The 100,252-nt window shown below is 48.8% G+C and carries 97 protein-coding genes, 1 tRNA gene and 2 riboswitches; of the genes, 66 read left to right on the forward strand and 32 right to left on the reverse strand.

The window, feature by feature from the left end; all coding sequences use genetic code 11:
• Positions 1 to 555 precede the first annotated feature (555 nt).
• From LRP49_RS20235 to thiH, 9 genes are all read left to right on the forward strand, one after another.
• Positions 556 to 678 carry a hypothetical protein gene (locus LRP49_RS20235; RefSeq protein WP_274144585.1) on the forward strand — a complete coding sequence of 41 codons (123 nt, stop codon included), beginning with the start codon at positions 556 to 558 and terminating at the stop codon, positions 676 to 678.
• A gap of 85 nt (positions 679 to 763) precedes the next feature.
• Positions 764 to 840, forward strand: a tRNA-Trp gene (locus tag LRP49_RS20240).
• A gap of 169 nt (positions 841 to 1,009) precedes the next feature.
• A complete protein-coding gene (gene crcB / locus LRP49_RS20245; RefSeq protein WP_078751549.1) occupies positions 1,010 to 1,393 on the forward strand; it encodes a fluoride efflux transporter CrcB in 384 nt (127 codons plus the stop codon).
• A 49-nt stretch (positions 1,394 to 1,442) separates the two neighbouring features.
• Positions 1,443 to 1,541: riboswitch (TPP riboswitch) on the forward strand.
• 102 nt (positions 1,542 to 1,643) lie between these two features.
• The gene (gene thiC / locus LRP49_RS20250) at positions 1,644 to 3,557 is read left to right on the forward strand and encodes a phosphomethylpyrimidine synthase ThiC (protein ID WP_274144420.1); all 1,914 of its coding nucleotides are present in this window, start codon (positions 1,644 to 1,646) and stop codon (positions 3,555 to 3,557) included.
• Between the two features lie 9 nt (positions 3,558 to 3,566).
• A complete protein-coding gene (gene thiE, locus LRP49_RS20255; RefSeq protein WP_274144421.1) occupies positions 3,567 to 4,232 on the forward strand; it encodes a thiamine phosphate synthase in 666 nt (221 codons plus the stop codon).
• Positions 4,210 to 5,001, forward strand: a complete 792-nt coding sequence (locus LRP49_RS20260; protein WP_274144423.1) for a HesA/MoeB/ThiF family protein — start codon at positions 4,210 to 4,212, stop codon at positions 4,999 to 5,001. The genes thiE and LRP49_RS20260 overlap by 23 nt, the downstream gene beginning before the upstream one ends.
• Complete coding sequence (thiS, locus tag LRP49_RS20265; RefSeq protein WP_274144425.1) at positions 4,985 to 5,185, forward strand: sulfur carrier protein ThiS; 201 nt, start codon at positions 4,985 to 4,987, stop codon at positions 5,183 to 5,185. Before LRP49_RS20260 ends, thiS begins: the two co-directional genes overlap by 17 nt.
• A gap of 2 nt (positions 5,186 to 5,187) precedes the next feature.
• A complete protein-coding gene (locus LRP49_RS20270; protein ID WP_067413202.1) occupies positions 5,188 to 5,958 on the forward strand; it encodes a thiazole synthase in 771 nt (256 codons plus the stop codon).
• Positions 5,959 to 5,972: 14 nt separating this feature from the next.
• Positions 5,973 to 7,100: a 2-iminoacetate synthase ThiH gene (gene thiH, locus LRP49_RS20275; protein ID WP_274144428.1), complete on the forward strand. Its 1,128-nt coding sequence runs from the start codon at positions 5,973 to 5,975 to the stop codon at positions 7,098 to 7,100.
• A gap of 60 nt (positions 7,101 to 7,160) precedes the next feature.
• Here the strand turns inward: thiH and LRP49_RS20280 are convergent, their stop codons facing one another.
• Complete coding sequence (locus LRP49_RS20280; protein ID WP_274144429.1) at positions 7,161 to 8,948, reverse strand: aminopeptidase P family protein; 1,788 nt, start codon at positions 8,946 to 8,948, stop codon at positions 7,161 to 7,163.
• 94 nt (positions 8,949 to 9,042) lie between these two features.
• On the reverse strand, positions 9,043 to 10,011 hold the full coding sequence (locus tag LRP49_RS20285) for a LysR substrate-binding domain-containing protein (RefSeq protein WP_274144431.1): 969 nt from the start codon (positions 10,009 to 10,011) through the stop codon (positions 9,043 to 9,045).
• Positions 10,012 to 10,111: 100 nt separating this feature from the next.
• Between LRP49_RS20285 and LRP49_RS20290 the strand changes: the two genes are divergently transcribed.
• Together LRP49_RS20290 and tsrA are read left to right on the forward strand one after the other, a co-directional pair.
• Positions 10,112 to 11,308, forward strand: coding sequence for a multidrug effflux MFS transporter (locus LRP49_RS20290; RefSeq protein WP_274144433.1), 1,197 nt, complete (start codon positions 10,112 to 10,114; stop codon positions 11,306 to 11,308).
• 186 nt (positions 11,309 to 11,494) lie between these two features.
• Complete coding sequence (gene tsrA / locus LRP49_RS20295; protein WP_274144435.1) at positions 11,495 to 11,785, forward strand: H-NS-like global regulator TsrA; 291 nt, start codon at positions 11,495 to 11,497, stop codon at positions 11,783 to 11,785.
• A 12-nt stretch (positions 11,786 to 11,797) separates the two neighbouring features.
• Here the strand turns inward: tsrA and LRP49_RS20300 are convergent, their stop codons facing one another.
• Positions 11,798 to 12,676, reverse strand: coding sequence for a DMT family transporter (locus LRP49_RS20300; protein WP_274144437.1), 879 nt, complete (start codon positions 12,674 to 12,676; stop codon positions 11,798 to 11,800).
• A 137-nt stretch (positions 12,677 to 12,813) separates the two neighbouring features.
• Between LRP49_RS20300 and rmuC the strand changes: the two genes are divergently transcribed.
• The 9 genes from rmuC to hemB all read left to right on the forward strand — a co-directional run bounded on the left by rmuC (position 12,814) and on the right by hemB (position 21,057).
• Positions 12,814 to 14,334, forward strand: a complete 1,521-nt coding sequence (rmuC, locus tag LRP49_RS20305; protein ID WP_274144438.1) for a DNA recombination protein RmuC — start codon at positions 12,814 to 12,816, stop codon at positions 14,332 to 14,334.
• Positions 14,335 to 14,518: 184 nt separating this feature from the next.
• A complete protein-coding gene (gene ubiE / locus LRP49_RS20310) occupies positions 14,519 to 15,298 on the forward strand; it encodes a bifunctional demethylmenaquinone methyltransferase/2-methoxy-6-polyprenyl-1,4-benzoquinol methylase UbiE (protein WP_274144440.1) in 780 nt (259 codons plus the stop codon).
• A 9-nt stretch (positions 15,299 to 15,307) separates the two neighbouring features.
• Positions 15,308 to 15,937 (forward strand): ubiquinone biosynthesis accessory factor UbiJ, encoded by a 630-nt coding sequence (locus LRP49_RS20315; RefSeq protein ID WP_274144442.1) that lies wholly within the window; start codon positions 15,308 to 15,310, stop codon positions 15,935 to 15,937.
• Positions 15,934 to 17,568 carry a ubiquinone biosynthesis regulatory protein kinase UbiB gene (ubiB, locus tag LRP49_RS20320; protein WP_274144444.1) on the forward strand — a complete coding sequence of 545 codons (1,635 nt, stop codon included), beginning with the start codon at positions 15,934 to 15,936 and terminating at the stop codon, positions 17,566 to 17,568. Before LRP49_RS20315 ends, ubiB begins: the two co-directional genes overlap by 4 nt.
• Before the next feature lie 83 nt (positions 17,569 to 17,651).
• Positions 17,652 to 17,882, forward strand: a complete 231-nt coding sequence (tatA, locus tag LRP49_RS20325) for a Sec-independent protein translocase subunit TatA (RefSeq protein ID WP_067413228.1) — start codon at positions 17,652 to 17,654, stop codon at positions 17,880 to 17,882.
• Positions 17,883 to 17,885: 3 nt separating this feature from the next.
• Positions 17,886 to 18,239 carry a Sec-independent protein translocase protein TatB gene (gene tatB / locus LRP49_RS20330; protein ID WP_274144446.1) on the forward strand — a complete coding sequence of 118 codons (354 nt, stop codon included), beginning with the start codon at positions 17,886 to 17,888 and terminating at the stop codon, positions 18,237 to 18,239.
• Positions 18,240 to 18,278: 39 nt separating this feature from the next.
• The gene (gene tatC, locus LRP49_RS20335; RefSeq protein ID WP_274144447.1) at positions 18,279 to 19,037 is read left to right on the forward strand and encodes a Sec-independent protein translocase subunit TatC; all 759 of its coding nucleotides are present in this window, start codon (positions 18,279 to 18,281) and stop codon (positions 19,035 to 19,037) included.
• Positions 19,038 to 19,108: 71 nt separating this feature from the next.
• Positions 19,109 to 19,888, forward strand: coding sequence for a 3'-5' ssDNA/RNA exonuclease TatD (gene tatD / locus LRP49_RS20340; RefSeq protein WP_274144448.1), 780 nt, complete (start codon positions 19,109 to 19,111; stop codon positions 19,886 to 19,888).
• Between the two features lie 113 nt (positions 19,889 to 20,001).
• Positions 20,002 to 21,057, forward strand: coding sequence for a porphobilinogen synthase (hemB, locus tag LRP49_RS20345; protein ID WP_274144449.1), 1,056 nt, complete (start codon positions 20,002 to 20,004; stop codon positions 21,055 to 21,057).
• A 60-nt stretch (positions 21,058 to 21,117) separates the two neighbouring features.
• Here hemB and asnC read toward each other — a convergent pair whose 3' ends face one another.
• Positions 21,118 to 21,579, reverse strand: a complete 462-nt coding sequence (gene asnC / locus LRP49_RS20350; protein ID WP_274144450.1) for a transcriptional regulator AsnC — start codon at positions 21,577 to 21,579, stop codon at positions 21,118 to 21,120.
• Positions 21,580 to 21,701: 122 nt separating this feature from the next.
• Between asnC and LRP49_RS20355 the strand changes: the two genes are divergently transcribed.
• From LRP49_RS20355 to LRP49_RS20365, 3 genes are all read left to right on the forward strand, one after another.
• Positions 21,702 to 24,866, forward strand: coding sequence for an ABC transporter substrate binding protein (locus LRP49_RS20355; RefSeq protein ID WP_274144452.1), 3,165 nt, complete (start codon positions 21,702 to 21,704; stop codon positions 24,864 to 24,866).
• Between the two features lie 107 nt (positions 24,867 to 24,973).
• Positions 24,974 to 25,744 (forward strand): class I SAM-dependent methyltransferase, encoded by a 771-nt coding sequence (locus LRP49_RS20360; RefSeq protein WP_274144454.1) that lies wholly within the window; start codon positions 24,974 to 24,976, stop codon positions 25,742 to 25,744.
• Between the two features lie 29 nt (positions 25,745 to 25,773).
• Positions 25,774 to 25,932 carry a hypothetical protein gene (locus tag LRP49_RS20365; protein ID WP_274144456.1) on the forward strand — a complete coding sequence of 53 codons (159 nt, stop codon included), beginning with the start codon at positions 25,774 to 25,776 and terminating at the stop codon, positions 25,930 to 25,932.
• A 371-nt stretch (positions 25,933 to 26,303) separates the two neighbouring features.
• On the opposite strand, the gene LRP49_RS20370 is transcribed toward LRP49_RS20365, so the two are convergent.
• The 4 genes from LRP49_RS20370 to hemC are packed head-to-tail and all read right to left on the reverse strand — an operon-like array spanning position 26,304 to position 30,412.
• Complete coding sequence (locus tag LRP49_RS20370) at positions 26,304 to 27,491, reverse strand: heme biosynthesis protein HemY (protein WP_274144458.1); 1,188 nt, start codon at positions 27,489 to 27,491, stop codon at positions 26,304 to 26,306.
• Entirely contained in the window at positions 27,488 to 28,723 is a 1,236-nt protein-coding gene (locus tag LRP49_RS20375; RefSeq protein WP_274144460.1) for a uroporphyrinogen-III C-methyltransferase, read from the reverse strand. Before LRP49_RS20375 ends, LRP49_RS20370 begins: the two co-directional genes overlap by 4 nt.
• A gap of 4 nt (positions 28,724 to 28,727) precedes the next feature.
• A complete protein-coding gene (locus tag LRP49_RS20380) occupies positions 28,728 to 29,480 on the reverse strand; it encodes a uroporphyrinogen-III synthase (RefSeq protein ID WP_274144461.1) in 753 nt (250 codons plus the stop codon).
• Entirely contained in the window at positions 29,477 to 30,412 is a 936-nt protein-coding gene (gene hemC, locus LRP49_RS20385) for a hydroxymethylbilane synthase (RefSeq protein WP_274144463.1), read from the reverse strand. Before hemC ends, LRP49_RS20380 begins: the two co-directional genes overlap by 4 nt.
• 387 nt (positions 30,413 to 30,799) lie before the next feature.
• On the opposite strand from hemC, the gene LRP49_RS20390 reads away from it, so the two are divergent.
• On the forward strand, positions 30,800 to 33,355 hold the full coding sequence (locus LRP49_RS20390) for a class I adenylate cyclase (protein ID WP_476397345.1): 2,556 nt from the start codon (positions 30,800 to 30,802) through the stop codon (positions 33,353 to 33,355).
• A gap of 58 nt (positions 33,356 to 33,413) precedes the next feature.
• Here LRP49_RS20390 and cyaY read toward each other — a convergent pair whose 3' ends face one another.
• Positions 33,414 to 33,725, reverse strand: a complete 312-nt coding sequence (gene cyaY, locus LRP49_RS20395) for an iron donor protein CyaY (RefSeq protein WP_274144466.1) — start codon at positions 33,723 to 33,725, stop codon at positions 33,414 to 33,416.
• Positions 33,726 to 33,894: 169 nt separating this feature from the next.
• Between cyaY and lptM the strand changes: the two genes are divergently transcribed.
• The 6 genes from lptM to LRP49_RS20425 are packed head-to-tail and all read left to right on the forward strand — an operon-like array spanning position 33,895 to position 38,497.
• Entirely contained in the window at positions 33,895 to 34,062 is a 168-nt protein-coding gene (lptM, locus tag LRP49_RS20400) for an LPS translocon maturation chaperone LptM (protein WP_274144468.1), read from the forward strand.
• Between the two features lie 24 nt (positions 34,063 to 34,086).
• Positions 34,087 to 35,340 (forward strand): diaminopimelate decarboxylase, encoded by a 1,254-nt coding sequence (gene lysA, locus LRP49_RS20405; RefSeq protein ID WP_274144470.1) that lies wholly within the window; start codon positions 34,087 to 34,089, stop codon positions 35,338 to 35,340.
• Positions 35,341 to 35,349: 9 nt separating this feature from the next.
• Positions 35,350 to 36,180 carry a diaminopimelate epimerase gene (dapF, locus tag LRP49_RS20410; RefSeq protein ID WP_274144472.1) on the forward strand — a complete coding sequence of 277 codons (831 nt, stop codon included), beginning with the start codon at positions 35,350 to 35,352 and terminating at the stop codon, positions 36,178 to 36,180.
• Positions 36,177 to 36,848 carry a DUF484 family protein gene (locus LRP49_RS20415; RefSeq protein ID WP_274144474.1) on the forward strand — a complete coding sequence of 224 codons (672 nt, stop codon included), beginning with the start codon at positions 36,177 to 36,179 and terminating at the stop codon, positions 36,846 to 36,848. Before dapF ends, LRP49_RS20415 begins: the two co-directional genes overlap by 4 nt.
• Positions 36,848 to 37,762 (forward strand): tyrosine recombinase XerC, encoded by a 915-nt coding sequence (gene xerC / locus LRP49_RS20420; RefSeq protein WP_274144477.1) that lies wholly within the window; start codon positions 36,848 to 36,850, stop codon positions 37,760 to 37,762. Before LRP49_RS20415 ends, xerC begins: the two co-directional genes overlap by 1 nt.
• 9 nt (positions 37,763 to 37,771) lie before the next feature.
• The gene (locus tag LRP49_RS20425) at positions 37,772 to 38,497 is read left to right on the forward strand and encodes an HAD-IA family hydrolase (protein WP_274144479.1); all 726 of its coding nucleotides are present in this window, start codon (positions 37,772 to 37,774) and stop codon (positions 38,495 to 38,497) included.
• Here the strand turns inward: LRP49_RS20425 and LRP49_RS20430 are convergent.
• Genes LRP49_RS20430 through LRP49_RS20445 form a run of 4 tightly spaced genes read right to left on the reverse strand, consistent with a single transcriptional unit; the run spans position 38,481 to position 40,829 of the window.
• Positions 38,481 to 38,918 carry a DoxX family protein gene (locus LRP49_RS20430; protein WP_274144480.1) on the reverse strand — a complete coding sequence of 146 codons (438 nt, stop codon included), beginning with the start codon at positions 38,916 to 38,918 and terminating at the stop codon, positions 38,481 to 38,483. The two genes, LRP49_RS20425 and LRP49_RS20430, sit on opposite strands and share 17 nt — an antisense overlap.
• Positions 38,919 to 38,935: 17 nt before the next feature.
• Complete coding sequence (locus LRP49_RS20435; RefSeq protein WP_274144482.1) at positions 38,936 to 39,691, reverse strand: HvfC/BufC N-terminal domain-containing protein; 756 nt, start codon at positions 39,689 to 39,691, stop codon at positions 38,936 to 38,938.
• Positions 39,688 to 40,545 carry an MNIO family bufferin maturase gene (bufB, locus tag LRP49_RS20440; protein WP_274144483.1) on the reverse strand — a complete coding sequence of 286 codons (858 nt, stop codon included), beginning with the start codon at positions 40,543 to 40,545 and terminating at the stop codon, positions 39,688 to 39,690. The genes LRP49_RS20435 and bufB overlap by 4 nt, the downstream gene beginning before the upstream one ends.
• 23 nt (positions 40,546 to 40,568) lie before the next feature.
• Positions 40,569 to 40,829, reverse strand: coding sequence for a BufA1 family periplasmic bufferin-type metallophore (locus tag LRP49_RS20445; RefSeq protein WP_274144485.1), 261 nt, complete (start codon positions 40,827 to 40,829; stop codon positions 40,569 to 40,571).
• Between the two features lie 388 nt (positions 40,830 to 41,217).
• Between LRP49_RS20445 and uvrD the strand changes: the two genes are divergently transcribed.
• The gene (uvrD, locus tag LRP49_RS20450; protein ID WP_274144486.1) at positions 41,218 to 43,395 is read left to right on the forward strand and encodes a DNA helicase II; all 2,178 of its coding nucleotides are present in this window, start codon (positions 41,218 to 41,220) and stop codon (positions 43,393 to 43,395) included.
• A gap of 66 nt (positions 43,396 to 43,461) precedes the next feature.
• Here the strand turns inward: uvrD and LRP49_RS20455 are convergent, their stop codons facing one another.
• The 3 genes from LRP49_RS20455 to rarD form a co-directional block, all read right to left on the reverse strand.
• Positions 43,462 to 43,968: a DUF2780 domain-containing protein gene (locus LRP49_RS20455; RefSeq protein WP_274144488.1), complete on the reverse strand. Its 507-nt coding sequence runs from the start codon at positions 43,966 to 43,968 to the stop codon at positions 43,462 to 43,464.
• Between the two features lie 25 nt (positions 43,969 to 43,993).
• The gene (gene ggt / locus LRP49_RS20460) at positions 43,994 to 45,769 is read right to left on the reverse strand and encodes a gamma-glutamyltransferase (RefSeq protein WP_420791643.1); all 1,776 of its coding nucleotides are present in this window, start codon (positions 45,767 to 45,769) and stop codon (positions 43,994 to 43,996) included.
• Positions 45,770 to 45,938: 169 nt separating this feature from the next.
• Positions 45,939 to 46,844 (reverse strand): EamA family transporter RarD, encoded by a 906-nt coding sequence (gene rarD, locus LRP49_RS20465; protein WP_274144490.1) that lies wholly within the window; start codon positions 46,842 to 46,844, stop codon positions 45,939 to 45,941.
• Positions 46,845 to 47,121: 277 nt separating this feature from the next.
• Here rarD and recQ point away from each other — a divergent pair, with 277 nt between their 5' ends.
• From recQ to LRP49_RS20485, 4 genes are all read left to right on the forward strand, one after another.
• Complete coding sequence (gene recQ, locus LRP49_RS20470) at positions 47,122 to 48,963, forward strand: ATP-dependent DNA helicase RecQ (RefSeq protein ID WP_274144491.1); 1,842 nt, start codon at positions 47,122 to 47,124, stop codon at positions 48,961 to 48,963.
• Complete coding sequence (locus LRP49_RS20475) at positions 48,956 to 49,264, forward strand: DUF3630 family protein (RefSeq protein ID WP_274144493.1); 309 nt, start codon at positions 48,956 to 48,958, stop codon at positions 49,262 to 49,264. Before recQ ends, LRP49_RS20475 begins: the two co-directional genes overlap by 8 nt.
• A 133-nt stretch (positions 49,265 to 49,397) precedes the next feature.
• The gene (locus tag LRP49_RS20480; RefSeq protein ID WP_274144495.1) at positions 49,398 to 50,063 is read left to right on the forward strand and encodes a 7-cyano-7-deazaguanine/7-aminomethyl-7-deazaguanine transporter; all 666 of its coding nucleotides are present in this window, start codon (positions 49,398 to 49,400) and stop codon (positions 50,061 to 50,063) included.
• 142 nt (positions 50,064 to 50,205) lie between these two features.
• On the forward strand, positions 50,206 to 50,646 hold the full coding sequence (locus tag LRP49_RS20485) for a GNAT family protein (protein ID WP_274144497.1): 441 nt from the start codon (positions 50,206 to 50,208) through the stop codon (positions 50,644 to 50,646).
• Positions 50,647 to 50,861: 215 nt separating this feature from the next.
• Here the strand turns inward: LRP49_RS20485 and elbB are convergent, their stop codons facing one another.
• On the reverse strand, positions 50,862 to 51,512 hold the full coding sequence (gene elbB, locus LRP49_RS20490; protein WP_274144499.1) for an isoprenoid biosynthesis glyoxalase ElbB: 651 nt from the start codon (positions 51,510 to 51,512) through the stop codon (positions 50,862 to 50,864).
• A gap of 523 nt (positions 51,513 to 52,035) precedes the next feature.
• On the opposite strand from elbB, the gene polA reads away from it, so the two are divergent.
• Both polA and spfP read left to right on the forward strand, forming a co-directional pair.
• The gene (gene polA, locus LRP49_RS20495) at positions 52,036 to 54,828 is read left to right on the forward strand and encodes a DNA polymerase I (protein ID WP_274144501.1); all 2,793 of its coding nucleotides are present in this window, start codon (positions 52,036 to 52,038) and stop codon (positions 54,826 to 54,828) included.
• A gap of 199 nt (positions 54,829 to 55,027) precedes the next feature.
• Positions 55,028 to 55,075: a small protein SpfP gene (gene spfP, locus LRP49_RS25365; protein WP_438356882.1), complete on the forward strand. Its 48-nt coding sequence runs from the start codon at positions 55,028 to 55,030 to the stop codon at positions 55,073 to 55,075.
• Between the two features lie 622 nt (positions 55,076 to 55,697).
• On the opposite strand, the gene yihA is transcribed toward spfP, so the two are convergent.
• The gene (gene yihA, locus LRP49_RS20500) at positions 55,698 to 56,363 is read right to left on the reverse strand and encodes a ribosome biogenesis GTP-binding protein YihA/YsxC (protein WP_274144502.1); all 666 of its coding nucleotides are present in this window, start codon (positions 56,361 to 56,363) and stop codon (positions 55,698 to 55,700) included.
• A gap of 149 nt (positions 56,364 to 56,512) precedes the next feature.
• Between yihA and LRP49_RS20505 the strand changes: the two genes are divergently transcribed.
• The 5 genes from LRP49_RS20505 to hemN all read left to right on the forward strand — a co-directional run bounded on the left by LRP49_RS20505 (position 56,513) and on the right by hemN (position 60,986).
• Positions 56,513 to 57,130 carry a c-type cytochrome gene (locus LRP49_RS20505; RefSeq protein WP_274144504.1) on the forward strand — a complete coding sequence of 206 codons (618 nt, stop codon included), beginning with the start codon at positions 56,513 to 56,515 and terminating at the stop codon, positions 57,128 to 57,130.
• 653 nt (positions 57,131 to 57,783) lie between these two features.
• Positions 57,784 to 58,431: a class I SAM-dependent methyltransferase gene (locus LRP49_RS20510; protein WP_274144506.1), complete on the forward strand. Its 648-nt coding sequence runs from the start codon at positions 57,784 to 57,786 to the stop codon at positions 58,429 to 58,431.
• Positions 58,428 to 58,973 (forward strand): Der GTPase-activating protein YihI, encoded by a 546-nt coding sequence (gene yihI / locus LRP49_RS20515; RefSeq protein WP_274144508.1) that lies wholly within the window; start codon positions 58,428 to 58,430, stop codon positions 58,971 to 58,973. Before LRP49_RS20510 ends, yihI begins: the two co-directional genes overlap by 4 nt.
• A complete protein-coding gene (locus LRP49_RS20520) occupies positions 58,974 to 59,471 on the forward strand; it encodes a DUF2489 domain-containing protein (RefSeq protein WP_274144509.1) in 498 nt (165 codons plus the stop codon).
• 141 nt (positions 59,472 to 59,612) lie between these two features.
• Positions 59,613 to 60,986: an oxygen-independent coproporphyrinogen III oxidase gene (hemN, locus tag LRP49_RS20525; protein ID WP_274144511.1), complete on the forward strand. Its 1,374-nt coding sequence runs from the start codon at positions 59,613 to 59,615 to the stop codon at positions 60,984 to 60,986.
• Positions 60,987 to 61,292: 306 nt separating this feature from the next.
• On the opposite strand, the gene add is transcribed toward hemN, so the two are convergent.
• From add to glnA, 5 genes are all read right to left on the reverse strand, one after another.
• Positions 61,293 to 62,297: an adenosine deaminase gene (gene add / locus LRP49_RS20530; protein ID WP_274144512.1), complete on the reverse strand. Its 1,005-nt coding sequence runs from the start codon at positions 62,295 to 62,297 to the stop codon at positions 61,293 to 61,295.
• A gap of 145 nt (positions 62,298 to 62,442) precedes the next feature.
• Positions 62,443 to 63,852, reverse strand: a complete 1,410-nt coding sequence (glnG, locus tag LRP49_RS20535; protein WP_274144514.1) for a nitrogen regulation protein NR(I) — start codon at positions 63,850 to 63,852, stop codon at positions 62,443 to 62,445.
• A 9-nt stretch (positions 63,853 to 63,861) separates the two neighbouring features.
• On the reverse strand, positions 63,862 to 64,908 hold the full coding sequence (gene glnL / locus LRP49_RS20540) for a nitrogen regulation protein NR(II) (protein WP_274144515.1): 1,047 nt from the start codon (positions 64,906 to 64,908) through the stop codon (positions 63,862 to 63,864).
• A gap of 120 nt (positions 64,909 to 65,028) precedes the next feature.
• Positions 65,029 to 65,583 (reverse strand): DUF4124 domain-containing protein, encoded by a 555-nt coding sequence (locus tag LRP49_RS20545; protein WP_274144517.1) that lies wholly within the window; start codon positions 65,581 to 65,583, stop codon positions 65,029 to 65,031.
• 111 nt (positions 65,584 to 65,694) lie between these two features.
• The gene (glnA, locus tag LRP49_RS20550; protein ID WP_274144520.1) at positions 65,695 to 67,104 is read right to left on the reverse strand and encodes a glutamate--ammonia ligase; all 1,410 of its coding nucleotides are present in this window, start codon (positions 67,102 to 67,104) and stop codon (positions 65,695 to 65,697) included.
• 573 nt (positions 67,105 to 67,677) lie between these two features.
• Here glnA and typA point away from each other — a divergent pair.
• Positions 67,678 to 69,507, forward strand: coding sequence for a translational GTPase TypA (typA, locus tag LRP49_RS20555; RefSeq protein WP_274144522.1), 1,830 nt, complete (start codon positions 67,678 to 67,680; stop codon positions 69,505 to 69,507).
• 63 nt (positions 69,508 to 69,570) lie between these two features.
• Here typA and LRP49_RS20560 read toward each other — a convergent pair whose 3' ends face one another.
• On the reverse strand, positions 69,571 to 69,819 hold the full coding sequence (locus tag LRP49_RS20560; RefSeq protein WP_274144524.1) for a GlsB/YeaQ/YmgE family stress response membrane protein: 249 nt from the start codon (positions 69,817 to 69,819) through the stop codon (positions 69,571 to 69,573).
• Positions 69,820 to 69,943: 124 nt separating this feature from the next.
• Positions 69,944 to 70,579 carry a DUF2959 domain-containing protein gene (locus tag LRP49_RS20565; protein WP_274144526.1) on the reverse strand — a complete coding sequence of 212 codons (636 nt, stop codon included), beginning with the start codon at positions 70,577 to 70,579 and terminating at the stop codon, positions 69,944 to 69,946.
• Between the two features lie 95 nt (positions 70,580 to 70,674).
• Between LRP49_RS20565 and LRP49_RS20570 the strand changes: the two genes are divergently transcribed.
• Genes LRP49_RS20570 through LRP49_RS20580 form a run of 3 tightly spaced genes read left to right on the forward strand, consistent with a single transcriptional unit; the run spans position 70,675 to position 73,007 of the window.
• Positions 70,675 to 71,568, forward strand: coding sequence for a virulence factor BrkB family protein (locus LRP49_RS20570; RefSeq protein WP_274144528.1), 894 nt, complete (start codon positions 70,675 to 70,677; stop codon positions 71,566 to 71,568).
• A gap of 21 nt (positions 71,569 to 71,589) precedes the next feature.
• A complete protein-coding gene (gene dtd / locus LRP49_RS20575) occupies positions 71,590 to 72,024 on the forward strand; it encodes a D-aminoacyl-tRNA deacylase (RefSeq protein ID WP_274144529.1) in 435 nt (144 codons plus the stop codon).
• Between the two features lie 38 nt (positions 72,025 to 72,062).
• A complete protein-coding gene (locus tag LRP49_RS20580) occupies positions 72,063 to 73,007 on the forward strand; it encodes a bifunctional GNAT family N-acetyltransferase/hotdog fold thioesterase (protein ID WP_274144531.1) in 945 nt (314 codons plus the stop codon).
• 8 nt (positions 73,008 to 73,015) lie between these two features.
• Here LRP49_RS20580 and LRP49_RS20585 read toward each other — a convergent pair whose 3' ends face one another.
• The 4 genes from LRP49_RS20585 to hslR all read right to left on the reverse strand — a co-directional run bounded on the left by LRP49_RS20585 (position 73,016) and on the right by hslR (position 78,366).
• Complete coding sequence (locus tag LRP49_RS20585) at positions 73,016 to 74,893, reverse strand: AsmA family protein (RefSeq protein ID WP_274144533.1); 1,878 nt, start codon at positions 74,891 to 74,893, stop codon at positions 73,016 to 73,018.
• A gap of 225 nt (positions 74,894 to 75,118) precedes the next feature.
• Entirely contained in the window at positions 75,119 to 76,747 is a 1,629-nt protein-coding gene (gene pckA / locus LRP49_RS20590) for a phosphoenolpyruvate carboxykinase (ATP) (protein ID WP_274144534.1), read from the reverse strand.
• A 311-nt stretch (positions 76,748 to 77,058) separates the two neighbouring features.
• Entirely contained in the window at positions 77,059 to 77,937 is an 879-nt protein-coding gene (gene hslO / locus LRP49_RS20595; protein ID WP_274144535.1) for an Hsp33 family molecular chaperone HslO, read from the reverse strand.
• Positions 77,938 to 77,955: 18 nt separating this feature from the next.
• Entirely contained in the window at positions 77,956 to 78,366 is a 411-nt protein-coding gene (gene hslR / locus LRP49_RS20600) for a ribosome-associated heat shock protein Hsp15 (RefSeq protein WP_274144537.1), read from the reverse strand.
• A gap of 268 nt (positions 78,367 to 78,634) precedes the next feature.
• Here hslR and gspC point away from each other — a divergent pair, with 268 nt between their 5' ends.
• The 14 genes from gspC (at position 78,635) to cysQ (ending at position 91,275) form a co-directional block, all read left to right on the forward strand.
• The gene (gene gspC, locus LRP49_RS20605) at positions 78,635 to 79,543 is read left to right on the forward strand and encodes a type II secretion system protein GspC (protein WP_274144539.1); all 909 of its coding nucleotides are present in this window, start codon (positions 78,635 to 78,637) and stop codon (positions 79,541 to 79,543) included.
• Between the two features lie 24 nt (positions 79,544 to 79,567).
• Positions 79,568 to 81,586 carry a type II secretion system secretin GspD gene (gspD, locus tag LRP49_RS20610; protein WP_274144541.1) on the forward strand — a complete coding sequence of 673 codons (2,019 nt, stop codon included), beginning with the start codon at positions 79,568 to 79,570 and terminating at the stop codon, positions 81,584 to 81,586.
• Positions 81,587 to 81,593: 7 nt separating this feature from the next.
• Positions 81,594 to 83,129 (forward strand): type II secretion system ATPase GspE, encoded by a 1,536-nt coding sequence (gene gspE / locus LRP49_RS20615; protein ID WP_274144543.1) that lies wholly within the window; start codon positions 81,594 to 81,596, stop codon positions 83,127 to 83,129.
• Positions 83,129 to 84,349 (forward strand): type II secretion system inner membrane protein GspF, encoded by a 1,221-nt coding sequence (gene gspF / locus LRP49_RS20620; protein WP_274144545.1) that lies wholly within the window; start codon positions 83,129 to 83,131, stop codon positions 84,347 to 84,349. Before gspE ends, gspF begins: the two co-directional genes overlap by 1 nt.
• 42 nt (positions 84,350 to 84,391) lie before the next feature.
• Positions 84,392 to 84,829 carry a type II secretion system major pseudopilin GspG gene (gspG, locus tag LRP49_RS20625; RefSeq protein WP_274144547.1) on the forward strand — a complete coding sequence of 146 codons (438 nt, stop codon included), beginning with the start codon at positions 84,392 to 84,394 and terminating at the stop codon, positions 84,827 to 84,829.
• Positions 84,830 to 84,832: 3 nt separating this feature from the next.
• Positions 84,833 to 85,393, forward strand: coding sequence for a type II secretion system minor pseudopilin GspH (gspH, locus tag LRP49_RS20630; protein WP_274144549.1), 561 nt, complete (start codon positions 84,833 to 84,835; stop codon positions 85,391 to 85,393).
• The gene (gene gspI / locus LRP49_RS20635) at positions 85,390 to 85,752 is read left to right on the forward strand and encodes a type II secretion system minor pseudopilin GspI (protein ID WP_274144551.1); all 363 of its coding nucleotides are present in this window, start codon (positions 85,390 to 85,392) and stop codon (positions 85,750 to 85,752) included. The genes gspH and gspI overlap by 4 nt, the downstream gene beginning before the upstream one ends.
• Positions 85,736 to 86,383, forward strand: a complete 648-nt coding sequence (gene gspJ, locus LRP49_RS20640; RefSeq protein WP_274144553.1) for a type II secretion system minor pseudopilin GspJ — start codon at positions 85,736 to 85,738, stop codon at positions 86,381 to 86,383. Before gspI ends, gspJ begins: the two co-directional genes overlap by 17 nt.
• Complete coding sequence (gene gspK / locus LRP49_RS20645; protein ID WP_274144555.1) at positions 86,380 to 87,402, forward strand: type II secretion system minor pseudopilin GspK; 1,023 nt, start codon at positions 86,380 to 86,382, stop codon at positions 87,400 to 87,402. The genes gspJ and gspK overlap by 4 nt, the downstream gene beginning before the upstream one ends.
• Positions 87,374 to 88,573 carry a type II secretion system protein GspL gene (gene gspL / locus LRP49_RS20650; protein WP_274144557.1) on the forward strand — a complete coding sequence of 400 codons (1,200 nt, stop codon included), beginning with the start codon at positions 87,374 to 87,376 and terminating at the stop codon, positions 88,571 to 88,573. Before gspK ends, gspL begins: the two co-directional genes overlap by 29 nt.
• Positions 88,574 to 89,059, forward strand: a complete 486-nt coding sequence (locus tag LRP49_RS20655) for a type II secretion system protein M (protein WP_274144558.1) — start codon at positions 88,574 to 88,576, stop codon at positions 89,057 to 89,059. It begins immediately after the preceding gene.
• Position 89,060: 1 nt separating this feature from the next.
• Entirely contained in the window at positions 89,061 to 89,810 is a 750-nt protein-coding gene (locus tag LRP49_RS20660; protein WP_274144560.1) for a type II secretion system protein N, read from the forward strand.
• Between the two features lie 24 nt (positions 89,811 to 89,834).
• On the forward strand, positions 89,835 to 90,386 hold the full coding sequence (gene nudE, locus LRP49_RS20665; RefSeq protein WP_274144562.1) for an ADP compounds hydrolase NudE: 552 nt from the start codon (positions 89,835 to 89,837) through the stop codon (positions 90,384 to 90,386).
• Between the two features lie 73 nt (positions 90,387 to 90,459).
• Positions 90,460 to 91,275, forward strand: a complete 816-nt coding sequence (gene cysQ, locus LRP49_RS20670) for a 3'(2'),5'-bisphosphate nucleotidase CysQ (RefSeq protein WP_274144564.1) — start codon at positions 90,460 to 90,462, stop codon at positions 91,273 to 91,275.
• A 63-nt stretch (positions 91,276 to 91,338) separates the two neighbouring features.
• Here the strand turns inward: cysQ and sthA are convergent, their stop codons facing one another.
• On the reverse strand, positions 91,339 to 92,754 hold the full coding sequence (gene sthA / locus LRP49_RS20675) for a Si-specific NAD(P)(+) transhydrogenase (RefSeq protein ID WP_274144566.1): 1,416 nt from the start codon (positions 92,752 to 92,754) through the stop codon (positions 91,339 to 91,341).
• A 261-nt stretch (positions 92,755 to 93,015) separates the two neighbouring features.
• On the opposite strand from sthA, the gene fabR reads away from it, so the two are divergent.
• Both fabR and LRP49_RS20685 read left to right on the forward strand, forming a co-directional pair.
• Positions 93,016 to 93,660, forward strand: a complete 645-nt coding sequence (gene fabR, locus LRP49_RS20680) for an HTH-type transcriptional repressor FabR (RefSeq protein ID WP_274144568.1) — start codon at positions 93,016 to 93,018, stop codon at positions 93,658 to 93,660.
• A 5-nt stretch (positions 93,661 to 93,665) separates the two neighbouring features.
• On the forward strand, positions 93,666 to 94,043 hold the full coding sequence (locus LRP49_RS20685) for a YijD family membrane protein (protein WP_274144570.1): 378 nt from the start codon (positions 93,666 to 93,668) through the stop codon (positions 94,041 to 94,043).
• 50 nt (positions 94,044 to 94,093) lie between these two features.
• Here the strand turns inward: LRP49_RS20685 and trmA are convergent, their stop codons facing one another.
• A complete protein-coding gene (gene trmA / locus LRP49_RS20690) occupies positions 94,094 to 95,200 on the reverse strand; it encodes a tRNA (uridine(54)-C5)-methyltransferase TrmA (protein ID WP_274144572.1) in 1,107 nt (368 codons plus the stop codon).
• Between the two features lie 158 nt (positions 95,201 to 95,358).
• Here trmA and LRP49_RS20695 point away from each other — a divergent pair, with 158 nt between their 5' ends.
• The 4 genes from LRP49_RS20695 (at position 95,359) to murI (ending at position 99,592) form a co-directional block, all read left to right on the forward strand.
• A complete protein-coding gene (locus tag LRP49_RS20695) occupies positions 95,359 to 95,886 on the forward strand; it encodes an ATP--cob(I)alamin adenosyltransferase (protein WP_274144574.1) in 528 nt (175 codons plus the stop codon).
• 73 nt (positions 95,887 to 95,959) lie between these two features.
• A riboswitch (cobalamin riboswitch) is annotated at positions 95,960 to 96,155 on the forward strand.
• A gap of 46 nt (positions 96,156 to 96,201) precedes the next feature.
• Positions 96,202 to 98,022, forward strand: a complete 1,821-nt coding sequence (locus LRP49_RS20700; RefSeq protein WP_274144575.1) for a TonB-dependent receptor domain-containing protein — start codon at positions 96,202 to 96,204, stop codon at positions 98,020 to 98,022.
• Between the two features lie 51 nt (positions 98,023 to 98,073).
• A complete protein-coding gene (locus LRP49_RS20705) occupies positions 98,074 to 98,736 on the forward strand; it encodes a Dph6-related ATP pyrophosphatase (RefSeq protein WP_274144577.1) in 663 nt (220 codons plus the stop codon).
• 58 nt (positions 98,737 to 98,794) lie between these two features.
• Positions 98,795 to 99,592: a glutamate racemase gene (gene murI / locus LRP49_RS20710; RefSeq protein WP_274144579.1), complete on the forward strand. Its 798-nt coding sequence runs from the start codon at positions 98,795 to 98,797 to the stop codon at positions 99,590 to 99,592.
• On the opposite strand, the gene LRP49_RS20715 is transcribed toward murI, so the two are convergent.
• Positions 99,570 to 100,019, reverse strand: a complete 450-nt coding sequence (locus tag LRP49_RS20715) for an RNA recognition motif domain-containing protein (protein WP_274144581.1) — start codon at positions 100,017 to 100,019, stop codon at positions 99,570 to 99,572. The genes murI and LRP49_RS20715 overlap by 23 nt on opposite strands.
• Positions 100,020 to 100,252: the final 233 nt, after the last annotated feature.

Raw genomic sequence — 100,252 nt, forward strand, 5'->3', positions numbered from 1 at the left:
AAAGAAACCTCAGCAGAAATGCTGAGGTTTTTTGCTATCTGCAACCCTGAAAAGTGATTCGCACTTTAGGTCGCGTCCGGGAGGCCGGCCCCACTTGCCGTGCGCAACTAGGCGTCCCCATTGAGTCCCATCCGCTCTAACACTTATTAAGAAGCCCTCACTGGGTTGTCCGTTTCAAATAACTAGGCTTTTTTGCATCTGAATTTTCCAAGAGGATTGTGAGAAATCACACGGTTGGAGTTTGTTTCAATGCTCAAGCTTTCTATGGCTTGTTTAAGCCACTGTATCTATGTATTGATATTTGGATTCTAAAGTTACTCTCCTGTACGCGACGCAAATCACATGATTATTAATTCCATGAATAATAAGAATTAATAATGTTATCATTATGTATGAATTATTTGACAGCGAGCCATGGTTGGCCGAATGTAAAGATATAGAGATTATCAGTTGAGTTTCTATTGGTATTCTTCTCGAGATCGGCACATATCAACTGTTTTTTGTCACGTTACTATGAACCTAATTGAAACCTTTGGAGATCCTAGGATGGGAGATTTGTCTGCTTTAATTCAGATGACACTACTTTGCACTGCGGTAGCTACTGCAGTAGCAGCCCCCGCTGTCATCGCATTGCTGGCGTTTAACAAATATAAGCAAAAACTCGCTGAAAAATCATAGTATTGCTCGATATCTGTCCAGTTGAACGCTCTTTAGCATTATCTTCTAGCAATTTATCTAAATATCGCTAGAATGGCGTTCGTATAGGGGTGTAGCTCCAATTGGCAGAGCAGCGGATTCCAAATCCGCGTGTTGGGAGTTCGAATCTCTCCACCCCTGCCAGATTTAAAGCCTCAGCAGAAATGCTGGGGCTTTTTCGTTTCTGACATTTACATCTTCGACAGCCCTTCTCATTTCTGCGCAAAACTTATTATTCCATTTATCGATTTAGCACTCGTTGTTTTAAGGGCGTATGATATGCCTACTTAAAAATCCACAATGGTTATTGCTAATGAATCAAGCCATATTGCTACTCTATATTGGGCTTGGCGGCGCATTTGGTGCCTGCTCTCGCTATTTAATCTCCGAACTATGTGTCATGTTGTTGGGTCGTGGATTTCCATATGGAACGTTGACAGTCAATGTGGTTGGCTCATTTATCATGGGGCTCCTTGTTGCAGGTCTAGAGCAAGAAACATTTGGGCCAGGGCCTTGGAGGCATCTGATCGGGCTAGGCTTTTTGGGTGCCCTAACGACGTTTTCGACCTTCTCTATGGATAACGTTTTGCTTCTACAGCAAGGAGAATGGTTCAAAATGGGGTTGAACATTGTCCTTAACGTGTTCGTTTGTATCTTTGCTGCGTGGGCTGGCTTTCAGTTGCTAATGCGCGGTTAGTCACGTTAACAGCTGTTGAGATGACGTAGTACATTTCTTATACTGCATTTGATACTTGTCGGAGTGCCATTTGGCTGAGACTGCGAAAGCGGGATCCGTTGAACCTGATCAGGCTAATACCTGCGAAGGGAACAAGAGAAAATGTGTAGTGAGCGTGTAATAGAGATAGCAGATCTTTATCTAACGACTCATACCTCTTGCTCAGCAAATCCGGCAAGCATTTATTCCCAATAAATACTGGAGTAATGCTATGTCGAATCGTAAACAAGCCCGTACCGAAGCAAAAGCGTTTATTGATAACCTGTCGGTGCAACCCTTTCCCAATTCTCAGAAAATCCACGTAGAAGGCTCGCGTCCCGATATCCGGGTAGGCATGCGTGAAATCTCGCTGTCTCCCAGCCTTGTGGGCGGCACAAAGGACAATCCTGAGCTTGAACCTAACGAACCCATTCGTGTTTATGACACCTCGGGTATTTATACCGACCCTAGTTATGAGATTGATATCTACGGTGGTCTGCCAAAACTGCGTGAACGCTGGATTGAAGAGCGCAGTGATACAGAGTTTCTCGACAGCGTTAGTTCTGACTTTGCACAACTTCGTCTAGATGATGAAACCCTCGATGAGCTTCGATTTGGCAATCTGCCGACAATTCGTCGCGCTAAAGAAGGTCAGTGTGTTACACAGCTTCACTATGCGCGTAAGGGGCTTATTACCCCAGAGATGGAATACATTGCCATCCGTGAAAACATGGGGCGTCAGAAGTTTACAGATGAACAGCTAAACCATCAGCACCCAGGTCAAAGCTTTGGTGCTAACCTGCCAAAAGAAATTACGCCGGAGTTTGTGCGTAAAGAAGTTGCCGAAGGTCGCGCAATTATTCCTTCCAATATCAACCACCCTGAATCAGAGCCAATGATCATTGGTCGTAACTTTCTCGTGAAAGTGAATGCCAACATCGGTAATTCCTCGGTGACATCATCGATTGAAGAAGAAACGGAGAAACTGGTGTGGTCGACTCGCTGGGGCGCAGATACCGTGATGGATTTGTCTACCGGTCGAAATATTCACGAAACGCGTGAGTGGATTCTTCGAAATAGCCCAGTGCCAATTGGCACAGTGCCTATGTACCAAGCACTTGAGAAAGTGAATGGTGTTGCGGAAAACCTGACGTGGGAAGTCATGCGTGACACCTTGATTGAGCAAGCCGAGCAAGGGGTGGATTACTTCACCATCCATGCAGGTGTCTTGTTGCGCTATGTGCCCATGACGGCTAAACGTGTAACGGGTATTGTCTCGCGCGGCGGTTCAATCATCGCGAAGTGGTGTTTAGCGCACCACACCGAAAGCTTCCTTTACACCAACTTCCGTGAGATCTGCGAAATCTGTGCGAAGTATGACGTGGCTCTGTCTCTAGGTGATGGCTTGCGTCCGGGCTCCGTCGCCGATGCAAATGATGAAGCGCAGTTTGCTGAACTGCGAACACTGGGCGAGCTGACCAAGATTGCATGGGAATACGATGTACAGGTGATCATTGAAGGCCCGGGTCATGTGCCGATGCACCTTATCAAAGAAAATATGGAAGAGCAGCTAGAGCACTGTCATGAAGCACCTTTCTACACCTTAGGCCCACTGACCACTGACATTGCACCGGGTTATGATCACATTACCTCAGGCATAGGTGCCGCACTGATTGGTTGGTACGGCTGTGCAATGTTGTGTTACGTGACACCCAAAGAACATTTGGGCCTGCCCAACAAGGAAGATGTGAAAACCGGCCTTATCACCTACAAGCTTTGCGCACACGCGGCAGATTTGGCTAAAGGCCATCCGGGTTCACAGGTGCGTGACAACGCCTTGTCAAAAGCGCGCTTTGAATTCCGTTGGGAAGATCAGTTCAATCTCGCGCTCGACCCAGACACCGCGCGCGCTTACCACGATGAAACGCTACCGCAGGAGTCGGGCAAGGTCGCACACTTCTGTTCTATGTGTGGACCAAAATTCTGTTCCATGAAGATCAGCCAAGAGGTTCGAGAGTACGCGAAGAACATCGAAGAGGGGGAAGCCATCGAAGTCAAGATGTTGGAAGACCCACTCGAAGGCATGAAACAAAAATCGGCCGAGTTTCTCGCTAAAGGCAGCGAGCTTTACCATACCAAAGCATAAGGAGGGAGCATGAAACCTTCTTTGAGCTTTGCCCGTATGGAGGGGGGCATTGGCCCCCTGTATCCGGTTGTCGATGATGTGGCGTTGCTAAAGCGATTGTTGGCGTTTGGCGTCAAAACCGTGCAGCTTCGAGTAAAAGACGCTGAGCATCCGCAGTTGGACGCCATGATCCAAGAAGCTGTGAAGTGTGGAAAACTCTGTGACGCACAGGTGTTTATCAATGATCACTGGCAAAAAGCCTTGGCTGCAGGCGCATATGGGATCCACCTTGGGCAGGACGATCTGAAAACCGCGGATCTGGCGGCGATCGCTAACGCGGGGGGCCGCCTAGGTGTGTCGACGCGCACGGCCAACGAGCTGGATTTAGCCTTAGCCATTAACCCTAGTTATGTCGCAATTGGCCATATTTTTCCAACACCCACGAAGCAGATGCCAACGCCACCACAAGGCGTGGCGCAGCTTGCCAAACACCTGAAAACCGTGAATGGACAAGTGCCAACGGTCGCAATTGGCGGTCTTGATTTGTCCGTGGTGTCAGAGGTGTGGCAAACCGGTGTGGATGCAGTTGCAGTGGTACGTGCGGTGACCCAGTCCTGTGACTTGGCGGCCACGCTGCAATCTTTCGCTGACATCTTGAATGAGGAAGCGCGCCATGGCGAAGCAACCGCTCTCTGATCAGGCGTTTCAGCGTTACAGCCGACAAGTCATGCTGTCGGAATGGGGTGAAGACAATCAAAGCACCTTGGCAAATGCCAAGGTGCTGATTGTCGGGTGTGGCGGCCTTGGCACGGCTGCAGGCTTGTACCTCTCCGGTGCGGGCGTGGGCCAGCTTGTGTTGGCAGATGACGATGAATTGGAACTGTCCAATCTTCCCCGTCAGGTGGCTTATCGCGAAAGCGACCTTGGCAGTCACAAAGCAAAGGCACTGGCGGCGCAATTGTCAGCACTCAATAGTGAGAGCCGTTGCCGCGTTGTCGCCAGACGTTTAAGCGGTATGTCCTTGTCATTGGAAGTATCGCTTGCGGACGTGGTGCTTGATTGCAGTGACAACATGCAAACAAGACAAGCCGTGAATAAGGCCTGCACAGAGAATCGCAAACCACTCGTTGCCGGTGCGGCTATCGGTTGGCAAGGGCAATTGATGGTGTTTGATTTCTCTCGCACCTCATCGCCTTGTTATCACTGTCTGTTTCCCGTCAATGAAGAGGCTGCACCAAGAAACTGCCAAAGTGCTGGCGTGGTGGGCCCTGTAGTCGGGACCATCGGTAACTTTCAGGCGTTAGAAGCGTTAAAGCTTTTGATGAACCAGAGCCAGTCCCAATCGTCTTTTTATCAGTTAGATGGCAAAACGCTAAGTTTGCGCTCGATGAAGGTGCCTTCCGATCCGACCTGCAGCGTCTGCCAGTGTGTGAACACGGAGGTGCCAGATGCAGATTTGGCTTAATGAACAGGCATATTCGCCATCCGCTGCCACCAACTTGTTGGCCTTGGTAGCGGAATTGGCGTTACCCGAAAAGGCCGTCGCTATCGCCATTGGTGGTGACATTATTCCCCGTAGCCAGTGGCAGGAAACTGCGCTGACCGACGGAATTCAGGTTGCAGTATTCCAGGCTATTGCCGGAGGTTAGTCATGTTAAAGATTGCCGATAAAACCTTTTCTTCCCGTTTGTTTACCGGAACGGGCAAATTCTCGGGCACCCAAATGATGGCCGAGAGCCTGATTGCCAGTGGCTCTGAACTGGTAACCATGGCACTAAAACGCGTGGATATCCAAAACCGCGACGATGACATCCTTTCACCACTCATTGCATCTGGCGTCAACTTGCTGCCAAACACGTCAGGTGCAAAGACGGCGAAAGAAGCGATTTTCGCGGCAAGATTGGCGCGCGAAGCCTTGGGCACCAACTGGCTGAAGCTGGAAATTCACCCTGATCCCAAATACCTGATGCCGGACCCAATAGAGACGCTAAAAGCCGCGGAAGCCTTGGTCAAAGAAGGCTTTGTGGTGCTGCCATACTGCCATGCTGACCCTGTGCTGTGTAAGCATCTGGAAGAGGTGGGTTGTGCGGCAGTGATGCCGCTTGGCGCGCCAATTGGCAGTAACAAAGGTCTCGCGTCGCGTGATTTTCTCGACATCATCATCGATCAGGCTAAGGTGCCCGTAGTGGTTGATGCTGGCATTGGTGCGCCCTCTCATGCTGCGGAAGCGATGGAGAAAGGGGCGGATGCAGTGTTAGTAAATACCGCGATTGCAGCGGCAGCGAACCCTGTTGCGATGGCGAAAGCCTTCAAGATGGCCGTGGAAGCTGGGCGTATGGCTTATGAAGCGGGACTGGCCGGTCAGGTGAGGCATGCGGTGGCATCAAGCCCATTAACCGCCTTCCTTGATGAGCTGGCATAAAGGTGGAGACAGGGATGAGTTTTTCAACATTTTGGGAAACGCAGGATTGGGATGATATCCGCTTGTCCATCGGCGCAAAGACAGAGGCCGATGTGCTTCGCGCGTTGGCGAAACCAAAGCGCGATTTGGAGGATTTCAAAGCCCTGATTTCTCCCGCGGCAGACGCACACTTAGAAGCGATGGCGCAACAAGCGGCCGCGTTAACCCGCCGCCGCTTCGGCTATACGGTCAATTTTTATGTGCCGCTCTATCTGTCGAACCTATGTGCCAATGCGTGCACTTACTGCGGCTTTTCAATGGAAAACCGCATCAAGCGCCGCACCTTGTCTGTTGATGACATTGAGCGTGAATGCAATGCCATCAAAGCCATGCACTTTGACAGCATTTTGCTGGTCACGGGCGAGCACCAAACCAAAGTGGGCATGGCGTATTTTCGCGAGGCACTGCCAGCGATAAAACGCCACTTCAGTTATCTGGCCATGGAAGTGCAGCCGCTGGAAGAAGTGGAATATGCAGAGCTTAAAGGCCTCGGTTTGGATGCGGTGATGGTGTATCAGGAAACTTATAACCGGGCGACCTATGGTGAGCACCATCTTCGCGGCAACAAAACCGATTTTGCCTACCGTCTGGATACGCCCGACAGGCTGGCGCGCGCGGGTATCGACAAGATTGGTATTGGTGCTTTGATTGGCCTCGATGATTGGCGCACTGACAGCTTTTTGGTGGCGAGTCATCTGGATTACCTTGAGCGCACCTATTGGCGAAGCCGCTATTCGATTTCGTTCCCTAGGCTTCGCCCTTGTGAAGGCGGTTCTTCGCTAAACAAGGTGCAGCCAAAGTCGGTGATGTCGGACAGGCAATTGGTGCAGCTTATCTGTGCCTACCGCTTGCTGAACCCAGAAGTGGAATTGTCGCTCTCGACCCGCGAGTCGCCGGTGTTTCGCGATAAGGTGTTGCCGCTTGGCATCACTACTATGTCAGCAGCGTCGAAAACCCAACCGGGTGGGTATGCCGATGATGTGCCCGAGCTTGAACAGTTTGCGGTATCCGACGAGCGCAGTGCTGCAGCGGTCGCGCAGGCGGTCAAGGCGGCAGGGTTTGAAGTGGTGTGGAAAGACTGGGACCCGAGCTATTCCGGTTAATGGCTTCAAAATAAAAAAGAGCACCTGACGGTGCTCTTTTCTTTTACGGGAGTATCTTGCTTAGCGAGATAGAGGCGCAGTGGCTTGCTCAAGCCATGCCAGATCGTCACCGTCCAATGCTGGGCTCACATCCTGCCACACTCTCTGGTGATAATCGTTCCACCATGCGATTTCGCTGTCAGTTAGCAAAGAGACATCAACCAAGCGACGGTCGATAGGCGCGCGCGTCAACGACTCAAAGCCCAATACTGTCATGTCGCCAGCGGTCGGTACTTCAACAACCAGCTCTAGGTTTTCGATACGGATACCGAACGCATCTGCACGGTAGTACCCTGGCTCGTTTGACAGCACCATACCGGATAGCAATGCCACTGTGTTTGGAGCTTTAGCGATGCGCTGAGGGCCTTCGTGAACACTCAGGAAGTGACCGACACCATGACCAGTACCGTGGTCGTAGTCAAAGCCGTGCGCCCACAAGTGCTGGCGTGCCAATGCATCCAGTTGGCTGCCCGCAGTACCTTTCGGGAAACGCGCAGTTGCCAGTGCGATGTGGCCTTTTAACACCAGTGTAAACGTGGTTTTCACATCAGCATCGCACTCGCCAATCGCAACAGTACGGGTGATGTCGGTGGTGCCGTCTGGGTACTGGCCGCCGGAGTCTACCAAGTACACGTTGTTCAGTTCCAGGCTGCTTGGTGCTGGCTGATTCAGGTGGTTGTAGTGACACATGGCGGCGTTGCCGCCTGCCGCTGAAATGGTGTCAAAACTCAGATCTGCCAAGGTGTCGTCGAGTTCACGGAAGCTGTAAAGCTTGTCGGAAAGCTCTGCTTCGTTAGGTAGATTGCCTGCAGTAACCTCGCGATCCAGCCATGCAAGGAAGCGGCTAACGGCCACGCCATCGCGCACGTGTGAGGCTTTCATGCCTGCAATCTCAGTCGCATTTTTGGCTGCTTTTGGCAGCATGCATGGATCAGCTGCGTGTTTGATGTCTGCGCCGTTTTGGCTCAGCACTTGGCTTGCCCACGCGTTGCTGGTCATAGGGTCAACCATGACGGTTTTGCCGTTAAATGCTGTCAGTGCTGATGCCATCTCATCCGGTGATGCCACGGTAACACCCGCGCCAACGTGCGCTGCAAAGCCTTCTGGTAGGCGGCTTGGGTCGATAAACAGTGTGACATCGCCATTGGCTTGGATTGTCGCACTTGATAGCAGCACTGGCAGGCGAGACACATCGCCGCCACGAATGTTCAGCAGCCAGCAAATGCTGTCCAATTGGCTCAGCAATGCCGCGTCTGCACCTGCTTTGGCAATTACTTCACCGATTTGGGCGCGTTTCTCTGCGCTGCCTTGGCCAACGAACTCGTTGCTCATCAAGCGAGCTTGCGTCAGTAAAGGGGCTGGGCGGTCATGCCAAATCGCATCGATAGGGTTGCTGTCGATACGTACCAGTGCCAGTTTGCCTTCCACTGTCTGCTCAGCGTTTATCAGCCAGTTTGCGCTGTGAAGGCGAGTATCGACGGCTACTTTGCTATCAGGTGCCAGATTGTCTTGCAGCCATTGCAGCGCAGGTTCTTCAATCAGGTGGCGGTATTCGAAAATCTCACCCGGCACTTGCTTGCGAACTTGTACCGTGTAGCGACCATCCACAAACATGGCAGCCTTTTCACGGGTGATCACGGCAGCACCGGCAGAGCCTGTAAAGCCAGTAACCCAATGGAGGCGCTCGTTGTGCGCGGGAATGTATTCTCCAAGAAATTCGTCTTCGTGCGGAATGATCAGTGCGTCCAGTGCGTGATCGTCCAGCCAGCGTCTCAATGCATCGACGCGTTCAGCAATAATGGCGTGCATTTGTCGTCCTATTGGTAATACCTGCCACTCTCCAACCGCGAATGGGCCAAATCGGCAGGTATGGGTAAGAAATCTTGTATGTAGATAGCATAAGCTATCTGTTTTCCTCAGCCGCTGCAATTTCCGTCATCTGTCGACAACGCGAAATAATCAACTGGCGTAACCATTGGTGGCCGGGATCATTTTGCTGGCTTTGATGCCAGAACAGGGTATATGCCATCGGCGGCAGCGGCGTCGGTAACGGCAGCACCTGCAAATTAAGCTGTTTAGCGACCGCATTGGCAAAGTGTGACGGTGAGGTAAAGACCAAGTCCGTGTGGGTACAAAGGCTCGCCGCGCTGTTGAAGTCCGGCACGTACATTGCAATGTCGCGATCTAGCCCCAGCTCTGCAAGTTTGTAATCCAGCAGCCAGCGATCGCTGCCATCACAACGTACCTGAACATGACGCTGTTTGAGGTAGGCATCGAGGTTCCACTGCTTATCTAAAACAGGGTGCCCCTTTCGCACGATCACACGCTGGTGGTCTTGGTACAGCTCTTCGTAAATGATGCCTTTCGGTGGCATTAGCGTCAGCATGGCATCTGCGGGGTTTAAGTCCTTGCCAGTGATGCCAAAATCCACTTCACCGCGTGCCATTGAATCAAACGTGTGGCGCCCCCAAGCCTCGGTATAAAGTGTGATGGAAGGGGCGGCATCGAGAATCTCACCAAGAAATCGTGGCATCAGTAGCGGATACGAGCTTTCCACCAAAGACAAATGAAAGCGTCGATCGCTAGTGGCAGGATCAAACTCATCTGAAATCGTCAGCCCTTCCACATGTTGAAGCAGGTTTTTCAGCCCTGCTTTTAGCGACAGTGCTTTTGGCGTTGGATGCAGTCCACGGGATGTGCGGTTAAACAGGGGGTCATCAAATTGTTCGCGCAGCTTGCCAAGGCTCTTGCTGACCGCAGACTGGCTCAGGTGCAGCCGCTGGGCTGCGCGGGTAACGTTGCATTCTTCCAGCAGCACATGCAGACAAATCAGCAAACTGAGGTCGTAACGCAGCAGTTGATTGAGGTTCATTGAGTGTTATTCCAAATGGGAATGTCTGACCTGAATATATACCATTTTTATTCATATCAAAATCTCACTACACTGCACGCCAAATTATCAGGAGAAACCTATGTCCACCCCTTCTTCAAAACCTGATGGCCGCTTAGTTGCGTTAATGGTGCTGCTGGTTCTGTTCAGCCCACTGGCTATTGATATTTACCTCCCTGCAATGCCGTTAATGGCGCAGGAGCTGGGTGTTTCTGTTACTCGCATGCAAGACACCATTTCTTGGTTTTTGGTCACCATGGGGTTGGGGCAATTAGTGGCTGGACCGTTGGCCGATCGCTTTGGGCGTCGCCCCGTTGCGATGGCGGGCATCGCCATATATACCGTGAGTGCGGGGTTAGCATGGATTGCATCGTCAATGGATGCCTTATTAGCAGCACGCTTGCTGCAAGGCGCGGGTGCATGTGCAACGTCTGTATGTGCCTTTGCAGCGGTGCGCGATACGTTTAGCGGTAAGCGTTGCGGCCAGATGATCAGTTATCTTAACGGTGCTATCTGTTTTATCCCTGCATTGGCTCCGCTTTTGGGGGCTTGGCTAACTGCTCAGTTTGGCTGGCGTTCAAACTTCTCCTTTATGATGGCATTTGCGCTGGTGGCTTTTGTGCTGGTGTTTACTTTGTTCCGAGAGACTCGACCAGCAGACACCGATACATCAGGCTCTCTGCTTAGCCCTGCTCGTTACTGGTCAGTGTTGAAAGAGCCAGCGTTTGTTTACCACGCTATGCTTTGCTTGTTAGCCATGTCAGTGATCTTGTCCTACGTGACGTCTGCGCCTGTTCGCCTCATTAATGGCTTGGGTCTTAGCATGGAGGAATTCACTGTGTGGTTTGGTATTAATGCGGCGTTTAATATCTTCGCATCGATGACTGCACCAAAGGTGATGGACATGATTGGCAGTCGTAAAACGCTTAATGGCGGCCTGATCACTTTAGTGTTTGGTGGTGTGCTTATGTTGTCGTTTAGCCACATCCAAGCCCCGTGGGCCTTTATGGTACCCGTGTTTATCTCTTCATTTGGTTTTGCATGGGTACTGGGCTCTGCTGCAGGTAAAGCATTGGAACCTTTTGGTCAGCGTGCAGGTACGGCAGCGGCATTGCTGGGTCTGTTCCAAATGAGTGGCTCTGGTGTTCTGGTCAGCCTTAGTCAGCGTGTTGGATTCTCAGAGCCAGAGCTATTGGCTTTTCATATGTTCTTGATGATTCCGGGTTTATTGCTGCTTTGGTCAGCAAAAGGTAAACGCTGGCACGTTGCAGAATGTTAGTTGTAATCAAATGATTTAAAAATAAGACGCGGAAAGCGCACGGTCTCGACAACCGAAATACCCAAGTATTTGCCCGCCAATTAAAATTGTGCGGGTTTTTTTTGTTGTTTAATCACGAAAGGGAGTATATTTAATGTGCGATAACTCCAAAACCTTTCAAATTCAAATTACAGGCAGTAAATAAATATGTCGATGTCGATGCTTGAATTAGCTCGTCATCTGGAGATGCTTGACGAATCTCCAGAGAAAATAATGTTTGGTAAATTGCTTACTGAATTAAGTGGTATGAGCGAAGAGCGTGTTCAACGCGCAGCACGCCAAGTACCAATCAGTAGCTTACGCGAACTGGTACATCAGTTTAATAAAGTGATTCATGAACGTCGCGGTGAACGTGTACAAGAGTTGGCGCAAGAAATGGCCAATGACGGGATATCCGCAGAAGAGCTACGCGAGTATCTCGCGCAGCGTAATGGTTAATCGCGTTTTTATTTAAGCTTTGCTTTTTCGCTGCTGAATCACTAATCCAATCACTATCATCACCAACCCGATCAAGGTCGTTGGATGAATTTGTTCGCCTATTATTGTGGCAAGCAATATCAGTGAAATGAACGGCGAAATAAAAATAAGGTTGCTGACCTTCGCGGCATTGCTGGCTAATTTTACGGCATTTAACCAAAGTACAAAGGTGATGCCCATTTCAAATAGGCCAACATAACTGACGGCGAGCCAACCTTGCCACGGAATACCCTGCCAGTCAGAGGTATACAGGCTAAGGCCGATGGAAAACGGCAGTGAGAGTAGAAAACCAAGCAAGAGCCCAATCACGGGATCCGCTTGGTTTTTTGCGTTTAAAATCCAATAGCCAGCCCAAAGAAGAGTCGACAACAGTGCCAATCCTACCCCCATTGGGCTGTCAAACTGTAGGCTGAAGATATCCCCTTTTGTGGCGATCACCACCACTCCGGCATATCCCAATGCTGCCGCTATCCAATCCTGCTTTCGAATCTTTTGACCCAGAAAGATGGCAGCCATCAATGTCAGCGTAATTGCCCACGAGTAATTCAATGGTTGTGCTAATGAGGCGGGCAACAAGTCGTATGCTTTGAATAAAACCAGATAATAAATAAACGGATTAATCAGCCCCAGCATCAAGTAATACAGTGGGCGTTTAGCAAACGTCGATGAAAGCTGGTTCAGTTTCCCTTGCCAAGCGGCAACGGCGATCAACGAAAGGGTAGATACCACACTGGCCGCTGCCAGCATTTGAATCGGATCCATGTAGGAGAGGGTAATTTTAAACGCGGTAGCAACGGTAGACCAAAGCAATACGGCTGCCAGTCCGTAGCTGATCGCAAGGCGGTCGTTCATGTAATGCACTTATTTAGAGTAAGGTTGAGAATCCCGCAGTCTAGTGCAAATAACCACCACTGGAAAAGCTGGACATTTATCCAGTGTCTGATTAGCCTTCTTTACGGGATATCACGAGAAATGAAAAGGTTATCAGCATGCAGATTGCAACCCTGCTTACCGACAGTGCAGTGTGGATAGCGGCGGGATTAGGCGGTGTCGCCGTGGCCACGTTTGGCGGTATTTATCATAGACAGGCCTTACGTAACTTGCGCGCACTTATCGAGCAGCAACGACTGGCCGATGAAAAAATCAGTCAGGCGGCATTGGCGCATCTCACCACTGAGAATCAATCATTAAAAGATGAATTAGACGGGCTGGATCTTGAGCGTGACAGGTTAAGCGCAGAGCTTCGTACGCAATATGCGAAACTGGCCGGTGCTGCTGAGAAGCTCCGTCAAATGGAGCTGTTGCGCGCCGAAAAAGAGCAGCTTACAGATACGCTCGATAACCTTCGTGATAACAAGGCGGCACTTGAACTTACGCTCCGTGAGCAGCAAACCCGCACAGAAGAGCAGCTAGAGGCGGCCGAAGGGAAAATTCGCCTGCTTGAAGGTGCCGAAGAGCGTCTTCGCGTGCAATTTGAAAGTCTGGCTAACAAAGTCTTCGATCATAAAACCCGTACCGTCGATGAGCAGAATCGCCAAAGTATGGAGTCGTTACTTGGCCCGCTAAAAACGCAACTAGAAGGATTTAGAAAGCAGGTGACGGATAGCTTTGGTGAGCAAGCCAAGGAGCGTCATACCTTAGTGCATGAAATTAAGAACCTTCAAAAGCTCAATGAAGACATGACCCGCGAGGCCGTGGCACTCACACAGGCATTGAAAGGGGATAATAAGCAGCAGGGCAACTGGGGAGAGGTGGTTTTAGCACGTGTACTTGAGGAGTCAGGTCTGCGTGAAGGCTATGAATATCAGACGCAAGTTAGTCTTGAAAACGAAGATGGCAAACGCTATCAGCCTGATGTCATTGTTCGCTTGCCGCAAGAAAAAGATGTGGTGATTGATGCCAAGATGGCATTGGTCGCGTATGAACGCTATTACCATGCCGAAACGCTGACAGAGAAAGACATTGCACTGCGTGAGCATGTTGCGTCTATTCGTGGGCATATTCGAGGCTTAGGACGTAAGGATTATCATCAGTTACACGGGATTCAAAGCCTCGACTATGTGTTGATGTTCATTCCTGTCGAACCTGCATTCCAAATCGCCATTGAAGCCGAGCCGTCACTTATTCGTGAGGCATTGGATCACAACATTATGCTTGTGAGTCCAACCACCTTGTTGGTGGCACTGCGCACCATCAATAACTTGTGGCGTTATGAGCATCAAAACCAGAATGCGCGATTAATTGCGGATAAAGCGGCAAAACTTTACGACAAGCTGCGTTTATTTGTTTCTGATGTCGAGGCAATGGGCGTGGCGTTAGATAAAGCCAGTGACAGTTATCAAAACGCGGTAAATAAGCTATCGAGTGGTCGCGGTAATATTTTGCGTCAGGCAGAGAGTTTTAAAGCGTTAGGCGTAGAAGTGAAGCGAGATATCAGTCCCGCTATGCTGAAAAAAGACACCTCAGATGACAGTGAAGAGATAGCGACACTGGACGTTTCATCGGATTGAAGTGACAAAGGATTGGCGTACCAAGCTCTTTAACCGGACACTAAGGGCATGCTCAAATAACCTCGAGATGCCAGTGCTCGTCTTACTCGCGCTCCTTGTGATTGATTGAGTATGTAAAGTACACTAAGCGGCAAAAATATCGGGTATTTTTAGTTTCCAGCCCGGTGTTACTCAGGGGTTTACAATGACAGATACAACACAGGGCGTGATGCAAGACGCGGAACAGAATACCACTCACTTTGGTTTTCAGACCGTAGCCAAAGAAGACAAAGTTGGCATGGTAGCTAACGTCTTTCACAACGTAGCCGCAAAGTACGACATCATGAATGACGTGATGTCGATGGGTATCCACCGAATTTGGAAGCGTTTTACCATTGATTGCAGTGGTGTTCGCCCAGGTCATCGTGTGCTTGACCTTGCTGGTGGTACTGGTGATCTCACTGCAAAATTCTCTCGCATTGTTGGCGACAAAGGCCAAGTCGTGCTGGCGGACATCAACAATTCCATGCTGAATGTAGGCCGTGATAAATTGCGAGACCTCGGCATTGTCGGCAACGTGAATTACGTGCAGGCGAACGCGGAAGAGCTACCGTTCCCAGATGACTATTTTGACTGTATCACGATTGGTTTTGGCCTTCGCAATGTCACCGACAAAGACAAAGCACTGCGTTCGATGTATCGCGTCTTAAAACCCGGTGGTCGCCTGCTGGTGCTGGAATTCTCTAAGCCAATTGTTGAGCCGCTATCTAAAGTTTACGACGCATACTCTTTCCATCTTCTGCCGAAAATGGGCGAAATCATTGCGAACGATGCTGAAAGTTACCGCTATCTAGCGGAGTCCATTCGTATGCACCCAGATCAGGATACCCTGAAGGGCATGATGGAAAGTGCAGGCTTTGAGCAAACTAAATACTTCAACCTGACCGGTGGCATTGTTGCACTGCACCGCGGTTACAAGTTCTAAGGGATAGTTATGCCTCTAGACCCATTGGTTACCGCTGTCGTTGAAACCAGCTTAAACACGCTTATCCGTCAGGATGGGGAAAGCCAGCGTCGATTAGCCAAGCTGAAGGGCAGCGTTCTGCGCGTTCGCCTGACTGATATCAACAAACAGCTGATTTTCGTCTTCAGCCAACAAGTTGATGTGCTTGCAGCTTATGAAGGTGAGGCGGACTGTGAGCTGGCACTGGCGATTTCCGTTGCACCGCAACTTAAAGACAAAGCCAACCTGACCAAGCTAATCAAGCAGGACAAGCTGCACTTAGATGGTGACATTGACGTTGCTCAGCAGTTCTCCAACTTACTTAACGGTATTAACCCTGATATTGCCGAGTGGCTGTCTCATTACACGGGTGATGTTGTGGCGCATACATTGGTGCGCGGCGCGCAGCAGGGTATGGCATTTCTCAAACAAATGACTGAGCGTAATCAACGTTATGTGGGTGAGCTGGTGGTTGAGGAGTGGCGCCTTGCACCGGGTGCGCTGGAAATTGCCTATTTCGCCGATCAGGTTGATGATGTGCAAAGTCAAGCCTCACGCTTGTCTGCCCGTTTTGACGCGCTGGAGAAACGTCTAGCAGCCACTGAGACGGAGCGCGCATGACACCTAGCGAAATTCGTCGTCTTTATAAAATTACCAAGGTTCAGCTTAGCTACGGGCTGGACGAACTATTGCCAAAGCAGCCGATCACCCGTGGTCCGCACCTGATGCGAAAGATGCTGTTTTGGATGAAAAACCGTCACACAGACAAAGCTATGGGCGCGCGTCTGCGCCTTGCTTTGCAAGAGCTGGGTCCCGTGTGGATCAAGTTCGGTCAAATGATGTCTACCCGTCGCGACCTTTTCCCTCCTGCCATTGCCGATCAGCTTGCTATGTTGCAAGACCAAGTAGAGCCGTTTGATGGCAAACTCGCCAAAGCGCAAATGGAAGACGCACTGGGTGGACCGTTGGAAACCTGGTTTGATGATTTCGATGAAACGCCGCTGGCCTCAGCGTCCATCGCTCAGGTGCACACTGCGACCTTGAAAGAAAATGGCCGAGAAGTGGTACTCAAGGTAATTCGTCCTGACATCCTTCCGGTTATTCAAGCTGACATCAAACTGATGTATCGCATGGCGCGTATCGTTTCCCGCTTCTTGCCAGAAGCTCGTCGTTTAAAACCTGTTGAGGTAATACGCGAGTATGAAAAGACCTTGCTGGATGAGCTGGATCTGATGCGAGAAGCGGCCAATGCCATTCAGCTTCGTCGCAATTTCGAAAACGACCATATCCTTTATGTCCCAGAAGTGTTCAGTGATTACTGTCGAACATCGTTAATGGTGTCAGAGCGTATTTACGGTATTCAGGTCTCGGATATTGAAGGGCTAAAAGCTAACGGCACCAACTTGAAGCTGCTCGCTGAACGTGGTGTTCAAGTGTTCTTTACGCAGGTATTTCGAGACAGCTTCTTCCATGCAGATATGCACCCTGGGAATGTGTTCGTGTCTTATGACCACCCCGAAGATCCGCAATGGATTGGACTGGATTGTGGCATTGTCGGCACATTGAACCGTGAAGATAAACGCTATCTGGCTGAAAACTTTCTGGCGTTCTTTAATCGCGATTACCGCAAAGTTGCCGAGCTTCATGTTGACTCGGGCTGGGTGCCTCACGATACCAATGTCGATGAGTTTGAGTTTGCAATTCGAACGGTCTGTGAGCCCATTTTTGAAAAGCCACTGTGCGAGATCTCCTTTGGGCATGTACTGTTAAATTTGTTTAACACTGCGCGACGCTTCAATATGGAGGTTCAGCCGCAATTGGTACTGTTGCAAAAGACCTTATTGTACGTAGAAGGTTTGGGCAGACAGCTATATCCCCAATTGGATTTATGGGATACCGCTAAACCTTTCCTTGAAGATTGGATGGGGCGCCAAGTTGGTCCACAAGCGGTGTGGAATGCAATTAAAGAAAAAGCACCATTTTGGGCTGAAAAACTGCCTGAATTACCTGAGCTGGTTTACGATAGCCTGCGACAGGGAAGGCAGGTCAATCAGCGAATGGATGTTATGTACAGAGAGTTTATGGCAGCAAGAAAACGCCAAAATAAGGCAAAATTCTTATTAGGTGTTGGTGCCACGATGCTGGTGACATCTGCCATACTCTATAGCAATCAGATCGAAGTTCTTCCTGAGGTTGCAGGGGGAATTGCCGTGTTCAGTTGGATGTTCGCGTGGCGAGCGTTCAATAAGTGAGATTTATCAATTTAGTTGTAACAGTATCCGAGTAGACTCCGGTTACTTTTTTATTCACCACATAACGCAGAGGTAGCACTAGCATGGGTGGTATTAGTATTTGGCAACTGCTGATCGTTGCAGTCATCGTTATTCTTCTGTTCGGAACCAAGAAGCTGCGCAACATTGGCGGCGATTTGGGCTCGGCGGTAAAGGGCTTCAAGAAAGCCATGGCTGACGACGAGAAGAAAGATGCTGATTTCGGCCAGGAAAAACTGGAAGAAAAAAACAGTACGGCACAAAAAAGCGAAGCGAAAGACAAAGAGCAGGCTTAATCCGTGTTTGATATCGGTTTTTGGGAGCTGATCCTAATCGCTGTTGTTGGTTTGGTGGTTCTCGGCCCTGAGCGGTTGCCGGTGGCTATTCGTAACGTGTCGCGCTGGATTGGTGCGGCTCGTCGTATGGCGGGTTCTGTGAGAGATGAGCTGGAACAAGAGCTCAAAATTCAAGAGCTGCAGGATAACCTGAAAAAAGCCGAGCAGATGGGCATGAAAAACCTGTCTCCAGAATTACAACAGTCAGTTGATGAGCTCAAAAAAGCAGCGGAAGATGTACAACGCCCTTACTCACCGAAGAGCGACAATACAGACGCTGCAAGCGTATCCAGCCCTACCAAGGACAAGACCGAATAACGGTTGTCTGGGTGGGGCCCAGTTTTTTGTCGAGAATCTATGTCATCTGTTGAAGATACCCAACCGCTCATCAGTCATCTGGTAGAGCTAAGAGACCGACTCCTGCGCGCCTTGTTGGCTGTGCTGGTGGTGTTTCTTTGCTTGGTTTATTTTGCCAACGATATTTACACCTTCGTTTCTGCACCTTTAGTTGATCGTCTTCCAGAAGGGACAAGCATGATCGCGACAGATGTCGCGTCGCCATTCTTCACCCCCATCAAGTTAACCTTGGTGGTATCGGTGTTTTTGGCGGTACCGATGATCTTGTACCAGATGTGGGCATTTGTAGCTCCGGGGTTGTATAAACACGAAAAGCGTTTGGTGATGCCGCTTCTGGCGTCCAGTTCACTGCTTTTTTACTGCGGCGTGGCGTTTGCGTATTTTGTCGTGTTTCCGCTTGTTTTCGGGTTCTTTACCTCCATTGCACCAGAAAATATTGAGATAGCGACGGACATCGCAAGCTATCTGGATTTTATTCTCGCGTTGTTTATGGCGTTCGGTATTGCCTTTGAAATACCCGTTGCCATCATTTTGTTGGTGTGGACGGGTGCGGTTGACCCTGATGATTTGCGTCAGAAACGTCCTTATATCATCGTTGCAGCGTTTGTTGTTGGTATGCTACTGACGCCGCCTGACATCATTTCACAGACCTTATTGGCCATTCCAATGTGTCTGCTGTTTGAAGTCGGCCTTTTCTTCTCACGCTTTTATAAACCGCGTGGTGATGAAAGTGAAAATGAAGAGCACAGCCAAGGTTAAAGCCTGTCAAACATCGAAAAGCCAGTGTTACACTGGCTTTTTTTATGTCTCCCATTTGGGCAGGAACACACGTGATAGATATAGGCGTCAACCTCACCAGTAGCCGATTTGATAAGGACCGCGATGACGTAGTCATGCGCGCTAAAAACGCGGGTATCACAGCGATGGTTTTAACCGGCACCGATTTAGATTCCAGTCCGGAAGCGGCAGCGTTGGCGTTGCGTTACCCTGATTTTGCGTATTCAACGGCGGGTGTTCATCCCCATGATGCAAAATCGGTCGAAGATTTATCTCTGCCCTCGATTCGCACGTTGGCGATGCAACCTCAGGTTGTGGCCATAGGGGAGTGCGGATTGGATTTTAACCGCGACTTCTCACCTCGACCGCAGCAAGAAGCGGTGTTTGACGCGCACTTAAAACTTGCGGCCGAGCTCAACATGCCCGTATTTTTGCATTGTCGTGATGCGCACGAGCGCTTTATGGCGATTCTAACACCTTGGTTAGATAAACTGCCTGGAGCAGTTCTGCATTGTTTTACAGGTTCAGAAGACGAGTTAAACGCATGTTTAGAGGCCGGCCTATATATTGGGATCACTGGCTGGGTGTGCGATGAGCGTCGTGGGGAAGCACTGCGTGAGATTGTGCCACTCATTCCAGACGATAAGTTAATGATCGAAACCGACGCGCCGTATTTATTGCCTCGAGATCTGAAGCCTAAGCCCAAATCAAGCCGCAACGAGCCGAGCTATCTCCCTCATATTGCCAACGAAATAGCGTTGTTACGTCAGCAGGATGCGGAACAGTTGATCGCACAAAGCACGAGTAACGCTCGTCGATTCTTTGGTTTGTAAATGCAATCCTCAAACAACCTGAAGATGCCTTTCCTTAAGAGGAGTCGAACCCTGTATCTTCAGGTTGCTTGGGTATATGATGCTTTCTATGTACTTGGATTAAGGAGGATACCGTGACCGTATCTATTCAGGGTGCGTTTCCTGCCCGTCGTATGCGCCGTCTGCGCAAGCATGACTTCAGCCGTCGTCTGATGTCTGAAAACCAACTTTCAGCGAGCGATCTGATTTACCCTATGTTTGTTTTAATGGGTAAAAACCGCCGTGAAAGTATCGACTCCATGCCGGGTATCGAGCGTCTGTCTATCGACTTGATGTTGTATGAAGCAGAATATCTGGCAAAGCTGGGTGTGCCCGCTATCGCCCTTTTCCCTGTTGTGCCGCAAGAGTTTAAGTCTGCCACAGCGGATGAAGCGCATAACCCTGAGGGGTTGGTGCAGCGTGCTGTTCGTTTATTGAAAGAACATGTACCGCAAATGGGCGTGATCACCGATGTGGCTCTCGACCCGTACACGCTGTCTGGTCAAGACGGTCTGACTGACGAAGACGGTTATGTACTGAACGATGAAACCACACAAGTCCTTATTCAGCAGGCTCTGTCGCATGCTGAAGCGGGCGCGGATATTGTGGCACCGTCAGACATGATGGATGGCCGCATTGGGGCAATTCGTGAAGCACTGGAAAACGCGGGTTATATCCATACGCAGATCCTTGCTTACTCCGCAAAGTATGCGTCAGCATATTACGGCCCTTTCCGCGATGCAGTGGGTTCGTCGGCAAACCTGAAAGGTGGCGACAAAAAAACTTACCAAATGGATCCTGCTAACACAGATGAAGCCTTGCACGAAGTTGCTATGGACATCAATGAAGGTGCAGACATGGTCATGGTGAAGCCGGGTATGCCTTATCTGGATGTGGTTCGTCGCGTAAAAACTGAGCTGAAAGTACCGACCTTTGCCTATCAGGTATCTGGCGAGTATGCGATGCACAAAGCAGCAGCCTTGAACGGCTGGCTTGATGAGCGTAAGACAGTGATGGAATCGCTGCTGTGCTTTAAGCGTGCCGGTGCGGATGGTATTTTGACTTACTTTGCGAAAGACGTAGCGCGTTGGTTAGCGGAAGAGCAGCAGATGGAGTTGCCAGAACTGCCTAATCAAGAAAGCACTGAGTAGTCAGCCTTCTCATTGAAAAAGCCAGCATGCGCTGGCTTTTTTGCGTTTACGACCGCCCGATTACGGTGATACGTTGCGTTTTATCGGATTCTGCAATGAGATCAGGGTTTCGGTCGACTGCACTTCATCAATGGCCTGTAATTTATCAATCAGCACGTATTGCAACTCTTCAATAGAACGACACATCAGCTTGACGAAAATATTGTAGGCCCCCGTGGTGTAATACGCTTCGACCACCTCATCGAGTTGTTGCAGTTTCTCGATGGCCGAATGGTAGTCTCGAGCAGCGTATAGATTGATCCCGATAAAGCAGCACACGTCATAGCCCAGTGCTTTAGTGTTCACCAGGACTTCCGTTCCAGTAATAATACCTGCGGTTTTCATTTTTTCTACGCGGACGTGCACCGTCGCGGGGCTCACGGCAAAACGTTTTCCCATTTCGGCGTAAGGGACTTTCGCATCTGCCATTAGAGTGCGCAGAATTTGGCGATCCAAGTCATCTAACTTTGCAACTTCATTCATTTAAATTCACTAAACTCCATGTTAACCGCATTTTCCGTGCATGAAACTTGACCTAATTACGATTTAGCCAATACGGTGTAAGCTCTCTTCAATATAAAAAAGAACCCTAAAATTATAGTCTTATGCGCCAAGTCATTAAGTGGTTAGTCTTCATTTTTATAACACTGAAAAGCGGCGCAGTGATAGCGTCGAGTCAGGTTCTTGCTATTCACTCCTACCATCCTGATTTTTTTTGGACTAAATCCCTTGTTCAAGGAATAGAGTCTGGCACTCAAAGCTATGATATTACGGTTGAACACACTTACTTAGATACCAAGCGTGTGCAAACGAAAGGCTACTTGGAAGATCTCAAAAGTCTTTATAAAACACGTTTAACCAATCATCACTATGATGCCATTTTAACGACAGATAATGCGGCATTGTGGCTCGTCAGCCAATTGGCGGATGAGATAGGCGACACGCCCGTCATCTTTTCTGGTTTGAACACATCGACGTATAGCTTATTACACGCTGCACCTAATCTTACTGGGGTAAATGAGGCGATAGACATCTCAGACAATATCGCACTGATTAAAGAAGCGCAGCCGGATGTAGAACGGGTCTGGATCGTGTTGGATGACAGCTTTTCAAGTAAGCAGTATTGGGCATCAATTCAAGAGCAGCTGGCGACTGACAAGGATGAACACGTTGAAATAAAAAGGCTGCATAGCTTGTTATTTGATGAGTTGATTGACCAGGTTGCGGCGTTAGAAGCGGGTGATGTGGTGTTGTTCGTTTCTTATTTCAAAGATGCCAGTGGTGCTTTTATGGAACACGGCGACCTGCTAACCGCCCTCACCAGCAAGGCGGTTGTACCGATTTACGGTGCCAGTAGCTTTATGCTGCCATATGGCGTGGTAGGTGGGGTTATGGTTGATGGGCAGCATCACGGTAGCGTACAAGCAAGGCTCTTGAGAGAATCACTTTCCGCTTCCATGCCGCCGGTAGTTATGGATGCAAATCGCACCATGTTTGGTTTTGATGCTGCAAAAAAATGGGGCGTGAATTTGTCAGCACACCCGAATGCCGTGGTTACCGATAGGCCGCCATCATTTTGGGACGCGAACCGAACGGCGGTGAACAGCAGTTTAGCCGTATTGGCCGTCAGTGTGTTTATCATCGCCGTTTTGGGTAAGCATCTTAGCAAGCAAAAACTCAGTGAACGGGCATTAGCGCAAAGCCGCGCTTTGTTTAAAGGCGTGTTTGACCAAAGTCATCAGTACATTGCGCTGCTTGATTATCATGGTCGCGTGGTATCGGCCAATGGAGCGTTCCAACGATTGTTCCCCGATGCAATGGCAAAGTCTGCTCTGCCATTATGGCGGTGGTCTGATTGGCTGAGTGCCGATCGCCTTAAGCTCCATGTGGAATCTTTGATAGAGGGGCAGACCAGTCGTTTTGAAGCCTGCCTTTTGTCTGATCAGCAACGTGAAATAATCTTAGATGTGGCCATTAAGGCCTTGCCTGAGCATAGCCATGCGGATGCGCAGATCCTCTTTGAAGCGAGAGATATCAGTCAGCGAAAATTGGCCGAGCAAAAACTTCAGCGCAGCGAAGTGGAATACCGAATGCTCTACGAGCAGCAGCCCGTAATGTTGCTAACGATTGACCAGCAGTCGCGGATTCAGTCCGTAAATCAATGCGCATCTGAGCTGCTTGGTTTCTCAAAACGTCATATTCTGGGGCATAAGGTCACCGATTTTTATGCCGACAACAGTCCACCGCCAAGAAGCCTGCTTACGAGTAAGAAAAAAGACAGCACAGATATCTTGCGGCGGGAAATTCGTTATCGTACCAGTGATGGACAGGTACGCTGGATTCGCGAAAGTGTGCGATCCACGCAGGTCCAATCCCAGTTGCTGCTCGTGGGTGAAGACATCACCGAAAACCGCCGTATGGAACAGCAGCTTCGTTATCAGGCCCAGCATGACTTCTTAACAGGGCTCAGAAACCGCAATTATTTTGAAATGTGCTTAGCGGATGCGCTGCGTGAGACCAATGAGATGGGGCTGGTGCATGCCATGTTCTATATCGATTTGGACCAGTTCCGTGTCATTAACGATACCGTCGGCCACGAAGCAGGTGATGAAGCATTGAAGCAGACTGCACAAGTGCTTAAGAGTCTGTTGCCAGAAAGTGCAACACTCGCGCGTTTAGGGGGCGATGAGTTCGCGGTGATTTGTTACAACTGCAACGAACAGGCAGCGTTAAAGCAAGGCTATCAAATCCTTGAAGCACTCAGTGGGCTCGATTTTTATTGGAATAACGCGCGTCTGGCGTTGGGCTGCTCTGTCGGTGTACGTATGCTTGATCATACCGCGGGTTCGCCTCAACAAGTTCACGCTCAGGCAGATACCGCCTGTTACGCGGCAAAACACGATGGCAGAAGCCGTGTGCATTTCTATCGACCAGAAGATCAGGAGCTTCGACGTCACGAGAGAGAAATGGCGTTCGTGAACAAAATCCACCAAGCACTCGCAGAAGACCGCATTGAAGTTTATGCACAGCCAATCGTGAAAGTTTCACCGTTGGCTGAAGAGAAGCTGTACTTTGAGGTTTTGGTGAGAATGCGAGAGCCGTCTGGAGAGTACGTTGCGCCGGGGCAATTTATTTCGGCGGCAGAGCGATACAACATGGCGCATCTTATTGATAAGCGTGTGATTGAAAAAACGCTGGGTTGGTTTGCCTCAAACCCAAAATACATTGACGATATTGCCATGGTGTCAGTGAACTTATCTGGCCGTTCAATGAGTGATCAGGGTTTTATTCATTTCCTCATTAATGCGCTGCGCTCGAGTATTATCCCAAGCGATCGGGTCTGTCTAGAAATCACGGAAACCGCGGCTATTGGTAACCTTACCGATGCCATCGATCTGTTTACGCAATTGAAAAAACTGGGTTGTACCATTGCACTCGATGATTTTGGGTCAGGGCTTTCCTCGTTTGGTTACCTCAAGCGTTTGCCAGTCGACATCATCAAAATTGATGGTCAATTTGTGCGTGACATTGCCGAAGATGAAACGGACTTTGTCATGGTAAGAGCGATTCACGAACTTGCTACCCAAATGGGCAAGAAGACAGTGGCTGAGTTTGTGGAAAATGATGCCATTCTTCAGCGGTTAAAAACACTGGGCGTAGATTATGCTCAGGGTTATCACTTCAGTATGCCCAAACCCATGGACCAGCTTGTGATGGAAACGTCGATACGTTCTACGGAGGAACATACGCCAGCAGCAAGACATGTGTAACGCCATACTCGCCGTTTGAGCTTTTCGTGTCGCTGTTCTCGTCGAAATATGCCTCTTCATGATGTTTGGGGTTATACTCGGCGGGAATATCGTACTGGAGAACTCAGGTGCAGATTGCTTTAACCTGCGAAGCGCCCTCACGCGCAGCCACCCTTGCGGCCCTTGCTGACCGTTGGGGTCTCACCCATGATGAAAATGCAACCTTTGCGTTGGTATTAACCGATTCCCAATTGGAGCTACGTAAGCGAGATGAGCCAAAGCTCGGTGCGGTTTATGTCGATCTCATTGGCGGGGCGGTTGGCCATCGTCGTAAGTTTGGCGGCGGAAAAGGCCAATCCATTGCGAAAGCGGTAGGACTTAATAAAGGTGCGACACCGTCGGTGCTGGATGCAACCGCAGGCCTTGGCCGAGATGCGTTTGTTTTGGCGTCACTAGGCTGTCGGGTTCAGATGGTCGAGCGCAACCCTGTGGTAGCGGCTTTGTTGGATGATGGCTTGGAAAGAGCGAAGCTTGATCCGGAAATTGGCCACTGGGTCAGCGAGCGTATGTCTATGGTGCATGCGTCTAGCCATGATGCGCTGGCTAAGCTTGTCGACGACGGGGAAGTGGCTCGCCCTGATGTGGTGTATCTTGACCCAATGTATCCACACAAGAAAAAATCGGCATTGGTAAAAAAAGAAATGCGGGTTTTCCAATCTTTGGTTGGGGCCGATTTAGATGCGGACGGTTTGTTTGAACCTGCATATGCACTGGCCAGTAAGCGTGTTGTTGTCAAACGACCTGATTACGCAGAGTTTTTGGCAGGTAAGACACCGTCAGCTCAGATAGAAACCAAGAAGAATCGCTTTGACGTTTATGTCAAAGCAGCGATGCGTTAAGCCGTTTTAAAAACGCGAGGAGCTTTGGTGTGGCAAAGACCCTGTGTGAATGGAAAACCAAAGAGATTGAAAATGGCTTGGACGATTTACTAAAGCTCGTAAAAAAGTCGGAGTACGTTTGCCGAAAATGCGCTCGTGTCGCGAATACCAAGAAAGTGCTGTGTAAGCCCATTCCTTTAAAAGACTAATTTCCTACCATAGATTCCGGCTCTAAAACAAAAACGCCTCCGATAAGGAGGCGTCAGGGTTAGGGTTGGATTACTCCATACCTTTAACCAGCAGAACTGTCAGTAGACCGGTAACTACCGATACCAACAGACCTGACACGATGATCCAAGGTAACATATCCATGATAGAGCGGGCTCACTTATAAAGGGTGTTAGAAATTATTTTTTGTTACGTCCCTATTTGATAACAGCTACTTTGTCTTAACAACCGCCTGTAAATAGCAGTTAATCATTATTAACAGGTTGAAACATATTGCTTTGTATCTGGGCGCCTTGTCTGTGAATACGCACAAAAAAACGCCCCGAAAGGCGTTTTTTGATCCTGAAATGTTTCAGTCTTTGTGAGGCAGTGCAAGCTTCAACGCTTCGCGAGAAAGGCTGTTTGCTGTGCCTGAATCGTTAAGTTTTTCCAACGTATCGACAAGCCATGCGTAGTCGGTGACATCCGCTCTGACATCCAGTGCTTTTTCGAAGTGTTGGCGAGCTTCATCCCATTTGCCTTCACGAAAATACAGCTGACCTAACGCACTGTGCGTGATGGGATTGTTTTCGTTATATCTCAGCAGATCCTGAAGTTTAAGAATGGCAGGATGGTAATCCGGCAGATTAAGCTCAGGCAGTAAGCCGATCAGTTTTTCATCCGGGTTCTTCTTCAGATTTTCACGCAAAATGACATAAGCCTCTGAATCTGCCTGACGCGTGATCAGTTGCTTGACCAAGCAGGCGATCAAGGGCGTTTGCTGGCGCGCTGCACGGGACAGCCCATTCCAGTGTGCCAGCAGACCATCGCTACCTTTTTGAGAGGCGATGTGCGCCATTACGCCGCATTCTGCTTTTTGCTCTAACTTGTTGGCATCCGCATCGCTGATCGCTTTTGCGCGTTTCAGTGACGGCAGCAGGCGAATCAGTGCTTGCCAGTCCTGAAGCTGGAGATAAGTGTCTTTCAACAAAACAAGCAGCACAGTATTGCGAGGATTTGCATCAACCAACCCCTGAAGGCTAGCCAGTGCTTCCTCGTATTGACCTTGTCGATATTGAAGTTTTGCACGGGTCAGTGCCGTTGCAAGGCTGTCAGAACCCACATCGTTTGCTTGTTGCAGATATTTATCGCGGTTATCGACATCCCCACGGCTTTGCGCAGCTTCCGCGGCGGCCAAATAGTTCAGCAGGGGAGCATCGCTGTTAGACGCACCTTTGACGACCAATTTCTCCGCTTGCTTCCAATCACCTTCCAGTAATTTCAACATGCCGTTATTGGTCAATTCGCGTGCTTTTTTGTTCTTTCTGCCACTAAACCAGCCACGGGTTGAACTTGATAGGGAAAACAGCTTACGAATGATGGCTTCCAATAAGAAAAACGCACCAAACGCGAACACGACCAAAATGATCAGTGTTGTCAGGCTCATCTCAATGGTTTGGTTGGCGGCTGAGATCAGCACGTAACCTTGATTTCCAGCCAATTCAGGGCCGACAACGATACCTGCTATCAGAGCGATGACCAGCAGAAGAATTTTGATCATTGGCTCGCCTCCTCTGTTGGTAGCGGTGCTAGGTCACGGCGTAATCTCTCAGCCAGCATGTCGCTGACCAGTTGCTGACTGTTTAGCGCATCGGGGTAGCTAACATCAATGGTTTGCTTGCTGAGATAGTTCAAGGTGCTGACAAAGCTCTCGGTGATTTTCGCGTCTTGATTATAAAAACGCTCAGCCCACTCTGTCGCCGTTTTCAAAGACTCCGCGTACAGGCGACCATTGCCGCGGTATACCGCTGTCATTGCTTGATCCAGCTTGGCTTTCAGGTTTTCTTGCAAATAGAAGGTTTGTGCCGGCGTCAGTAATGGGATCACGTTGCCATCGCGTTTACGATAGGTAATGAATTGGCCGACAAAGTCATTCAAGGAAGCTTTGAGGTTTTGCTGCCAGTCATCCACATTGCTAGAGACAGTTTCAGGTGTCAGTTCTTGCGCTTCCGGCATGATGGCATTGGCCAGAGGAAGTTTATCGACTTCTTGTTGCAGACTGGTCAGGCGCAGAACAATGCCATCGACATCAATACGCTTAATCGCTTTCAGTTGTTGAATATCTTTCGCCATTGCTTGGCGAATCGGGGTCAGCGACGGGTCATTCAGCTCTGCAATACGTTGGTCAGCAGTTTCCATCAAGGTCGTTGCCGTGAGCACGTCATGCTCTAGCCACAATTGGCGACCCGCCTGATTCACCAAATACTCTGCTTCTGCGAGTAGCCAGTCGTTCGGGCGACGGCCTTTCATGTCGGCCAATGCCTTTTGAAGACTGTTGATGGTTTTGTCTTGCTGCGCAATGAGGACTTGGGTGTCTTGTGTGGCTTTTTGAACTGCAGCTTGTGTTTTCTCTTCACTGTTTGTCAGAGCTTGCTTCAATTCGGTAACTTGATTGTTCATGGCGGCAAGCTGTGCGTTCGTTTGTTGTGCTTGCTGGTGGCCGTGATAGTAGAGACCGGCACCGAGAGCGATGACCAACACAATTGCGACGGTCGCTAATTTGTTCCCGCCTTTTTTATTATCAGCAGGTTTAGCGTCCGTTGTTGGTGCTTGTTCGGTTTTCGCGGCTGACGCTGCGTTGTTTGTAGAAGCGGCTTTGTCAGTCGACGCATTAGACGTGTTCGCAGGGGAATTGCTGGCTTTTTTTGCAGAAGCTGGCGTTTCCTTGCCGGTAGAGGATGCTGGCACTGAAGCGTTTTTGTCTGTGCCCGAAGTCTTATTGTTGTCTGTCATCCGATTATCCCGAGTTGTTCATCTCGCATAACGCGTTAAACAGCACTGCATTTGAAGGGCTGCTTACGCAACTAATAGCGTTGAAACCAAGCTCAATTGCTTGATTGTAAATCCGTTTGCTAGGCACCAGTATATGGCATTCTCGCAACCAATGCTGGTCACGGGTTGAGAATGATTGATACATCAAGGCAAGCTGCTCTCCGCTGGTGAATACGACAGTGTTAACATTCGCCTTGTGCCATTGCTCGATTTGGGATGATAAGCACTTGTCATCCCAGTGTCGTTGATAGGCCTCAAAATAGCGCACTTGCGCACCGTTTTTTGCCAAGGAATTCCCAAGAAGCGCCCGCCCGCCATTTCCCCTCAGAATGACGACATTCAGCCCGTTTACGTTGCTAAATAATGGCAGCTCCAACATGCCTTCGCTGTCTTCTGTGCGGGGCTGTATTGCTTCTATATTCGCGCGGGACTTCCAGACAGATGCGGTTTTTGCACCAACAGCGACATAATGCAGATCGCTTCGCCATTGCTGGTTGTTCGCCATCAATGTGTCAGCGGCATATTCGATAGATCTGGGGCTTACCGCAATGACTACGCTGCCTGAGGGTAAGTCACATAAGGTTTGGCTGAGTTTGGGAAGGTCATCACCAGGAGTAAAGGACAGTAAAGGCGCGGGAAGCGCCTTTACTCCTGAGAGGTTTAGCTGTTCAACCAATGCTTCACACGCAGGTGAAGGGCGAACGACTAGGACGGTCATATTTCGTCCTGATACAGGGTTTCCAGAATAACGCGTGCGCCGTCATCCAGCAGTTGTTCTGCCAGACCTGTCCCTAATTCTTCCGCTTTCTCCAGTGGACCAGTTACTTCGCCGCTAATGATTTTGCTGCCATCTGGCTCACCGACAAGGGCGCGCAAGTGTATTTGGTCACCATGAATTTCTGAGTAGCTACCAATAGGTACCTGACAGCCGCCCATCAGGCGATTGTTCATGGCACGTTCACACAGTACTCGATAGGTCGTATTTGCGTCAGACAGTGGCTCAAGAAGTGCGCGAACACGGGTGTCGTCCAATCGACACTCGATGCCGACGGCACCCTGGCCCACGGCAGGCAAAATTTCTTCTGGTTCGATTTCATTGCGGATACGGTCGTGAAGGCCAAGACGCTTCAAGCCTGCAGCAGCAAGAATGATCGCGTCGTATTCACCGTTATCGAGTTTACCAAGGCGGGTTCCGACGTTGCCGCGTAAATCTTTAACCACCAAATCTGGACGCATCGCGCGAACCTGACATTGACGACGCAAACTTGACGTGCCGACAACGGCACCGTGTGGCAAAGCACTGAGACTTTCATGGTGGTTTGACACGAAAGCATCTCGTGGGTCTTCACGTTCACAAATGGTAACCAGTCCCAAGCCTTCAGGGAATTCTACTGGTACGTCTTTCATTGAGTGCACGGCGATATCAGCGCGACCGTCCAACATGGCTTGCTCCAGCTCTTTGACGAACAAGCCCTTACCGCCAACTTTTGCCAGCGGTGTATCCAAAATAATGTCGCCTTTGGTGACCATTGGTACCAATTCTACAACCAGTCCTGGATGCGTCGTTTCAAGGGCATGTTTTACATATTCTGCCTGCCACAATGCCAGTGGGCTTTGGCGTGTCGCGATGCGAACGGGTGTTGAATTCATAGTAGCGTCCATTTAATTTGCTTACGCAAATCTTATCACCGCTTGTTATTGCTTGATAATAGAAGCTAATAACTTGCTTAAATCGTGCGAAGTTAAACGACTTAGTCTAAGCTAGTGTGATGGAGATCAAATATTTTGGGTCTTGTCAGGGGACATAACCCTGCTTGGTTCACTGTTTATTGAATCAAATTTGAGATAAAGCGTTGTGTCCCTCACAGTTTTGGTCATATAGTGAGCGATGTGAAGCGATAATATAGAGACCTTGGTCGCTTTACGCTCCGCAGAAAAACTGTTAGATTGATCACGTTTTTATCCATGGGCTCTTTGGTTGTATTAAAACCGGACCCGTTACGTTGACTAGGATGTCGGCAACTTTGGATGTTTATCTTGCAAAACTATGTTGATCAGCAATTAGAGCGTCTTAATGACTTCAATCGTGTGAGATTGGAGCGCGCCAGAAGCGCTATGCACTCTCAGGCAGTTAATATTTTTAACGTATTGCCTGTATTGCTGCACTTTAATCATCCTGCTATTCCTGGTTACCTTGAACGTAGTGTCGTTCATGGCATTTCTGATTTTTCCCTCTGTGATATCCAACAAGACTTCGTTAACGACTGTGCGCTAGCACTAAACTCAGCGGTACCCGAGAAACCTGTTTCTCAAGCTTTTCCTATTAAGGGACTGTTCTCTATGGGCAGTACAGCGTCTATGGGGCAAAGCCTGACCAGTGATCTTGATATCTGGGTGTGTGTGCAGCAGTGGGTAAGCGAAGAAGAACGTAGCATGTTGGATGCGAAGTGTTCACTGATCTCAGATTGGGCGATGACACAGGGCGTGGAAGTGAACTTCTTCGTTATGTGTGAGCAACGCTTCCGTCAGAACTTGGCGCAAGAGATGACTTCTGACAACTGCGGCTCAACCCAACACTACCTGCTGTTGGATGAGTTCTACCGATCTGCCGTGCACTTGGCGGGTCAGCAATTGCTTTGGTATCTCGTTCCTCCTGAAATGGAAGGGTGTTACGAAGAATACGTTGGCGAGATGATCGCTAGCGGTGCAATCAACCGCGATGACTATGTGGATTTCGGTGGTCTGCCGTCTATCCCTGCGGAAGAGTATTTTGGCTCTAGCTTGTGGCAGCTTTATAAGAGTATCGACTCCCCTTATAAGTCGGTGTTGAAAGCCATTTTGTTGGAGGCGTATTCTTGGGAATACCCTGGCACACAACTTTTAAGTGTGGACGGTAAACGCCGTTTTTACTCTGGCATGTTGGATGTGTACCAATCTGACGCATATTACCTGATGCTGGAAAAGGTGACGCGATACCTAGAGCGTATCGATGACCATCGTCGTCTGGATCTGGTACGTCGCTGTTTCTACCTCAAAACTCACGAAAAACTGACACGTGAACCGGGACCGGGCTCAGTGCCATGGCGTCGTGAAGTACTGTGTGTTTTGACCCGTGAATGGGGCTGGACGCAAGATGATATTGCGCGTCTGGATAACCGTCGGAACTGGAAGGTAGAAGAGGTTAAAGAAGCGCATAATGAGCTGTTAGAAGCCCTTATGTTGAGCTATCGCAACCTGATCCGTTTTGCGCGTCGCAATGACATTACGTCGGCGATTAGCCCTGAAGACATCAGTATTTTGGCGCGTAAGCTTTATGCTGCTTTTGAGGTTTTACCAGGCAAAGTTACGTTGCTTAACCCTCAATTATCGCCAGATCTGCACGAGCCAAACCTGAGTTTTATTCAGGTCCCAGAGGGACGTAGTAATCCGCCGGGTTGGTATCTCTATAAACAGTCTTTAAAACCTGTCGACATTATTGGCCGTGCGCCGCTTGAACATAACCGTTATCTCTCTAAGCTCGTGGCATGGGCGTATTTCAACGGCATGCTGACAGAATCAACCTGTCTCAATTCGGTGGTGAAGGCGAGTAACGTAGATATCGACAAGCTGTATCAGTTGGTCAGTGATATGCGTAATACCTTCTCGGTACGTCGCCCTCAACCGTCGCTGCAAGCATTGTCGAGTCCATGTGAAATTCGTAAGTTGGCACTGTTCATTAACCTTGAACAAGATCCCACGAATGAGCTGAAGCAGCCTGCAGTGCGTTTTGATTTCAAAAACACCGACATTTTCAGCTATGGCCCTGAACAGCAGTGTTTGGTTGGCAGTGTAGATTTAGTCTATCGCAACAGCTGGAACGAAGTGCGCACCCTGAACTTCAAGGGTGAGAACGCAATGCTGGATGTATTGAAAACCCTATTGGGTAAGATGCACCAAGATGCGATCCCGCCTGAGTCAGTGGATGTATTCTGCTACGCCGGCAAGATGCGTGGCCTAATTCGAAATCTGGTTTATCAGTTGGTTGCAGAGTGTATTGATATGCGTCTGAAGCCGATTGATCAAGAGAAGCGTCGTCGCTTCAAAGCGATTCGAGTAGCAGATCAAACCTTTGGTTTGTTCTTCGAACGCCGCGGTGTCTCCGTTCAGAAACTGGAAAACTCAGTCGATTTCTATCGCTCTATTTCTACCAATAAGATCAATGGCTCGCCGATTGTCGTGTTGGATAAAGACGGTGAAGTCCATCCACCAGAAGTGGTTGATGCATATGCCAGTGAAGGTCTCATTCAGTTCTTCTTCGAAGACTGTGAGCAGGGCTTTAATATTTATGTGCTGGATGAGAACAACCGCGTGGAAGTGTATCGCCAGTGCAGCGGTGATAAAGAAGAGATGGTACAGGGCGTCAACCGTTTCTATACCGCGCCGCAAGATAAAACCAGCTTTAGCGGACAGGCTGTGAACTTCAACTTACCGCAGTTTTATGACATCGTTTATCAAGCTGACGGTCGTGCACAAGTCATTCCATACAAGAGCGACCGCCAGTGGCAACGTACCACAGAAACGCGTACGGATGCCGCCCAGATTGCATCGCGCTAATCTCTCTCGATATTCGCTGACAAGGAAGGTCACTTGTCAGCGATAAAGATGCCTGAACTTACCAGTCGACAGCTTCGCCAGCGTGTTTACTGCACTCTTCTTTTACCATCGCCATAAATTCCGTGCCGGTCTTGCTGCACAGCCATTTGCCGTCAGTGTAAGCAAAATGGAAGCCGCCTGATTTTGACGCTAGCCAGATCTCAGACATAGGCTCCTGACGGTTAATAATGATTTGGCTGCGATTTTCGAATTCCAGTGTGAGTACATTACCATTGGTTTCGTAATCGATATCTGCACCGCTTTCATCAATGCCTTCTTCGATGGCCATCCACTCTGCATCCACCAGTTCATGGTATTGGCTTGTGTTCATTACATTCCGTCCTATTGCTTTTCAGTGTGTTGATGCGATTATATACCCAAGCTACCTGAATTCGAGCATATTCAGGTCACGGGGTACGCCCCAAAACACGCTTTATAAATTACCTTGGGATAAAGGGCAGTTATAAAACGTATTCACTCTTGAATAACAGGCACTGAAGATGCGAACGACCCTAAAACTTGCTGTGTTGTCAGCCACTGTATTGCTGTCAGCTTGTGGCCAACAAGGCCCACTTTATTTTCCGGAAGACGCGCCTGCGCAAAATACTGCGCCTGCGCAAACGGAAACGGCGCACGACACGCAAGCGCAGGATCCCGCTCAGCAGTAGAGAAAAGGACAGGGAAGGACAACGTTGGACTATTTTAACTATCAGAATGACGGACAATTGTGGGCAGAGGACCTACCGCTGGCACAATTGGCAGACACTTATGGCACGCCACTTTATGTGTATTCTCGTGCCACGTTAGAGCGCCATTGGCATGCTTTCGATAAGGCTGTTGGCGACCATCCGCATCTGATTTGCTACGCCGTGAAGGCAAACAGCAACTTGGGCGTATTAAACGTGCTGGCGCGTCTGGGCTCGGGCTTTGACATCGTGTCTCAAGGTGAATTGGAGCGTGTGTTGGCCGCAGGCGGTGATCCCGCGAAAGTGGTGTTTTCTGGCGTTGGCAAAACTGCGCCTGAAATGGCGCGTGCTTTGGAGCTCGACATTAAATGTTTCAATGTCGAATCTGAAGCAGAACTAGATCGGTTGAATCAAGTGGCTGGTGAACTGGGTAAAGTGGCCCCTGTCAGTCTGCGCATCAACCCGGATGTGGATGCGAAAACGCACCCGTACATTTCGACGGGCTTGAAAGAAAACAAATTTGGTATTGCCTTTGATCGTGCGCGTGATGTTTATCGCTATGCCGACAGTTTGCCTCACCTACATGTTCAAGGCATCGACTGCCACATCGGCTCTCAGCTGACAGATATCACACCGTTTATTGAATCAACTGACCGTCTGTTGGCATTGATTGATGCGCTGCGTGAAGATGGTATCGATATTACTCACCTTGATGTGGGTGGTGGTCTCGGCGTGACCTACCACGAAGAGAAACCGCCCCAGCCATCTGAATATGCGAAAGCCTTGCTTGATCGCTTAGAAAACCATGCCGACATTGAACTGGTGTTTGAACCAGGTCGCGCGATTGCTGCGAATGCGGGTGTGTTGCTGACCACGGTTGAATACCTCAAGCACAATGAAGAGAAAAACTTCGCGATCATTGATGCCGCCATGAATGATTTGTTGCGTCCTTCTCTTTATCAAGCGTGGCAGGAAATCGTGCCTGTGAAACCGCGAGAAGGTGAAGCGAAAACCTATGATTTGGTCGGCCCTGTTTGTGAAACGGGTGACTATCTGGGTAAAGACCGCGCCTTAGTACTAGAAGCGGGTGATGTCTTAGCGGTTCGCTCGTCAGGCGCATACGGCTTTGTGATGTCGTCAAACTACAATACACGTTGCCGTGCAGCAGAAGTGATGGTGGATGGTGGCGAGGCGCACATTGTACGTCAGCGCGAGCCACTGGCTTCGCTGTGGCAGTTAGAGCAGGTTTTGCCTGAATAAAGGATCCGGATGCAGATACAGTTTTCCAAAATGCATGGGCTAGGCAATGATTTTATGGTCGTTGACTGCGTGACCCAGAATGCGTATTTCTCTCCGGAAATGATCCGCCGTTTGGCGGATCGAAACACCGGTGTAGGGTTTGACCAGCTATTGGTGGTTGAGCCTCCGTACGATCCAGAAAGTGATTTTCACTACCGTATTTTTAACGCTGACAGCAGCGAAGTGGAACAGTGCGGCAATGGCGCGCGCTGCTTTGCACGTTTTGTGCGTATGAAAGGGTTGACCAACAAGCATTCGATTCAGGTCAGCACCAAAGCGGGCAAAATGGTATTGAAAGTGGAAAGCGAAGACTCGGTGACGGTGAATATGGGCGAACCGATCTGGGCCCCATCTAAGATCCCTTTCCGCGCAAACACTGAAGAAAAAACCTATATTTTACGTGTGGATGACCGCACCCTGTTTGTCGGGGCTGTGAGTATGGGCAACCCGCACTGTGTGACGGTGGTAGACAACGTCGACACAGCTGACGTGGAAACGTTAGGCCCATTGGTCGAATCCCACGAGCGGTTCCCTGAGCGCGTGAATGCAGGTTTTATGCAGGTTGTTTCCCGCAATGAAATTCGTCTTCGTGTGTATGAGCGCGGCGCAGGAGAAACGCAAGCGTGTGGCAGTGGCGCATGTGCTGCTGTTGCGATAGGCATCGCGCAGGGGCTACTTGATGAGTCAGTCAAAGTGCACTTGCCCGGTGGAACGCTTCACATTCGATGGCGAGGACAAGGCCACCCGCTTTATATGTCGGGTCCTGCTTCCCATGTTTACGATGGACAAATTACAGTATGACGGAGCTTTCTAAGCTCGATAGACCGCTGGTTCAGGCACTGTCTGATGATGCAGTGGTGAGTTACCTTAAAGACAATCCAGATTTTTTTATTCGCCGACCTGAGATGGCGGAGCAATTGCGCATTCCACATACGGAGCGAGGTGCGATTTCGCTGGTGGAAATTCAACTGGGGCGACTGCGTGAGCGTGTCGCCAATCTGGAAGAAGACATTACGCAATTGATGAGTATTGCCGCGGGTAATGAAAGGTTGTTTCGCGCCTTTGCTGAGGCGCACCGCGCGCTGTTTGCAGCCAATCGCGAAGAAGACATTCATAAAGCTCTGAGAGAGCTGGCAGCATCGCTTAATCTTAATGTCAGCTTGAGGTTATACGAGACTGGCCATCATGCGCTGAACCGTAAAAGCGTGGATGCTGTCAAAGCGGCACATTTTTGCGGCCAGCGTATCTACCTTGGCCGTCTTCGCAAAACTGATGGTGAGCATTTTATCAGTCAGGCACCCGAGTTAGGCTCTTATGCATTGGTACCTGTCAGTCAGCAAAAAGACTTGGGCTTTCTTTCGTTTGCCAGCCGAGATGGCGGACATTTTCAACCGAGTATGGATACCCTCTTTGTTGAGCAAATCGCTGAGCACATCGGCATTTTGCTGACCAAATGGCAGGCCGAGTAATGAGCCTGCCTTCCGCCATGGAAAAGCCGCTTTCTCGTTTTTTTGATTACATGATCCGCGAAAGAGGCCTCAGCCGACACACAGAGCTAAATTATCGTCATCAGCTCACGGCCAGTGCAGATTACCTTCTCAAACTGGGCGTCACCAAATGGCAGGATGTTGATGCTGCCTGGGTACGTCAAATCGCCGCACAAGCGAAACGCGACAAACTAAAGCCAGGCAGCATTGCGCTTCGCCTCTCCGCGCTTCGTAGTTTTTTCGATTTTATGGTCGCCGACGGTGCCATGGGGGCTAACCCTGCAAAAGGGGTTGCGGCGCCCAAGCAAGGCCGCACATTACCCAAGAACCTTGATGTCGATGAAATCAATCAACTGCTGTCAGTGGATGCCGATGACCCGCTAGCGGTGCGTGATCGGGCCATGATGGAACTCATGTACGGCGCAGGGTTGCGTTTGTCAGAGCTTATCGGCTTGAACATGCGAGACGTGGCACTTCGAAAAGGCGATCTACGTGTCATTGGTAAGGGGGATAAAGAACGAATTGTCCCGTTTACCGGTATGGCAAAAGAGTGGCTGATGAATTGGCTGAAAGTGCGAAACCAGCTCCTGAAAGGGCCAGAAGACGCACTGTTTATTTCCAAATTAGGCAGTCGAATCTCCCCAAGAAGCGTACAAAAGCGTATGGCAGAATGGGGACAAAAGCAGGCCGTAAACAGCCATATTAATCCGCACAAATTGCGTCACAGTTTTGCTACGCACATGCTGGAATCATCAGGTGATTTACGTGCAGTACAAGAGTTGTTGGGGCATGCGGATTTGTCGACCACGCAGGTCTATACCCACCTCGACTTCCAACATTTAGCCAAAGTCTATGATGCTGCGCACCCTCGAGCGCGCAAGCGAAAATCGGACTAAGAGGCACATATGAAGTTTTACCGCCGTTGGCAGCCTGTTCAGGCAATGACATTTGATTTGGATGACACCTTGTATGACAACCGCTCGGTGATCATACGGGCCGAGCAGTTGTTGCTGGACTGGCTGGGTGAGCACTGTCCTGACATGTCGGTTTTTGACTGGGCAGCATGGCAGGTGATGCGAAAGGAAGTGATAGAGCGAGACGCGCGCCTGGTGGGCTTTGTGACCGAGATCCGCCGCGCACAAATCACACTGGCGGCAAGTCGTTGCGGAATGGAAAGCATCAAGGCCAAACAGTTTGCCGATGAAGCAGTGGCTTTTTTCCTGCATGAGCGCAGTAACTTTACGGTGCCCCAAGAGGCATTCGATGCTTTGGCGGTATTAGCGAATGACTATCCGCTTATTGCGATCACCAACGGCAATGTCGACAGCGAAAGGCTGGGTTTGTCTTCGTATTTCCAGTGCGTTTTGGCGGCGGGGCCTGATGGGGCTGCAAAACCTGCTGGTGCGCTGTTTACCAAAGCAAAGCAAGCTTTGGGGCTGTCTGCGGACAAGATTTTGCATGTTGGCGATCACTTAAAATCGGACGTTCGCGGTGCCAAACTTGCAGGCTATAAGGCGTGTTGGTTTAACGGCACAAAAAAGCCGCTGACAGCGCAGCGGCATGCTTCCATTTTGCCTGATGTAGAAATCTCTCACATCGGGGAGCTTCTTTCGCTTACCCGCGATTCTTGAGCCAGTTATCCACCGCCAGCAAGCCGGGCCCCATGATGACAGTTACCAGCAGCATAACGCCCCACATTTGATGGTCGAAAAAGCCTTTATCCCAAAGTGCAGGGTAGGACACCACTGCGATGATGTTGAAAAAGAACAGGACAAATGCCGCAGGACGAGTGAGCAAACCCAATGCCAAGAAAACAGGCACGATCAGCTCGGTTGCTGTTCCTAAATAGGCCGCCATCTCCCAAGGTATGACGGGAACTTGATACTCGTATTCAAACAGAAACAAGGTGCTATCCCAGCTCGCAATTTTTGTCTGACCCGCGTTAAAAAACACCCAAGCAACCCAAAGGCGACTTACCAGCAGCAAGATAGGCGTAAGAGGCTTCAGTGCCGCTTCAAAGAGTTCATCCAGTTTGTTAATCACAGCAATCATATGCCTCATCCTTTTTCTTATTGATGGTGAACGAGCGTAAAATCGGTAAAAACACCTCGTTGCATGACTGCAGCCAGATGTGAAAGCAGAGGGGGATCTATTAACCCCATCTCATAGTCCCGGCATGCCTCGATAAGTTTGGCTTCGCCTTGCTCGATTGGGTGTATTTCAATGCCTTCCTCAGTTTTTTGCAGCAATATGCCTTCGCATTGCGTCATATCGATGGCTGCGAGTGCATCATCGTCGCGATGAGATATCGCCTGCCAAATAGCACTGACGGGGTAAGCACTTGTCATTACCGACACCGAAGCAGAGACAGACAACCGAACATGCTCAAATTGGTCCGGACGAAGCTGTTGCAGGGCGAGCAACGGGAACACACTTACCGTCAAAGGTGCATGATTGACCTGTTGGAGTCGCCACTCCAAAGTCGCAACGTCTGCCAGATAAGGCACAGCATCTATGATGTTCGGAATTGCAGAGATGGTGCGGTCAAACCCTTCGCCATATTGGTCAGCACAAGCTGATGTCATCGGGGTTGCGAGCACATGGTGCCTTGCCAGTGCCTCGAAACATTCGCAGCCCACCAAAGCATGTACCGTTGGATAAGCGGTTTCGAGGCATTCGCTTAGCGTCATGACAAAGTTATTTCGGTAAACCTGTATTAACGCGTCTACATCCGCCAATCCTTCAGCGACAGGGAGTGAGTAGCCTTGGTAATGAAGTGCTTCACTAAATTGACGCTGCAACTTGGCAAGATCGGGTGCACTCATATCGCAACCCCCTTCAGTGAAGGTTGAGTCACGGTCTTCAATATTTTGTCAGCCTTAGCCGCTTCGGCGAGTAAGACGTCGGGAGTCGGAATATCCCTGTCCCATTCGATCAAGGTATGACGCGGGCCATTTTCTGTAATCCACTTTTCGTATAAGGCCCAAACAGGGTCGGAAACGGGTTGGCTGTGCGTATCAATCCAGATTTCGCCTTCTGGCAACGGGTTAACAACAAAGCCGGCTAAATGAATTTCCTGAACCCACTCTGGATTGATGGCTGCCAGGTATTCGTCGGTGTTGAAGCCATGATTGAACGCACTGACATGCACATTGTTTAAGTCCAACAGCAGTCCACATCCAGTGCGGCGGGCAACGTCTGCCAAAAAATCCCACTCGGTAATTGTTGAGTGTTCAAAGCGTAAGTAGCTGGAGGGGTTTTCGATCAATATCTGACGGCTAAGGTAGTCTTGGGTGATGTCGACATTTCGACAAAATACATCCAAGGCTTCTTCGGTATAGGGTAGGGGCAATAAATCATTGAAGTAGTTGCCATCAACAGAACTCCAACTGAGGTGTTCGGACACAAACAGTGGATTGACTGCATCCACGAGGTGCTTGAGTTTTGCAAGATGGGGGACGCTGATTGGATCAATCGAACCTAATGACAACCCCACGCCGTGACAACTGATGGCGTAACGGCGCTGCAAGGTGTGCAACGCCTGAAACGCCTCAGAGTCAGGCTGAAAAAAGTTCTCACTATGAACTTCTAACCATCCGATATCCGGGGAATGATTCATGAAGTGGTCGTGATGAGGGTGACGAAGACCAACACCAACCCAAGGAGAAACTCTTTCCATACCGATTCCTCTCGCCTACAAACTTAAGATGAAGACGATGAACCACCAACGAGGCGATCACACATGCCTTTAGGAACAACAACGAATGCGTCTTTTTGACCATCTTTTGTAGATGTACCCGCACATGAGCTGGTCGACGTAGCACAGTCGTTTTTACCTGCTTTTACGACGCCGTAGCACTTTTCTTTTTCTGCCGCTTGAGCAGGGGTTGCAGTTAGCGTGGTTGCACCTACAGCGAGCAGACTCGTAACGGCAGCAGCGACAGCAAGATTTGTCTTTTTCATGTTCAATCCTCTCTCTTCGGACGGATGTCCTTAAGATTTTCAATTGGTTGTAATACGGCGCAGTCTTCATTAACGCGCTCCCCTAAAAGGATAGGACGCACGACTAAAAACTTTCGCCTTTAGGGTTATTTTTTAGTCAATAAAAAGTCAATCTTTGAAGTTGAAGGTATTAACGTGTTGATTTTGAAATGTATAAATCGGATGGGTCTTTTTTTATTACGTTAGTGCACAACGCTTGTTGGCCATTGATGTTGTGTCATCGGTTTGAACAAGACAAAAAATGAAAAGGGAATGTTAGCCGTGCTCACGTAATGTGCGGAAACCTGCATCTTGGGTGAGTTTCGGTATATAATCCTCAACCAGTGTATAAATAACCAGTGAATGAACGATGGACGTATCCCACCTGATTGACGGTCTTAACGACAAACAACGCGAAGCCGTGGCTGCTGAGCTTGGCAATTACCTTGTCCTTGCTGGCGCAGGAAGTGGTAAAACACGGGTGCTGGTTCATCGCATTGCTTGGTTAATGCAAGTTGAACATGCTTCACCGTTTTCGGTTTTGGCTGTGACCTTTACCAACAAAGCGGCAGCAGAAATGCGTGGTCGTATTGAGCAACTGATGCATGGCACCGCATCGGGACTTTGGTGTGGTACCTTCCACGGATTGTGTCACCGTATTTTGCGCGCACACCACTTGGATGCGAACTTGCCTCAGGATTTCCAAATCCTCGATTCTGACGATCAGCAGCGTTTGCTTCGTCGTCTTATCAAAGCACAAAATTTAGATGAAAAGCATTGGCCAGCGCGTCAGGCGTCTTGGTACATCAATGCCAAAAAAGACGAAGGTCTTCGTCCTCACCACATCGACGCCCAGTTTGATCCGGTAGAGAAAACGTGGCTGCGTGTGTATGCCGCCTACCAAGAGGCGTGTGATCGCGCAGGCTTGGTCGATTTTGCTGAACTTTTATTGCGTTGCCATGAGTTGCTGCGCGATAAAACCCACATTCGTGAGCATTATCAGGCGCGCTTCCAGCATATTCTGGTGGACGAGTTTCAGGACACCAACAACATCCAATACGCTTGGCTGCGCATGATGGCGGGTACCAAAGCAAACGTGATGATTGTGGGGGATGACGATCAGTCTATCTACGGCTGGCGTGGTGCAAAGATTGAAAATATCTCCCGCTTTTTGGAAGACTTTGCGGGCGCACAAACCATTCGCTTAGAGCAAAACTACCGTTCAACGGGCAACATACTAAAAGCGTCTAACCACCTGATCGAAAACAACGCTGAACGTATGGGCAAGAGTCTTTGGACTGACGGTCATGAAGGTGAGCTGATTTCGGTTTATAGCGCGTTCAATGAATTGGACGAAGCGCGTTTTGTAGTGGGTAAAATTAAAGCCTGGCATGACGACGGTGGTGCGCTGAATGACACCGCCATGCTTTACCGAAACAACGCCCAATCACGTGTACTGGAAGAAGCCCTTATTCAAGCGGGATTGCCATACCGTATTTATGGCGGTATGCGATTCTTCGAACGTCAGGAAATTAAAGATGCGCTGGCATACCTGCGTTTGATGGCCAACCGTTTTGACGATGCGGCATTCGAGCGTGTGGTCAATACGCCAACCCGTGGCCTTGGTGACCGTACCTTAGAAACCATTCGTTTGGCAGCGCGCGACCGTGGCGCGACCATGTGGGAAGCGAGTAATCAGCTTCTTGAAGAGCAAGTGTTGGCCGGCCGTGCGGCAAACTCCTTGCGCCGATTTATCGAATTGGTCAATGCATTGGAAGATGACACTCGCGAAATGGCACTGTTCCAACAGACTGACTACGTGATTCAAAACTCCGGTCTTCGCGCGATGTATGAAGCGGAGAAAGGCGAGAAAGCGCAAGCACGTATCGACAACTTGGAAGAGCTTGTGACAGCGACTCGCCAGTTTGAAGTGCCGGAAGAGGTACAAGACACCATGTCGCCGCTATCCGCATTCCTTTCGCATGCCGCATTGGAAGCGGGCGAAGGGCAGGCTGATGAGTTTGATGATGCTGTCCAACTGATGACGCTGCACAGTGCCAAAGGTCTAGAATTCCCGATGGTATTCATGGTGGGCGTGGAAGAGGGAATGTTCCCGAGTCAGATGTCTGCCGAAGAAGCGGGACGTCTCGAAGAAGAACGTCGTCTTTGCTATGTAGGCATGACCCGCGCGATGAAAAAGCTGTATATCACGCATGCTGAGATGCGTCGTGTGTACGGCAAGGATATGTTCCATAAAGCGTCGCGTTTTATCCGTGAGCTGCCAGAAGAGTGTCTGGAAGAGGTACGGATGCGCGCCAAGGTTTCTCGCCCAGCAGCGGCGACAGGACGATTTTCGCAAACTCAGACCCAACAGAATTTCAATCAAACTGGATTTAGTTTGGGCCAGCGCGTTCTGCACCCTAAGTTTGGTGAAGGTACCATCATTAACTTCGAAGGCAGCGGTCAGCAAAGCCGTGTGCAAGTTGCTTTCAATGGTGAAGGTATTAAATGGTTGGTGACCCAATACGCCAAACTGGAAGCCATGTAATCACGGGTTTCGCGCATAAAAAAGAGGTGGCCTTGGCCACCTCTTTTTGTTGTAGAAATAACGCGTTTATTCGCTAGGCGTTTTTGGTGCCCACAGGCTCGACAATGCACTTGTCAGCCCTTCGCTCGCACCTTCACCAGTGAGGTAATCGATAATAACAGGTGCAAATTTTTGCACCATTTCAGGGTCCAGCCCCAGCATGTTGAAGACCTTCTGTACCGACGCAATGTCGGACAGGTTGCTACCTAGGCCAGCAGGGATCATTTTGGTGAGGGAGTCCATGCCCGGCACTTTTTCCAGCAGTTCATTACCTTGCGAATCCCCGAGTGCTTGATAGGCCATGGCTAGCATGGCACCTGCACCGCCAGCGGCTTGCGAATCATTAACCGCAAGATCTTTTGACAATAATTCAGTCAAAGGATTGTCCGCGACTTGAGAGCTTACGCCAGAGAGTAAGTTGCTGGCATCTTTGTTCGCTTCACTAAGCAAATCGCCAAAGCCTGTTGCCTTGCTAGGCGCAGCAACCAGGATTAGCAGCGACGACAGCATCACCCAAATTACATTTTTTCTCATTCTCAAGTCCTCTTGTGTTCTCTATCTATTGCGCGATCACTAAACCTTCTCGCCTTGGGTCGGCGCCACCTTCCAATGATTCGCTATCCACCACAATACCGTGCAACCCAGAGGTTAAGTCACGGACATTTACCTCAAAACCCATATTTTCCAGTGCAGGTTTAAAGCTCTCTGCATCTGTACCTGCTTCGATATCATAGGTGCCGAAACGGTTTACCAAGTGTGGCAAATCGATGGCGGACTGTATGTCTAATCCCCAATCTAAATGGGCAATCAGGGTTTTGGCGACATACCCTATGATTCGGCTGCCCCCTGGTGAGCCAACGGCCATATACGGTTTTCCATCACGCATGACAATCGTTGGTGCCATGGATGAGCGTGGACGTTTGCCGGGTTCTACACGGTTAGCGATGGGATAACCATCTTTATGCGTCTTAAACGAAAAGTCGGTGAGTTCATTGTTGAGCAGAAAGCCGCGCGTCATTATGCGCGAGCCAAATCCGTTCTCGATAGTGGTGGTGATGGAAACTATGTTGCCATTTTTATCCACAATGGAGAAATGGCTGGTGGAAGGGAGCTCAAGAGATGCATCGTCGGCCCATGTTGGCGTCACATTGGCATGGCTAAATTGAGGCTGACCGGGTGTTACTGTTTCCAGTGCCCCGCTTTCTGGTATGAGTGCCGCGCGGCTTTCGAGATACGCTGGATCGAGCAGGCCTTCAACGGGGACGGGAACATAATCGCTGTCTGCAATATATCGTCCACGATCGGCGTAGGCCAGTCGCGAGGCATCACCAAACAGACGCCAGCTTTCTGGATTATCTTTGCCAAGCTCTTTTAATGGGAAGTGACTGAGAATTCCCAGTATTTGGCCGACAGTGATGCCGCCTGATGTTGGCGGCCCCATGCCACAGATACGGTATTGATGGTACGGCGAACAAACGGGCTCTCGCTCTACAATACGATAGTCGGCGAGGTCTTTTTTGCTGAGCACGCCAGGGTTGCCTGCCGCTTGCTGTACCGTGGCAACAATGTCGTCAGCAATGACGCCTTCATAGAAATGGTCGATATCCTCCGCCACGAGTTTCAATGTGTCGGCATAGGCTTGGTTGATAAGGCGATCGCCGATGCTGAGCGGGTTACCATTGTCGTCAAAGAAATACTGGTAAGTGGAGGGATAGCGACGCAGCCTGTCTGCATCCCCTTCGATCAGTCCCGCTAATCGTGGTGACACTTCAAAGCCTTGCTCTGCGAGGGTGATCGCTGGCGTTAACACCGCGCGCCATGAGAGGTTACCAAAACGGGCGTGGGTGTCATGCATTAAGCGTAACGTGCCTGGCGTACCAACAGAGCGTCCTCCCACCACGGCGTCAAAAAATTTCAGTGGCTTGCCATTGCCATCGAGAAACAGAGTGGGTGTCGCGGCCATTGGGGCGGTTTCACGTCCATCAAACGTAGTCAGTGCCTCAGCCTTATTGTCCCAATACACCAAAAATGCACCGCCACCGATCCCTGAACTTTGTGGCTCAACCAGACCCAAAACCGTTTGGACGGCAACCATGGCATCAATGGCGTTGCCACCGGCTTTTAATATTGCAGCCCCGGCTTTAGTCGCGTGAGGGTTTGCGGCAGCGACCATCCATTGTTCACCTTTGACGCTTTTTCGCATCACACTGCCTGTTGCGAGCTCGGGCGCAACGCTGTCAGCAACATCGGCTTCAACTGTAGCCTGTGCAAACTGAGGGAAGAGACTTGCAGAAACCATGACCAAAAGAAGTTGGATGGAAGGGAGAGTTCTCATTGTTCGTCCTTTTCACGCCCGCCAATTGGACTTTGAGTATAGTTCTCGATCGAATATGGCGTGTCGGATTAATGAGGCAATGTGAGTGAATTTTGTTTTTGTGGCAGAGAGATAGTAAAAGTTGCGAGGTAATAAAAAAGCGGCACTGGCCGTGCCGCTTTTTCGGGCGTTAACCTTTTTGCGCTTTGCGGGTTTTTTGCCGCTGCCTGACAGCATCAAAGGTAAAGATCACCAGCGCTGTCCAAATAAAGGCAAAGGTGGTTGCTTTGTCGGCGGAAAACGGTTCGTGATAAAGACCGACGGCCAGCATAAACATCAAGCTCGGACCAATGTATTGGAAGAAGCCGAGAGTGGATAGGCGTAGTTTGGTTGCTGCGCCGTTAAAGCAGAGCAATGGCAAGGTGGTAACCACGCCAGCCGCCATCAGCAACAGGTTCAACGCCATGCTGTTATCCAACATGTTCGAAGTCGGGCTGTCGGCGATAAACAACAGATATATCACAGCAGCAGGCAGCAACACTGCGGTTTCAATGAATAGCCCAGTCGCTGCATCGACGTTAATTTTTTTACGCAGCAACCCGTAACAGCCAAAGCTGCCCGCTAAAACTAAAGCGACCCAAGGTAGTGAGCCAAAGGTGACCACCTGAATCGCTACGCCTGAAAATGCCAATGTGACGGCAAGCCATTGCAGCTTTCTAAAGCGCTCACCTAAAAATGCCATGCCGAGCACAACGTTAATAAGAGGGTTAATAAAGTAACCAAGGCTCGCATCTAACATATGTCCGGCGTTCACGGCCCAAATGAAAATAAGCCAATTGGCCGCGATGACCACAGCGGTAATGGTGAGCAGTCCCAGTCGTTTCTTGTCTTTCAGAAGCAGTTTTACACGCGACATGCTGCCACTCATGCGAATAATGAGAGCCAGAAAAAAGAAGGACCAAAGAATACGGTGCACCAGCACCTCAAAGGGAGGCACCTCAGTCAGTGCTTTAAAGTAGATGGGGGCAATGCCCCACATGGTGTAGGCACCGAGTGCCAGAATCACACCGCGACGTGTTTGTTGCGCGTCATTCACTGCAAAATCTCTATATCTAAATAAGCTAAAGAACAAAAACCGCCATCTGGTGGTACGTGCAGCGAAAAATAAGGTGGCTAAAGGTAAGTGATGGGTGTACATCCAACATACGCTTTATATTTAAACGTTTTTGCTGCTCTCGCCAGTATATGGACTTCGCTTGTTTAAGCACACCTTTTAAGATGAGAAAAATTGAACAAACAGTTCGGTGCTGTTGACCTTTTATCCAAGCTTCGCTGCGTTTAGAATGAGCGGCTACCCTACCATGAGAGGCAACATGACCGTCACTGACCCATCATTAGAGCAAACACAAGATCTGACCGTTTTACAGACAGTGTTTGGCTATCACAGCTACAGGGACGGCCAAAAAGAAATCATCGATGCCGCGATTGCGGATCAAGATTGTCTGGTCATCATGCCGACGGGTGGGGGGAAAAGTCTTTGCTATCAAGTTCCCGCCTTGGTTCGCGACGGGTTAACCGTGGTGATTTCGCCACTGATTTCTTTGATGAAAGATCAGGTTGACCAACTTCTCGCGAATGGTGTTCAGGCCGCGTGCCTGAACTCTTCCATGACACCGGAAGAACAGGGGAACACCTGGCAAGCATTGCGAGATGGCAGCTTAAAGCTGCTCTATGTGTCTCCTGAACGTATCTTGATGCGTGATTTTATCGAACGTTTACAATCGGTAACGCTATCACTGATTGCGGTTGATGAAGCGCACTGTATTTCACAGTGGGGACATGACTTCCGACCTGAGTATGCGCAGTTGGGGAGTCTCAAGCAGCATTTCTTGAATGTGCCTGTGATGGCACTGACCGCGACAGCAGACGACACCACGCGTCAAGATATCTGTCAGCGATTGGCTTTGTCGTCTCCTCATATTTATTTGGGCAGTTTCGATCGTCCAAATATTCGCTATACCTTGATCGAAAAGCACAAACCGCAAGCACAGCTAACCCAGTTTTTGACATCTCAAACTGGTCAAAGCGGCATTATCTACTGCAATAGCCGCAAACGTGTTGAGCAGGTCGCGGAAAAGCTCTGCGATCAAAATATTCGGGCTGCGGCGTACCATGCGGGCATGACGAATGAACAGCGCGCCTGGGTACAAGAAGCCTTTCAGCGCGATGATGTGCAGATTGTTGTGGCAACGGTGGCGTTTGGCATGGGCATTAACAAACCTAACGTCCGTTTTGTCGTGCACTACGATATCCCGCGTAATATCGAATCCTACTATCAAGAAACGGGACGTGCAGGGCGTGATGGCCTGCCTGCAGAAGCGGTGATGTTTTACGATCCGTCTGATATTGGCTGGCTGCATCGCTGCTTAGAAGAAAAACCAGACGGTCCGCAAAAACAGGTAGAGAGCCATAAACTCAATGCCATGGGTGCGTTTGCAGAAGCGTTAACGTGTCGCCGATTAGTGTTGCTGAATTACTTTGGTGAATACCGCGAGCAGCCATGTGGCAACTGCGATATCTGTTTAGACCCGCCAACCATGTTTGATGGTACGGAAGTGTCACAAAAAGCCTTGTCTAATGTGTATCGGGTCAATCAGAGTTTTGGTGTTGGCTACACCGTAGAAGTGCTGCGTGGTATGCAAAACCAGCGTGTTAAAGAGCACGGCCATGACAAAGTCAGCACGTATGGTATTGGTAAAGATTTCAGTCATGAGTACTGGGTCAGTATTTATCGCCAGCTAATCCATCGAGGCTATCTGGTGCAGAACATTGCGCGTAGCTCAGTGCTGCAATTGACCGAAGAGGCACGCCCGGTGTTAAGAGGGGAGATTGCCCTTGAACTCGCCATACCGCGTCTTGGTTTGTCACCACGTTCAAAAGCGGACAAGCTGGGCAAGCGAAACTACGACAAGAAACTGTTCGCAAAACTTCGCAAACTGCGCAAAGCCATTGCCGATGAAGAAGATATTCCACCTTACGTGGTATTTAACGATGCAACCTTGATTGAAATGGCGGAGATGATCCCAACGTCGCAAGGCGAAATGCTGGCGGTGAATGGCGTGGGTCAGCGCAAGCTCGAAAAATACGGTGATGTCTTTTTGGATGTTATCGAAGACCATATCACTTTAGGATCAGACAACGCGAGTTATGGATAACACACTCTTTTCGATCTCTCACTTTGACGCCAAAGAAGGACGTCTTGTGCTGGCAGCCGATGGGTTGGATTTTGATAATACAGAAATCTACCTTGACGCCTTATGCCAACTGATAGGAGCAACGGCTTCTGACAAGCAAACTGACGCCGATTTGCATTCTTGGATTATCGAGTTTGAAGGCGTTCGCTTCTTACTGAAAGGCGAGCACTACAGTGCCAGTGTGTGGTTGGAAAAGCTCGATGCCGATGGCGACGAAGAGTTAACGTTCTTGCATGGCTGGCTGTCAAAACAGCTTTCGTGATGTTCAATTCAAAGCGGGTTGTCAGCTAAAAGAATTGCTGTATAATTCGCCACCTCTTAAGCTGCCAGACTGTAAAATCTGGCAAATATAGTAACTTTGGGTTCCCTCGCCCCCAATGACAAAAAGGTTCACAATGAGCACTTTTACGCCTGCGCAACAGCGCAAAGCCCTCTCTTTTTTGGTGGTTTTCCACCTTGTAATCATTGCGTCTAGCAATTATCTGGTACAGCTGCCTTTTACCATTTTTGGTTTTCACACCACTTGGGGCGCATTTACCTTCCCGTTTATTTTCCTCGCGACTGATCTGACTGTCCGTATTTACGGTGCAGGCATGGCGCGTAAGATCATTTTCAGTGTGATGGTGCCATCTCTGCTGATTTCTTACGTCCTCTCGGTGTTGTTCTTCCAAGGGCAATATCAAGGTCTCGGTCACCTGATGGAATTTAACCTGTTTGTTGCGCGTATCGCAGCGGCAAGCTTTATGGCTTACCTGCTTGGACAAATCCTCGACATTCACGTATTCAATCGTCTACGCCAAACCAAACAGTGGTGGGTTGCACCAAGCTGTTCAACCTTGTTTGGTAATGCCATTGATACGTTGGCGTTTTTTGCTATTGCGTTTTACAACAGCCCAGATGCCTTTATGGCAGCGAACTGGACCGAAATTGCATTAGTGGATTACGCGTTCAAACTGGTGATCAGCCTAGGCCTGTTTGTTCCTATGTACGGTGTGTTGCTGAACTATTTGGTCAGCCGAATTACACAGGTGAACACGGCGGTGGAAACCAAGTTGGTCTAACACCAACAATAAGTAATTGAGGGAAAAAAGAGCCGATCACCAGATCGGCTTTTTTTATGCCTTTGATTGAATATATCCCTCGCCATAACCGCTATAATCGAGTGACAGGCGTGCAGACGCTTACGGTACAAGGAACTTCCTCATGATTATTCGAGAAGGCACGCTGGCAGAAGCCGTGAGCGTGCTAGGCCAAATCGATGAATTTGCCCGTCAGGAAACGCTAGACACACTGAAAAAACGTATTGGAGACAAGCCTTTTCTTGTGTTGGTTGCCGATCACGGTGGTGAGTTGTGTGGCGTCAAAATTGGCTACCAATTAGATGATGACTGTTTTTATAGCTGGCTGGGCGGCGTGACCAAGAAAGGACGTCTTCGTGGTATCGCGCAAGGATTGTTGCATGCACAGGAACATTGGGTAGCCGCACATGGCTATGGGAGTATTCGCGTAAAGTCGAGAAACTGCTTTGCGGGCATGCTCTGTTTGCTGCTAAACAATCACTACCAAGTAGAACACCTCGAAAAGAAAGATTCGTTAGACCAGTATCGGCTTCATTTTGTGAAGAAGATCACGTCAGATAAATAAAGTAACGGAAAAAGCAAAATTCAGCTTGTGAATGATAATGAGAATGATTATTGTTTAATTGTTCAGCAGCGATACGCACTTTCTTCGCTACTGAACACACGACATTGCTCACATTGCTTCCAGTAAATGTTTTTGCATGAGACGTTAACGCAAGTTACGTTTTCAACTGATGCAGGCGACGCCCCCCAAAAGGCGTCGCTTTTTTCTTTCCGGCGTTAAGCTAATTCCACTAACTTGGTGACAAGTTTGTTTATCCCTGACGCGGCTTCGCTGACGGTTGTAGCCAACATATAGGCGGGGGTCGATAGTAAACGTCGGCTTTGATCGAAGACAAAATCATCCACAGGGCATTCGATATGTTCTCCCCCCATGGCATTAAAGGCTGCGGCGGTGTCGGGATCATTGCCGATTGTACCTTTTGCGCCTGGGCCATAAACGGCAGGGATCAGAATGGGGGAAATGCAGATATAACCTGCAGGCTTATCTGCCCTCGCAAATGCCTTGCAGGCTTCAAGTAATTGCTCGTGGACCGCCATATCTGAGCCATTTAACGCATAATCACTCAGGTTCTTCGCCACACCAAAGCCACCTGGCAATAATAGCGCGTCAAAATCGTCGGGGTTTAAGTTGGCCAGTGGTTGGATATTGCCTCGCGCGATGCGTGCGGCCTCATCAAGCACATTGCGTGTCTCGTCTGACGCTTCACCTGCACGGTGATTAATTACATGATGCTGGGTCACATCGGGAGCGAAGCAGTGCCAGCTTGCACCTGCTTGCTCAATAGCAAGAAGAGATAACACAGATTCGTGAATTTCTGCGCCATCATAAACCCCGCATCCAGAAAGAATTACAGCCACTTTTTTCATCTTCATGTCCTCATAGCATGGGTTGCTAAGTACGATAAAATTTCATGTTGTCGCTGGGTGAGTAGACAGAGTATGCATAAACAATCACCAAATTACCGAAATTTTGTGCCTTGTGAGATCGAAGCCTAAAAGCGGTGATCAGGAAAAAATATCGAATAACTTGGTCTTTGAGAGAATTTCTTTTTCCACAGTCAATGATCTATGATCGATCCTGATCACGATCAAGGTGCCGCGTTTAAGTCTATAAAAATAAAGGGTTTAATTTTGTGTTTTGAAATGAAAATCACGTTGATCTAAAACCATAAAAATAAATACCAACAAACTTATCCACAGACTTTATTGGATTAAACTGTGGTAGAAAATGATATTCACAGTGGAATTTGTTCTTTTATTGCGTTTTATCGCAGTCAGAAGAAAAGAAAGCCGCTTTATATCTCACACAGATATCACATCGTGGGTTAACAGTTATCGCGAGTCGTGGCATGCTTAGCCATCAATCCTTTTTCGGTTAGCTAATAACGTTATGGCGACGACTTCTGATAACCCGTTGATCCTGGTCGACGGCTCTTCTTACCTTTACCGCGCGTATCACGCATCACCAAATTTGACCAACCCTAAGGGCGAACCGACAGGTGCTATTTATGGTGTGGTTAATATGCTTCGAAGCCTAGTAAAGCAGTACCCCCAATCCAATGTGGCGGTGATCTTCGATGCGAAAGGCAAAACATTCCGTGATGATATGTATGCAGAGTACAAGGCAAATCGTCCACCAATGCCTGACGATCTTCGCGGTCAGATCGCGCCACTGCATCAGATCATAGAAGCTATGGGTTTCCCTATGTTGGTTATCGAAGGCGTAGAAGCTGATGACGTCATAGGTACGTTAGCGACGCAAGGCTCGCAAGCAGGCATGCCAATCCTTATCAGTACGGGCGACAAAGATATGGCCCAGCTGGTGGATGAGAACGTGACCCTTATTAACACCATGACTAACGTCATCATGAACCCACAAGGTGTGCACGATAAATACGGCTTTGGCCCAGAGCATATCATCGACTATCTCGCACTGATGGGCGATAAAGTGGATAACATTCCAGGTGTTCCTGGCGTTGGTGAGAAAACGGCTACTGCACTTATTGCCGGTATTGGTGGGTTGGAAGCACTGTTTGAAAACTTAGATAAAATTGCAGATCTTGGCTTTCGTGGTTCCAAAACCATGGCGAAGAAACTGGAAGATAACAAAGACAATGCATACCTCTCCTATCAGTTAGCGACCATCAAACTTGACTGTGAACTGCCATTCAAACCGGAAGAGCTCGTTAACCGCAGTGCTGATAACGAGAAACTGGTAGAGCTGTTTACAGAGCTGAACTTCAAACGTTGGCTGGCAGAAGCGCAAAGCGGCAGTGCAGGTGTTGATGCGGTGGCAGAGCGTGCAACATCGGGTGCGAGTGCATCAGTGGCAGAAAAAGCGGCCGTGACATTTGAAGCTGCATCGATTGATCGCAGCCAGTACGAAACTATCTTGACCGAAGACGCGTTCCGCTCTTGGATGGATAAGCTGGATAAGGCAGACGTGGTCTCGTTTGATACCGAAACTGACAGCTTGGATTACATGGAAGCGAACTTGGTTGGTATTTCTTTTGCGGTTGCAGAAGGTGAAGCTGCTTATTTGCCGCTAACCCATGACTATCTGGATGCGCCAAAGCAGCTTGATCGCGACTGGGTGCTAGCTGAAATGAAACCTTGGCTGGAAAACGCCGGCGCGCTGAAAGTGGGTCAAAACCTGAAGTACGATGCAAGTGTGTTGGCGCGCTACGACATCGCGATGAAAGGCATTGCTTATGACACTATGCTCGAATCATACGTGTTTAACAGTGTTGCAGGTAAGCATGACATGGACAGTTTGGCCATGCGTTACCTTCAACATAAGTGCATCAGCTTTGAAGAAATTGCAGGTAAAGGTAAAAAACAGCTGACCTTTAACCAAATAGAAATGGATCAGGCGTCACCGTATGCTGCGGAAGATGCTGACGTTACGTTGAGGCTGCACAATGTATTGATGGCGCATCTGAACGCCGATGAAAAACTGAAAGTCATTTTCGAACAGTATGAAATGCCACTGGTTCCTGTGCTGTCACGAATGGAGCGTCACGGTGTTCTGATCAGTTCTGAGATGCTGGCTAAGCAGTCAAAAGAAATTGCAGTGCGCCTTGATGAATTGGAAAAACAGGCATTTGAATTGGCCGGTCAAGAATTTAATTTGAGCTCGCCAAAACAACTTCAGGCAATCTTGTTTGAAAAAATGGGACTGCCCGTCATTAAGAAAACGCCATCAGGCACGCCATCAACGAACGAAGAAGTGCTGCAAGAACTGGCACTTGATTATCCATTGCCAAAATGCATTTTGGAATACCGCGGTTTGGCGAAGTTGAAGTCGACGTACACCGATAAATTGCCGAAGATGGTGAAACCCGCGACAGGTCGCGTTCATACGTCTTACCATCAAGCAGTGACCGCGACAGGGCGTTTGTCTTCAACGGATCCTAACCTTCAGAATATTCCTATTCGTAATGAAGAAGGGCGTCGAATTCGTCAGGCATTTATTGCGCCTGCAGGCAAAACCATTCTGGCGGTCGACTATTCGCAAATTGAACTGCGTATCATGGCGCATTTGTCGGGCGACGAGGCGTTGATCGATGCTTTCCGACATGGCAAAGATATTCACAGTGCGACCGCAGCGGAAGTCATGGGTATTGATATTACCGATGTGACATCGGAAATGCGCCGCCGCGCAAAAGCCATCAACTTCGGTCTGATCTATGGCATGAGTGCGTTTGGTTTGGCGAAGCAACTCGGCATTCCTCGTGGTGAAGCACAGCAATACATGGACCGTTACTTTGAACGTTACCCTGGTGTTCGACAGTACATGGAATCGACTCGCCTTCAAGCTTCTGAGCAAGGCTATGTTGAGACGATATTCGGACGTCGCCTTCAGTTACCAGAAATCAAATCGAGCAATGGTATGCGTCGTAAAGCAGCAGAGCGTGCAGCGATCAATGCGCCAATGCAGGGGACGGCGGCGGATATTATCAAACGCGCTATGATCCTCGTTGATGCGTGGATTCAGCAGCAGCCTGAAGGGCATGTGTCATTGATCATGCAAGTACACGATGAATTGGTTCTGGAAGTAGATACCGAACATCTAACGGTTATTGAGCAACAGGTTTGTAAGCTGATGGAGTCGGCGGCATTGCTTGAAGTTCCCCTAGTTGCTGAGTCTGGAAGCGGTGAAAACTGGGACCAAGCGCATTAATTCGTACTCTTGAGCGCGACTTGAATCACATAAGTACTTAAATTTCATAGCGAAAAAAGCCCGTCAAAACGGGCTTTTTTATTGCCTGCCCACAGTCGAAAGAATACAAAATCGATAAAATTGTGAAAAAAAACTACGTAAAGGGTTTTCTTAATCGGCCATTTGATATACAGTTAATGACGTAGGGTACAGAGGTAAGATGTTCTATCTTTCAGACCTTTTGTTTCACGTTATTGGATTTAGCTGATTCAGCAGCCCCGGTCGACGATTGTCGGCCGGGGCATTTTTTATGCATAAAATCCGAGTCACCAAACTCTCTTTTTTCTATTATATTATCCATTTAAAACAGTTACTTATACTGCACCTCTTGTCGTCCGTTGTATTTTGTTACCTTTTATTAGAGTAATTACTTTAATTTGATGGTCATGGCGTTATAATGACCACTGCTTCTTGTTCTTAATGTGTTTAGGTGGCTTGTCACTACTTTCTGACATGCGATCACACGTTGTTTCTGACCGATTTGAATCTTCAAATCGGTTTTTTTTTGCCCGCTTCTTTCTGTAATTCAATTCCAAACACTTTGTCATGAAATAACATGTAGCAAACTTGATATTTATTGATAAAAAATAAGTTCAACATTGACCGAAAAAAAACAAAATGATCAGAGGGTTAGTTTTGACGGTTGTTTTGACGCTAGGGATAAGAGAGAAAAATCAAATAAGGAAAGTGGGGGCAAACTTGCGGGGTTGGAAAAGATCACTGACACTCAGAGTATAACGACTAAAACAAACCTCCTATTTCTCTCCCGTTACCCCACCCATGAGGTGGGGTTTTTATTTCCGGGAGGAAAAAGTCGAAAGCGTTATAGGTTACGCATCAGTCTCTGAATTGTTGTCTTCAGTTCCTTCTGCGTCTTCGATCACGCCCTCAAGCGGCGGGAAATACCAGCCATCCATCTTCTTACGAAGTTTGTCGACGCCAATACCTTTTAATGATGAGTAAAGCTCGACTTCAACGTCACCGCCGAAATCTTTGGCAGCTTCGCGTACTTTCTGCAATTCTGCTTTACGTGCGCCACTTTTCAGTTTGTCACATTTGGTTAGCAGGGCCAGAACGGGCAGGTTGCTATCTACCGCCCAAAAGATTAAGTCTTGATCTAGCTCTTTCAGTGGGTGGCGAATATCCATCAATACCACCAAACCTTTCAGTTGCTGGCGTTTTTGTAGGTATTCACCCAGAGATTTTTGCCATTTTTTCTTCATTTCCAGAGGTACTTGCGCGAATCCGTACCCAGGAAGGTCAACAATATGGCATCCCTCATCGACCTGGAACAGGTTGATCAATTGTGTGCGACCCGGCGTTTTACTGGTTTTAACTAGACTTTTATTGTCACACAATCTATTGATTGAACTAGACTTACCTGCATTGGAACGACCCGCAAAGGCAACTTCGATGCCTGTGTCAGCTGGCAGTGCACGAATATCGGGTGCACTGGTGATAAAGTGGGTCTTGCGATAGTTGAGTGAAGGATTCACTGTTAACTCCGTCTCGACTTTATGTAGTCGACTGATTACTTTTATGTGAAATTGTGTAAAATGACCGTGCTCGGTTTTTGCTCAACGATTGTATCACGATGACGTGAGCACCGTGGTATTGGAAGCTTGATAATTATAAACGGAATGTCATGAAGAAATTAGCGCTACTACTCAGCTTACTCGCGAGTTTTACCGCCTATGCGCAGGGAGATGCAGAAGCAGGTAAAGCAAAATCAGTCACTTGCGCCGCATGTCACAGTGCTGACGGCAACAGTCTTATTGCTGCAAACCCCGTGTTGGCAGGCCAGCACGAAAAATATTTATTTAAGCAGCTAAAAGAATTTAAGCTCGGTATGGAAACTGGCGGCGAACAAGGTCGTTACAATGCCGTGATGGCAGGAATGGTTGCACCTTTGTCTGAACAAGACATGGCGGACTTGGCGGCGTTTTATGCCACACAAACCGCAAAAGCGGGTTCAACGCCTGAGTCATCGATTGAGGTTGGTGAAGAGCTTTATCTTGCTGGCGACAAAGAGCGCGGGATTGCAGCATGTATTGCTTGTCACGGTCCTCGAGGTAACGGAACCGCGTTGTCTGGTTTCCCTAAAATTTCTGGTCAGCATGCAGAGTACGTGCAAACCCAGCTTGTTATGTTCCGTGATGGCGTGCGTAACAACGACCTCAATGGCATGATGCAAATTGTGGCCTCAAAACTGACCGACAAAGAAATCGAAGCCATTTCTCAATATGTCGGTGGTCTGCATTAAGCCAATCGCTTATCAGTGAACATCTTATTAAAAAGGCAGCTACGCTGCCTTTTTGCATTCTATATGCCTATTTTTCCCTGCTATTTGTAAGCGATCAGCCATTTCGTTAGAAGAAACTTGCCCGAAAACTTGTTGGTTTTTGATTTTTTGGCCTATCTTTCATAGAGATAAAGCATACATATATAAACGTCATGTCTGAATTGTGATGCATCGCCTGTTTTCTGTTTATCGAACGCGTAAACTTATTTGAGTCGACAGGGAAAAGGACAATCAGGACGATATCGCAGGGTTGCGGTAAGGATGCAAACGGATTTTGGCGTTGGAACGCCTCAGTGATCAGGACAGATCGTTGTCGGGATGACACAGTGTGTGAAGGATTCATGCATAAGGACACCTTCTCGGATGAAGGAAAGGACACACACCAGGATGGTGACGAAGACAGGATGTTGTGAGTAGATAACTCAAATAAAAAATGGCAGGACGCCTTATTACAAAAGGATAATTGTTCACCGGGATGTGGTGTTGCTGTTAGGGATGAAAACGGTAAATACCGTTCTTTGGAACGCTATAGAGCGACAGGCTTTGCCTGTCGCTTTTTTCTTATTCAGCTTTCTGTTACATTTCCGCCATTCAATTTGGTGCAGAAATCCCCAATGAGTCTAAATTGCCCGCTTTGCCAATCGACACAGGTTGTCGATTTCGAGCAGGACAAACGCCGTCGTTATTTCCGTTGTCAGCCTTGTTCGCTGGTTTTTGCTGATCCAGATTGTCAGTTGCCACCGGAAGACGAAAAAGCGGTTTACGATCAACATGAGAACAATGTTGAAGATGAACGCTATCGCGCTTTTCTCGATCGCTTGGCAACACCTCTGATGCAAAAGCTCGGTGAGGGCGTTTTTCAAGGGTTAGACTTTGGGTGTGGTCCTGGTCCAGCGTTAGCAGCAATGCTGACCGAAGCAGGTTACAATATGACCGTGTATGATCCTTATTTCGCGCCCGATGCGACCGCATTGGAAAAGACATACGATTTTGTCACTTGCACTGAAGCTATTGAACACTTTTACATGCCTCACAAGGAATGGAGACTGTTGTTGAGTTTGGTGAAACCTGGAGGCTGGATGGCTTTTATGACCAAGCTCGTGATCGATGCTGATGCTTTTAAAAGCTGGCATTACAAAAACGACCCAACCCACGTGAGCTTCTTCAGTCGCGAAACGTTTAGCTACTTAGCAGACCGTGATGGTCTTGACGTGGACTTTGTTGGTAACGACGTAATTTTACTGAGGAAGAGAAACGAATGACACGCAAGAAAAAAGGCCGCAAAGTTGGCTCTGAAGGGCCAGCACAATACGCTGATAAATCACTGAACCGTGAAGACGTAGCCGCAATGGCGCGTAAGCGTAAAAACAAACGTAAAGGTTTGAAAGCTGGTTCTCGTCATTCTGGTGGTAAAGAAGAACAACAGCGCTTAGCACAACAGCAACGCGATCCACGTCTTGGCAGCAAAAAGCCAATTCAGCTTGTTGTCGAAGCGAAACCGCATCCTAAATCTGCCGCTGCGAAAAAAGCACGCAAACTGAGTGCTGCGCAGGAGTTGGAGATGTTGGAAAATGATGCGCAACTCACTGTGCTTCTTGATCGTATTGAAAACGGTGAGAAGCTGGGTGCTGGCCTGCAGTCATACGTCGATGAAAAACTCGACCGTATCGAAGTGTTGATGAAACAGCTTGGTCTTTTTGATGACGAAGAAGAAGAAGTTGTAGAGGCACCGAAAAAATCGAAACGCCGTGGCGATGATGATTTGTTGGCGGAGTTTGAAAACTTCAAATTTGATCAGGAGTAAATGTTGGAGACCCTTCCTTTAGGTGTTGTTGCGCTTGGTGGCGCAATCATTCTGGGTTTAGCTGGTTATGCAGGCTGGTTATTGGCGAAATTACGTCAACAAACCAAAATGCAGGAAGCTGCGATGAATGCAGCGATCAAACAGCGTAACCTGAAAATCATTGAAAGCGTGGATGTCATTGCGTTGGCAACGTTGCAAGAGCAATGCGACTTGTCAGAAGCAGCGATCCGTCTCTACATGATTATGGATCACCTGCAAGGAGAGAAGCGCGTTGATTTTCCTACGCGTTTTCCAGCATTGTATGAATTGTACGATGTGGTCAAAGACATGCCCCGCGGTGATGCGCGCAAAGAGATCCCAAAAAAGGAGCGAATGCGCCACGATATGCACCGTGTGAAAGCAGAGTCTAGGCTTCAGCAGGCGATTCATACCGAGCTTGAGGAAATTTTGGCATTTACAGGTGCCAAAATTACTCCAGTAAGAACCCTGGCAAGCTAAACGGTACGATCAGCCCAACAGATTTACCGAGCTAAGCCGAAGAAAGATTCATCCGCGACCGGAGAGTGTGCAAAAATACACCTAAGCATATTGGCTCGGGTGGATTACCTCTCCGGTTGTTTATTTTTGGCGGGAACATAGATGTCTAAGCAGCAAATTATTTGGGATCAGGATCTGATTGAGAAGTATAACTACTCAGGTCCACGTTATACGTCCTATCCGACCGCACTGGAATTTCACGAAGTGTTCACCGCAGCCGAGTTTGACATGGCGTGTACCCAGTATCCTGAGCGCAATTTGTCGCTCTATGTACACATCCCGTTTTGCCATACGCTGTGTTACTACTGTGGCTGCAATAAAGTCATCACTCGTCATGCGCATAAAGCGGATGAATACTTGGATGCGTTGGAGCATGAAATTCGCCAGCGTGCGTACTTGCTCCGTGAGCGCAATGTCACTCAGTTGCACTGGGGCGGCGGCACACCGACTTTTCTGACCAAGGCTCAAATCTCGCGTTTAATGACGTTGCTTCGCCAAGAGTTTCGTCTGTCACCGGATGCAGAAATAAGCATCGAAGTTGATCCACGTGAAGTGGAGCTGGACGTGCTGGATCACCTTCGTGCAGAGGGCTTTAATCGCCTGAGCATTGGTGTGCAGGACTTCGACAAAGACGTTCAAAAAGCCGTAAACCGTGAACAGGACGAAGGCTTTATCAAAGCCATGGTCGAGCGCGCCAAGGTACTTGGTTTCCGTTCAACCAACTTAGACCTGATTTATGGCCTTCCGCACCAAAATGGTGAGACGTTCGCGAAAACACTGGAGCAAGTGCTGGCAATGAAGCCGGGTCGCTTGTCTGTGTTCAACTACGCGCATCTACCGCAACTGTTTGCTGCCCAGCGTAAAATCAAAGAAGACACCTTGCCTTCTCCTCGTGAAAAGTTAGCGATGCTAGAGCAAACTATCTCGACGCTGACAGGCGCAGGGTATCAGTTTATTGGCATGGACCATTTTGCTCTGCCGGACGACGAATTGGCGGTCGCGCAGCGTGAAGGTATTCTTCACCGAAACTTCCAAGGCTACACCACGCAAGGTGATTGCGACTTATTGGGCATGGGCGTGTCAGCGATTTCTATGATTGGTGATTGTTACGCACAAAACCAAAAAGAGCTGAAGAAGTACTACCAACAAGTTGATGAGCAACGCCATGCGTTGTGGAAAGGCGTGATGTTGGATGGGGATGACCTGCTTCGTCGTGAAGTCATCAAATCGCTGATTTGTAACTTCTCATTGGATAAGCGAGTAATTGAACGTGAATTCAATGTGGATTTCGACAGCTACTTTGCCGAAGATCTGGGCTTACTGAAGTGTTTTATCGATGATGAGCTTGTGGCCGTTGATGCAGACACCATTACTGTTACGCTGAAAGGTCGACTACTGATCCGAAATATCTGTATGTGTTTTGACACCTACCTTCGCGATCGCGCACGTCAGCAGCAGTTCTCTCGCGTGATTTAATCACGGATGGTAGAACTCCAAAAACGCAAAAAGCCGCATAAAGCGGCTTTTTTTGTGCGGTTGGCGAGCAAAAAAGTGCTTATACACCACCGCCGATACTGATCACAGCCAGTACTACAGCGAGGGCTGCCGCGGCCAGTTGACCTGGACCTGCCGCAACAATTTCATTCGCAGTCAGCATTGCGTCGAACATATTACTTCTCATCCGGCGTTAGTCGAAAATCGGCGGCATTGTACGTTAGATTTGAGCAAAAAAACACCGGCCTTGGCCGGTGTGTTCAAATATATTTTTACGCTGAGAGTCGCTTAACCGCGTGCGTGTGCTTTCGCTCTCAGCTCGGCTTTTTCACTGTCAGACAAGAACGCGATTTCTAAACCGTTTTCCTGAAGCTGGGTGATTTGAGCTTGTGTCAGACCTGCATTCGGCGCCGCCACTTCGTATTCGTGAGGCAGTTCTATTCCAGAGACTGCTGGGTCGTCAGTGTTGAGTGTCGCAAGAATGCCATGTGCCAAGAATTGCTTAACAGGGTGGCTTTCCAGAGATGCCACTGTGCTGGTTTGGACGTTTGATGTCAGGCAAGACTCAATACCGATACGATGCTTCGCCAGATAATCCATCAATGCTGGGTCTTCAATGGCTTTCACGCCATGGCCAATACGAGTTGCACCCAGCTCATTGATTGCTTGCCACATGCTTTGTGCACCTGCAGCTTCACCCGCGTGAACCGTGATGTTCAGATTAGCTGCACGTACTTTGGCAAAATGGTCATTAAACAGGTGGCCAGGCTGGCCCAGTTCGTCACCGGCTAAGTCGATAGCAACAAGGTGTTGTTTCAGGGCGAGCAGCGCATCCAACTCCTGCATGCAAGCTTCAGTGCCAAACGTACGACTCATGATGCCAATCAAATTGGTTTTCACGCCAAAGTCGTGGCTGCCTGCGGCCACGCCATCAATGATGGCTTCTACGACACCCTGAACGGGCAGCTTGTGTTTCATTGCCATGTAGTAAGGTGAGAAACGTAGCTCTGCGTAGTCAATTTTCGCGTTTAGAGCATCTTCTACGTTCTCGTATGCCACGCGACGCACGGCATCCAGATCGCCCAGTACAGCCACACCCCAATCAAGTTTCGACAGGAATCCAACCAGATCTGGCTCGTTTGACATCACCTGAACATGCGGGCGCAGAGCGTCAATAGTGTCAGCAGGTAAGGCCATACCAAACTTCTGACCCAGTTCCAGAATGGTGCGAATGCGAATATTACCATCAAGGTGACGGTGCAAATCCGTCAACGGAAGGTGGGTGGCGATCATAAAATTATCCTTATATTTACTTTTCGCAATTATAAAGGCTATCTAGGAGATCGTCAGTACAGCTTCAGGGACAATCCGCCCAAAAGGGCGGAATTGGTTATATTGTTTACTAGATTTGTTGATAATTTGAACTGGCCCGCGCGGGTTACGGCATTTGAAGCTCTTTGAGCTTACGCGTCAGTGTGTTTCTGCCCCAGCCTAGGAGTTTGGCTGCTTCTTGTTTGTGGCCACGAGTATGGCTTAACGCCTCTCTTAGTAAGATACGTTCAAACTCTGGCAGAGCCTCACGAAGTAAGTTGTCATCACCATTGACCAAAGACGTTTTTGCCCACTTAGAGAGGGCCATCTGCCAACTGTCACCTTCTCCGCTAACCGCACTACTTGCTTCTGGTTGCATCAACTCCGGTGGCAAATCTTCAGGAAGAATTTCTTTTCCGCTAGCCATGACGGTGAGCCAACGACAGATGTTCTCTAATTGACGGACATTGCCTTGCCAAGGCAATGACGAAATCAATTCAAGCGTGGCTGGATGTAGCGACTTTACTTCGATATCCAGCTCATCTGACGCGCGTTTCAGGAAATGTTTGGCGAGCTGACCTATGTCTTGTCGGCGCTCCCGAAGCGGGGGGAGATGAACCCGAATTACGTTCAATCGGTGGAATAGGTCTTCACGGAAAGTGCCTTCCGCAACGAGCTTTTCTAGGTTTTGGTGTGTTGCGGCAATGATGCGGACATCGACCTTGATAGCTTGATGGCCACCTACACGATAGAACTGCCCGTCAGCTAAAACGCGCAACAGGCGTGTCTGAATATCCAATGGCATGTCGCCAATTTCATCAAGAAACAGGGTGCCACCATTGGCTTGCTCGAACCGGCCTTGGCGCACACTGTTGGCACCGGTGAAGGCCCCTTTTTCATGGCCGAACAGTTCCGACTCGATCAAATCTTTGGGGATTGCAGCCATGTTGAGCGCAATGAAAGAGTTACTTGAGCGTGGGCTATGGCGGTGCAATGCATGGGCGACCAGCTCTTTACCTGTTCCGGACTCGCCGTTGATCAATACAGAAATGGATGAACGAGAAAGACGGCCAATGGCGCGGAAGACCTCTTGCATTGAAGGTGCCTCACCAATGATTTCTGGTACGGCTTCCTTGGACTCTTTTGGTGCACGCTGACGTTTTTGCTCCTGACTGTGAGAAACCGCGCGCTCAACCAATGCAACGGCCTCATCAATATCAAAAGGCTTTGGCAGGTACTCAAACGCCCCTTTTTGGTAGGCACTGACGGCAGCATCAAGATCAGAGTGCGCTGTCATGATGATAACGGGCAGTGTGGGGTACTCATCTTGCAGACGATTGAGCAGGGTAAAGCCGTCAGTGCCGGGCATGCGGATGTCCGACACCAATACATCTGGGACTTCACGGTTTAACCCTTCGAGAACGCTGTCTGCGTCGGCAAAGGTCTCACATGCCATACCCGCGGCATTTAACGTGCGTTCTAGCACCCAGCGGATAGAGCTGTCGTCATCGACAACCCAGATAAGTCCTTTGCTCATGATTTCCCCTTAACGTTTGATCGGTAGCAAGATGGTAAATGTGGTATGCCCAGGCCAGCTGTTCACGTAAATTTTTCCCTTATGCTGATCGATAAGGTTTCGTGTGATGGATAAGCCAAGCCCTGTGCCGCCAGGGCGACCAGATACCATTGGATAAAATAAGGTGTCCTGAAGTTCGGGACTGATACCCGGCCCGTTGTCCGTGATATCGATACGCGCCGCTAAACGGTGTCGTTTGCCATTTATCACGACCTGATGTTCAGTGCGTGTGCGCAAGGTGATTTCACTATCTGGTGTGCCTTGTAAAATCTCAGCGGCATTGCTCACCACATTGAGCAATGCTTGCTCCAGCTGATCGGGGTCCATTTCTAAGTCAGGCAAACTTGGGTCGTAGTCGCGGGTAATGCGCGTATCGTCGGCACTGAGCTCAACCAATTGACGGACTTTCTCAAGCACTACATGGATATTTTCTTGTTGGGTTGTCCCCGGACGTTGTGGGCCAAGCAGCCGATCGACCAAGTTTCTTAGGCGATCTGCTTGCTCAATGATAATGCGGGTGTATTCGCTTAGGCTTGGGTCAGGCAGCATTTTCTCAAGCAACTGCGCTGCACCACGAAGACCACCAAGTGGGTTTTTGATCTCATGCGCAAGGCCGCGCACGAGTTCTTTTGCGGCCTGTTGCTGTGCTTGTTGTTGTAACTCTTTGCTGATTTGCTGCTGGTGCCCAATAGCTTTGAGCTCGACCAGCATGGAGGTACTGCGTGCCCACTGCAACGGACTGGCACTGAGCTCCACTTTTCGTTGATTGCCATCGATAACCAAGGTCACGTCGCTGTCGGTAAGGCCTTGACCGGATGCCAGCGTTTCCTGCACATGCTCTAAGTTTATGGAGCAATGCTGAATAATGTCTGATAGTGGCTGCTCCTTAAGGCGGCGTGCACTAAGACAAAAAAGTTGCTCGGCGGCAGGGTTTGCATAAGTCACGACAAGGTTCTCGTCGAGAACCACGACTGCCGTGATTAAATTGTCCATTACTGATTCGATAAGCGTGGCCACATAACCTTCCTAATTGGCTGCACCATGTTGGTGCAATCAAGTTTACCCGATAGCCCGTGTTTGTGCAGCGTGGAATGTTCGCTTTTGCAACACGACCGACAACGGATAAGGTCGGCGAGTTTACAACGGCTTAGGTGTTGCTTTGGGCGGTGCTTTCCGATGAATAGTTCGGTGCAAAAACACAGTAGCTGAATCAGATGAAGCAATTACCTTGCCATCTTGTATAAGTTGGACCTTGATGCTGTGTTCACCTCGGTCAATGTTGTTTAGTTCAATCGATAATCCCTGTTGGGATTTCTGCGCTTTGCCATCAATGACTGCGCGGACAGATTGATTCTCACCGAGAGGTAGGTCTGTAGACACAGATACTGTGATGCTGCCTTCGCTGTTTCTGATCGTTTCTTCGTCAAGCGGTGAAAGCAGCAGGATATCGCTGGCCATTGGGGCGTCTGGTACTGGCGGCACGGGAGGCGCATCTGGTGAAGGAGGAGCCGCGATTTGAGGGCTGGTGTTTAATGGAATCGCTTTGAGTTCGATTTCTAGCTCGATGCTGGCCTCTGGTGGTGAGTCACTAAAATGTACAACACCGTTTTCATCGACCCAACGATAGTAAGAGTCTGCAGTTGCTGGAGATGTTAATGCACAACCAAGAAGCAGAGCACCGACGATACGCATGTTTTTATCCCTTAGTAAAAATGGATATTTTGCGCCTAAACGTTTGTACCACAATAGAAAAAGGGCTCGCTTGTGAGCGAGCCCTTTGATTTCCGAGCAACCCGGCAAGAATTACACTGAGTAGTACAGTTCAAATTCCAGTGGGTGAGTTGTCATGTTCACTTTCTCAACGTCTTGAGATTTCAGATCGATATAAGAATCGATGAAATCGTCAGAGAATACGCCGCCAGCTGTCAGGAACGCACGGTCTTCATCCAGTGCTTTCAGTGCAACTTCCAGTGACTCTGCAACTTTTGGAATCTCAGCCGCTTCTTCAGCTGGCAGATCGTACAAGTCTTTATCCATTGCATCGCCAGGGTGGATCTTGTTCTTAATACCGTCAAGACCTGCCATCAGCAGTGATGCAAACGCCAAGTATGGGTTTGCTGCTGGATCTGGGAAGCGCGCTTCGATACGACGTGCTTTCGGGCTTGGTACCACAGGGATACGGATAGAAGCAGAACGGTTACGCGCTGAGTAAGCCAGCATAACAGGTGCTTCAAAGCCTGGTACAAGACGCTTGTACGAGTTAGTTGATGGGTTAGCAAAGGCGTTGATAGCACGTGCGTGCTTGATGATACCGCCGATGTAGAACAGAGCAGTTTCAGACAGGCCGCCGTACTTGTCACCTGCGAACAGGTTTTGGCCATCTTTCGCCAGTGATTGGTGAACGTGCATACCAGAACCGTTGTCGCCAACCAGTGGTTTAGGCATGAAAGTCGCTGTCTTACCGAATGCGTGAGCAACGTTATGAACAACGTACTTGTAGATTTGGATTTCATCCGCTTTGGTGGTCAGGGTGTTGAAACGCGTTGCGATTTCGTTCTGACCTGCAGTTGCTACTTCGTGGTGGTGTGCTTCAACAACCAGACCCATCTCTTCCATTACCAGACACATTGCTGAACGGATATCTTGTGATGAATCAACAGGAGCTACTGGGAAGTAACCACCTTTCACGCCTGGACGGTGACCTTTGTTACCGCCTTCGAAAGAAGAACCGCTGTTCCAGCTCGCTTCTACGTCATCAATTTTGTAGAAAGAGCCTGACATGTCAGTGTTGAACTTCACGTCGTCAAACAGGAAGAACTCTGGCTCTGGACCAACAAGAACGGTGTCTGCAATACCAGTAGCGCGCATGTAGTCTTCTGCACGTTTCGCGATTGAGCGTGGGTCACGGTCGTAACCTTGCATTGTTGCTGGCTCAAGGATGTCACAGCGGATGTTCAGCGTGCTGTCTTCAGTAAATGGGTCCAGCACAACAGAAGATGCGTCTGGCATCATTACCATGTCTGATTCGTTAATGCCTTTCCAGCCCGCGACAGAAGAGCCATCGAACATTTTGCCATCTTCAAAAAAGTCTGCGTCAATTTGGTGCGCAGGGATTGAGATGTGCTGCTCTTTACCTTTGGTGTCGGTGAAGCGCAAGTCAACAAATTTAACTTCGTGCTCTTGGATTAGGGCGAGTACGTTTTCTACTGACATGTGAATAAACCTCCGGTGTCATTGTTCTCTAAAATGGCGAAGTGGCTTAGGTGCGCCCCACCAAAAATGGTCTGAACTTCCTAAAGCGAAAACCGTGCCAAGTTTTAAATTCCCGTAAATACCTATGTTTAGGCGACTTAGTGCCACAAGAGTGACAAGTTGTGCTCACTTTTGGTGCGCGTCCGCACCATTATGGTGCAAGGAAGGATTGCGTCCTTATCGGAACCATTCAGCAGCGGTTACTGATTGTTGTCAATCAATGATGTCTGTGTTTTGAGATGGGTTGCTTGAGCTGTGATCTCGATCGGAGTCCTATGTTTTGCCTTCATGTGGCGCGAGAATTGCCCGCGGATAAGAAAAAATGGGGGTATCCACCCTTTTTTTAAACGCCTTAGAGTGTGTCATCGATAAGGCTAAACGAATATAAATCGATCATAGGTCACATAGTTCGTGGGTTTTGAGTAAAAATCTGTTAAATTACGGCCGTTTTTTTAATCAAGTGGCGGTGAGTGCCTCATCTACTAATAGATGGTGGCTTTTGACGGCACATCTTTTTTGAGTGAAAGAGAACCCATGTCTACCTTACAGATAGATAAACTAAGAAACATCGCGATCATCGCGCACGTTGACCACGGCAAAACTACCTTGGTTGATAAACTGCTTCAGCAGTCTGGCACCTTGGAAACCCGTGGCGAGCACGAAGAACGCGTCATGGACTCGAACGACATCGAGAAAGAGCGTGGCATTACCATTCTGGCGAAGAACACCGCTATTAACTGGAATGACTACCGTATCAACATCGTAGATACCCCAGGACACGCCGACTTCGGTGGTGAAGTAGAGCGTATCATGTCGATGGTTGATTCAGTTCTGCTGATCGTTGATGCGGTTGACGGCCCTATGCCGCAAACCCGTTTCGTAACGCAAAAAGCGTTTGCTCACGGTTTGAAACCAATCGTTGTTATCAACAAAATCGACCGTCCTGGCGCGCGTCCTGACTGGGTTATGGATCAGGTATTTGACCTGTTTGACAACCTGGGTGCAACTGACGAGCAGCTAGACTTCCAAGTGGTTTACGCATCAGCACTGAACGGTTGGGCGACACTGGAAGAAGGCGAAACTGGCGAGAACATGGAACCTCTGTTCCAAGCTGTTGTAGACAACGTGTCTGCACCACAAGTTGACGCAACCGGTTCGCTGCAAATGCAAATCTCTCAGCTAGATTACAGCTCATACGTTGGTGTTATCGGTGTAGGCCGTGTAACACGTGGCTCTGTGAAGCCAAACCAACAAGTGACTGTTATCGGTGCTGACGGTAAAACCCGTAACGGTAAAGTAGGTTCAGTTCTAGGTTACCTAGGTCTTGAGCGTCACGATGTTGAACTGGCTAATGCTGGTGATATCGTTGCAATCACAGGTCTTGGTGAGCTGAAAATCTCTGACACCATCTGTGACGTAAACGCAGTTGAAGCACTTCCAGCTCTGTCTGTTGATGAGCCAACTGTTACCATGACTTTCCAGGTGAACACCTCTCCGTTCGCTGGTAAAGAAGGTAAGTTCGTTACTTCACGTAACATCCTTGAGCGTCTGCAGAAAGAGTTGGTTCACAACGTTGCTCTGCGCGTTGAAGAAACGGGTGACCCGGATCGTTTCCGTGTATCAGGTCGTGGTGAGCTTCACCTGTCTATCCTGATCGAAAACATGCGTCGTGAAGGCTTCGAGCTGGCGGTTTCTCGCCCTGAAGTAATCATCAAAGAAATCGACGGTGAGAAACAAGAGCCGTTTGAAACTGTAACCATCGACGTTGTTGAAGAAAACCAAGGCGGCGTAATGGAGAAAATCGGTCTTCGTAAAGGCGAATTGACTGACATGTCTCCAGACGGTAAAGGCCGTGTGCGCATGGACTTCATCATGCCTTCTCGTGGCCTGATCGGTTTCCAAACTGAGTTCATGACTCTGACTTCAGGTTCAGGTCTGATTTACCACACGTTCGATCACTACGGTCCAATGAAGCCTGGCGTTATCGGCCAGCGTAACAACGGCGTACTGATTTCTAATGCAACAGGTAAAGCACTGACTTACGCACTGTTCAACCTGCAAGAGCGCGGCCGTCTGTTTACTGAGCACGCTGATGAAGTGTACGAAGGTCAGGTAATCGGTATTCACAACCGTTCAAACGACCTGACAGTTAACTGTCTGAAAGGTAAGCAGCTGACTAACGTTCGTGCATCTGGTACGGATGAAGCACAGGTTCTGAGCCCAGCAATCAAGTACACCCTTGAGCAAGCTCTAGAGTTCATCGATGACGACGAACTGGTAGAAGTAACACCAGTTAGCATCCGTATTCGTAAGAAACTGCTGACTGAAAACGACCGTAAGCGCGCTAGCCGTGGTGCTAAATAAGCGTTAGGTTCGTAACAAATAAGAAAGCCTCCCAATCGGGAGGCTTTTTTTTTATGGAAATCGTTATTTCGCGACTTTGTTATAGATAAATAGCAGGATAAGTGCGCCCACCGTCGCCATAATGATGCTGCCGATGCTTAAGCCGCCAGTAGTGCCAATGCCAATCAAGGTACTGACCCAACCACCGACAACGGCACCTGCGATGCCCAGCAGCGTTGTCATGATGAATCCGCCACCGTCTTTCCCAGGCATGATCCACTTCGCCAGAATACCAGCCAGAAGCCCAAGAATGATCCAGGAAATAATGCTCATGTGTTCTCCTCCAGGTTGAGAGACGGAAATACTCCGTTGAATGCAGGCTTTTTTGCCTGCCAAAACCTTAAAGGAATTTGTCTCACATGATGCGTTTCAACCATGAGAAATTAGTGAGACTTTCTTAGCTCTTTAGTGTGGCTAAAAAACGGTCCGACTCTGCAATGGCGGCTTTCATATCTTTGATTGCTCTGTTGATTTCTTGCTCTAATCCGGCAAACTCACCTTTTAATGCGCCTATCGCAGCCGCATTTAAATTGTGTTTAAGATACAGGGCATTATCGCGGAGCGTGTCTAAAACGGGTTCCATTTTGCTTTCTGCCTTCTTCATCGCAGACAGCATTTGGTTGTAACTGCGCTCGGTTTCTTTGAGTTTACGCTCGCTTTCACGGCGAAGTTTGGCACTGGAGTAGAGAGACAGTTCTTCTTGCCACTCATCAAAAAGGGCGTCAGAAACGTCTTCGACTGCACCAATACGCTCACGCACATTTTCGACGGCAGCTTCACTTTCTTCGTACTGATCGTTGATGGTGTTATACATGGTTTCCAGTTCGCCACCATCAAAATGGGTCAACGCCGTGAGTGATTCCAGTGCACTGGTGAACTGCTCACTGGCTTCTTGTTGAGCGTCCGATGCCGCTTCGACACGATCGGCCATGATGTCGCGTTTATGAATGCCGACTTTTTCCATCGTGGCATAGTAAGCGGACTGGCACCCAGAGAGTGCAAAAATGAGAAACAGCGAGGAGAGAAGTCGCACGGTAAGCTCCTTGAAACATTGGTGAATACCCAAACCACCAGAAACCTGCACCTCGAGTTTGTTTGGGTATATGATAACTTTCTTAACAAAAAACTATGGTTGAAGCTGTGGAACGACTCAAGCTTTCTTTGCTCAGGATGGGACATATCCTGTTTGCTTTTTCAAAACACCTCGTATTACGTGTGAATCACGATCGGTTGACGGTTAGTGCTGGGTACATGGCCTACGTGACGTTATTGTCGTTGGTGCCGTTGATAACAGTGCTTTTGTCTGCCTTGTCTATCTTTCCAACCTTTGCTGGCGCGGGGGAGCAGATAAAGTACTTCGTGCTGCATAACTTTGTTCCCGCATCGAGCGAGGTACTCGAGCAGTATCTCAATGAGTTTGTGGCCAATGCAGGCAAAATGACAGCGGTAGGCGTTGGGTTTCTTTTTGTGGTGGCGTTGATGCTGATCTCTGCCATTGATACGAGCCTGAACTACATATGGCGCGTTAAGCACAAACGTGCACCTGTGATTTCATTTTCAATTTACTGGATGGTGCTGACGCTGGGACCTGTCATGGTAGGGACCAGTATCGGTGTTAGCTCTTACCTTGGTTCGCTGAACCTTCTGAACGTTGAAGGCAGTGAGATGTGGGCACCGACCCTACTTCGCGCGTTGCCGTTTACGTTAACGACATTAGCATTTTTTGGTTTATACACACTGGTGCCCAATCGCCGCGTAGTGATATGGCATGCGTTAACGGGTGCTGTCTTTGCTAGCTTGTTGTTTGAATTCAGTAAGAAGGGCTTTTCTATCTATGTCGCGAAGTTTCCATCTTACGAGCTGATATATGGCGCGTTGGCAGTTATTCCCCTTTTATTTGTGTGGGTCTATCTCAGCTGGTGTATTGTCCTGTTGGGAGCAGAAGTTACTGCATCTCTCGGTGAGAAAAACCTATGGAACGCCTCTGAGAGCGACGTACCTAGCCTGCCTATTGATAATTAAGATGATAAAGAAGGAGCTGATATGATTGCGCTTATACAGCGAGTCAGTGAAGCCAATGTCGTGGTTGACGGCAAGGTTGTTGGTGAAATTGGTAAAGGTTTACTGGTATTGCTGGGCGTAGAAAAAGGCGATGATGATAAAAAAGCACATCGTTTGCATGAGAAAGTTCTCGGATACCGAATTTTTGGTGACGAGAATGACAAGATGAACCTCAACGTGCAGCAAGCAGGAGGCGAGGTGCTGGTGGTGTCTCAGTTTACGCTGGCAGCGGACACAAACAAAGGCATGCGCCCGAGCTTTAATGGTGCACCTCCTGCAGAAGCAGATCGCCTTTACAACGTATTCTCACAACATTGTCGCGACAGCGGCGTGCGCACAGAAAACGGTGTATTCGCGGCAGATATGAAGGTGAGCCTGGTCAATGATGGCCCGGTGACGTTCTGGCTTCAGGTTTAACATAGAAAACGATTTCGGCTCACAGGGAGAAGAGCAGCATGTTTCGATTGGTGACGCCAACGAAAGACAATGAACTTCAGGCATACTACCACTTTCGTTGGAAGATGCTGCGTGAGCCGTGGCGTCAACCTGAAGGATCTGAGCGCGATGCTTATGACGTCGGCTCTCATCACAGGATGATTATTGATGCCAAAGGCGACCCGATCGCCGTTGGTCGTCTCTATATCAGTCCCGACAATGATGGCCAAATCCGCTATATGGCCGTAGCACCTCAATATCGAGGGCGTGGTCTAGGAGCACTCATTCTGATGGCTCTGGAGTCACTCGCTCGCCAGGAAGGAGCTAAACGCTTAGTGTGTAACTCTCGCGAAGACGCGATTGGTTTCTATGGCGGAAACGGCTTTGTTAACCAAGGTGAATTGAGTGAAGAGCGCGGCCCTGTGCGCCATCAACAGATGCTCAAACCACTCGACCCCATGTCTGATGTCGTTCGTCGCCCTGAATGGTGTCAGGAGCTGCAGCATCGCTGGCAGCAACAGATCCCTATCAGTGACAAGATGGGTGTGCGGATTTCCCAGTTCACGGGTTATCGCTTTGAAGTGGCGGCTTTGCTCAATGCAAATCTCAACCCTCACCAATCCATGTTTGCTGGTAGTGTCTTTAGCATGGCAACGCTAGCAGGATGGGGCATGGTGTGGCTGATGATGAAAGAACGTCAATTGTCGGCGAGTATTGTCTTGGCAGACAGCCACATTCGCTATGGACGGCCAGTCACTGAGCGTCCTCGTGCCGCGGTGTCTTTGGACAATTTAAGCGGCGATCTCGATCGTTTAGCAAGCGGCCGAAAAGCGCGCGTAAAAATGGAAGTGACCATTTTTAGCGGCGATGATGTCGCCGGTACCTTTGTTGGGACCTATGTATTGCTACCTGAAGCCCAAGATGATGCCGATGAATCACAAGCCCAAACGTTACTCTTTGGCTAGTCCATTCGCTATTTAGACAATCGTAAATCGGCATCGCCCGAGACTAAATCCCAATTTCCCGACAGGCGTAGACGCTGTGTGTTTTCTTTTATAGGCACAGCAGGCAGCGAAATGCGCCCGCGATCGGCATTCAGAGTAATAACACCCGTTGCAAGTGGCCGTTGGTTTTTCTGTTGTGTATCGGAGTGGTGATGCAGTGCACTCAGTACACTTTGTGACAAGGATTGTCCCTCTTCAGAGTGCAGCCAAAGCCGGTGTGGTGTCGCTGTCAACTCGCCACTCAGGCTATAGGCAAAACTGTCTTCGTTATCTGCTAACCCGGATAGGGTCATCTCGATATCATGTTCGCCATTGATGTTAAGCGGCAACCCAAGCCATCGTGTATAGAGATCATTTGGAATGCTTAGGCCGCTTGCGGTAAATTGCCAAGGTAGACTTGGGCGTGACAAATCAATCTGTGCCTTAGCCGAGAGTTGTCCTTGAAGAAAGGAAAGAGAAATTGGGTCTATTTGCCACTTTCCCGCGTCGCTTGTCATGGAAAAATAGGGCGACGAAATCGGAATGCGGTTAATGCTGGCACTGGCCGCGCTGGCGGACAATTTGCCTTGCCAAAGACCAGGATGCCCCGCTTGCTTGAGAATGATGTCTTGCCCACGAAGGTTTAACCCAATGGCCTGCAGGGGAAATTGCTTGTCTAAATGCTGCAGTTGGGTGTGCTTAACGGTAACGTTGTTCAGCTGAATATCATCCAGCGACTGCAGGATGCTCAGTGAAGATTGGAATATGGGGTCTTCAGCATCGAGATTTAGCCCTGCAACAACAAGGTTATCGACTAAGAGTGATGACGCATTGAGCGAGCCAGAAAACGAAAAGAACCCATTGTCATCAATTTTGGTTGAAAACGCGTTTACATCGAGGTTGTTATCGTTAAGTGCCACGTCCGACAAGATATCTGTCATGACCCAGTCTTTATAGCGCAGCAAACTCGCGTTGAAAGAGATAAGGGCGTTAGTATCTGGCAGTAAAAGCTCTCCTTGCTTTAGGGCCAGATCTTGTATTGAGGCGTTTAGATGCTCGATGGTGACGTTGTCAAAAGAGGCACTGATATCGAGCAGGTCGAAACGGCGAATCGCTACCTCATTGTCTTTTGCGAAATCTTTTCCCTGCTTGATGATGCGGTTGAGCGATTCAGAATATTCAAGCCGAGCATCACTGAGTGTGAGCTGATGGAACAACCATTGATGCGAGTCGGAAAGGGTTGCACTGCCAGTGATATTGCCCCATGAACTGTTAAACGAGATCCCCCATATCTCCCAGCCGTCTTTAGCTCTCTCGCTATCAAGCAGTACGTTGCTAACGGGCAAGCCGTCCACTTCTACAGAAGCCGAGGAAAACAAAAACTGGCCTCTCCAGTCTCCCCAGGATGCAGTGCTGTTAGTCCAGTCGGTTAATTGAATGGCCGCGTCTTTAAAAGACATTGATGGGCCAGAATAGTTTATAGAATCCAACGCCACATGCTTGATGGCCAATGTAGTGGGCAACGCGTCGTGCACTCTATCGGTAAAGTCCGCCCCTTTAATGACCAAACTATTCAGGGTGTAGTCTCCTAAAAGCGAAGACAGAGGTGCTAGCGTTATGCTGACTGAATCAGCCTGAAAGTCCTTTTGTGCGGATTCGCGTTGAGCGTGACGCAAGGAGGGCGCATCAAACGTTAGCGAAAAAGGCTGAGTAATGTCGTAGTGAAGCTTTTCTGCGGTCAGCGTGTAAGAAGAGAAAGTACTGATGGTGTGTTTTACCATCGTCAATCCATATTGCGTATGGAGAAGAGCGACGAGGGTCAATAGAGCCACAGCGACAACAATGAATACGGATGCAAACAACTTCATGAGCAATCGCATGGCGAGTCAGTCTCTCTTAATCCCCTGTATGAGCACTGCATTAGGGCGACTCAAACAAAGCATCGAATAAAGGAATAGGGGCTTCAGCCCCTTGTTTACTTGAGGTTGGCGTAAAAAACACCATTATTCAAGAAGTAAACGAGGAGTGCGTGATGCTAGATAAAGAAAAGCCCCCAGATGGGGGCTTTGTCGTTGTTATAGCACTCGATGAAATTACAGCTGAGGACCGGCTTTAACCAGTGCTTGGCCTTCTGCAGTGTCTGTGTATTTCTCAAAGTTCTTCACGAAGCGTTGAGCCAGATCTTCTGCTTTGCTTTCCCACTGAAGTGGGTCAACGTAGGTGTCGCGTGGGTCAAGGATTTCTGGGTCAACACCAGGCAGTTTGCATGGGACTTCCAGATTGAACACAGGAATGTGTTTGGTCTCTGCTGTTTCAATCGAGCCATCTAGAATGGCATCGATGATCGCGCGGGTATCTTTGATAGAGATACGCTTGCCTGAACCATTCCAACCGGTATTAACGAGGTACGCTTCTGCGCCAACCGCTTCCATACGCTTAACCAGTACTTCTGCATACTTGGTTGGGTGCAGCGTCAGGAACGCATTACCAAAACACGCAGAGAAGGTTGGTGTTGGCTCGGTGATACCACGCTCAGTACCTGCCAGCTTCGCAGTGAAGCCTGATAGGAAGTGGTACTTAGTCTGCTCAGGAGTCAGTTTAGAAACCGGAGGCAGCACACCGAATGCGTCAGCAGACAAGAAGATTACTTTGTTTGCGTGGCCGCCTTTAGACACAGGCTTAACGATGTTTTCGATGTGGTAGATAGGGTAAGAAACACGGGTGTTTTCAGTCTTAGAGCCGTCATCGAAATCGATAGAACCATCGTTACGAACTGTCACGTTTTCTAGCAGCGCATCGCGGCGGATTGCGTTGTAGATGTCTGGCTCAGCTTCTTTAGACAGTTTGATGGTTTTCGCGTAACAACCGCCTTCGAAGTTGAACACGCCGTTGTCATCCCAGCCGTGCTCATCGTCACCGATCAGCGCGCGTTTAGGGTCAGTAGACAGCGTGGTTTTACCAGTGCCGGATAGACCGAAGAAGACAGCAACGTCACCTTCTTTACCCATGTTTGCAGAACAGTGCATAGATGCAATGTCTTTCAGCGGAAGGAAGTAGTTCATCATTGCGAACATACCTTTCTTCATTTCGCCGCCGTACCAAGTGCCGCCAATTAACTGCATGCGCTCAGTCAGGTTAAAGACCGTGAAGTTTTCAGAGTTCAGACCGTGCTCTTCCCACTTCTCGTTGACACATTTCGCACCGTTCATCACCACGAAATCAGGTTCGAAGCTTTCCAGCTCTTCTTCTGTTGGACGAATGAACATGTTTTTCACGAAGTGCGCTTGCCACGCAACTTCAGTCACAACACGAATGCTTAGGCGGGTATCAGGGTTTGCACCACAGTAACCGTCAATCACAAACAGGCGTTTGCCAGACAGTTGAGCAGTAACAAGGGCTTTGAGATCATCCCAAACGTGTTGGTCGATTGGCTTATTATCGTTTTTGCCTTGATCCGACCACCACATGGTGTCGCGGGTAGTATCGTCGCGCACAATGTATTTGTCTTTCGGTGAGCGACCAGTAAAGATGCCAGTGTCTACAGAGACTGCACCTAACTCGGTAACAGTACCTCTTTCGTAGCCTTCTAACTCTGGTTTGGTTTCTTCTGTGAAAAGTTGTTCATATGTAGGGTTACGAACAATCTCTTTTACATTGAAAAGACCGTGCTTTGACAAATCCATATTATTTGCAACCTTTTTCTCGACGTTCATGACAGTCATAGGTGCTCCTTGGGTAAGATGTAATTAACTGTCGTCCATGCTAGCAACCTGAACTGGGCAATTCAGGGATTCAATTCAAAAAATAACCACAAACAAATTAAGGGAATGTAATTCTCTTTTCCGTTGTGTCTTTTTAATATTACCGCCTTGTTGCGCACTTGTGCCACACTATATCGGTTATTATTTGTACAAAATTAAGCAGTTATAATTCAGCGTAGCTTTTGTGGGAAAATTGGGCAAATAAATAAAAAAAACCGGCACAGAGGCCGGTTTTTGTGGGTTTTTTGACCGTTATTTAATAAAGAAAATTATTAATGTACGGTGTCAGAAGCTGGACCGTTTTGTTCGTAAATTGATGAAATATCAACAGAATCGAACTCATAGTCAGTGCCGCAGTAATCACAGTGAAGTTTGATGTTTCCGGTCTCTTCGACCATTTTTTCAATTTCTTGGCGTTCGATGGCAGCAATCGCTGATGCGCTGCGCTCGCGGGAGCATGAACACTTAAATGTGACGGTTTTTGGTTCGTACACTTTTACATTTTCTTGGTGATACAAACGATATAACACTTCTTCAGCGTCCAATTTGAACAGTTCTTCGCTCTTAACTGTCTCTGTCAACTGCGCTAAATGATCGAAATCTTGTTCATTATTGCCAAGACCATCTGGCAAAATTTGAAGCAGCATACCTGCGGCTTTATCTTGACCATCTGCATCACCCGTTCGAAGCCATAGACGTGTCTTCAATTGCTCTGAGCGCGCAAAGTAATCTTCTAAGCAAGCTTCAAGTGTGTCAGCTTCTAAACCAACAATGCCTTGGTAACGTTCACCTTTCTCAGGTTCAATAGTGATCACAATGTGACCATTCCCCATCAACTCTGGCAGTGTGCCTTCACTTGGGAGGCTGTCGTTCCAACGTGCGGTGCCGCGAAGCACTTGGTTGTGGTTACCGTTAATAACCACCAATGAAACCGGACCATCACCTTGAAGTTGAACGGTAATGCTACCTTCAAACTTCAACGTCGCGGTTAGCAGGCTTGTTGCTGTCATTAGTTCGCCCAACAGGCGTTTTACAGGTGCAGGGTAGTCCTTGCTTCCTGTGAGCTGTTGGAAAGAGTCAGAAAGTTGAACCAGTTCGCCGCGTACTGAAACGCCATCGAACAAGTAACGGTGCAGACTATCTTGTGCCATGGGATAACTTCTCCGGCGTTAATCGTTACTGTTTCTAAATTTTATAATATCGCGTCGCTGCTTTTTGTCAGGACGACGATCTGGGCTTGGGTTGTGAGCGTGAAGCTGACGTTCGATACTGCGCTGTTCTCGACGTGTCAGACTTTCGTTCGTCTCTTTGTAGAGCGTTTGGGCTTCGGGGGCTCCTCGGCGATGCTCACTAAGCTTTTCGATGATCACGATTTTTTCGTCAAATCCAAGTCTCAGTTTAATTTCAGCACCGACTTCGACAATCTTGCTCGGCTTTGAACGTTGGCCGTTGTAGTGCACTTTACCGCCATCGATCATGTTTCTGGCGATGGTGCGCGTTTTATAAAAGCGTGCAGCCCAAAGCCATTTATCTAGCCTTACTTGCAAATTTTGGTCGTTTTTTTCGTGTTTGGAGCCCACTAAACACCTCTCTACCGTATGGTGGCTAAACTTATCACGTTTGCTTAATACGATCAGCATCACAATTAGGGGTCTTATATGGTGCTTTACCGTCTAACTTTCAAGCTGAATTGGAATTATTAACCCAAAAATAGGCTCCTACTTATCGGCAAGTGCCCAGAAAAAGGGTAAATTGAAGAGTCGATCAACTGAAGATTTTTTATAGATATAAACTTCAGTTATCAGCTGAATGACTTTGGAAATGTCGGCTTATAAAAACAGGAACAGCATGTCTTCGAATTTTGGGATATCGCGCTTGGCACATTTTGCGCAACCACAACTAGGGAAAGAGTTTCATACCCGTCTGGCAAAGTGGGTGGCTTGCCTGTTGATTTTGTTTCTGGCTTGGACGCTAGGTCGACTTGTTTGGGTGTGGTTTGAACCCACTATTGATCAGGTTGGCACGCAACCTCAAGCTGTCGTCACTGCATCCAGTACCGCACCTGCTTATCACGTCGATCAGCTCGCCCGTCATCAATTCTTTGGTGAATTTAACGCGAAAGTCGCCCCTGTGGAGCCAAAACCTCAGCCTGTTGTTGAGGCACCAAAAACCAAGCTTAATTTGACCTTGGTAGGCTTGGTTGCAAGCTCTGAACCAGAACGAGGCCTCGCTGTTATCGCCAACCGCGGTTCACAGAAAACCTACGGTATTGGTGAGCCGATTGAAGGCACCCGCGTTACCCTCAGACAAGTGCTGAATGACCGCGTTATATTACGAAACAATGGCCGCGATGAAGCATTGATGCTTGCGGGTGTTGATTACAACCAGCCAAATCAGCAGAACAAACGCCCAGTGAAGCAAGCCCCAGCGCAACAACGCGCTTCTGCAGGTTCCGACCTAAGCTCTGTGAAAGCAGAGATCATGAATAACCCTCAGGCTTTGTTGAAATATATCACCTTGTCTCGTGAGCAAAATGAGTCCGGTCTGATTGGTTATCGACTAGGTCCGGGTAGCGACAGTCGCTTGTTTAAGGACGCTGGACTTCAAACGGGAGACATTGCTGTGGGCATCAATGGTGCGGATTTAACCAATCCTGCAGAGATGAATCGTATCTGGCAAAGCTTGTCGGATGCGTCTGAAATTAGCCTAACCGTCCAACGTGATGGTCAGTTGCACGAAATCTATATCAGTCTGTAATTAAGACTGGAGACGGAGAATACAGTGAAAAACGGTAAGAAACGGAATGCTTGGCTAATCGCTGGCGTACTTGCCATGCAGAGTGCAGGAGCTTGGGCGGCGGAATTTAGCGCAAGTTTCAAAGGCACTGACATGCAAGAGTTTATCGAAATTGTGGGACGCAATCTCGAGAAAACCATCATTGTTGATCCTGCCGTGCGCGGAAAGGTCAATGTGCGTAGCTATGACGTACTCAATGAAGAGCAGTACTACCAGTTTTTCCTTAACGTGCTCGAAGTCTATGGCTTTGCGGTTGTGGAAATGGAAAACGGTGTGCTGAAAGTGGTGCGTGACAAAGACGCCAAACAGTCAGCGATTCCAGTTGTCGGCAACAATTCGATTCAAGGCGATGCCATTATTACTCGCGTCGTGTCGGTAAAGAATGTGACCGTGCGTGAGCTGTCTCCGTTGCTTCGCCAGCTTATTGATAACGCCGGTGCCGGTAACGTTGTTCATTACGACCCTGCTAACGTGATTATGATTACGGGTAATGCTGCAGTAGTAAACCGTTTGGCCAATATCATTGAGCGCGTGGATCAGGCGGGCGATACGGAAGTTGAGATAGTTAACCTTAAGCATGCGTCTGCGTCTGAAATGGTGCGCATTGTTGAATCGTTGCACAAGCAAGCTGACGGAAAAAATGTTCCGGCATTGCTGCAACCGAGCTTTGTGGCAGATGAGCGTACTAACTCCGTTTTGATCTCTGGTGAACCTCAGGTTCGCGATCGTATTCGTAAATTGATTTCTCAACTCGACCGTGAAATGGCCACCATTGGTAATAACCGTGTGGTGTATCTGCGTTATGCAAAAGCGGAAGACGTTGTTGAAGTGCTTCAAGGTGTGTCAGAAAACCTGGTGGCAGAAAAGCAGGGCGGACAACGTCAAGCCAATGCGGCTGCATCTGGCGGGGATGTGAAAATTTCGGCGCATAAAGGTACAAACGCCTTAGTGATCACCGCGCCACCTGACATTATGCGCGCGCTGGAAAGCGTGATTGCACAGTTAGATATTCGCCGAGCGCAGGTTTTGATTGAAGCCATGATCGTGGAGATGTCGGAAAGCGACGGCGCGAACCTTGGCATTCAGTGGGGTTCACTGGATGGTGGTGGCATTCAGTTTGGTAATACTGGCGTGCCGATTACAAACTATCTGGCGGCGCAGGAAGAAGCGAAAGACACCACCACAACGGAGTCTCGTTTCGACAATAACAACAACTTGGTGCAAGTTCCGATCACGGAATCGGGTGACCCAACCGCTATCGCTGAAGTGCTTGGTGGCGTGAGCGGTCTAGCCGCCGCTATTGTCATGGGCGACTGGACGGCATTGGTTACCGCTGTGTCGACTAACAGTGATTCCAACATCTTGTCCTCACCGAGCTTGATGGTGCTTGATAACGAAGAAGCCTCTTTTATCGTGGGTGAGGAAGTGCCGGTTGTCACCGGTTCTGCGACGGGCTCGAACAATGACAACCCGTTCCAGACCGTGGAGCGTAAAGATGTGGGTATCAAGCTGAAAGTGACCCCGCAGATTAACGAAGGGGACTCTGTTCAGCTCAGTATCGAACAAGAGATCTCAAACGTATTGGGTGCCAGCGGTGCAGTCGATATTCGATTTGGTAAACGTCAGCTAACCACCTCCGTGTTGGCCGCGGACCAGCAAATGATTGTGCTCAGTGGTTTGATTGATGAGCAAACCAATGAGAGCGAGCAAAAAGTTCCACTATTAGGTGATATTCCTCTGTTAGGGCACCTATTTAAATCAACGTCGTCAGGTAAAACCAAGCGAAACCTGATGTTGTTTATTAAGCCAACCATCATTCGCACTGGATTGACGGCAGACGGCATCACACAGCGCAAGTACAACTACATCCGTGCAGAGCAGATTTACCGAGCGCAAGAAGAAGTGAAGTTGATGCCAGGTGTCACTACGCCTGTTCTACCTGAATACGGCGCGGATTTATCCATGCCAGCTGAAATCCGCGCAATCATGGCGGAATTGAGGTAATCGCAGTATGGATACGCAACTGACAGAGTCAGACATCGACATTGTGGCGGAGCTTGAACAGGATGTGCCATTGAGCACGACCCGATTGCCTTTTGGTTTTGCCAAACGTCATGGTGTGGTGGTTGAACGAACGGAGCAGGGTTACCTGCTCTATTACCGCGATCAACCTAAACCTGCAGTATTGGCGGAAGTAAGGCGTGTCTTAGGACACGCTTTTACGCCTATTAAGCTGTTGAGTGATGAGTTTGACCCTAAGCTAACCCAGCTCTATCAGCGTGACTCTTCTGAAGCGCAGCAATTGATGGAAGACATTGGTGCTGACAGTGATGATTTCTTTGCACTGGCCGAAGAGTTGCCACAAAGCGAAGATCTGCTTGAGTCGGAAGATGACGCACCAATTATCAAGCTCATCAACGCCATGCTAGGCGAGGCCATTAAAGAGACCGCCTCAGATATTCATATCGAAACGTTTGAAAAGAGCCTATCCATTCGCTTCCGTGTGGATGGTGTGCTGCGTGAGGTATTGAGTCCAAGCCGCAAGTTGGCCCCACTGTTGGTTTCGCGTATCAAAGTGATGGCGCGTCTTGATATCGCTGAAAAACGCGTTCCTCAGGATGGCCGTATTTCACTGCGTATTGGTGGTCGAGCGGTAGACGTGCGTGTATCGACAATGCCTTCTTCACACGGTGAACGTGTCGTACTGCGTCTATTAGATAAAAATGCGACTCAGCTGGACTTAGAAAGTTTGGGTATGACTCGCTCCGTGCATGATAACTTCCAGACACTTATTAAACGTCCTCACGGCATCTTGCTGGTTACCGGTCCAACGGGTTCAGGTAAGTCCACCACGCTGTATGCTGGCCTCACCGAACTGAACAGCTCTGAACGCAATATTCTGACTGTTGAAGACCCGATTGAATTTGATATCGACGGTATTGGTCAGACGCAGGTTAACACCAAAGTTGATATGACCTTTGCTCGTGGCCTTCGTGCCATCCTGCGCCAAGACCCGGATGTGGTGATGGTGGGTGAGATCCGTGATTTGGAAACTGCGCAAATTGCGGTACAAGCCTCGCTTACTGGTCACTTGGTGATGTCTACGCTGCACACCAATACGGCAGTGGGTGCCGTGACACGTCTTCGTGACATGGGCATTGAGCCGTTCTTGGTGTCGTCCTCTTTGTTGGGCGTATTGGCACAGCGATTGATCCGTACCTTGTGCCCTACCTGTAAAGAACCTTATGAAGCCGATGCGCAGAGTAAAGCATGGTTTGATATGGCAGACGATGAGCCGTTAACCCTCTATCGTGCGACAGGCTGTAAAGCGTGTAATCACAAAGGTTACCGTGGTCGAACCGGTATTCATGAATTACTGGTGGTTGATACTCAAGTTCAAGAGCTGATCCATAACGAAGCGGGTGAACAAGCCATTGAGCGTTACATCCGTCAAACGACGCCAAGTATCCGCACGGATGGCTTGTCTAAAGTACGCGCGGGCCAAACAACGCTTGAAGAAGTCTTGCGTGTGACGCGGGAGGGCTGATGGCGGCGTTTGAATACAAGGCGTTAAATGCCAAAGGACGAACAGTTAAAGGTGTCATTGAAGCGGATACTGCGCGTCAAGCGCGACAGATGCTTCGAGAAAAGTCACTGGTTCCAACAGAGATAGCACAGTCACATGAAAAAGAGCAGCAGACCCAATCTCAGTCTGTTGGCTTTAAACGCGGCATAAGTACCAGTGAGTTGGCTCTGTTAACCCGTCAATTGGCCACGCTGGTTCAGGCGTCAATGCCGCTTGAAGAGTGTATCAAAGCGGTGGCGGAACAATCAGAAAAGCAGCGTTTGAAAAACATGCTTACGGGTGTGCGAGCGCGTGTTGTTGAAGGTTATACCCTGGCAGACAGCTTAGGTGACTACCCGCATGTGTTTGACCAGTTGTTCCGCTCCATGGTTGCTGCAGGTGAAAAATCGGGCCACTTAGGCCCCGTGCTTGATCGGCTTGCGGATTATGTTGAAAACCGTCAAACAGTAAAAAACAAACTTATTCAGGCCATGGTTTATCCCATGGTATTGACGGTGGCGGCCATTGGTATTGTGGCTTTTTTGTTGGCAACGGTTGTCCCAGATATTGTGGGTCAGTTTGTGGATACCGGTACCGAGTTACCGGGAATGACGCAGGCCTTGCTTAGCATCAGTGACTTTGTGACCCAATGGGGTCTGCTCGTGCTGGCTGCCATCATTGCGTTAATTTTCACGGTGAAGAGCTTGCTGAAAAGCGAAAAGCGTCGATTAGCGTGGGATAGGCGTGTGCTGAGTTTGCCCGTCATAGGACGTGTGGCGAGGGGGCTGAATACCTCACGTTTCGCCCGAACTCTGTCGATTTGTACCTCCAGTGCAATTCCGCTACTCGATGGTATGCGTGTTTCAGCCAATGTTATGACGAACACGTGGGTGAAAACCAAAGTGCTTGAGGCGTCAGACCGAGTGCGCGAAGGATCAAGCCTGCGTGTTTCTTTGGAGAAGTCCAAGTTGTTTCCTCCCATGATGCTGCACATGATCGCCAGTGGTGAGCGAAGTGGGGAATTGGAGCCAATGCTGACCCGCGCGGCAGATAACCAAGACCGTGACTTTGAGTCACAAGTAAATATAGCACTGGGTATATTTGGCCCGGCTCTCATTATGATTATGGCGGGTATGGTGTTGTTCATCGTGTTAGCAACGCTTATGCCGATCATTCAACTTCAAAATGTTATGGGTGCATAACCTTAGTACGCTGCTTCGCAGCTTTTTTCAGGAGAGATAAACATGCAACGTCGTCAACAGGGTTTCACCCTGCTGGAAATCATGGTTGTTATTGTAATTTTGGGCGTGCTGGCAAGTTTCGTTGCACCTAACCTGCTAGGGAACGTCGACAAAGCCGATCAGCAAAAAGCCGTTACTGATATCAGCACCTTGGAAGGGGCGATGGATATGTACCGTTTGGACAACAGTGTGTACCCAACGACAGACCAAGGCCTTGATGCGCTAGTTAACAAGCCAAACAGTTCGCCAGAGCCGCGTAACTATCGTCAAGATGGTTATGTAAAACGCTTGCCACAAGACCCTTGGGGTAATGACTACCAATACCTGAATCCAGGTGAGCACGGCACCATTGATATCTTTACGTTAGGTGCAGATGGCCAAGAAGGTGGTGAGGGTATCAATCAGGATATCGGCAACTGGAATATGTTAGAGATCAATTGATCCATGATGAAAGGTAGGCGCCCGGCCGGGTTTACATTGCTGGAGATCATGCTGGTATTGCTAGTACTGGGTCTTAGCGCGGCATTTGTGGTGCCTAACCTTCCACAGAATAAGAGCGATGAGGTCAAAGAAGAAGCCGATCGCTTTTATCAGTTGGTTCAGCTTTGGACAGAACAAGCATTGATTTCGGGGCAGACGTTTGGGCTTCGTGTTGATGATGACAAGTATCAGTTGTTTAAGCTTACACCTGAGGACTGGGTGGAAGTAGACGCGCAGCGAACGAAAACCAACGTGACCATGCCCGAAGGCATTGGGTTGGATTTGGAGGTGACAGGCTTTGTGGATGAAGAAGATCGCCTATTTGATAGAGAAAGCCTGTTTGACGATGAGATGTTTGCCGAAGAAGAAGATAAACCCAAACCGCCACAGGTGGTTTTGATGGGGAACGGTGAAATTATTCCTTTCAGCCTGACGTTTCTTGATGGCAATACTCGCCTTTGGCAGGTAAAGGGGAACGATGTCGCAACATTTGAGTTGAAGTCACTCAATGAGGATAGAGAGTGAGAGCGTCTCGCGGCTTTACCCTGATTGAAGTGCTGGTGGCAATGGCGGTGTTCGCTGTTTCTGCGTTAGCCGTAATGAATGTGAGCAATCAGCAAGTTAATACGCTGAGTGTTCTTGAAGAAAAAACGATCGCGGCGTTGGTCGCAGATAACCAACTTGCTTTGCTGATGTTGGAGGACAAAGCTCCGTCTTCCGCGAAGAACGGCAAGTCGGAAATGGCTGGGCGCGAATGGTATTGGACGGTTAAGCCTATCGCGACGGAGCAGAAAACCCTGCGCGCGATAGACGTGATTGTATGGCACGACGAGCGTAAACAAAGTGCGCTGGCGACGGTGAGAACCTATGTCCCTGCGAACTAAACAGACAAAAGGCTTCACCCTGATAGAGGTACTCCTCGCGTTGGCAATATTCGGCATGATAGCGATCGGCGTGCAGCAAGTGTTCAGTGGTGTGGTAAAGAGCAACGAACAGACACAAGAAGCCAGCGAGTCACTAAAAACGTTGCAACGCGCACTCATAATTATGGATAGCGATTTTCGCCAAATGCTTGCGCGGCAATATCGCAACGGCGGTGAAGATGCGGAAGAAAAGCTGCTGGAGTTCAGTGAGAACTTACTGGACTCCGAATCGCTAGGCATTCGATTTGTTCGTGGCGGCTGGATTAACCCTCAACAGCTTTTTCCAAGAGGAGAAGTGGTGAAAGTGGGTTACCGCATACAGGATGACACCTTAGAGCGTATCCGCTGGATGTATCCGGATGACAGTTCTGCCAATGAACCTGCGGTGATGCCCATTATGGATGGCGTTACCGACCTTAGCGTTGAAGTGTTAGGCGAAGAATCGTGGGTGAAAAGCTGGGATACACCGCTAACAATGCCCAAAGCGATACGACTGAAGCTGGAAACTGAACGTTATGGCGAGTTGACCCGCATTTATATGTTACCCGCGCAGACGTTGGCAGCGGCTGGTTCCTCAGGGGTGACGCAATGATAAAGCGGTCATCTCTTCGTCGTCAGCACGGCGTTGCCTTGCTGGTGGTGTTGCTGTTTATGGCGTTGGCGACAACGGTTGCGGTAAGTATGGCGAACCGCATGTTCGTCAATTTCAACCGTGCAGAGAGCCAACTCCGTTATCAGCAAGCGTATTGGTATGCCCAATCGGTAGAGTCACTGGCGCGCTACGGGTTGGAAGAGAGCTTTGACAGTGAAGATACAGTAACCCTGAGTCAGCCGTGGGCAGTACGCGATCAGATTTACCCACTAGATGGTGGGCAAGCAAAGGGCAGTGTTTACGATCGGCAAGCGTGTTTTAACGTTAACGGTTTAAAAGATATAGAGCCCACAGAAAATGGGACGAATCCGTTTTTAGTCGTTGCTTTGCAGCAGCTTATTGAATCGCAAGATATCGATAGTTTTGAAGCAGAAACGGCGGCTGCAGCAACGTGGGAATATGTCGACAGCAATACGAACGTTCAGTCACAGCTCGGTGTTGAAGATAACGAATACGAGTCGAGAAGTATTCCACACGTGGCCCCAAATGGGTACATGGCAGATATATCAGAATGGCGCGCAGTCAATGGCGTGACACGTGAAATGTTTGACGCGGTTAGCCCGTTTTTGTGTGCACTGCCAAGCAACAACGTTAACGTAAACGTGAATACACTAGAAGAGAAAGATGCACCGATATTGAGTGCGTTATTTCACCCTAATTTGTCCGTTGATGAAGCGAAACAATTGATTAAAGAACGCGAACCGGTTGATGGTTGGAAAGATGTCACGAGCTTTTTGGCCGAGCCAATCTTATCTGACATCAGTGAAGATGACCGAGAAAAGTTCCAAAGTTACTTTGACGTTCGCAGCAGATATTTTGAATTGGATACAGAACTGACCCTCGACAGCACCACATTGAGATTGCGATCGCTGTTGAAAAGGGATGATGAAGGCGCGGTAAGTGTTATCCGTCGTCGATTTGGAGGAATGAGTGAGCGAGATCCTGACAGTAAGGCTTAATGGCGATCCTAATGAAGTGATCCCTTGGCTAGTGTGGTCTGCAAGTCAACAGGAAGTGATCGCCTCTGGCGAGGCGGAAAACCTGCTGCAACTTGCTGATTATGCGAAAGAGCGGGATGTTATAGCGTTGGCAGATTCTGCAGCTATCACAATGATGACCGTCACCATCCCCTCTGGCAGTGAGCGTCAGCTTGATGCGGTTCTACCGTATTTGCTTGAAGATGATTTAGCGCAGGACGTGGATGCACTTCATGTAACCTTGCTAAGTAAAACAGGGAATATCGCAAACGTTGCTGTGATAGCACACAGCGTAATGCAGCGATGGATGCAGGAGTTATCCGACGCTGGTTTGTCGGTGAGAAAGTGTATTCCTGACGCCCTGTGTCTGCCGCTTCAACAAGGTATTTCTGCTGCATGTCTTAACGACCGCTGGATCATGCGTTCATCAGAGACCGAAGGGTATTCGATTGAAGAGAGCTGGCTACCCATGTGGATGCGTGGCATCAATGACAGTCAGGATGGCGATGACATCTTGCCAGTTGTTAGCTATTCCGCGATGCCAGAAGATGCAGGCGATAACTGGGAGTGTGAACCCGCAGAGATGATCATGCTGCTGCTCGCGCAGGGTGCTCAGCAAAGCAGATATAACCTGTTGTCCGGGAAATACAAACCTCAAAACCAAATCTTAAAACATTTACGCCCTTGGCGTGGTGCTGCGATCGCGGCGGGTCTGCTTCTCGCTGTTTTAGGTGGGGAAAAGGTCGCGGATATCTACCAGATGGAAGCGCAAGCTGCCCAAATTCGTCAGCAAAGCGAAGCACGCGTGAGAGCATTGCTACCACAAAATCAACGTATCCCGACAACCAGTTATATGCGTAGGTTGCTTGAAAACGAAGTAGGCCGACTGTCAGGTGCAGGTGTACAAACTGGGGTCATGATTTGGTTGGCAGAAATTGGTCCCTTGATGGGGCGCGTGCCGACTATCGAGTTAGATTCGATGCGCTTTGACCAAGATCGCGGTGAGCTTCGACTAAATGCCAGAGGCAAGGACTTCAGTGATTTTGAGAAATTGCGTGAGGCATTTGCAGAAGAGTTCAATACCGAACTGGGACAATTGAGCCGAAATGAACAGAGCGTAACAGGCGCCTTTGTACTAAAAAAGGAACCGTAAATGAAAGCAGTTATCGCCTATTGGCAAAACCTGTCGCGCCGTGAACAACGACTCATGGCGGTGGCAACCGTGGCTCTGTTATTGGCAGGATTATATTGGGGGCTGATAAGCCCACTGCAGGCTCGCGCCGAGTTGGCCAAACAGCAACTTGCTAATGAAAAAAGCCTACTGACGTGGGTTAGCAGCAAAGGTGCAGAGATAGAAGCTTTGCGTGCGGTCAGCGGAAGTGGCGGTCAGGTGACCGCGCTGCCATTGAATCAATCAGTGACATCCAGCGTGAAGCGTTTCAATCTGGAAATTTTACGCCTTCAACCGCAACGCGAAGAATTACAAGTGTGGTTAAAGCCGATGCCTTTCAATACCTTGATTCGCTGGCTAGATTTTCTATCTAAAACCCATGGCGTTGAAGTCAAGTTCATCGATTTGGGTAAAACCGATACGCAAGGCATGGTCGAAATCAAGCGTCTTCAATTAGGACGAGGATAGTATGAAGCGTACCCTCATCATGAGTTTCCTCTTTATTTTGGTCTTGCTTGTTAGTGCTGTTGTTCATACCCCTGCAAGTCTGGTGTTTCGGTATATTCCGCCCATCCAAGGACTGCAATTAGGAACCATTGGCGGCACCATTTGGAATGGCACGGCTTCAAACGTCACCTGGCAGGGACAGCCATTAGGCAAGTTAAACTGGCAGTTCAATCTCCTGCCCCTTTTTACAGGAAATGCGGACGTCGCAATGCGCTTGTCAGGGGTTAAAGGTATCTCTGCCCGAGGCAATATTGGGTATGGCTTGGCGGGGGCGTATGCTAATAACCTGCTGTTTTCGACATCAGCCAATGTAGTGCAGTCATTTATCCCTTACCCACTGCCGGTCAGTCTGGCGGGACAATTTGATTTAACCGTGCGTGACTACTTGTTTACCAAGACGCCATTTTGCGACACATTACAGGGCAATATTGCATGGTCTCAAGGGAGTGTGACGTCTGAGCTTGGTACCGTTGACCCAGGGCTTGTGGTTGCTGATCTTGCTTGTGACGAAGGACGCTTGTCGATCAAGGGTGGAAGTGATTCGGATGCCCTTGAAACAGAATTTAGCCTGTTATTGTCTCCAGATCAGCGATATAACATGAATGGCTGGTTTGTTCCTGGCAATGCGTTACCTCAGTCAATGAGAGGAGCATTGAGCTTTATGGGACAACCAGACAGTGAAGGTCGCTATCGATTGAGCTTTAGCGGTTAAGTCAGATAGCGGGAGAGAGTCACCATGAAAAAGCTTATTGCACCCGAGATTTTGTCGTCGGAAGTTGTGGCAAAGTCACGTCTGTTTCAAATTGAGTCATTGGAGCTGCGGTTCAGTAATGGCGAAGAACGAACTTATGAGCGCATGAAGCCGAGTGGACGCAGTGCGGTTATGATTGTCCCTGTCACAGAGTCGGGAGATCTGTTGCTGGTACGAGAATATGCTGCCGGGACAGAGCGATATGAGCTAGGCTTTCCAAAGGGACTGGTTGATCTGGGTGAAACCGCACTGGAAGCGGCTAATCGAGAACTAAAAGAAGAAATTGGATTTGGTGCCAATCAACTGATCCCATTAAAAGAAGTGGTGCTTGCGCCGTCTTACTTTTCAAGCAAGATGACCCTGCTGTTGGCGGAGGATCTTTATCCGGAGAAGCTCGAGGGCGATGAACCCGAGCCATTGGAATTGGTCCGTTGGCCCGTTGCGCAGGCAGAAGAATTAATAACTCATGTCGATTTTGGGGAAGCCCGCAGTATTACTGCCTTGATGTTGGCCTTGAAACACCTCGCCGCGCGCTAGATGTTTTATATGCGTCGAGTGACGATAGTCGGGATCGCCAAGTCGTAGAGTGAGAGCCCTAGAGGAGTGCTACATGGAGCTGTCACAGCTACTGCTACCCGTGATAGAAATCGCCCGAGCGTCTGGGCAAGTCATCCTAGACATATACCAACGTGGTGATTTCGAGAAAAAAATAAAAAATGATGACACGCCAGTGACCAGTGCTGATATGGCAGCACACAAGTTGGTTACCGAGCGATTGTCCGCATTGACGCCAGATATTCCGGTGTTATCTGAAGAGGATTGCAGTATTCCTTTGAAAGATCGTGAACGTTGGGAACGTTATTGGCTGGTGGATCCACTGGATGGAACACAAGAATTTATTGCCGGCAGTGGTGACTTTGCGACCATCATTGCGCTGGTGGAAAATAACCAACCTGTGATGGGCGTGGTTTACGGGCCTGTGTCTGGTGTGTCTTATTATGCCGCGAAAGGGCATGGGGCTTGGAAAATCATGCCCGATGGCGAGAAGCATCGTCTTTCAATCTTAAAGCATGAAGATGAACTGGCCTCGCTGTCTATTGCTATTAGCCGTCGTCAGGATATCAAAGCCATCACCGATCGCCTCGAACCGAGCCGTAACTACGATTTAGTACCACTGGGTTCAGCGGCACTGAAGTCTTGCCTTGTCGCTGAAGGTGCGGTGGATTGCTATTTACGGTTGGGCCCGACAGGCGAATGGGATACAGCTGCGACACAGTGCATCGTCGAGGAAGCGGGTGGTCGTATTTTGGATATGACACTGTCGCCGCTTTCATATAACGAACGTGATTCGCTGGAAAACCCTAACTTTATCGTATTGGGTGATACCGGATTGCCGTGGCGAGACATCGTCCGCCTTGAGGGCTAATGACGCTGAGCCATGAGAATAAAAAACGGAGCATTCGCTCCGTTTTTTTGTTTGCAGGGCAATCTAGAACAGACGATTCAAACCATTCAATGCCGCCACACGGTAGGCTTCGGCCATGGTTGGGTAGTTAAAGGTCGTGTTGATAAAGTAATCCAGTGTGTTCCCTTCACCCTTTTGCTCAAAAATGGCCTGACCGATGTGAATGATTTCCGCCGCGCGTTCGCCAAAACAGTGAATGCCCAAAATTTCTTTGGTTTCACGATGGAAAAGGATTTTCAAACTGCCGACGTCCATGCCCGCGATCTGTGCGCGCGCTAGGTGTTTAAACTGGGCGCGTCCCACTTCATAAGGCACTTTATCGGCGGTTAGCTCTTGCTCGGTTTTGCCGACAGAGCTGATCTCAGGAATGGTATAAATTCCCGTAGGGATATGGTCAATCAAGCGTCCATTGGCCTGACCTTCACAGATAGCCTGCGCCACAATACGTCCTTGGTCATAGGCTGCGCTGGCAAGACTTGGGTAACCGATAACATCGCCAACGGCGTAAATATGCTCGACCTCTGTCCCGTAGTTATCGTTCACTTTGAGCTGGCCACGAGAGTCAGCTTTGAGGCCGACAGCTTTGAGATTGAGTGAGTCCGTATTACCGGTTCGACCGTTGGCAAACAGCAGGCAGTCGGCTTTCATCTTTTTGCCTGACTGAAGGTGCAAGATAACACCGTCTTTTGTGCCTTCAATTTTCTCGTAAGTTTCATCGTTTCGAATGAGAACACCGCTGTTCCAGAAGTGGTAGGACAGGGAGTCGGACATTTCATTATCGAGGAAGGACAGAAGGCGGTCTCGGGTGTTGATGAGATCAACCTTGATTCCTAGCCCTTTAAAAATCGAAGCATATTCACTGCCGATAACGCCTGCTCCATAGATAATAACGTGGCGAGGATCGTGCTGCAGTGACAAAATTGAGTCGCTGTCATAAACGCGTGGGTGACTAAAGTCCACATCTTTTGGACGATACGGGCGCGAGCCTGTTGCAATAACGAACTTGTCAGCCGTGTATCTATCGATGGTACCGTCTTCGACCTGGACTTCAATTTCATGTGAGCCGCTGAAGCGGGCACTGCCGTGCAAAATAGTGCAAAGGTTTCTGTCATAGAAACCTTGGCGCATGCGGGTTTGTTTGCCAATCACCGATTGTGCATGGCTGAGTATGGCCGAAAAAGTACTGTGAACCTGTCGGTTGTCACCGGTGTAGATAGGGCTTCGGTTAAATTCAATAATACGGCTAACGGTATGGCGCAGTGCTTTTGAAGGAATGGTGCCCCAGTGAGTACACCCACCACCAACGGTACTTTCTTTTTCTATCACTGCGACCCGTAATCCGGCCTTCGTGAGTCCCATGGCTGCACCTTCGCCACCTGGGCCGCTGCCAATCACTATTGCATCAAAATGGTTGGGGGAAGTAGGGGTCGCTTTGCTCATATCCGTATGGCCTTTTGTTTTCATTATGTTAAGGGAGACGACATGATTGTAACGTTTTCACGTGCTCTCGAGAATCAATGCACTACTAATCAGCGTAGATGATCACGTAACTTTGGTGAAAAAGCAGGCATTAGCACTATGATCATGGTGGGTTGCTAGTGATCTAACACAGGATTACGAAAACAGATCAGATCGAGAACTGAACTCACTGAAAAAAGCGGGTATAGTTTGCTGTTAGATTTCATAAGGTAAACACTGGCGATGGGAATAAGAGCTCAACAGAAAGAAAAAACCCGGCGAACACTAATTGATGCAGCTTTTAGTCAACTTAGTGCCGACCGAAGCTTTTCCAATCTCAGCTTGCGCGAAGTGGCGAGGGAGGCCGGTATCGCACCGACATCTTTTTACCGTCACTTTAAGGATATGGATGAACTTGGCCTGACTATGGTAGACGAAGGGGGGCTGTTGCTGCGTCAATTGATGCGCCAAGCTCGTCAACGGATCGCCACAGAAGGCAGCGTTGTCAGAACGTCCGTGGAAACCTTTATGGAATTTATCGAGAGTAGCCCAAACGTACTGAGGCTACTTTTGCGAGAACGTTCAGGTACATCGACCGCTTTTCGTGCAGCAGTCGCACGTGAAATACAACATTTTGTCGCTGAACTGACAGAATATTTCGAAGCGACAGCAGGCCTGACTCGCGAGGAGGCCTATAATCAGGCAGAGGCATGTGTCACTTTGGTATTCAGTTCCGGTGCAGAAGCATTGGATTTGGATAAGTGTGCACGCGCTGAACTTGCAGAGCGTCTGGTGATTCAATTGCGCATGATTTCGAAAGGTGCATATTGGTACCGAAAAGAACGTGAACGTAATGCACTCAAGGATAAGTTGTCTTCAGGCAGGTAATAAACATGGAACAAAATCTACAATCAGAACGTAAGTTTCTTCTTCTCGCTGTCATCGCGGGCTTGTGTGGCAGCGCAACATTGTCCACCTTGTTTGCTGAAAGCGTGGCATTCTCTATTTTCCCGATTATCGCGTTTGTGCTGGCGGTTTACTGCTTCTACCAACAACATGTGAATCAACCTCTGACGGAAGGTACGCCTATGATTGCGTTTGCTTGCTTCTTGGTGGGTGCATTTGGTTATTCAGCGTTTGTACGTATGCAACTGCCTGAATTGGGCGGAAACTTCTTTTCAATTCTCGTGACCATGGCTTTAGGCCTTTGGGTGTTGCATAAGATGGGTTGGTTGCACGTACCAAGCAAGAAAGAAGCGGTTGAAGAATAATTCGATGCCAAGATTATAAAAAAGGAGCCTGATGGCTCCTTTTTTTATGCTTATTTGCGTTCCAGCAGAACGCCAGCTTCCATATGGTGGGTATAGGGGAACTGATCAAACAATGCGAAACGCGAGATACGGTGCGTTTCAGACAGGATATCTAGGTTGTCTTTGAGCGTCTCTGGGTTACACGAAATGTATAGGATGCGATCGTACGCTTGCACCATGCGACACGTGCCTTCATCCATGCCTGAACGTGGTGGATCAACAAAGATGGTGTTGCAGTTATATCTCTTCAGATCCACCCCCGCTTGCTGCAGACGACGGAACTCGCGCTTACCTTCCATCGCTTCGGTGAACTCTTCCGCAGACATACGGATGATTTGGACGTTGTCGATCTTGTTGGCTGCAATGTTCCACTGCGCAGAATCGACTGACGGCTTTGCCAGCTCAGTGGCCAGTACGCGCTCGAAGTTGTCGGAAAGTGCCAGTGAGAAGTTGCCGTTACCACAGTAAAGCTCCAGCAGATCGCCGGTACTGTCTTGAGTGCAGTCTACCGCCCACTCCAACATTTTCTCGGCCACTTTACCGTTAGGCTGGGTAAAGCTGTTCTCAACTTGTTGGTAGGTCAGGGTACGGTCGTTCACCGTCAATTTTTCAACCACGAAGTCACGGTCGATAATGATTTTTTGCTTACGTGCACGGCCAATCAGGTTCAGGTTGAAACCTTCGTCGTTCAGACGTTGTTTCAGTTGACGCGCGTTAGTTTCCCACTCTTCGTCCAGTTGGCGGTGGTAAAGCATCGATACCAGCACTTCACCGCTCAGCGTAGATAGGAAGTCGACTTGGAACAGTTTGCGACGCAGGCTTTCAATCGGTTTGATGGCATCAACCAGCAGTGGCATCAGATCATTGATGATGCGGCTCGCCTGTGGAAATTGGTCCACGCGATACTTCTGCTTGGTCTCCTGATTGAACATGATGTAATAGAGATCATCACCCTCATGCCAGACACGAAACTCCGCACGCATGCGGTAGTGTTTGTCTGGGGATGGAAACACTTCCAACTCTGGCGCGTTGAACTCGGCGAACGCGGATTGCATGCGTGCAATTTTTTCGTCCAGTTGCGCCTGATATTGGGTGGTGTCAATCAGGGTATTGCTCATATTACCTAACCTGCATAACTAAAAATGAGCGCAAATTGTAAGTAGCCAAACCGTATTGTCCAGCCTTTTCGCTGACTTTTTCACCAGTCGTATGTTCTGGCGGCGGAAATGGAAGGCTTAGTATAAGATTGGCACAAATTGTTCTGGCAGGATTTATCATGAGCTTTCGAAAACCGAAAAACCGCAAGGAAATTTGTTACCCGTTTATCTATGAATCGGCACTGACGTGTGACTATGAAGTCCACACCGATGAACTATGTAGCCTTCTGGGTATGGTGTTGGCACAAATGCCAGAAGGGTTTGATGATGTAGTGGCTGATCTGGAAACGCTGCACCCGAAAATCTACCACTTAAATGGTTCGGTACGCGGCAAGAACGGCATTTTCGAGGAAGACTTGGAATGGCTGCATGAACGTTACGATCACTACAACAAATTGAGTGCGGGTCGCGTGACACGTTTTGTATTACCGCGTGGCCCCGTTGCGGTCATGGCTCTGCACCAGTGTCGTACCGGTTCAAAGAAAACAGTGCGACTGCTTCACCGCTTGGATGAGTCCGGTGTGACGTTCGAAGAGACGTTGCCGCGTTTTGCCAATCTGCTAGCGAACTTCTTCTTCGTGCTCACTGTGTATATCAAAATGAAACTCGACGTAGAAGAAGTGGATTACATCAGCATTAATTACTGACGTAATTTCTTTCATTACATTGGATTACCTGAGTAATTAGATCTGGTTCTCATTATCAAAGTATCAATGGCGCGCTGACTTCTCTATAATCAGCGCGCTTTTTACTTCCAGCTGGGAATCCGGTGTAAATCCGGAACTGGCGCGCAGCGGTAATGAGAAACGAAGGTGGCTGGGCGAAAAGCCAGACACTGTGCCTAGGAATGGGTATGGGAAGTCGTCACCGTAGGGGGTCTCTAAGTCCGAATATCAGCTGGACAACAATGTGGTATCAGGATCTCCTGACATCATTAGATACACGCGAATTTTGGATCTGATATGTCTAATAAACTTCTGGCAGCAGGAATGTTGCCGTTGGCTGCGTTTGCGCACGCCGAAACATCTTCTTCTGTTGACGACACCATGGTTGTCACCGCCTCTCGATTTGAACAGCCCGTTTCTACTGTACTCGCACCTGTTTCTGTTCTTACTCGCACTGACCTTGAGGAACTTCAAGCAAACAGCTTAGTTGATGCGCTGAAAACCCTGCCGGGTATCGAGATTGGTCAAAACGGTGGTCGCGGGCAATTGGCTTCTATTTTCCTTAGAGGAACCAATTCGACCCATGTATTGGTGCTGGTAGACGGTGTTCGCCTCCCTCGTACCATGCTGGGCACGATTGACTTCAATATGTTGCCGCTTAATACCGTTGAGCGTATTGAAGTGATCCGTGGCTCTGGTGCAACCGTGTACGGTTCTGACGCTATTGGTGGTGTGATTAACATTATTACTCGTAACAATGCAGAAGCTACGCGATTTAGCATGGGCGGAGGCAGCTTTGGGACTGCATCTGCAGACTTGGGAATTACGCGTAAATTGACCGATAGCTTGTCGATGCAATTGATGGGCGGAATGGAATCAGTCGATGGTTACAATGTTCGCCCGAGTGATGAAAATGTTGGTGACAAACATGGTTTTGGAAGCAAAAACGTTTCTTTGCGTTTGAGCTATACACCGAGCGAAAATTGGAATTCAAACGTTATTGGTCGCTGGTATCAAAACGAAGTCGAGTATGACAGCAACGGCAGCAAACAGAAGCTTTGGGTTGAAAGTAGCACAATAAGTGCAGACTCAGGCTACACATTTGGCAAGTGGAATACGTTGGCTCGCTTAGAAGTGGGTCAGCAAAAAAATTATGATTATGCAGATGGACTGACGCCTTCAGCAGACAACCTGAACAGTGAAATCCGCCAAATATACTCAAGCTTGACATCTCGCTACCAAGCGAGAGAAAACTTGGCTCTGACCGCTGGTGTTGATTTGACGTTGGAGAAAATCCTCGACGGTAGCTTTATCTCAATTGATTCGATGGAAGATAACCCTCGTCAAAACATTGGTGTGTTCGGTTTGGCTAACTGGAATGTTACTGACAGCATTTTGCTGGAAGGTAGCGTGCGCCATGACGACAATGACCAGTTTGGTGGCAACACCACCAGTTTGATCTCAGCCGGGTGGACGATAAACGAAGACTACCGTTTATTTGCAAGCTACGGTACGGCGTTTAAAGCCCCAACATTCGACAAACTTTATGGCTCGAGCGGTAATGTTAACTTGAAACCTGAAGAGTCAGAGAATGTAGAGGTTGGCTTTGAGGGAACGACGTACGATGTAAGCTGGAGCCTGAATGGTTACATCAATACCATCGACAACTTGATCGTTTACTCGGGTAGCTGGCCAAATGGTAAAAACGAAAACGTTGAAGAAGCGCGTATCAAAGGTATTGAGCTGATTGCAGATTTCGACCTAGGCCCAGTGTATAACCAAGTGTCACTTGAACTTCGCGATCCAAAAGACTTGTCTAAGAATGAGCAGCTTGCTCGCCGTGCAAAGCAGGTAGCGAAGTGGCGCTCTTCGGTGTGGGTCGGTGACGTACTTCTTGGTGCGAACATGATGTATCAAGGCGGCAGACCTGATTCAAACTACACTTCGAACTGGCTAAGCAGTTATACAGTATGGGACTTGACGGCACAGTACGACATTTCAGAAAACGTTACGCTGGGTGGCAAAGTCGCTAACCTTTTCGATAAAGAATATGAAACGGCATATAAATATCCCGCCGCAGAACGTTCTTTCTATATTGATTTGAACTTCGCATATTAAGCAGTAGTTTTCAAAGCCGCCATTAGGCGGCTTTTTCTTTTGGATGTAAAAATGAAAAAACGCGTTATTGTCAGCTGGTCTTCGGGCAAGGATTCCACATTGACCCTTTGTCGGCTACTTAAAGACAGTCGCTACGAGGTGGTGGGACTGTATACCACGTATGTGGAAGACGCCGTGCCGTTTCAAGCAACACCCATCTCTATCGTGCAGGCGCAGGCTGACGCTATCGGTTTGCCGCTGGTGCTGATTGAATTGAATGAAGTCTTTCCGCCAAACGAGGTTTATCAGCTATCTATCGTTGAAGGGATCAAAACGAGCGGGCTAGATGTTGATGCCGTGGCGTTTGGAGACATGTTCTGTAATGGTATTGAAGCATATCGCCGAAGCTACATTGAGCCTCAAGGGTGGGAGTGCGTTTTCCCGCTAATTGGTGAAAGCAGCAAAGCACTTGCGAAAGAGATTATCGACATAGGTATTCAAACCACACTCAGTACGATTGATACCTCCCAATTGTCATCCGATTTTTTAGGACGACACTATGACTTGGCTCTCCTTAAAGACTTACCCGAGAGTTGCGACCCATGTGGAGAGGATGGTGAGTTTCACACTATGGTGACCAACGCACCATGTTTTCAGTACCCGCTGGAATTAATAGTTAACAATGTAGAAAGAGAGGGAAGGTTTCATCATCAGATTTACCGTCTTAAGGCGTGAGTGATTTTCAACACGCTTCTTGCGAAGTATCATGGCGACGCAAATAAACGAAAAGGTAATGATTGTGAAAAGTGTGCTGATTTTTGATTCAGGTGTAGGTGGTCTTTCTGTCTTTCAGGAAATTTCCGCATTGATGCCCTATCAGCACGTGATCTATGCCTTCGACAATGCCGCGTTTCCTTATGGCGAATTGGATGACGATGTTTTGGTAAGCCGCGTATGCGGAATGGTGTCTGCACTTTGTAAAGAGCATGATATCTCGCTGGTGGTGATTGCCTGTAATACAGCAAGTACAATTGTCCTGCCACATCTTCGCAGCCAATTAGATATTCCCGTTGTCGGGGTCGTGCCAGCCATTAAACCTGCGGCGGAATTAAGCCAGACTAAACACATCGCACTACTTGCAACACCGGCAACGGTGAAACGCCCCTATACACAAGACTTAGTTAATGAGTTTGCTCCGGACTGTAAGGTCGACATGGTAGGTTCGACGGCACTTGTACTGATGGGGGAAGATAAGCTTCGCGGTCAGCCGACAGACATGGCAAAACTGGAGGCGATCCTAGCACCATTTTATGGTGACATTGATTGCGTCGTCTTAGGGTGCACGCACTTCCCGTTATTAAAAGAAGAGATTCAGCAGTTGCTGGGTCATAAGTGCCGTGTCATTGATTCAGGTTTGGCGATCGCAAAGCGGGTAGGCATGCTGCTTCGCCAAGAGGAGGCTGACCCCTTCTTGGCGTTGAGCAGAAAACACGATGTATTTAGTAGTGCAGAAGTAAAAGAAGAAGCAGCACTAAATAAAGAAATGTCCCAAATGGGTTTTTCTATTATTAAACGCGCTCCGACTTTCTAGGGTCGTTAGCTTCTCTTACTTTTAAGGTTCGCTCCCCATATTCGCTGTTGTTTAATTTATCGATGGCTTCTGGCGTGTCCGCGGCAGCCATCACAACAAATCCAAAGCCTCGACGTTTACCTGTCCTTTTGTCTTTCATAAGGCGAACGGCAAATACCTCGCCATATTCGGCAAAAAGATCCTTTACGTCATTTTCGTTTGCACGATAAGGCAAGTTTCCTACATATATAGTCTTGCTATTCGTAGCGGCAGATTCAGATATATCGCTTGAAGATTTTGTAGAAAGAAGAGATAGCGCGATACCCACAGTAACGGCACCCAATGCAAATGCGTAGCCGGTGCTCGAAATCAACTGCGAGCTGTTAAAGAGTATTGCGCCAACAAAAGCGATGGCAGCGGTAATAAGCAAGCTGATAGATATTCTCATAATCGTCAAATTAAAAGTCAGTTAGAAGAAGTAGCATGGAGGTCTGAGATCAATGCTGATTAAAATAAATACAATTATCGGGTTGATATTACGGTTATTGAGAAGTTATTGCTAGTAAGTGAATGTGACAATCATCTAATGTTGCAATATGTCATGTTTCTCAGAGTTTAGGTTGATTTGTATTCGGTTGAGCGGAATTTCACAAAAAAGCCTTGCCAATGTGATCCTAGTCT

Source organism: Enterovibrio qingdaonensis (genome assembly GCF_028683135.1).
Taxonomy (GTDB): domain Bacteria; phylum Pseudomonadota; class Gammaproteobacteria; order Enterobacterales; family Vibrionaceae; genus Enterovibrio; species Enterovibrio qingdaonensis.

Bases quoted from the DNA above. Each gene is read 5' to 3' on its own strand.
- crcB (WP_078751549.1), top strand. From the start codon at position 1,010: ATGAATCAAGCCATATTGCTACTCTATATTGGGCTTGGCGGCGCATTT.
- thiC (WP_274144420.1), top strand. From the start codon at position 1,644: ATGTCGAATCGTAAACAAGCCCGTACCGAAGCAAAAGCGTTTATTGAT.
- thiE (WP_274144421.1), top strand. From the start codon at position 3,567: ATGAAACCTTCTTTGAGCTTTGCCCGTATGGAGGGGGGCATTGGCCCC.
- LRP49_RS20260 (WP_274144423.1), top strand. From the start codon at position 4,210: ATGGCGAAGCAACCGCTCTCTGATCAGGCGTTTCAGCGTTACAGCCGA.
- thiS (WP_274144425.1), top strand. From the start codon at position 4,985: ATGCAGATTTGGCTTAATGAACAGGCATATTCGCCATCCGCTGCCACC.
- LRP49_RS20270 (WP_067413202.1), top strand. From the start codon at position 5,188: ATGTTAAAGATTGCCGATAAAACCTTTTCTTCCCGTTTGTTTACCGGA.
- thiH (WP_274144428.1), top strand. From the start codon at position 5,973: ATGAGTTTTTCAACATTTTGGGAAACGCAGGATTGGGATGATATCCGC.
- LRP49_RS20280 (WP_274144429.1), bottom strand. From the start codon at position 8,948: ATGCACGCCATTATTGCTGAACGCGTCGATGCATTGAGACGCTGGCTG.
- LRP49_RS20285 (WP_274144431.1), bottom strand. From the start codon at position 10,011: ATGAACCTCAATCAACTGCTGCGTTACGACCTCAGTTTGCTGATTTGT.
- LRP49_RS20290 (WP_274144433.1), top strand. From the start codon at position 10,112: ATGTCCACCCCTTCTTCAAAACCTGATGGCCGCTTAGTTGCGTTAATG.
- tsrA (WP_274144435.1), top strand. From the start codon at position 11,495: ATGTCGATGTCGATGCTTGAATTAGCTCGTCATCTGGAGATGCTTGAC.
- LRP49_RS20300 (WP_274144437.1), bottom strand. From the start codon at position 12,676: ATGAACGACCGCCTTGCGATCAGCTACGGACTGGCAGCCGTATTGCTT.
- rmuC (WP_274144438.1), top strand. From the start codon at position 12,814: ATGCAGATTGCAACCCTGCTTACCGACAGTGCAGTGTGGATAGCGGCG.
- ubiE (WP_274144440.1), top strand. From the start codon at position 14,519: ATGACAGATACAACACAGGGCGTGATGCAAGACGCGGAACAGAATACC.
- LRP49_RS20315 (WP_274144442.1), top strand. From the start codon at position 15,308: ATGCCTCTAGACCCATTGGTTACCGCTGTCGTTGAAACCAGCTTAAAC.
- ubiB (WP_274144444.1), top strand. From the start codon at position 15,934: ATGACACCTAGCGAAATTCGTCGTCTTTATAAAATTACCAAGGTTCAG.
- tatA (WP_067413228.1), top strand. From the start codon at position 17,652: ATGGGTGGTATTAGTATTTGGCAACTGCTGATCGTTGCAGTCATCGTT.
- tatC (WP_274144447.1), top strand. From the start codon at position 18,279: ATGTCATCTGTTGAAGATACCCAACCGCTCATCAGTCATCTGGTAGAG.
- asnC (WP_274144450.1), bottom strand. From the start codon at position 21,579: ATGAATGAAGTTGCAAAGTTAGATGACTTGGATCGCCAAATTCTGCGC.
- LRP49_RS20355 (WP_274144452.1), top strand. From the start codon at position 21,702: ATGCGCCAAGTCATTAAGTGGTTAGTCTTCATTTTTATAACACTGAAA.
- LRP49_RS20370 (WP_274144458.1), bottom strand. From the start codon at position 27,491: ATGATCAAAATTCTTCTGCTGGTCATCGCTCTGATAGCAGGTATCGTT.
- LRP49_RS20375 (WP_274144460.1), bottom strand. From the start codon at position 28,723: ATGACAGACAACAATAAGACTTCGGGCACAGACAAAAACGCTTCAGTG.
- LRP49_RS20380 (WP_274144461.1), bottom strand. From the start codon at position 29,480: ATGACCGTCCTAGTCGTTCGCCCTTCACCTGCGTGTGAAGCATTGGTT.
- hemC (WP_274144463.1), bottom strand. From the start codon at position 30,412: ATGAATTCAACACCCGTTCGCATCGCGACACGCCAAAGCCCACTGGCA.
- cyaY (WP_274144466.1), bottom strand. From the start codon at position 33,725: ATGAACACAAGCCAATACCATGAACTGGTGGATGCAGAGTGGATGGCC.
- lptM (WP_274144468.1), top strand. From the start codon at position 33,895: ATGCGAACGACCCTAAAACTTGCTGTGTTGTCAGCCACTGTATTGCTG.
- dapF (WP_274144472.1), top strand. From the start codon at position 35,350: ATGCAGATACAGTTTTCCAAAATGCATGGGCTAGGCAATGATTTTATG.
- LRP49_RS20415 (WP_274144474.1), top strand. From the start codon at position 36,177: ATGACGGAGCTTTCTAAGCTCGATAGACCGCTGGTTCAGGCACTGTCT.
- xerC (WP_274144477.1), top strand. From the start codon at position 36,848: ATGAGCCTGCCTTCCGCCATGGAAAAGCCGCTTTCTCGTTTTTTTGAT.
- LRP49_RS20425 (WP_274144479.1), top strand. From the start codon at position 37,772: ATGAAGTTTTACCGCCGTTGGCAGCCTGTTCAGGCAATGACATTTGAT.
- LRP49_RS20430 (WP_274144480.1), bottom strand. From the start codon at position 38,918: ATGATTGCTGTGATTAACAAACTGGATGAACTCTTTGAAGCGGCACTG.
- LRP49_RS20435 (WP_274144482.1), bottom strand. From the start codon at position 39,691: ATGAGTGCACCCGATCTTGCCAAGTTGCAGCGTCAATTTAGTGAAGCA.
- bufB (WP_274144483.1), bottom strand. From the start codon at position 40,545: ATGGAAAGAGTTTCTCCTTGGGTTGGTGTTGGTCTTCGTCACCCTCAT.
- LRP49_RS20445 (WP_274144485.1), bottom strand. From the start codon at position 40,829: ATGAAAAAGACAAATCTTGCTGTCGCTGCTGCCGTTACGAGTCTGCTC.
- uvrD (WP_274144486.1), top strand. From the start codon at position 41,218: ATGGACGTATCCCACCTGATTGACGGTCTTAACGACAAACAACGCGAA.
- LRP49_RS20455 (WP_274144488.1), bottom strand. From the start codon at position 43,968: ATGAGAAAAAATGTAATTTGGGTGATGCTGTCGTCGCTGCTAATCCTG.
- ggt (WP_420791643.1), bottom strand. From the start codon at position 45,769: ATGAGAACTCTCCCTTCCATCCAACTTCTTTTGGTCATGGTTTCTGCA.
- recQ (WP_274144491.1), top strand. From the start codon at position 47,122: ATGACCGTCACTGACCCATCATTAGAGCAAACACAAGATCTGACCGTT.
- LRP49_RS20475 (WP_274144493.1), top strand. From the start codon at position 48,956: ATGGATAACACACTCTTTTCGATCTCTCACTTTGACGCCAAAGAAGGA.
- LRP49_RS20480 (WP_274144495.1), top strand. From the start codon at position 49,398: ATGAGCACTTTTACGCCTGCGCAACAGCGCAAAGCCCTCTCTTTTTTG.
- LRP49_RS20485 (WP_274144497.1), top strand. From the start codon at position 50,206: ATGATTATTCGAGAAGGCACGCTGGCAGAAGCCGTGAGCGTGCTAGGC.
- elbB (WP_274144499.1), bottom strand. From the start codon at position 51,512: ATGAAAAAAGTGGCTGTAATTCTTTCTGGATGCGGGGTTTATGATGGC.
- polA (WP_274144501.1), top strand. From the start codon at position 52,036: ATGGCGACGACTTCTGATAACCCGTTGATCCTGGTCGACGGCTCTTCT.
- LRP49_RS20505 (WP_274144504.1), top strand. From the start codon at position 56,513: ATGAAGAAATTAGCGCTACTACTCAGCTTACTCGCGAGTTTTACCGCC.
- LRP49_RS20510 (WP_274144506.1), top strand. From the start codon at position 57,784: ATGAGTCTAAATTGCCCGCTTTGCCAATCGACACAGGTTGTCGATTTC.
- yihI (WP_274144508.1), top strand. From the start codon at position 58,428: ATGACACGCAAGAAAAAAGGCCGCAAAGTTGGCTCTGAAGGGCCAGCA.
- LRP49_RS20520 (WP_274144509.1), top strand. From the start codon at position 58,974: ATGTTGGAGACCCTTCCTTTAGGTGTTGTTGCGCTTGGTGGCGCAATC.
- hemN (WP_274144511.1), top strand. From the start codon at position 59,613: ATGTCTAAGCAGCAAATTATTTGGGATCAGGATCTGATTGAGAAGTAT.
- add (WP_274144512.1), bottom strand. From the start codon at position 62,297: ATGATCGCCACCCACCTTCCGTTGACGGATTTGCACCGTCACCTTGAT.
- glnG (WP_274144514.1), bottom strand. From the start codon at position 63,852: ATGAGCAAAGGACTTATCTGGGTTGTCGATGACGACAGCTCTATCCGC.
- LRP49_RS20545 (WP_274144517.1), bottom strand. From the start codon at position 65,583: ATGCGTATCGTCGGTGCTCTGCTTCTTGGTTGTGCATTAACATCTCCA.
- glnA (WP_274144520.1), bottom strand. From the start codon at position 67,104: ATGTCAGTAGAAAACGTACTCGCCCTAATCCAAGAGCACGAAGTTAAA.
- typA (WP_274144522.1), top strand. From the start codon at position 67,678: ATGTCTACCTTACAGATAGATAAACTAAGAAACATCGCGATCATCGCG.
- LRP49_RS20560 (WP_274144524.1), bottom strand. From the start codon at position 69,819: ATGAGCATTATTTCCTGGATCATTCTTGGGCTTCTGGCTGGTATTCTG.
- LRP49_RS20570 (WP_274144528.1), top strand. From the start codon at position 70,675: ATGGTTGAAGCTGTGGAACGACTCAAGCTTTCTTTGCTCAGGATGGGA.
- dtd (WP_274144529.1), top strand. From the start codon at position 71,590: ATGATTGCGCTTATACAGCGAGTCAGTGAAGCCAATGTCGTGGTTGAC.
- LRP49_RS20580 (WP_274144531.1), top strand. From the start codon at position 72,063: ATGTTTCGATTGGTGACGCCAACGAAAGACAATGAACTTCAGGCATAC.
- LRP49_RS20585 (WP_274144533.1), bottom strand. From the start codon at position 74,893: ATGAAGTTGTTTGCATCCGTATTCATTGTTGTCGCTGTGGCTCTATTG.
- pckA (WP_274144534.1), bottom strand. From the start codon at position 76,747: ATGACTGTCATGAACGTCGAGAAAAAGGTTGCAAATAATATGGATTTG.
- hslO (WP_274144535.1), bottom strand. From the start codon at position 77,937: ATGGCACAAGATAGTCTGCACCGTTACTTGTTCGATGGCGTTTCAGTA.
- gspC (WP_274144539.1), top strand. From the start codon at position 78,635: ATGTCTTCGAATTTTGGGATATCGCGCTTGGCACATTTTGCGCAACCA.
- gspE (WP_274144543.1), top strand. From the start codon at position 81,594: ATGGATACGCAACTGACAGAGTCAGACATCGACATTGTGGCGGAGCTT.
- gspF (WP_274144545.1), top strand. From the start codon at position 83,129: ATGGCGGCGTTTGAATACAAGGCGTTAAATGCCAAAGGACGAACAGTT.
- gspG (WP_274144547.1), top strand. From the start codon at position 84,392: ATGCAACGTCGTCAACAGGGTTTCACCCTGCTGGAAATCATGGTTGTT.
- gspH (WP_274144549.1), top strand. From the start codon at position 84,833: ATGATGAAAGGTAGGCGCCCGGCCGGGTTTACATTGCTGGAGATCATG.
- gspJ (WP_274144553.1), top strand. From the start codon at position 85,736: ATGTCCCTGCGAACTAAACAGACAAAAGGCTTCACCCTGATAGAGGTA.
- gspK (WP_274144555.1), top strand. From the start codon at position 86,380: ATGATAAAGCGGTCATCTCTTCGTCGTCAGCACGGCGTTGCCTTGCTG.
- LRP49_RS20655 (WP_274144558.1), top strand. From the start codon at position 88,574: ATGAAAGCAGTTATCGCCTATTGGCAAAACCTGTCGCGCCGTGAACAA.
- LRP49_RS20660 (WP_274144560.1), top strand. From the start codon at position 89,061: ATGAAGCGTACCCTCATCATGAGTTTCCTCTTTATTTTGGTCTTGCTT.
- nudE (WP_274144562.1), top strand. From the start codon at position 89,835: ATGAAAAAGCTTATTGCACCCGAGATTTTGTCGTCGGAAGTTGTGGCA.
- cysQ (WP_274144564.1), top strand. From the start codon at position 90,460: ATGGAGCTGTCACAGCTACTGCTACCCGTGATAGAAATCGCCCGAGCG.
- sthA (WP_274144566.1), bottom strand. From the start codon at position 92,754: ATGAGCAAAGCGACCCCTACTTCCCCCAACCATTTTGATGCAATAGTG.
- fabR (WP_274144568.1), top strand. From the start codon at position 93,016: ATGGGAATAAGAGCTCAACAGAAAGAAAAAACCCGGCGAACACTAATT.
- LRP49_RS20685 (WP_274144570.1), top strand. From the start codon at position 93,666: ATGGAACAAAATCTACAATCAGAACGTAAGTTTCTTCTTCTCGCTGTC.
- trmA (WP_274144572.1), bottom strand. From the start codon at position 95,200: ATGAGCAATACCCTGATTGACACCACCCAATATCAGGCGCAACTGGAC.
- LRP49_RS20695 (WP_274144574.1), top strand. From the start codon at position 95,359: ATGAGCTTTCGAAAACCGAAAAACCGCAAGGAAATTTGTTACCCGTTT.
- LRP49_RS20700 (WP_274144575.1), top strand. From the start codon at position 96,202: ATGTCTAATAAACTTCTGGCAGCAGGAATGTTGCCGTTGGCTGCGTTT.
- LRP49_RS20705 (WP_274144577.1), top strand. From the start codon at position 98,074: ATGAAAAAACGCGTTATTGTCAGCTGGTCTTCGGGCAAGGATTCCACA.
- murI (WP_274144579.1), top strand. From the start codon at position 98,795: ATGATTGTGAAAAGTGTGCTGATTTTTGATTCAGGTGTAGGTGGTCTT.
- LRP49_RS20715 (WP_274144581.1), bottom strand. From the start codon at position 100,019: ATGAGAATATCTATCAGCTTGCTTATTACCGCTGCCATCGCTTTTGTT.